Origin of the sequence: Nocardioides sp. SYSU D00038 (assembly GCF_016924665.1) — a bacterium.
Lineage (GTDB): Bacteria > Actinomycetota > Actinomycetes > Propionibacteriales > Nocardioidaceae > Nocardioides.
Map to the genome: position 1 here is coordinate 1 of NZ_JAFFJT010000030.1, position 99444 is coordinate 99444.

The following is a 99444-nucleotide window of genomic DNA, read 5'->3' on the forward strand; positions in this document are numbered from 1 at the left end:
CCGACCCCCGCCGCCGGGACCGTCGCCGGGGAGCCCTCGTCGCACGCCGACGGGGGCTCTTGGCGTCTCCGGGCCCCGCCGAGCCGTCGTTACTGCAGTGCAGTAACGACGGCTCGGCGCGGGTTCAGCTGCGCAGGGCGGCCCAGACCTCGGCGACGCGGGTGCGGAGCTGGTCGAGGGTGCCGGTGTTGTCGATGACGTGGGTGGCGATGGCCAGGCGCTGCTCGCGGGTGGCCTGGGAGGCGATCCGGGCGCGGGCGTCGTCCTCGGTCCAGCCGCGGTCGCGCACCATCCGCTCGACCTGCAGCTCCTCGGGCACGTCGACCACCACGACCGCGTCGAAGGTGTCGGCCCGGCCCGACTCGGCGAGCAACGGGATGTCGTGGACGACGACGTCGGCCTCGCTCGCCGCGGCCTCGAGCTCGGCGTAGCGCTCGAAGACCAGCGGGTGCACGATCCCCTCGAGGAGCCGGCGCTTCTCGGGGTCGTGGAAGACGATCCGGCCCATCGCCGGGCGGTCGAGGTCGCCGTCGGGGGTGAGCAGCTCCTCGCCGAAGGCCTCGACGACCGCGGCGAGCCCGGGCGTGCCCCGCTCGACCACCTCGCGGGCGAGCTGGTCGCCGTCGATGATCACCGCGCCCAGCTCGGCCAGCATCGCCGACACCGTGCTCTTGCCCGACGCGATCCCGCCGGTCAGCCCCACCCGCATGGGGCGCACCCTATCCGTCGGCCAGCGCCCCGAGGATCCGGTGCAGCTCGCGCCGGTCGTCGGCCGTCAGCCCGGCCAGGAACCGCTCCGACTCCCACCGGCGCGCGCGCTCGACGACCGTGAGCAGCTCCCGCCCGGCGTCGGTCGCCACGACGGTCGTCGCCCGCCGGTCGCTGGGGTCGGGACGGCGCTCCACCAGTCCGCGCGACGCCAGCGCGTCGACCACCTCGGTGGCCGATCGCGGTGCGATCCGCAGCCGCTCGGCGAGCACCGAGTTGCGCGGGCCGTCGAGTGCGACGACCAGCTTGAGCGCCCGCCCCTGGGCGGGGGTCACGTCCCACCCGGCCAGCACGGCGGAGTGCCGGCGGCGCAGGGCCCGGGCCGCGGCCATCAGCAGGTCGCCGGTGCTCTCAGGGTGCACGGGAACATCTCCTCGACTCCGCGTGTTGGCCTCATTGTGAGGATACCTCAGGACTAGAGAAGGGGTGGTCGGATGGACGACCAGCACGGACGCCGGGGCACCCGTTCCCCCGAGGCCAGCCGGGCCGACCGGCGCCAGCTCGAGCGCGCGCCGGTGTCGCTGCGCCGGATCGCGCGCCTGTTCGCGCCCCACCGCCGACGACTGACGGTCGTGGTGGCCCTGATCGTCGCCAGCTCCGTCGTCGGGCTGGCTCAGCCGTTCCTCGTCAAGCACGTCATCGACGTGGCGCTGCCCGGCCAGGACGTCGGGCTGCTGCTCGCCCTGGTCGCGGGCATGGTCGGCATCGCCGTCGCCACCGCCGCGCTCGGCGTCGTCCAGACCTGGCTCGCCACCTCGGTCGGCCAGGAGGTGATGCACCGGCTCCGCTCCGACCTCTTCGCCCACCTGCAGCGCCAGTCGCTCGGGTTCTTCACCCGCACCCGCGGCGGCGAGGTGCAGTCGCGGCTGGTCAACGACATCGGCTCGATGCAGTCGGTCGTGACGTCCACCGCCACCTCGGTGGCGGCCAACGTCACCGTCGTGCTCGGCACCGCCGTGGCCATGGTCGCGCTCTCCTGGCGGCTGGCCCTGATCTTGCTGGTGGTGCTGCCGCCGGCCGTCGTGCTGACCCGTCAGGTCGCCCGGATGCGGCACGCGGTCACCGCCGAGCGGCAGCGGGCGCTGGCCGACCTGCACGTCCAGGTCGAGGAGGGCCTCTCGGTCAGCGGGGTGCTGCTCACCAAGACCCTCGGCGCCGCCCCGGCCCTGGCCCGCCGCTTCGACGACGCCTCCGCGGCGCTGGTCGGGCTCGAGATCCGCTCCCAGCTGGCCGGGCGCTGGCGGATGGCCACGATGACCGTGGTCTTCGCCGCCGTGCCCGCCGCCCTCTACCTCGCCGCCGGGCTGCCGGTGACCGGCGGGGGCATGACCATCGGCACCCTGGTGGCCTTCGTGTCGCTGCAGGGCTCGCTGTTCCGCCCGCTGATGGGCCTGCTCAACGTCGGGGTCGACGTGACCGCCTCGCTGGCGCTGTTCAGCCGGATCTTCGAGTACCAGGACCTGCCCGTCGAGATCGACGACCCCGCCACGCCCGCCCGGCTCGGACGGGTGCGCGGCGAGGTGCGGCTCGACCGGGTCGGGTTCGCCTACGACGACGCCGCGCCGGTGCTCAGCGACGTCGACCTCGTGGTGCCGGCCGGCTCCTCGCTGGCGCTGGTCGGCGAGACCGGCAGCGGCAAGAGCACCCTCGCCGGGCTGGTCGCCCGGCTGCACGACCCCACCACCGGGTCGGTGCGGCTCGACGGCGTCGACCTGCGCGACCTGACCCTGGCCGACCTGGCCGGTGCCGTGGGCGTGGTCACCCAGGAGACCTACCTCCTGCACGCCTCGGTGCGCGACAACCTGCTGCACGCGCGGCCCGACGCCACCGACGCGGAGCTGGAGGCCGCGGCCCGCGCGGCGCGGATCCACGACGTGCTGGTGGGGCTCCCCGAGGGCTACGACACCGTCGTGGGCGCGCGCGGCCACCGGTTCTCCGGCGGGGAGAAGCAGCGGCTGGCGATCGCCCGCACGCTGCTGCGCGACCCCCGGGTGCTGGTGCTCGACGAGGCGACCAGCGCGCTCGACAACACCACCGAGCGCGAGGTGCAGGCGGCGCTCGACGACCTCGCCGACGGCCGCACGACCATCACCATCGCCCACCGGCTCTCCACCGTGCGCGACGCAGACCAGATCGCGGTGCTCGACGCCGGCCGGGTCGTGGAGCTCGGCACCCACGAGGAGCTGCTGCTCCGTGGTGGCCGCTACGCCGACCTGGTACGCGGCGGGCTGGCCGCCACCGCGGCCTGACCGCGGCGCCGGCGACCGGTCGGTGGAGACTGGACCGGTGACCAGCCTCGCCACCGGCGACCGGGTCGCGCTCCTGGCGCCCGGCACCCACGACTACCTCGTGCTCGTGCACGCCCTGCTGGCCCGCGGCATCTTCCCGGTGCCGCTGGACCCGCGGCTGACCGCGGGAGAGCGGGAGCGCATCCTGGCCTCGGTCGAGCCCCACCTCGTCGTCGAGGGCGAGGCGGGGGTCGCGGCGCTGCTCGCCGAGCAGCCGACCGCGCCCCCCGACGCGCTGCCGCTCGGGCGGCCGATCCACGTCACCAGCGGCACCACCGGCACGCCCAAGGGCGTCTACAGCGGCCTGCTGCCCGAGCCCCACGCGCGAGCGCTGGTCGCCGAGGAGCGCGACCTGTGGGGGTTCGCTCCCGACGACGTCAACCTCGTCCTCAGCCCGCTCTACCACTCCGCGCCGCTCCGCTTCGCCCTCGGCACCCGGCTCGCCGGCGGCCGGGTCGTCGTGCCGGGGCCCTTCGACGTCGTCGCCGTCACCCGCGCGATCGCGACCGAGCGGCCGACCACGATGTTCTGCGTGCCGACCCACCTCCAGCGGCTCTTCGCCCACTGGGACGAGGTGGGCGTGCCGGACCTGTCGTCGTTCCGCCTGGTGGCCCACGCCGGCGCGCCGTGCCCGGCACCGGTCAAGCGCCGGCTGGTCGAGCTGTTCCCGCCCGGGTCGACGTGGGAGTTCTACGGCTCGACCGAGGGCCAGTTCACCGCGTGCCGCAGCGAAGAGTGGCTCGAGCGGCCGGGCACCGTCGGCCGGGCCCGGCCCGGCCGCGAGCTGCGGATCGCCGACGACGGCACCATCTGGTGCCGGGTGCCGGAGCACGCGCGGTTCACCTACTGGGGCGACCCCGCCAAGACCGCCGCCGCGTGGCGCGGCGACAGCTTCACGGTCGGCGACCTGGGCCGCCTCGACGACGACGGCTACCTCCACCTCGAGGGCCGCCGCGAGGACCTGGTGATCAGCGGCGGCGTCAACGTCTACCCGCTCGAGGTCGAGCAGGTGCTCGGCGAGCACCCGGGCGTCACCGACGTCGCGGTCTACGGCGTCGACGACCCCGCGTGGGGCCAGCGGGTCTGCGCCGCGGTCGTCGGCAGCGCGACCGCGGAGGAGCTGGCGGCGTACGCCGGTCGGCACCTCGCACCGCCCAAGCGACCCAAGACCTGGCACCTGGTCGACGTGCTGCCGCGCACCCTCACCGGCAAGGTACGGCGCCAGGAGCTGCCGGGGGCCACGCCCTAGACTGCGCGGCGTGACGCTGGTCCGGGAGCTGCGCGGCGCGGCGGTCGACGCGGCCCTGGTGGTCGCCGACGGGGTGCGGCTCGCGGTGCGGCACTGGCCGGCGCTGGTCAGCATCTTCCTGCTCGGGCTGGCCGCCCGCAACGCGGCGATGTGGGGTGCGGTCGTCCTGGGTCGCGAGCACCCGGTGCTGGCCTCGCTGCTGGTGCCGCTGGCGCCGCTGGCCATGGTCGTCGCGCTGGTCGCGATGCTCGGCGCCGTGCGCCCGTCGACCCGCTGGGTCGGTCCCGGCCCGGCCGGCACCCGCGGAGAGCGCCTCGCCGTGCTGGCCGCCGCGCTGGTGCCGTTCCTCACGGTCTACGCCATCCAGGGCCACCTCGACGAGGACCGCAACCAGTTCATCAACGAGAGCTACGCCGACGAGGTGCGCGTCGGCGACCTGCTGAGCGGCGGCGGGCTCGACGACCGCACCCTGGTCACGGTGACCAGCTGGCAGCTCGCCCTGGTCGCCGTCGCGCTGCTGCTGCGCACCGTGATGGACCGCGTCGACCTCGCCGACCGCCACGTGGCCGGCGGGCTGGCGGTCGCGCTCGTGGAGGTGACCTGGCTGACCTGGCTGGCCTCGATCCTGACCTCGCGCTGGGGCGACGCCCGCGACTGGGTGGGCGAGCGGGTCGTGGCCAGGGAGCTCGCCGAAGGGTGGCACGGCGTGACCGCGGCACTGGGCCCCTTCACCGCCCCCGTGCGCGCCCTGGGCGACCTGGTCGGCGGCGTGGTCACCGGCGTCGGCGACATCGTGGTGACACCGGTCGCCTGGCTCACCGTCGGCGCGATCGTGCTCACCGGCATGCGCCGCGAGGGACGCCGGGCCCGCCTGGAGGACCACCACGTCGTGACCCGGGTGCGCGACCGGATCGACCGCGTCGCCTGGCTGGCCGAGCGCCGGCGCCGCGCCGGCGACGCGCTCGGACGTCGGTTCGAGGAGCTGGTCGCCGGGCTCCGCACCACCGCGCACGCGGGGGTGGTGCCGGTGCTGGCGTTCTGCCTCGTGCTGACCCTGGCCCGGTTCGCCGAGTGGGGGGCCGCCATGCTGCTGCGCGCCGCCATCGGACCCCGCGACCCCGGGCTGATGGTCGCCGCCTCGCCCTACCTCGAGGGCGCGACCCGCCTCGTCCACACCGTGGTGGTGGTCGTGCTCGTCGCCGCCGCGGTCGACCGGCTGCTCGCCCGCCGCGAGCTGCTGGGGCGCGAAGCGCTCGCCGAGGACGCCGAGGACGCCGACGCAGGGGTCAGCGCGACCCGAGGCTGAGCTCGGCGACGTCGGGCGCCTCCCACCACAGCCGCACCCGGTCGGGCACCATCGACGCCGCGGTCACGGCGTACGCGCTCACCTCGTAGGACGCCGGGCGCGGCGCGTCGCCGTCGGGCGGCGAGCCGTCGTAGCCCGGACCCGTGCGACCCTCGGGCTCGCAGGCCGTCGTCGGCACCTGCACCCCGCCGACGCTGCCGCCGACGGCGTCGGCCTCGTGGCCCTCGTCGTCGAGCACCGAGACGTGGCAGCCGCCGAGCGGGACGTCCTCGCCGACGTCGAGGCGGAGCCTCACCTCCCACACCGCGGTGCCCGTGGGCGGATCGAGCCGCTCGGGCCCCGAGAAGCCCTCGACCGTGGTGGCCGGTCGCACGTCGACTAGGGTCACGGTCAGCTCGCGGTGGTGCTCGTCGCCGGCCTCGTCGACCCACTGGTCACGCAGCCGCACCGGCTCGCCCTGGCGGCCGGTGGTGCGGTCGTGCAGCTCGTCGGGCCACCAGAACATCTGCAGGCGGCTGGCGGACGTGAGACCGGCCAGCACCAGCGCGACCGGCAGCACCAGCAGCCAGCGCCGGCTCACGACTCCTCCTCCGCGTCCGACGCGCCGAGCCCGGCGTCAGGAACGGCGAGCACGCCGGCGAGCGCGAACGCCTCGGCGTCGGCCTCGGTCAGCCCGAGGTCGACGACCGCGAGCGCGTCGAACCGGGTGTCGGAGGACTCCCGGGCCAGGCTCAGCCGGAGCGTCGGCACCGCGTCGACCGGCACCTCGAACACCGCGACGCAGTGACTGGGCAGGCCGGGCGGACCGGCGGTGCAGGAGTTGGAGTTGCGGGCCGCCAGCGACCAGGTGCGACCCTCGTCGTCCTCGAGCTCGGCGAAGCTCATCGCGGTGTTCTCGCGCTCGGCGACCACCGTGTAGCGGACCACCAGCCACAGGCCGGGGCTGACCTTCTCGGTGCCGAGGTCCTCGACCCGGGTCGAGCCGTCGACGCCCTCGACGGTGACCGTGGCGGTGCGCACGTCGACCGGCTCCCCCACCGCGGCGGTGCGCCGGTGCGGCGCGGCGCCGGGGTCGTCCTCGGGGTCGGGCAGCAGGCCCTGCACGAGCGAGCCGGCCGCCAGCAGCGCGGCCGCGGCGACGGCCACCCCCGCGCGGTGGCCCCACCCCCGGCCGGTCACAGCCCCTCCGGCTCGGGTCGGGTCGCCGGCAGGGGTGCCACGTCGAGCACCACCCGGGCGACCGGCGCGGGGTCGAACCAGCCGGGGGTGCGGTCGATCGCGCTGCGCCGCCGGGCGTGCTCGCTCACCACCAGGGCCAGCCGCGACGGCACGTCGGTCTCGTCGACGACGAAGACCAGCCGGACGTCGTAGGCCAGCCCGGGGCCGATCCCCAGCAGGGAGGTGTCGTCGGCCGCGACCCGCACCTCAGGGGCCGGGTCGGCGGTCTCGCCGCCGTAGACGTCGTAGGCGTGGTCGAGGTCGGCGGTGACCAGCCTGGACAGCGTGGTCGAGGTCGCCGTCTCGTCGTGGGCCACCTCGACGCGCGCGTCGACGACCAGGAAGGCGCGGCCCTCGTCGGCGTCGCGGTCGCCGACGCGGTACGCCGCCTCGGCCCGGTCGAGCCGCACCCGGAACGGCGCGGCCTCGATCTCGGTGCCCGCGCTGCGGGTGGTTGGCCCGGCCGGCGTCGCCGGGGCCCAGCCCCCCAGCACGGTGACGAGCGCGACGGCCAGCGTGGCGACCAGCGCCACCAGGGTCACCGAGAGGGTCGCGGAGCCGGTGCGCACGACGTGACGCGGCATCGGCTCCCGAGTCGGCACTCCGTGATTCTAGGGGCGTGCCCGGGGTCCCGGTGCGCCCGGTCGCGCCGGGCGCGGGTCTGGTGCCGGCGCGGCGGGCTGACCTACGTTGAACCGATGAGCCAGCCGGGAACCCCAGACCCCACGCCACCGGAGCCCTCGGCCGGCCCGCCGCCGTCCAGCCCGCCGTCCAACCCGCCCTCGAGCCCGCCCTCGGGCGCGTCGGGCCGACCCCGCTTCCTCCCGCCGCCGCCGAGCGGCCCGCCGCGGCCGCCGCGGACCTCCGGCCCGGCACCGGAGTGGCGACCGATCGTCCGGTACGTGGTCGCGGCGCTGCTGCTGGCCGCGACCCTGTGCGTGTGCCTCGGCTTCGCCCCCGAGGAGTCCTTCGACGACCGCCGGAGCGCCATCGCGCGCGAGGACGACCTCAACAACGGGTCGACCGAGGGCGCGCCGCAGCAGGAGGTCGTCAACGGCTGGACGACCATCGCTTACCTCGAGCTGCTCTCGGAGCAGCAGGAGCGCAGCGACAACCGTCGCGACGGCCTCCTGGTCGTCGGCCTGGTCGGCCTGGCGACGCTCCTGCTGACCGGTCAGGCCCGTCCGGCCTCGCGGCCGCCGGCCGCCTGACCGCTGCGGTTGCGGCCCGGTCGGGCCTCAGGCCGAGAACGCGCGTCGGTACTGCTGGGGGCTGACCCCGCGCACCCGCCCGAAGTGGTGGCGCAGGGTGGCGGCGTTGCCGAACCCGACCTCGCCGGCGATCCACTCCACCGACCGGTCCGACTCCTCGAGCAGCTGCTCGGCGCGCAGCACCCGCTGGCGGGTCACCCAGGCGTGGGGGGTGGCGCCGGTCTCGGCGCGGAACCGGCGGGCGAAGGTGCGCGGCGACATGAGCGACTTGCGGGCCAGGGTCTCGACGTCGAGGTCCTGGTCGAGGTGCTCGACGATCCAGGACAGCAGCGGGCCGAAGGTCTCGCTGTCGCACTCCGGCACCGGGTTGGTGATGAACTGCGCCTGGCCGCCGTCGCGGTGCGGGGGCACCACGATCCGGCGGGCCGCGGTCGCGGCGACGTGGGCGCCGAACTTGTCGCGCATCAGGTGGAGGGAGGCGTCGATGCCGGCCGCCGACCCGGCGCCGGTGAGCACGTTGCCGTCGTGGCAGTAGAGGACGTCGGGGCAGACCTTGGCCTCGGGGTAGGTGCGGGAGAGCCGGTCGGTGTAGCGCCAGTGGGTCGTGCAGTCGCGACCGTCGAGGAGACCGGCGGCGCCCAGCTCGAAGACCGCGGAGCAGTGGGCGTAGATGATCGCGTCACGGTCGTGGGCGGCGCGCACCGCGTCGAGCACGGCGTCGTCGTGCTCGGTGAAGGCCCACTTGGGCGCCAGGCAGACCAGGTCGGCGTCGGCGGCGGCCTCCAGACCGCGCTCGACGACCAGGTCGAAGTCGGAGCGCCCCTTCACCACGCCGGGACGCGGGGTGCAGACCCGGAAGTCGAAGACCGGGTTGTCGTCCTCGGGGTGGTAGGACTCCCCCCACACCTCGACGAGCGAGCCGAGGCCGAACGGCTCGGCACCCTCCTGGACGATGACGGCGACGGTCTGCATGTCGCCACCGTACCCCGGTTCTGGCAGGAAATCGACGGCAGATGACTTTCCTGCCACTCGTGGCAGGATCGCGCCGAGAGCAGGATTACTGCCATGACACTCCTCCTCATCCTCGGCATCGTCTCCGTGGTCGCCATGATCCAGACGGTGCGCTCCGTGCTCAACGACGGCCAGGGCCACACGCGGCGGCCCCCGGTCTCCCACTTCGAGGACCCGCAGTTCCGCTCCCCCGCGGCTCGGTGAGGTCCCCGACGTCCCGTCCCCAGCTCCGCCCGCTCCCAGCACAGGAAGCACGAGGGCCCGGCCACCACTCTCGTGGTGACCGGGCCCTCGTCGCGTTGCTGGTGCCTGGGTGCCGGCGCTCGGCCGGGACGCCGGCAGGGGTCAGCTGGCGCCGCCGGTGAGCTTCTCGCGGAGCGCCTGGAGCGCCTCGTCGGAGGCGAGCGAGCCGCCGTCCTCGGTCTCGTCGACCGCGTCGCCGCCGGAGGAGTACGACGTGGCCTCGCCGGCCTCGACCTCGGCCTTGGCGGCCTCGGCCTGCTGCTTGACGTGGGCCTCCCAGCGGGCGTGCGCCTTGGCGTACTGCTCCTCCCAGATCGCACGCTGCTCGTCGAAGCCCTCGAGCCACTCGCCCGTGTCGGGGTCGAAACCCTCGGGGTAGACGTAGTTGCCCTGCTCGTCGTAGGTCGCGGCCATGCCGTAGAGCGTCGGGTCGAAGTCCTCGACCTCGGCCGCCGCGGCGGTCTCGTTGGCCTGCTTGAGCGACAGCGAGATCCGGCGCCGCTCGAGGTCGATGTCGATGATCTTGACCATGACGTCGTCGTTGACCTGGACGACCTGCTCGGGGATCTCCACGTGGCGCTCGGCCAGCTCGGAGATGTGCACCAGGCCCTCGATACCCTCCTCGACCCGCACGAACGAGCCGAAGGGCACCAGCTTGGTGACCTTGCCCGGCACGATCTGGCCGATCTGGTGGGTGCGGGCGAAGTGCTGCCAGGGGTCCTCCTGCGTCGCCTTGAGCGACAGCGAGACCCGCTCGCGGTCCATGTCGACGTCGAGCACCTCGACGGTGACCTCGTCACCGACGGCCACGACCTCCGAGGGGTGGTCGATGTGCTTCCACGACAGCTCGGACACGTGGACCAGGCCGTCGACGCCGCCGAGGTCGACGAACGCACCGAAGTTGACGATCGAGGAGACGACGCCCTTGCGGATCTGGCCCTTCTGGAGCTGGGTCAGGAAGCCGTGGCGGACCTCGGACTGGGTCTGCTCGAGCCACGCCCGGCGCGACAGGACCACGTTGTTGCGGTTCTTGTCGAGCTCGATGATCTTGGCCTCGAGGGTCTGACCGACGTAGGGCTGCAGGTCGCGGACGCGACGCATCTCCACCAGGGAGGCCGGCAGGAAGCCGCGCAGGCCGATGTCGAGGATCAGGCCGCCCTTGACGACCTCGATGACGGTGCCCTCGACGACGCCGTCCTCCTCCTTGACCTGCTCGATGGTGCCCCAGGCGCGCTCGTACTGTGCGCGCTTCTTGGACAGGATCAGGCGGCCCTCCTTGTCCTCCTTCTGGAGGACCAGGGCCTCGACCTTGTCACCGACGGCGACGACCTCGTTGGGGTCGACGTCGTGCTTGATCGAGAGCTCGCGCGAGGGGATGACACCCTCGGTCTTGTAGCCGATGTCCAGCAGGACCTCGTCGCGGTCCACCTTCACGATGGTCCCGTCGACGATGTCGCCGTCGTTGAAGTACTTGATCGTCGCGTCGATGGCGGCGAGGAAGTCCTCTTCGGACCCGATGTCGTTGACAGCCACCTGGGGCGCGTCGTAGTCCGGAAGAATGATGGTGCTCGTCATGAGGAAGGTGTTTTCCTTGGCGGTCAGATGTAGTCGCGGGCGCGCCGGCGGTCCGGTTCACCATCGACTGGGTTCAGCGCCACCGCCGAGGGCGGGGCATCAACAGCGAGCACGAGTCCACTCCGTCCGGGACGCAGGCAGACCTCAGGCGCGCCCACCAGCGTACGCCGCCGCCGCGCGGTGAGTCCAACCAGCGTCCCCGACCTCCGCCACGGGGGTGCCGGGACCACTGGTGCAGACCGGACGGGGACGAGTTGCGCATACCCCGCCGCGACGAGGGTACGACGCCGTGGGCGACGTCACGACGCGACTCTGCCGACGCGCGTCGTGCCCGCGCTCGACGTACACGGAACGACCGGCGCCTGCCGCCCCGCCTCGTGCGGCGCGGCAGGCGCCGTCGTGTGCGCGGACCGCGCGGTGCGGCCACGCGCTCCGGCCGGGCTACGCTCGCCGCTGTGGAGCAACCCCCGCACCCGCCCGTGCGGGTCGAGCGACGGGCCGTCGACGAGCGCGAGTCGCGGCAGGCCAACGGACCCGACTGGGACCGCTACGCCGACGAGTACCAGGCGACCCACGGCGAGTTCCTCGGCGACACCGGCTTCCTGTGGGGCCCCGAGGGCGTCACCGAGGCCGAGCTCGGCATCCTCGGCCCGGTCGAGGGCCGCGACGTGCTCGAGGTCGGCTCCGGCGCCGGGCAGTGCTCGCGGTGGGTGCGCACCCGCGGCGGGCGCGGCTACGGGCTCGACCTCTCCTTCCGCCAGCTCCAGCACGGTCTGCGCATCGACGAGGAGTCCGGCGTCGCCGTGCCCTCGGTGCTCGGCACGGCCACCGCGCTGCCGTTCGCCGCGGCGTCGTTCGACGTGGTGTTCTGCTCGTTCGGGGCGCTGCAGTTCATCGCCGACCTCGACGTCGCGGTGGCCGAGGTGGCCCGGGTACTGCGCCCCGGCGGCCGGTTCGCCTTCTCGATCACCCACCCGACCCGGTGGATGTTTCCCGACGACCCCGGCCCCGAGGGGTTGGTCGCCAGCCAGAGCTACTGGGACCGCACTCCGTACGTCGAGGTCGACGAGGCCACCGGCCGGGTGTCCTACGTCGAGCACCACCGCACGCTCGGCGACTGGGTCGCCGTGCTCGCCCGGCACGACTTCCGGATCACCGACCTGGCCGAGCCGGAGTGGCCCGAGGGCCACGAGCGGGTGTGGGGCGGCTGGTCGCGCACCCGGGGCCGGTTCACCCCCGGCACCGCGATCTTCGGCGCCGACCTGGCCGGACCGTAGGGTCGCTGCGTGGACGAGCAGGAGATCCGCAAGTCGTTCGCCCTCGAGCAACGCCACTGGTGGTACGCCGGGCGGCGCGCCCTCGTGCGGCGGCTGCTGCGCGGCGTGCCCGCCGGGCGCGCGGTCGACGTCGGCTGCGGCGGCGGCGGCAACACCGGCGTGCTGCGCGACCTCGGCTGGACCGTCGCCGGGCTCGAGCACTCCCCCGTCGCGGCCGCGATCGCGGCCGGCCGCGGGCTCGACGTGGTGCGCGGCGACGCGCGGGCCCTGCCGTTCGCCGACGGCTCGCTCGACCTGGTGATGTCGACCGACATGTGGGAGCACGTCGACGACCACGAGGCGGTGGCCGCCGAGAGCGCCCGGGTGCTGCGCCGTGGCGGCCGGCTGCTGGTCGCGGTGCCCTGCTCCATGCGGCTGTGGAGTGGTCACGACGTGGCGCTCGGCCACGTGCGGCGCTACGAGCGCGACGAGCTGGTGGGCCTGGTGGAGCGGCACGGGCTGCGGGTCACCGACGTCCGGTCGTGGAACGTGCTGCTGCGCCCGGTGGCCCGGCTGCGGCGCCGCAACAACCGCAGCGAGAGCGAGATGGACGAGGTGCACCCGGTCGTCAACGCCGGGCTGCGCGCGGTCGTGGGCGCCGAGCGCTTCCTGCCCGTGCACCGGCTGCCCGGCATCAGCCTGGTGCTGCGGGCCGAGAAGCCGTGAGCGCCGGCTGGGTCGCCGACGGCTCGATCCGCTGGCGGATCCTGCTCACCGCCACCCTCGACCGGCCGCCGCGGCCGGACGACCTGCGCGACCGCCTCGCGTCGCTGGCGCGCGCCCAGGGCTGGGCCGGCGCCGAGCTGCGCACCGCCCCCGGCGACGACGCCGGCCTCGCCGGCCTGCGCGCCGAGCTGGCCGAGGTGCCCGACCTGCCGCTGGTCGTGGGCGTGGCGGGCCCGGCGCTCGTGGTCTCGGCCCACCACGCCCACGTCGACGGGCTCGGGCTGCTCACCGTGCTCGGCGCCCTCACCGACGCCGAGGTGGCCTCGTCGGCGCGCGGCGTCGAGGACCGGCCGCGCCGGGGCGGGTTCGCCCGCGCCGCGCTGGGCCGGCTGGGCGAGGTCGCGCTGGCCCCACCGGCCCGGGTCGCCACCAGCGGCGGCGTCGCAGCGCCGGGCGACGCGTTCGCTCGACGGGTGGTCGATGGCAGGGTGCGCACCGCCGACCTCGTGCACGCCGGCGTGGCGGGGGTGGCCGCCCACAACGCCGCCGCGGGACGCCGGACCCGGCACGTCGCCGTCGCGGGCGGCGCCCGGCGCCCGGCCCCGGCGGGCGCCCCGGGCGCCGGCCGACCGGAGCGAGCTGCTGCGGCTGCGCGACCTCGAGGGGTGCACCCGCGAGGAGGTCGCCGCGCTGGTGCGCTCGGCCCCCGTGCAGCCGGCCGCGGCCGGGGCCGGCGCCGCCGGCGGGCTGGTCGGGGTCGGCCTGCGGCTGCTCGCGCCGCGGCTCGGCTCGACGCTGTTGGTCTCGCACCTCGGCGAGGTCACGGCACCGGGCGTCGCCGACCTGGCCTTCCACCCCGTGACCGCGGGCGGCACCGGGCTGGCGCTGGGGGCGGTCGGCCTCGGCGGCCGAACGGTCCTGACCCTGCGCGGCCGCGCGCGCGACTGGGACCAGAACGGCCTCGAGCGGTTGCTCGAGGCCGTCCTGGGAGGACTCGTGGCGGGTGGCCGTCCCGGCCCTGCCGGGTGACCGGCCCCGGTCCTGCGGCGGGCCCCTCCCTGGCGGACCCCTCCCTGGCGGGCCGCTCCCTGGCGGGCCCGTCCACGGTGGGGCGGGTCAGTCGCGCTGGCGACGGCGCAGCAGGAACCCGCCGCCCAGGCACAGCAGGCCGACGACGCCCGCGACGAGCGGGAACGTCAGCCGCATCCCCGAGAGCATCGGCGCCTGGCTGGCGAGCTTGTCGCTGATGTCGTCGATCGACTCCTCGGTGTAGCGCACCGTGCCGACGAACGCCGGCACCTGGACGCCGCCGTGGCTGAGCACCTGGTTGCGCTCCTCGACCCGGTTGACCGGGCTCCCGGTGGCCGGCTCGATGTAGAGGGTGCGGGTCATGGCGTAGACCATGTCGGCCTGGACGGAGGCCTCGTCGGACCCGAACACCGAGCCCGGCACCTCGCGGGTCTCGATCACGGTCGGCTCGATGGTCTGCACGAACTTGTAGACCGTCATCCCGTTGATCTCCTCCTCGCCCTCGTACGTGGCCGTGGTGGCCTCGCCGATCGAGGAGTCCCACTGCTGGTAGTCCCTCTTCTGGGTGTCGAAGGGGAACTTGTAGATCTGTCCCTGGCGGACGATCGCCTGCTGCTCGCCCTCGGTGGCCTCGACGAAGCCCACGTCGTAGGACGACGCCGCACCGGTGACCGCGTCGAAGGGCGAGAGCTCCGAGGTCTGCTGGAACACCGAGCCGTCCTCGCGCTCGATCGTCACGGAGTTGGCCCACACCACGACACCCTCGGGTGCGGCCGGGAAGTCGCCCGACACGGTGTGCGAGGCGATCGAGAGGTCGTGGGTCTCCGGCGCCAGCACGTCGGGGTCGCTGTTGAAGACCTGGGCGCCCTCGGCCTCGAGGAAGGTGTCGGACTCGTAGTTGGCCGGCACCCGGGCCAGCTGCGGGTAGGCGTAGGCCGGGATCATGACCGCGGCCACCAGCAGGAAGGTGCCGAGCCCGAAGAGGGCGAGGACGGCGACCCGGCCGGCCCGCCCGCGCTTCGGGGCCGGCGTGGTGTGCTTCTTCTTGTCCAGCTGGACGGTGTCAGCCATGGTGGAGCTCCTCCTCGATGACGGTGCGCGCTTGGTCACGCATCCGGCGCCAGCTGAAGCCGGAGGCCCAGGTCTGGCAGGCCTTGACGGCCAGGGTCGTGTTCTCGGGCTCGGCCAGCTCGCGGAGCGCCGTCCGCAGCTGGTCGGTGAGCCGGGCCCCGACGACGTCGAGGTCCGGGTGGTCGGGCACCAGCCAGCCGGTGGCGCCGTCGCGGATCGACTCGCGCAGGCCGGGGACGTCGCGGGCCACCGTCGGCACGCCGTGCCCGGCGGCCTCGATGACGACCTGTCCCCAGCCCTCGATGTCGGACGCGCAGACGTGCAGCGCGGCCCTGCGCAGCAGGGCGTGCTTCTCCTCCTCCGGCACGAAGCCGTGGAAGGTGACCCGGTCGGCGATGCCGAGGGCGGCGGCCAGCGCCCGCAGCCGCTCGTCCTCGGGGCCCTTGCCGATCACGTCGAGGCGCAGCGCGGGGCGCTCCGCGCGCAGCGCGTGCACGGCGCGGAGCACGAGGTCGACCCGCTTGTGCGGCACCAGGCGGCCGAGCACCGCGACCCGGTCGGGGTCCTTGGCCGCGACGACGTCCTCCACCCGGTCGTCGACGTCGGGCAGCGCGGTGCCGTTGGGGAGGATGTCGATGTCGCCGGTCCAGCCGAGCTGCGCGCGCATCTCGGTGCGGGTCGACTCCGAGACCGCCACCGTGCGGCGGCCGCGGTAGACCCGGCGCATCGCGACCCGCTCGAGGAGCTGGCCGAGCAGCGCCAGCGGGCGGGGGAAGTACGTCGCGAACTGCTCCTGGTGGACGTGGTGGACCACCAGCAGCACCGCCGTGCCGCGGCGCACCCACAGCGGCGACCACGACGGGATGCCGCACTCGGGGTCGACGACCGCGTCGAGGTGGCGGCGGCGCCGCAGCAGGCTCCACGCCGCGTGGGCGTAGTAGGTGAACGGCCCGCCGCCGCGGACGATCGCGATGCCGTCGCGGACCTCGTGCCGGGCCTGGTGGCGGTCACGGGCGGTGATCAGCTCGACCCGGGCGCCGGCCTCGTGCAGCGCCAGCGCCAGCTCCCACGCGTAGCGTTCGGAGCCGCCGGCCAGCGCGTGGTCGAGGTCGCGCCAGTTGACGACGGCGACCCGGGCGCCGCGCAGCCGGGGCCAGGTCGGGTCCGGGGCCGAGGCGCCGGGGGGCCGCTCGGACGAGGAGGTCACGGTGCTCAGCCCTCCGCCGCGAGCGGCGGCACGATCACCGGGCGGAACGCCGGCTGCGGGGTGGCGGCCTCGGTGGCGATCCGCACCTGGCGCATCCGCCGACCGATGCGCGCCAGGTCGGCGAACGACCCGGCGCCGTGGCGCACGGGGGCGAACGTCGAGCCGGGCACGTCGGCCCAGGTGACGGGGAACTCAGCCACCGTCGCGCCGCTCGCCCGGGCCAGCGCCAGGAGCTCGACGTCGAAGGCGAAGCCAGTGGTCTCGAGCAGCCGGAAGACGTGGCGGCCCAGATCGCCGTCCATCAGCTTGAACCCGCACTGGGTGTCGCTGATGCCGGGCACGATCCGCGCGGCGCAGGAGCGGTAGGCGCGGGCGCCGCGCTCGCGCAGCCAGCTGTGCCGCACCGCGGTGTCGGCGCCCTCAGCGGCGCGGGAGCCGATGGCGACGTCGGCACCGGTCGCGAGTCGGCGCCACCCCTCCTCCAGCGCGTCGAGCCGGGTCGCGCCGTCGGCGTCCATGAACCCGACGACCTCGGCGTCGGTGACGGCCATGCCGGCCCGGACCGCCGCCCCCTTGCCGGGCGTCGGGCAGCCCACCACCTGCACCGGCAGCGCGGCCGAGTCGGCGGCGAGCGCCACCGCCGCGGTGGCATCGGTGCTGGCGTTGTCGACGACGATCACCTCGACCGGACCCGTGACGGCCCGGGCCCGGAGCACGTGGCGGCGGAGCTCACGCAGGGTGCGCGGAAGCCGGGCTTCCTCGTTGTACGCGGGTATGACGAGCTGCAGCATCGGACCCTCCCAAGCCGGACGCAGCGGTGACGGGCACTCCCCATGGAGGTGCCCCGGGGTGCGTGCGGACGCCGGACCCGGCGACGCGCTGCGTCGACCGTGGTGCGGAGGCGTCCGCCAGCGAGAGCTACTGGTCGGAGTAGGCGTAGAGCTTGGTCTCGCTGACCGGCTTCTGGTCCGCGCCCTGGAACGCCTGGACGCCTGCCACGAACGTGGCCGCAGCCACGAGCCCGCCGACGACGGCGGAGATGATGAAATTCATGCTGGGTCCCCTCCCAAAGACTCACAGCGGCGGTCGTCGATGTGACGACCTTCACTCCCGCGACGAAGTATGAGCGCGAGCGAGACCAAAAGCAAGGAGGCGGTCAGTCCGCCGCCCGCCAGCACGACCGCCCGGGCCGTGCCGCCGGCGCCATCGCGGGGGTCGGCGCCGGGGGCGCCCAGGTCGACCAGTCGCAGCGCGGGGCCGTCGACCACCACGTCGCCCGTCGGCACCGTTCCGCTCGGCATCCCCTTCTCCACCAGGACGAACCGCACCCCGAGCCGCCGCAGTGCGGCGGCGGTGCGGCCGGGGTCGCCTCCCTCCAGCGCGGCGGCGACGTCGCGCACGGCCGGGTCCTCCGAGGGCACCACCAGCCCGTCGACGACGAGTCGGTCGTCGACGACGACGTCGCCCGGGAGCAGGCGGGGCGCCGGGTCGAGCACGGCCCGGCCGTCGTTCCAGGCGAAGCCGCGGTAGGAGCCCGCCCAGGGCAGCACGACCGTGCGGGTGGTGGCGCGGGTGGTGGCGCGGGTGTCGAGGTCGGCCTCGAGCACGGCGGCCACCCGGTCCCAGTCCGCGGGGTACGTCGTCCGCTCGAACGTGCCGAGTCCGCCCCAGGCCAGGCTCGGCAGCAGCAGCACCGGCGCGACCGCGAGCAGCGCGACCACGGCCCACATCGCTTCGCGCCCCTCCCGCACCCGGGAGCCGGCCCACGTCGCCGCGCCCGCGACGCCGGGCAGCAGCAGGAGCGCGGCAGGGGCGAGGTACCGGTGCGAGTCACGCAGCACCGCCAGCGCTGGCACCCGCTCCCCGAGCGCCTCGAGCAGTCCGTCACCGCCGGGAAGCGTCGGCAGCGCGGCGACCAGCAGCGCGCACGCCGCCAGCAGGCCGAGGCGTCGCGTGCCTGCCGGGCGGGGCCGGGAACGGAGGCCGAGCAACGCCACGCAGGTGAGCAGGCCGGCCAGCGCCACGACGACCACGCTCCCCCGCTCCGCGGGCACCACCGAGGTCTTCCAGGTGCCGCCGAGCGACCACAGGCTGGCCAGCACCCCCAGCGACGACTCCGCCCGAGCGGCGAACGCCGCGAACACGCCGTCGACGCCGACCCGGCTGGTGCTCGCCACCAGCGTCGGGAGCAGCCACGGCAGGTTGGCGACGACGCCGGTGGCGAGCAGGGCTGCGGGCTGCCACCGGGGACGCCGCGCGGCACCGAGCACCAGAGCGGTCGCCACCGCGACCAGCCCGCTGGACGGGCTGCACACCGCCGAGGCCACGAGCACCACGACGAGTCCCGGCCAGCCGGCGCGCGGGTCGGTGCGCACCCGGGTCGCCGCCGTGGCCACCCAGGGCAGCAGCAGGTAGCCGGCCAGGATCGCCCACTGTCCCATCGCGAGGTGGGCGTGGGTCCACGGGTTCCAGACGAACAGCGTGATCGCCGCCAGTCGGGCGTACGCCGGGGCGCCGGCCACGAACCGCCCGGCGCCCACCCCACCCAGCACCAGCGCCCCGAGCAGCAGCGCCTTCTGCACCAGCCAGCCCGGCACCACCAGCGTCGCGACCGAGACCAGCGCGTCCATCGGCACCGCCCGCGGCAGCGACCCGTCGAGGCCGAGCCAGGCGTCCTTCCACGGCTGGCGCGGCACGAAGACCATGTCGCCGAAGAGCCAGTAGCCGCGGCCGAGCAGCAGCGGACCGAGCACGACCAGCGCGAGCAGCACGCTCCAGCCGGCGTCGGTGCCCCAGCCGCCGCGGCGTCCACCACGGCCGGCGCCGGCCTCAGGAAGCATGGCTGCCGAAGCGCCGGGAGGGTCGCGGCGCGAGGGCGAGGGTCAGCGCCAGCGCCAGGCCGGCCCCGGTGAGCAGGTCGGAGGTGGCGGTCGGCAGGCCGTCGTCCGGCGCGACCTGGAGCACGAACACGAGCAGCCCGGCCAGGAGCAGGGCCGTAGCCCCCAGCTCGCCGAGCCGCGGCACCCGCACCAGCGCCACCCCGGCCAGGGCGCCGGCGGCGACGACCGGCCCCCCGACCACGAAGCCCGCCGCGACCGCGCCGGCGCTCCCGACCAGCGCGACCCAGCGCGGGAGGGCGCGAGCGGCCGGCCGGACCCGGGGCCCAGGGCCGAGCGGCAGGTCGCGGCGGCGGCGTACCGCGAGCCGCAGGAGCAGCACCAGGGCGGCGAGGAGCACCAGCCCGAGGACGACGAGCCCGGCCACGAGGGTGCGCAGGTAGCCGGGCTGGGGGTCGAAGGTCAGCACCACCCGTCCCGAGACGTCGGCGGGCAGCCGCCAGCCCTGCGACCAGCCGTCGACCTGCAGCGGTTCGAGCACCCGGTCGCCGGCCCGGGCCACCCAGCCGGCGTTGAAGCTCTGCGGGGTGGACAGGATCGCGTCCTCACCCGGCCCCACCTCCAGCACGTGGCGGGTGTCGGACGTCGAGCGCTCCACCAGCAGGCGCGACCTCGCCACCGCGGGGCGGTCGGCGATGGCGCGCAGGGTGAGGGCGACGGGCTGGAACTGCGGCGTCGACAGCAGCCGCACCCGGTGCTCCCCCTCCTCCAGCTCGAGGCTTGGGCCGCAGAGCTTGACCGCCAGCTGGCCGTTGGCCGTCACCGCGCCGAGGGGGCCCCGCACCCGGGTGGGGTAGCGCCGCCCGTCGATCTCCAGCTGGGGGCCGAAGCCGCAGACCGCGCCGGTGGTGGCCGCCCCCTCGAGCGGCACGGCGACGCGGCCCGGCCGCAGCCGGACCTCGCCGACCCCGAGGGTGAACGGGTCGTCGCCGGGGCGCGCGAAGGTGATCTCGACCCGGCTGGCGCGCACCGGCTCGAACCGGCCGGTGCCGGTGAGGTCGACGGTGCGCACCGCGCCGTCCTCGGTGCGCAGCACCGCCCGGGTGGGACGGGCCGCGACCGGCGCCGGGCGGTCGACGACGATCCGGTCGAAGGTGCGCGGGGTGCCCAGGTCGAGGGTCAACGTGGGCGTCGGGTCGCGGGGGTCGGCGACCCACGAGGTGGTCGGGTCGTCGTCGTGGGCCATCCGCGGCGACACCGTCGGGTCGCGCTCTAGCCACGACGAGGCCGAGGCCTGCACCGCCAGCACCGGCTTGAGCAGCTCGAGGGTGTCCCCCGTGCTCCGTGCGACCGCGAGCCCCCGCGGGCGCCACGTGCCGGACGCGTCGAGGTGGAAGGTGCGGTCGATGCCGGTGGCCTCCTCCGAGGCGCGGTGCCGCCCGGGGTCGCAGTCGGGCCCGAGGAGCGTGGTGATGCAGGCCCGCGACTCCGGGACGGCGGCGAACAGCAGGTCGGTGGGCCCGGCCTGCTCCACGTCGGGCAGCCGCAGGGTCCGCTCGGGCTCGACGCCCTCGATCGCGAGCTCGGCCAGACCCACCGGCGAGGTGGGGTCGCCGACCCGGCGTACCTCCACCCGCACCCGGTCGGCGCGCACCCCGCCGAGGTCGGCGACCGCGCGGCCGGTGAGCCCGCGCGGCTCGACGTCGACGGTCTCGCCACCCGCGGTGACCCGCCACTCCTCCACCGGTTGCAGGCCGAGCGTCTGCACCGGCTCCTGCAGCACCACCTCACCGAGGGAGCGCGGTACCCCGAGGTCGACCTCGACCCACTGGCCGCGGGGCCGCTGGAACGCCCCGGGCACCCAGTAGCTGTCGTCGTCGCCGTCGAGCACCGACCACGGCGCGGTCTCGGGCCGCACCCCGCCGAGGATGTCGGCGTAGCCCGACGAGGAGGAGGCGGTCACCCCGTCGATCCCGCGGTAGTGCGCCACCACCGGGTCGGCGCCGTCTGGGCCGGGGTAGTTGGGGACCACCCGGCCCCCGCGGTAGGGGTCGTCGGCGGTCATCACGTTGCTCTCCGCGTCGTGCACCCGACCGAAGGCCCGCTCGCGGCGCCGGAAACCGTCGCCCTGCAACCGGGCCGGCTCCTCCCAGCCGGTCTCGCCCTGCACGACCATCGCCTGGTCGTCGCCCACCAGGCCGGCGCCGACGCCGGTGATCGCGTCCTCCACCGAGGTCGCGACGGTCACCGCCTCGTCGGCGTCGCGGACGTCGAAGCCGGGGGCGCCGTCCGGGCGGCCGCCGTAGGCGTTCTCGACCTCGAAGACCTCGATGGCGGGACCGAACTCGAGCCGGCCGAAGGTGGCGACCCGGGTGATGCCCGGCGAGCGGGCCAGCGCGATCGCGACCAGGATCGAGGGGGTCGCCTGCGAGACCTCGGGGTCGAGGTCGTGGCGCACCACCACCCGGTCGACGCCGATGCGCTCCAGCATGTTGCGCAGGTACGGCGAGCCGGCCCCGGTGCCGAGGTACTCCTCGAGCGCCGACAGCATCCGGATCGTGGGCGCGGGCGTGAGCGGCACCTGCGACCGGGTCACCCACGGGGAGCTGCCCAGCACCTGCATGGGCTCCTCCATGGTCCAGCCCCAGGTCTGGATGCCGAAGCCGGAGCCCGGCACGATCCAGGCCGCGCCGTCGGCCTCGCTGTCGTCGAGGTACGCCGCGGTGGCCAGCCAGTGGTCGGGAACCTCGTCCCAGCCCGGGGTGCGCAGGTTGGCCGAGAGCACCGGCCACGCCATCACGACCAGGCCGAGCACGGTGGCGCCGGTGAGCGCGCCGGCGCCGACCCGGCGCGCCGACGCCAGGTCGCGGCCCCAGCGCCGGCCCCCGTGGACGACCGCCCGGCCCAGCTCGCCGACCAGCAGGCCGAGGCCCACGCACAGCGGCAGGCGCAGCACCGGGTCGGCCTTCGGCACGTTGCGCAGCGGTGCGAGCGGGCCGTCGAGCAGGTCGCGCAGGACCTCGCTGAGCGGCCCGTCGAGGGTGCCGACGTGCGCGATCGACAGGCAGGTGATGCCCAGCGCGGCGGAGAGGGCCAGCGGCACCCGGAACTCGCCGCGGCAGCGCGCCAGCCCGACCACCCCGAGCGCCGCCACCACACCGCCGGCGAGCGCGATCCAGGGGTTGTAGGAGACGTCCCAGCCCGCCGGCCACCACTGCCGGCCGTTGACCACGATGTAGTCGACCCAGTTGCTGGCCGCGCGGAGCGCCGCGGTGAACCCGGAGGACCGGGTGGTGCTGCGCGCGTCCTCGACGTAGTCGAAGAACGGCGGGCTGTACTCCCCCAGCCGCGCCAGCGAGAGCGCCCACCAGGCGTTGACCACGACCATCGCCGCGCCCCAGCCGAGCACGAACCGCCAGCCGAGCCGCCGGGTCGCCCACGCCCAGACCACGAAGACCGCCAGCAGCGCCGCGGGCGCGGCGGTGGCGGTGCCGTTGACACCGCCGGAGCAGGCGAACGCCGCCGCCGACAGCACCGCCGCGGTCGGGGCGCCGAGCCGGCCGCGGACCGCGATCAGCACCGGGAGCAGCGCCCACGGGAGCACCGCGCCGGGCAGGATCTCGGCGCTGCGCACGCCCAGCTCGGCAACGTTGCGGGCGTTGAGGCCGTAGGCCAGCCCGGCGACGGCGGCCGCCCACGGGTTGACCGCCAGCACCAGGGCCACCCGCCGGAGTCCCTCGCACGCGACCACGAGCACCAGCACCGACCAGACCCGCTCCGCGACCCAGCCCGGCACGGCGAGCTGCTCCATGCCGCTGAAGAAGAGTCCCTGCGGGAAGAGGTAGCCGTAGGCCTGGTTCTGCAGCTCGCCGAGCGAGACGCGCGGGTTCCACAGCGAGAAGGTGTCGCGCAGGAACTGGGTCGGCGCCTCGGTCATGTCGAGGCGGGTGTCGGAGGTGGTCTGCCCGAACTTCTCGGTCACCACGAACATGGCCAGCACCAGGTACGCCGTCCAGGTCAGCACCGCGGCGCGACGCCGGTCGGCGCGGCGGGCCGCCCGGTCGGCCGCCTGGTCGTCCAGATCGGCGTGGGCGGCGTGGTCGGCGTGGTCGGCGTGGGCGGCGTGGTCGGCGTGGTCGGCGGGCTCGTCCGGACGGCCGGGGTCGCGCGGGCCGGCGCCGTGCCGCTCCCCCGGCCCGGCGCCCCGCGCTCCCCGCCGGGTGTCCATGGCGCGCAACTGTAGGCCGGACCCCGGCCGACGGGGCCACGGGTGCTGCCGGGCGGGGCCTTCCCTCGAGCCGGCCGGCCGATCGGTGGCGCGCGGGGCCAGCCCCCCGACCGCCCCTGGGTGCGGTGCCCGGCGCCGGACCTCTCGGCCAGAACCTCGACTACTCGGCCAGAACTCCGGCCGAGAAGTGGTGGTCTCCCCGGTTCACCGGGGAAACCACCCGCCCGCCGGCGCCCTCACCGGTGCCGGTCGGGCTGCCGCCCTCAACTACCCTCGTCGGCGTGACGACCACCACGCGGCCGGAGCGCGCCCCGGCGTCCGAGCGGCTGCGGGCGCTGATCGGCAGCGGCGCCGGCATCGCCGTGGCGATCGTGACGATGAACGTCGCCACCTACGGCTTCCAGATGATCGCCGCCCGGCTGCTCGGTCCGGAGCAGTACGGCGGCGTCGCCTCGCTCATGGCGCTGCTGCTCGTCGTCGCCGTGGTGCAGCTGGGGCTGCAGGCGACGGCCGCGCGCCGGATCGCCGCCACCCCCGACCACGTCGCCCAGATCGAGCGCTCGATCCTCCGGGTCACCTACCGCGCGGCACTGGCGATGGGCCTGCTCCTGCTGCTGCTCGCGCCGCTGGTGTGGCAGCTGCTCAAGCTCGACAGCATCGTCCCGGCACTGCTGGTCGCCGTGGCCGCCGTACCGCTCACGGTGATGGGGGGCCAGGCCGGCATCCTCCAGGGCGAGCGCCGCTGGCTGGCCCTCGGCCTGGTCTACCTCGCCGCCGGCCTGCCCCGCCTGGTGCTGGGCTGGGCGGCGATCTCGGTGCGGCCCACCGAGGGCGCCGCGATGGCCGCGGTCGCGCTCGGCATGTGGGCGCCGGTGGCCGTGGGCTGGTGGGCGCTGCGGCACGGCCGTCACCCGGGCGAGGACGTCGCGACCAACGCCGCCCGGCCCACCGCCCGCGAAGCGCTGCGGGCGTCGGTGGCGCTGCTGGCGTTCTTCGTGCTCTCCAACGCCGACATCGTCATCGCTCGCCAGGTGCTCGACGGCCACGACGCCGGCCTCTACGCCGGTGGCCTGATCCTCACCAAGGCCGTGCTGTTCCTCCCCCAGTTCGTCGTCGTGGTCGCCTTCCCGGCGATGTCGACCGTGGCCGAGCGGCGCCGGGCGCTGCTGCGGAGCCTGGCCGCGGTGCTGGCGCTCGGGGTGGTCGCCACCGCCGGCGCCGTCCTGCTCAGCGGGGTCGCCATGGTGTTCGTGGGCGGGGAGAAGTACGGCGAGGTGGAGTCGCGGCTCTGGCAGTTCGCGGTGCTCGGCACCTTCCTGGCCATCCTCCAGCTGCTCGTCTACTCGGTGCTGGCCCGCCAGGGGAGCCGCTCGGTCAACCTGGTGTGGGCCGCGGTGGTGGCCCTGGTCGCCGGTGGCGTGTTCGTCGACAGCCTCGACGGGCTGCTGCTCCTGGTGCTGCTGGTCGACGGTGCCCTGTTCGTGCTGCTCCTGTCGTTCAGCCTGTGGCGGCTCAAGGAGCCGGTGCCATCCGACCCCGCGGCCGCCCCGGACACCACCCCCGCGCCCGCCCCCTGACCTCCGCGGCTCCGCCGACCGGCGTTCGCGGGCGCGGGTCGGGTCAGTGCGCGGCCTCGTGCCAGCTGTGGCCGGTGCCGACCGAGACGTCGAGCGGCACTAGCAGGTCGGCGGCGGCGGCCATGCCGGCGCGCACCACCTCCTCGAGCTGCTCCCGCTCGCCCGGCGCCACCTCGAGCACGAGCTCGTCGTGGACCTGGAGCAGCATCCGCGAGCTCAGGCCGGCGTCGCGGACGGCCTCGTCGACCCGCAGCATGGCGACCTTGATGATGTCGGCCGCGGAACCCTGGATCGGCGCGTTGAGCGCCATCCGCTCGGCCATCTCGCGGCGCTGCCGGTTGTCGCTGACCAGGTCGGGCAGGTAGCGACGGCGGCCCATGATGGTCTCGGTCCAGCCGGTGCGGCGGGCCTCGTCGACGACGCCCGCGAGGTAGTCGCGGATCCCGCCGAAGGTCTCGAAGTAGTCGTCCATCAGCACCCGTGCGTCGCTGGGCTCGATGCCGAGCTGCTGGCCGAGGCCGAACGCCGAGAGGCCGTAGGCCAGCCCGTAGTTCATCGCCTTGATCTTGGCCCGCTCCTCGACCCCCACCTGGTCGGCCGGGATGTCGAAGACCTTGGCCGCGGTGATCGAGTGGAAGTCGCGGCCCGACCGGAACGCCTCGATCAGCTCCTCGTCCTGGGACAGGTGGGCCATGATCCGCATCTCGATCTGGCTGTAGTCGGCGGTCATCAGCGACTCGAACCCCTCGCCGACCACGAACCCCTCGCGGATCCGGCGGCCCTCCTCGGTGCGGATCGGGATGTTCTGGAGGTTGGGGTCGGTGGAGGAGAGCCGGCCGGTCGCGGCGATCAGCTGGTTGAACGTGGTGTGGATCCGGCCGTCGGGCTGGACGGTCTTGAGCAGCCCCTCGATGGTCTGCCGCAGCCGCGCCACGTCGCGGTGGCGGAGCAGGTGGAGCAGGAACGGGTGCTCGGTCTTGACGTAGAGGGCCTGCAGCGCGTCGGCGTCGGTCGTGTAGCCGGTCTTGGTGCGCTTGGTCTTGGGCATGCCGAGCTCGTCGAAGAGCACCACCTGCAGCTGCTTGGGCGAGCCGAGGTTGATCTCCTTGCCGATCACCGCGAACGCCTCGTCGGCCGCCCGCTTGACCTCGCCCGCGAAGTGGGCCTCCAGGGACTCGAGGTGGTCGACGTCGACCGCGATGCCGATCCGCTCCATGCCGGCCAGCAGGTCGACCAGCGGCAGCTCGACCTCGGCCAGCAGCCGGGTGCCGCCGCGCTCCTCGAGCTCGTCGTCGAGCGCGGCCGCCAGGTCGAGCACCGCGCGGGCGTGCAGCATCGCGGTGTCGGCCACCACCGAGCCGCCCTCGAGGTCGTCGAAGAGCAGCTCCTCCTGGCCGGCGTCGGCGCCGCTGGGGCCCTGCTTGAGCTCGCGCTTGAGGTAGCGCACGGTCAGGTCGGCCAGGTCGTAGGAGCGTTGGTCGGGCCGGGCGAGGTACGCCGACAGCGCGGTGTCGCGCTCCAGCCCGGCCAGCGGCAGCCCGCGCCCGGCGAGCGCCAGCATCGGCCCCTTGGCGTCGTGGAGCACCTTGGGTCGGGCCGGGTCGGCGAGCCAGTCGGCGAGGGCCCGCTCGGCGTCGGGGTCGAGGGTCTCGACCGCGACGTACGCCGCGCCGTCCTCGGTCGCCAGTGCCAGCGCGGTGACGTCGCCGGTGCCGGCCTGCCAGTGGCCCACGGGGTGGACGCCGACCCGGGTGCCGGTGGCGTGCTCGGCCAGCCAGGCCGCGACCTCGCCGGGCTCGAGCACCCGCATCGCCACGTCGAAGCCCGAGTCGTCGACGGCGTCCTCCTCGGTGGGGATCGCCTCGAGCAGCCGGGTGCGCAGCACCTGGAACTCCAGGCCGTCGAAGAGGGTGTGCACCGCCTGACGGTCCCACGAGGCCCACGCGACGTCGCGGGGCCCGACCTCGAGGTCGAGGTCGGTGACGAGCGCGTTGAGCCGCCGGTTGCGGATCACGTCGCCGAGGTGGGCGCGCAGCGCCTCCCCCTTCTTGCCGGTGATCTCGTCGGCGTGGGTGATGACGTTGTCGAGCCCGTCGTACTGGTTGAGCCACTTGGCGGCGTAGCCCTGGCCCACGCCCGGTACGCCCGGCAGGTTGTCGGAGGTCTCGCCCACCAGCGCGGCGAGCTCTGGGTAGCGCTGCGGCGGGACGCCGTAGCGCTCCTCGACCGCCGCGGGGGTCATCCGGGCCAGGTCGGAGACCCCGCGCATGGGGTAGAGCACGGTGGAGCGGTCGGAGACCAGCTGCAGAGAGTCGCGGTCGCCGGTGAGGATCAGCACCTCGAACTCGTCGTTGAGCGCCTGGGTCGCCAGCGTCGCGATGATGTCGTCTGCCTCGTAGCCGTCCTTCTTCAGGAACGGGATCCGCATCGCGGTCAGCACCTCCTCGATGAGGGGCAGCTGGCTCGAGAACTCGCTGGGGGTCTTGCTCCGGCCGGCCTTGTACTCGGCGTACTCCTCGAGCCGGAAGGTCTGCCGCGAGACGTCGAAGGCGACGGCGATGTGGGTGGGTCGCTCGTCGCGCAGCACGTTGATGAGCATCGAGGTGAACCCGAAGACCGCGTTGGTGTGCTGGCCGGTGGTGGTGGAGAAGTTCTCGACCGGCAGGGCGAAGAAGGCACGGTAGGCCAGCGAGTGGCCGTCGAGGAGCAGGAGACGGGGGCGTACGGCGGTCTCGGGCACGTTCGCGACCCTATCCCGTGCCGCCGACGGTGCCGGGGTGGGGAGAATGGCCCCATGGAGCAGTCGCGGGAGTCGCAGCCGTCGGTCGAGGAGTTCCTCAGCAGCATGCCCGCGGGCATGGGCACGTTGAGCGACAAGATGGGCATCGAGCTCGTCGAGATCGGCCCCGAGCGGCTGGTCGCCACCATGCCGGTCGAGGGCAACCAGCAGCCCTACGGCCTGCTCCACGGCGGCGCCTCCGTGGTGCTCGCCGAGACCCTCGGCTCGATCGGGTCGGCGCTGCACGCGCAGCCCGACAAGGTGGCCGTGGGCGTCGACATCAACGCCACCCACCACCGGGCCGCCACCACGGGCGTGGTCACCGCGGTCGCCACCGCGATCCACCTGGGTCGCTCCTCGACGAGCTACGGGGTGGTGATCTCCGACGAGCGCGACAAGCGGGTGTGCACGGCGCGGATCACCTGCGCGCTGGTGCCGGCCGGACGGTTCTGAGACCCAGGTACGACGGCCGCCGCGGTCAGCCGCGCGGCAGGGCCTGCGAGCGGCGCATCGAGCGGCGCGCGGCCAGCACCTGGCCGAGCTGGCGGCCGGCCGCGCCGCGCGGGCTGCCCGGGCGCAGGGCCTCGACCCGCGAGCGCATCACCGGGGTGGCGGCGATCCGGGCGACCGCGAGCGGGCCGAGCGCCATCCGGGCCATGAACCGGTTGGCGTCGCGGGAGCCGGCCGCCACGAAGGTCTCGACGTGCTGGGCGCCGGCCTCCTCGGCGAACGCGACGGCGGCCTCCATCAGCGCATGGCCGACGCCCTTGCGCCGGAAGCCGACCGCGACGTGGGGCGACACCACCTGCACGGCGGGGTCGAGGTTGAGCTGGCTGAGGGTGGTCAGCCGCAGCAGCACGGCGCCGGCGACGGTGCCGTCGTACTCGGCGACCAGCAGGCGCTGGTCCGGGGACTGCGCGGCCTCCTTGACGATCAGCTCGACGTCGGCGAGCTGGTCCTGGCGGTCGGCGCGGCGCAACGAGTCGGCCCAGAGCCCGACCAGGAACGCGGCGTCACCGACGACGGCCTGGCGCAGCGACACGGCGGTCCGGCTCACTGTCCCATCGCCTCTCGGCCTCCTGCGTCGACGAGCCCCGAAACCGCCCCCTACGGGCGTTGCTCGGGGCCGAGACTACGCTCAGTGGTCCCACTTGTCACAGGAGGTCTGGTGGTCACTGGCGCCGGCACCCTCGTCAACGTCGCCACCGTCCTCCTGGGTGCCGGGATCGGCGTCGCGCTGGGCAACCGACTGCCCCAGCGGACCCGCGACCTGGTCACCGACGCGCTCGGCCTCGTGACGCTCCTGATCGCCGCCACGTCGGCGATGGCGGTGCTCTCCCCCGACCTCTCCGGCCACGTCGGCGACAGCGCGCCGATGCTGGTCGTGCTGGGCTCGATGCTGGTCGGCGGCATCGTGGGCTCGCTGCTGCGCCTCGAGCAGCGGGTCGAGGGTCTGGGCGGCTGGCTGCAGCGGCGGCTCGAGGGCGACCGCGACGGCGCGGCCCGCCGCCGCTTCGTCGAGGGCTACGTCACCGCCTCGCTGGTCTTCTGCACCGGGCCGCTCACGATCCTGGGCTCGCTGAACGACGGGCTCGGCAACGGCGCCGACCAGCTGTTGCTCAAGTCGGTGCTCGACGGCTTCGCGGCGATCGCGTTCGCGGCGTCGTTCGGCTGGGGCGTGGCGGCGAGCGTCGTCACGGTCGTCGTCGTCCAGGGCGGGCTCACCGTCGTCGGCGTGCTGCTCGGCGACGTGCTGCCCGACGCCCACCTGGCCGCGATCACCGCCACCGGCGGGCTGCTGCTGGTCGGCGTGGCGCTCCGCCTGCTGCGCGTCCGGGAGGTGCCGGTGGCCGACCTGCTGCCCGCCCTGCTGGTCGCGCCCGGGCTGGTCTGGGTCGCCCACCTGGTGGCCTGATCGGGTGCACTGACGGGTCCCCGGTGACGACCATTGACGTAACGGTTCGCTAACGAGAGGGTGCCGGGAAGCGCTACCCGGCTCGTACGGACCTACGGTTTGGGTGCTGTGCCCACCTCCGGGGGCTGGGCCCGCTGTGAACTGCAACACATCCGACAGAAAGGTTCACGACGTGAATCGATCCAAGCCCGCATCCTGGGTGAAGCTGCTGGCCGGCACCGCCGCGCTCAGCCTCGCCCTGGTCGCCTGTGGTTCCGAGGACGACGAGCCGGAGGGTTCGGCCGAGGAGAGCCCGTCGGCGAGCGAGTCCGCCAGCGAGCCCGCCGCCGGGGAGGTCACCGACGACCCCTGCGCCGCCAGTGACACCAGCGCCAACGCCTTCAAGGTCGGCGGCATCCTGCCGGTGACCGGCAACCTCGCCTTCCTCGGTCCTCCGGAGATCGCCGGCGTCGGCCTCGCCGTCTCCGACATCAACGCGGCCGGCGGCGTCAACGGCGCCCAGGCCTGCCACCAGATCGAGGACTCCGGCGACACCTCCGACCTCGCCGTGTCGAGCAACTCCGCCGACAAGCTGATCCAGGGCCAGCCCTCGGTCGTCATCGGCGCCGCTTCGTCCAGCGTCACCGAGAACGTCGTGCAGACGTTCACCGACGCCAAGATCACCGAGGTCTCCCCCGCCAACACCGCGACGTCGCTGAGCGGCGTCTCGCCGTTCTACTTCCGCACCGTGGTGCCGGATAGCGTGCAGGGCAACGCCCTCGCCACGCTGATCGCGGGCGACGGCTACCAGAAGCTCGCGTTCCTGGTGTTCAACGACACCTACGGCACCGGTCTGCGCAACGAGATCGAGAAGAACTTCACCGCGAACGGCGGCACCTGCACCTACGGCTGCAAGGGTGACGGCAACGAGTTCCCGGCCAACCAGACCACGTTCTCGGCCGAGGTGAGCGCCGCGCTGGCGACCAACCCCGACGCGATCATGATCCTGGCCTTCGACGAGACCAAGGCGATCATCCCGGAGCTGAACAACCAGAACTGGGACATGTCGAAGGTCTACCTGTCCGACGGCAACACGTCGAACTACTCCGAGGACCTGCCCCCCGGCAGCATGGAGGGTGCCCAGGGCACCGTCCCGGGTGCCGACGCGGCTCCCGAGGTCAAGGAGAAGCTCAACGCCTGGAACACCCTGGTCAACGGCGAGGAGCTCAACGACTTCTCCTACGCCGCCGAGTCCTACGACGCCGTGATCCTGGCCGCCCTGGCCGCGGTCCGCGGTGGCGCCAACGACTCGGTCACGGTCAAGGACAACTACGCCGCTGTCTCCGGTGCCGCGGAGGGCGCCGAGGAGTGCACGTCGTTCGAGGACTGCGTCGCGCTGCTCGAGGAGGACAAGGAGATCAAGTACTCCGGTCCGTCGGGCATCGGCCCGCTGAACGAGCAGAACGACCCGGAGTCGGGCTACGTCGGGATCTTCGCCTACGACGAGACCAACGCCAACTCCCTCTCGACCACCATCGAGGGCGTCTCCTGATCGGCTGATCCACCCGTTCCACGCCGGAGCCCCCGGACCCGCCAGGGTCCGGGGGCTCCTGTGGTCCGCCGCGCCGAGTCGTCGGGGGGCGTGGCGCTTTAACGCGCCACGGCGGGCGGAAGGGGGGCGCTCGGCGTCGACGTCCTGGGCGAGGGTGCCGAGGTAGAGCTGGATGACCTTGGGGTCGTTGGCCAGCTCGCGGCCGGTGCCGGTGTAGGCGTCGCGGCCCTGGTCGAGGACGTAGCCGCGATCGCAGATCTGCAGGCAGCGCCGGGCGTTCTGCTCGACCATCACCACGCTGACACCGGTCTTGTTGATCATCCGGGTGCGCAGGAACGCCTCGTCCTGGCGCACCGGGGAGAGACCGGCCGACGGCTCGTCGAGCAGGAGCACCGAGGGCTCCATCATCAGCGCGCGGGCCATCGCGAGCGACTGCCGCTCGCCGCCCGAGAGGGCGCCGGCGCTCTGGTTGCGCCGGTCGTGGAGGACCGGGAACAGGTCCCACATCGCGGTGAGCCGCTCCTGGAGCTTGCGGGGCCGCAGGTAGAGGCCCATCCGCAGGTTCTGCTCGATGCTCAGCGACGGGAAGATGTTGTTGGTCTGCGGCACGAAGCCGACACCCATCTCGACCAGCTTGTTGGCGCGCAGGTTGGTGATGTCGCGGCCGTTGAGGGTGACGTTGCCGGAGTGGATCTTGACCAGCCCGAACATCGCCTTCAGCAGCGTCGACTTGCCGGCGCCGTTGGGGCCGATGATGCCGATCATCTCGCCGGGGTAGCAGGTCAGCCCGCAGCCGTTGAGGATGTTGACGCCGGGCAGGTAGCCGGCGACGACGTCCTTGGCCTCGAGGACCGGCTGCCCGGTGCGGGTGGCGGTCACTTCTGCTCCCCCTCGTGCGACGCGGAGCCACCGTGGTCGTGCGATCGCTCCTCGGCGAGCGCCTCGGCCTCGTACTCCTGGATCTTCTCCTCCAGCGTCTCCTCCTGGAGCAGGGCGTCGTCGCCCAGGTCGGTGTCGTGGTGGGCCCCGAGGTAGGCGTCGACCACCGCGGGGTTCGACATGACCTCGTCGGCCTTGCCCTCCGCGACGATCCGGCCCTCGGCCATCACCACGACCCAGTCGGAGATGTGGCGCACGACGTGCATGTCGTGCTCGACGAAGAGCACAGTCATGCCCTCGTCACGCAGCGACTGGATGTGCCCGAGCAGCGACTGCGTCAGAGCCGGGTTCACGCCCGCCATCGGCTCGTCGAGCATGATCATCTTCGGGTCGCTCATCAGGGCGCGCGCCATCTCGAGCAGCTTGCGCTGGCCGCCGGAGAGGCTGCCGGCGTAGTCGTCCTTCTTCTCCAGCAGCTTGAACCGGGCGAGCAGCTCCTCGGCCTTGGTCTCGATCTCCCGTTCCTGGGTCCGCCACAGCGGACGCAGCATCGAGACGCTGAGCGACTCGCCGCGCTGGCCGCTCGCGCCCAGCATCATGTTGTCCATCACCGTCATGCGGTTCAGGGCCTTGGTGAGCTGGAAGGTGCGGACCATGCCGGCCCGGGCGACGCTGGAGGCCGAGGTCTTGTCGAGGCGCTTGCCGTCGAAGGACCAGTTCGCGCCCGTGCGGGCCGACGTGGGCCGGTCGAAGCCGGTGATCAGGTTGAAGAACGTCGTCTTGCCGGCACCGTTGGGCCCGATGAGGGCGGTGATGACGCCGCGCTGCACCTCGAGGTGGTCGACGTCGACGGCGGTGATGCCGCCGAACTGGCGGACGATGTTGTCGACCGTGAGGATGGAGTCGGGCTTGGCCGAGCCGGGCTCGGCGCCGACGCCGGACATCAGCGCCCGGCGCGCCTCCGGGTCGCGCAGGTCGGACTGCACTGGTGCCTCAGACATTGATCCGCAACTCTCTCTTGTCTCCCAGGATGCCTTGTGGTCTGAAGATCACCAGGAGCATCAGGACGACGCCCACGACGATCAGCGAGAACGTCTCGGTCTGCTGGTCGCTCATGATGCTCGACGGCACGTAGGCGTTGGCGGTCTCGCGGAGCAGCACCCGGCCGCCGTAGAAGATCACCGTGCCGAGCACCGGCCCGAAGATCGTCGCCGCGCCGCCGATGAGCAGCGCGGTGTAGGCGAAGAACGTCAGTGCGCGACCCATGGAGTCCGCCTGCACCGTGGAGGGCAGCACGTAGACGATCCCACCCAGCGCACCGAACGAGCCGCCGATGATCAGCGCCTGCATCTTGATCGCGAAGACGTTCTTGCCGAGGCTGCGGATCGCGTCCTCGTCCTCGCGGATGCCGCGGAGCAGGCGGCCCCACGGGCTGCGGACGAGCAGCGCCGCCAGCAGCGTGCAGAGACCCACCAGGGTCCACGCGACGAGCCGGACCCACCAGCCCTGCGCGACGTTGTTCTGGTAGGTGATCGGGAAGACGAAGAAGATCGCCAGCAGGGCGAGCAGGCTGAGGCCCACGACCGCGCCGACCCGGCCCCAGCGGGCGCCGGAGGTGGCGGCCGGGGCGCCGCGGAAGCGGCGGACCAGCAGCACCGCCGCGACCACCAGGCCGATGAAGAGCAGGCCCGCCAGGCCGCGCACGACGCCGGAGCCGTCGAAGGTGTCGCGGTAGTTGAACGGGCTGAGCGTCCACGAGGTGTCGGGCAGGAACGACAGGTCCAGGAAGGGACCCTGGTAGCGCGAGCCACGCAGGCCCAGCGCGCCGCCGGTGAAGTCCTCGAGGGCCGACAACCGGCCCACGAACCTGACGATCTCGGCTGCGGAGATGGTCACGATCGCGAGGTAGTCACCCCGCAGCTTCAGCGTCGGTATGCCCAGCACCAGTGCGAACAGCAGGGCGCCACCGAGGCCGACGACGATCGCCACGACCAGCGGCAGCCCCTCGATGATGGAGATGGCGAACCCGTAGGCGCCGATCAGCATGAAGCCGGCCTGGCCCATGTTCAGCAGACCGGTGAAGCCGAAGTGGATGTTCAGGCCGATCACGGCGATGACCACGGCCGCGGTGCTCGGTGCGATCGCCTCGCGCAGCGACTGGTTGAGGATGCTCAGGATGGTGTCCACGTCGATGCTCCTCTCAACCGACTCGTCCGGCGCGGCCCAGCAGGCCCTGCGGTCGGAACATCAACAGGATGATCAAGATGCCGAGCGCCACGGCGTACTTCAGGTCGCCCGGCGCGCCCAGCGGGCCGGCCAGCTCGACGACCAGGCCGATGATGAGCGACCCGACCAGGGCGCCGAACGCCGTGCCGAGGCCGCCCAGCGTGACCGCGGCGAACAGCAGCAGCAGGATCTGCATGCCGGTGTCCCAGCGGATGCCGTTGCTGACCGTGAGCGCGTAGAGCACGCCGGAGAGACCGGCGAGGCCCGCCGAGGCGGTCCACACGATCCGCACGATCCGGTCGACGTCGATGCCCGACGCCGACGCCAGGGCGGGGTTGTCGGACACCGCGCGGGTGGCCTGGCCGAGGCGGGTGCGCAGCAGGACGAACCCGACGAGGCCGATCATCACGATCGCGATGCCCATCGCGATCAGCGACATGCTGTTGGTGTTGACCGGACCGAAGCTGTAGGACTCGAACGACTGCAGGGTCACCTTCACCTGCGAGCCGCCGACGACGTACTGGAAGGCGTACTGGAGCGCCAGCGAGAGACCGATCGTGACGATCATCAGCTGGGTCAGGCCCAACCCTCGGCGGCGCAGCGGCTTCCACATCACCACGTCCTGGAGCAGGCCGCTGCCGGCGCAGAGCAGGGTGGTCAGGATGATGCCGACCCAGAGGTTGAGGCCGTACTCGGCCTGGCTGACCAGGAAGTAGGCGACCACGCCGCCGAGCGTCACCTGCTCGGCGTGGGCGAAGTTCGAGAGCCCGGTGGTGCCGTAGATCAGGCTGAGCCCGAGCGAGGCGAGCGCGAGCAGCAGGCCGAGCTTGAGGCCGCTGAACGCGCCGCCGACCAGCTGGTCGGTCTTGGAGGTGCCCGAGGCGTCGTAGTCCTCGGAGCGGACCTCGAGGTCGGGCACCGCGGTGCGACCCAGCTGGACCTCGACCCGCAGGGTGCCGTCGGGGCCGGCCTGGGCGGCGGCCGGCGGGATCTGCTCGACCCCGTCGGGGAGCGTGTCCTCGTCGAGCTTGACGAGGTAGGTGCCGGGCTCGGTGAGCGTGAAGGCGAACTTGCCGTCGGCCTCCGTGGTCTGGACCTCGATCTCCACGCCGCCCTCGTCGAGGAGCTGGACGTCGGCGCCCTCGACGGGGTCGGACCGGGAGCCCACCGTGCCGCTCACGCACCCGGTCTTGTCGGCCTGGGCCAGGCAGCCGACCGCGGCCGTGGCCGGGGCGGCCGAGAGCCCGAGCACCCCCAGCGGGGCGAGCACGAGCGCGACCAGCAGGCCGAGGGCCCAGCGTCCCCTGCTCGGCCCTGGGGCTGGATGACGATCCAACACGAAGAGGTCCTCCCATCACGCACCCGCCCGGATGCTGCCCGGCAGTCTAAGCAGGTCCGGAGTGATCCGTGCCACCAGGACCTGCCGGGGGCTCGGCCGCACCCGCGTCGAGACCGGAGCGTTATGGAGCCGTGACCTGCGGTCGGCGAGAGCGGGTCAGCCGCCGGCGAGGCCGGGGCCGTGGGTGATGACCCCGTCGGCGACCTGGCGCATCGAGAGCCGCAGGTCCATCGCGGTCTTCTGGATCCACCGGAACGCCTCGGGCTCCGACAGCCCGAGCTGCGCCTGGAGCACACCCTTGGCGCGCTCGACGGCCTTGCGGGTCTCGAGCCGCTCGGTGAGGTCGGCGACCTCGGCCTCGAGCAGCGAGAGCTCGGCGAACCGGCTGACCGCCATCTCGATGGCCGGTACCAGGTCGGTCTTCGAGAACGGCTTGACCAGGTAGGCCATCGCGCCGGCGTCGCGGGCCCGCTCGACCAGCTCGCGCTGCGAGAAGGCGGTGAGGATCACGACGGGGGCGATCCGGTCGGCGGCGATCTGCTCGGCCGCCGCGATGCCGTCGAGCACCGGCATCTTCACGTCGAGGATCACCAGGTCGGGGCGGTGCTCGCGGGCCTGCTCGACGGCGGTCGCGCCGTCGCCGGCCTGGGCCACGACGTCGTAGCCCTCCTCGGTCAGCATCTCGGCGAGGTCCATCCGGATCAGCACCTCGTCCTCGCCGATGACCACGGTCCGCGTGGCGGTGCTGCTGGGGTCGCTCACGCGGGACAGGCTAGCGGCCCCCCACCGACGCCGACCGCCCAGGCCAGCCCGTGGGAACGGGCGTCGTGGCGGGCCGATGCGCCGCCGCCGACGCCACCGCCGCGAGCGCCGCCGCGACCTCGGCTCGCTCGACGGCGCGACGCGAGCACTCGGTGGCCGCCGCGCGGGCGTTGGCGACCGCGCGCTCGTTGCTGGTCCGTGCCCACGCCCAGGGCCTCCACATGGCGTCCTCCGTCGCTCCCGAGTCGTCGCCGACGTCTCAAATCCTAGTCAATCACTCGACTTTTGTCGACTCGGCGCCGGTCTGCCGATCCACTAGGCTCGGCGCTGCTCCGGCCCCGGTAGCCCAACGGCAGAGGCGATGGTCTCAAACACCATTCAGTGTCGGTTCGAATCCGACCCGGGGCACCAGCGGACGTCGGTGGTCACCGGCACCGTGGAGGCTGTGTACGACGATCCGACCCGCGACCGAGCACTGGCGATGCTGGCTGCCGGCCGCACCCTCTCGGAGACCTCGCGTGCGCTCGGGATCAGCCGTGCGGCGCTGCGCGAGTGGCGCGACCAGCCTCGGGCCGGGCGCACCAACACCTGCCCGCGTACCCCGGGCCACGAGCCGTCCCCGGACGCGTACGTCGAGCTGCTGGGCTACTACCTCGGCGACGGGTGCATCTCCGACTGCGGTCGCTACCACTCCCTGCGCATCTCCTGCGACGCCGCGCTGCCCGGCGTCGTCAAGCGGGTGGCCGAGGTGCTGCAGCAGGTCCGCCCGGACGGCATCGTGCACCGGGTGCCGGCACCGGGCGCAGTCGTCGTGCAGGGCAACTGGAAGCACTGGCCCTGCCTCTTCCCCCAGCACGGCCCCGGGCGCAAGCACGACCGGGCGATCGTGCTCGAGGACTGGCAGCGACACCTGGTCGAGGCCCACCCGGGGCCGTTCCTGCGCGGGCTGTTCCACTCCGACGGGTCGCGGGTGCGCAACTGGGCGACCCGGACGGTCGCGGGGCGCCCGAAGCGCTACGACTACCCGCGCTGGCAGTTCACCAACACCTCCCCCGACATCCGGGAGCTGTGCACGTGGGCGCTGGACCTCGTCGGCATCGCGTGGCGCCAGTCGCGCTGGAACTGCGTCAGCGTCTCGCGGCGCGAGGCGGTCGCGGCTCTGGACGCGCTCATCGGCCCCAAGTCGTGACGCCCAGGTCATGACCGAGCGCCGCCGCGGGAGTCACCTATGCTCGTCGCTCGTGACCAGCAGCCCGCACGACGAGCCCGCCCCGCGCCGGATCCCCCGCCACCAGGTGGTGCGCCGACTGCTCGCGACCTACGACGACCCGCGCTACCTCGAGGTGGGCGTCAGCGCGGGACGCACCTTCCACCAGCTCGCTGCCAGCACGATGGTGGCGGTCGACCCGGAGTTCCGCTTCGACCACGTCGCGGCCGCCCGCGAGCACCCGCACGCGACGTACCACCCGGTCACCAGCGACGAGTACTTCGGCACCGTCATCGGTCGCGACGACAAGTTCGAGGTGGTCTACCTCGACGGGCTGCACACCTTCGAGCAGACCCTGCGCGACCTGCTCAATGCCCTGGAGCACCTCACCCCCGACGGCGTGGTGGTGATCGACGACGTGCGGCCGCCGTCCTACCACGCCTCGCTGCCCGACCTCTCCCAGGTCGCCCGCCTGCGCGAGGCCGCCGGCGACCCCACGAAGGCGTGGATGGGCGACGTCTACCGGCTGGTGTGGTTCATCGACACCTTCTGCCAGCAGCTGACCTGGCGCACCGTCGCCAACAACCACGGTCAGGCCGTGGTCTGGCGGCAGCCGCGCCCGTCGGTCACCGAGCGGTCGGCGCGCGAGGTCGCCGAGCTGCCGTTCGAGCGGGTCGTGCTCGACCAGCAGGTGCTGCGGCTGGCCCGGTTCCGCGACATCGTCGCCGACTTCCGGGCCTGGCGCGGGCTGCCGCCCGAGAGCTGAGCCGCGCTCGGCCGGCCGAGCTAGGAGTTCTCGGGCAGGCAGAGGAAGAACGTGCGCGTCGGCAGGTAGAACGGGCGCGCCACCAGGACGTCGTAGCCCCGCTCCTCGAGCATCCGGAACAGCGCCTGCGGCCGCGGCCAGAACGAGTGCTCGTTGCCCCACGACGCCGTGGAGTGCTTGGCCTGGTCGGGCTCGCGGTAGTGGACGCCGGCGTAGCCCTGCACGGTCACGACCTCGGAGAGCTTGTGGTCCATCGGCGAGCGCGCGCCGTTGGCGACGTGGGTGTCGAGGATGAGCGGGGTGCCGCTCGCCCGGTCGAGCAGCGAGAGCTGGTCGTCGAGCGTCAGGTGGTAGAAGAGCCCGAGGCAGGCGATCAGGTCGTAGCCGCCGAGGTCGACGTCGCGGACGTCGCCTACCTCCCAGGTGATCCGGTCGTCGACGGGGAACCGGTCGCCGCGGGCGTCGTGGGCGGTGACCTTCCACCCGCGGTCGGCGGCGTCGATCGCGAACTTGCCGTGGCCCGCGCCGAGGTCGATCATCCGCCCCGGCTCGACGTGGCCCAGCATCCGGCGGAACCACTTGAAGCGAAGGGCGTGGGTGTGCTCGTCGACCCCACCGTTGGGCGTAGGCATGCCTCAGCCTCTCACGCGCGCTTGTAGGCCGGCGCGACCTCGTTGATCGCGTCGCCCATCCGGTGGATCCGCAGTGCGTTGGTCGAGCCGGGGATGCCGGGCGGCGACCCGGCGATGATCACCACGAGGTCGCCCTCGGTGACCCGGCCGATCTCCAGCAGCTGCTCGTCGACCTGGCGGACCATCTCGTCGGTGTGCTGCACCTGCGAGGTCTTGAACGTCTCGACGCCCCACGACAGCGCGAGCTGCGAGCGCACCCGCGCCTCGGGCGTGAAGGCCAGCACCGGCACCGGGCCGCGCAGCCGCGACATCCGGCGGGCGGAGTCGCCGCTCTGGGTGAACGCCACGACGTACTTGGCGTCGACCCGCTGGGCGACCTCCTCGGCGGCCTTGGCGATGATGCCGGAGCGGGTGTGCGGGTCCCAGTCGATCTGGCCGATGTCGCCGATGCCGTCGTCGTCGTGGGCGTGCAGCTCGGCGGAGGTGATGATCCGGGCCATCGTCTCGACGGTGTGCACGGGGTACTCCCCCACGCTGGTCTCGCCCGACAGCATCACCGCGTCGGCGCCGTCGAGGACGGCGTTCGCGACGTCGGAGGCCTCGGCCCGGGTGGGCGCGGGGTTGGTGATCATCGACTCCAGCATCTGGGTCGCCACGATCACCGGCTTGGCGTTGAGTCGGGCCTTGTTGATCACCTGCTTCTGCAGGAACGGCACGTCCTCGAGCGGGCACTCCACGCCGAGGTCGCCGCGGGCGACCATGAACATGTCGAAGGCGTCGATCACCTCGTCGAGGTTGGCGATCGCCTGCGGTTTCTCGATCTTGGCGATGATCGGGAGCACGACCCCCTCCTCGCGCATGACCTTGCGGACGTCCTCGGCGTCGGCGGCGTTGCGCACGAAGCTCAGCGCGATGAAGTCGACCCCGAGCCGGAGCGCGAACCGCAGGTCCTCGACGTCCTTCTCCGACAGCGCCGGCACCGAGACGGCGACGCCGGGCAGGTTGATGCCCTTGTGGTTGCTCACCGGGCCGCCGACCAGCACCTCGGTGCGCACGTCCTGGCCCTCGACCCCGGTGACCCGGAGCCGGACCTTGCCGTCGTCGATGAGGATCGGATCACCCACGTTGACGTCGCCGGGCAGCCCGGCGTACGTCGTGCCGGCGACCTGGTCGTCGCCCGGGACCTCGCGGGTGGTGATCGTCCAGGCCTGCCCGCGTCGGAGCTGGGCCTTGCCCTCGGCGAAGGTCGCGAGGCGGATCTTCGGGCCCTGGAGGTCGGCGAAGATGCCGACGCCGTGGCCGCTGGTGTCGCTGGCCTCGCGGACCAGGCGGTACGCCTCGGCGTGGTCGGCCTGGGTGCCGTGGCTCATGTTCAGCCGGGCGACGTCCATCCCCGCATAGACCAGTTCCTTGATCCGCCGGGCGGACGCGGTGGCCGGCCCCAGCGTGCACACGATCTTCGCTCTTCGCACGGGACCAACCTAGCGAACCTTGGAACGATCCAACACCTGACCGGCCGGTAGCCTCGCTTTCCCTGGCCGGCCGGCCCGCGGTCGCGCCGCGGACCGGGCCGGTGGGAGGCGCTCGGACCGGTCAGACCACGAGGGGGCGCTCGGTCGGCAGGATCGGCGCCGGCAGCGTGGTCGACCCGGTGAGGAACTCGTCGACGGCCGCGGCGGCGGCCCGGCCCTCGGCGATCGCCCAGACGATCAGGCTCTGGCCGCGCCCGGCGTCGCCGGCCACGAAGACCCCGGGCACCGACGACTGGTAGGAGGAGTCGCGGGCCACGTTGCCGCGCTCGTCGAGGTCGACGCCCAGCTGCTCGACCAGGCCGGGCTTCTCCGGTCCGAGGAAGCCCATCGCGAACAGCACCAGCTCGGCCGGGATCTCCCGCTCGGTGCCCTCGAGCTCGACCAGCCTACCGTCCTCGAACCGGACGTCGACCAGCCGCAGCGCCCGCACGTTGCCGTGCTCGTCACCGAGGAACTCCTTGGTCGAGACGCCGTAGACCCGGTCGCCGGCCTCCTCGTGCGCCGAGGAGACCCGGAACGTCATCGGGTACGTCGGCCACGGCTGCCCGGCCGGCCGCGTCTGCGGGGGCTCGGGCATGATCTCCAGCTGGGTGATCGACGCGGCGCCGTGGCGGGTCGAGGTGCCGAGGCAGTCGGCGCCGGTGTCGCCGCCGCCGATGATGACGACGTTCTTGCCGGTGGCCATGATCTGGCCCTCGACCTCCTCGCCCAGCGCGGCCCGGTTGGCCTGCGGCAGGAACTCCATCGCCTGGTGGATGCCACCCAGCTCGCGGCCGGGGATCGGCAGGTCGCGGGGCTCGGTGGCGCCCATCGCGAGCACCACGGCATCGTAGCGGTCGCGGAGGCTCTCGCCCGTCAGGTCGCTGCCGACGTCGACGCCGGCCCGGAAGACCGTGCCCTCGCGACGCATCTGCTCCAGCCGCCGGTCGAGGTGCTTCTTCTCCATCTTGAACTCGGGGATGCCGTAGCGCAGCAGTCCGCCGACCTTGTCGGCCCGCTCGTAGACGGCGACGGTGTGCCCCGCCCGGGTGAGCTGCTGGGCGGCGGCCAGGCCGGCGGGGCCGGAGCCGACGACGGCCACGGTGCGGCCCGAGAGCCACTCCGGGGGCTGGGGCCGCACGAAGCCGGACTCCCAGGCCTTGTCGATGATCGAGACCTCGACGTTCTTGATGGTGACCGGGTCCTGGTTGATGCCCAGCACGCAGGCGGTCTCGCAGGGCGCCGGGCAGAGGCGACCGGTGAACTCCGGGAAGTTGTTGGTCGCGTGGAGGCGCTCGATGGCGCCCTCCCAGTCGTCGCGCCAGACCAGGTCGTTCCACTCCGGGATGATGTTGCCCAGTGGGCATCCCTGGTGGCAGAACGGGATGCCGCAGTCCATGCAGCGACCGGCCTGGGTGGTGATGATCGGCAGCAGGGCCCGCCCGACGCTGCCGGGGTAGACCTCGTTCCAGTCCTGGACCCGCTCCTCGACGGGGCGGCGGGCGGCGACCTCGCGGCCGTCCTTGAGGAAGCCCTTGGGGTCAGCCATCAGGCACCTCCCTCCATGGTCGTGGTGTCAGGGGCGGTGCGGGCCGTCGTGGGCCGCACCGGGGGGTGACGGTCAGCCATGGAGGGCCGCCATCATCGCTTCCGCGGTCTGGTTCTCGTCCAGCCCGTCGGCCTCGGCCTTCGCCTTGGCCTCCAGCACCTTGCGGTAGTCGGTGGGCATGACCTCGGTGAACCGGGTCAGCGACGCCGGCCAGTCGGCCAGCAGCGCCTCGGCGACCTCCGAGCCGGTCTCCTCGAGGTGGGTGCGCACCAGCTGCTCCAGCTCCGCCGCCGCCTCGCCCTCGACCGGGCCGAGCTCGACCAGCTCGCGGTTGACCCGCGCCTCGTCGAGGTCGAGCACCCAGGCGACGCCGCCGGACATGCCGGCCGCGAAGTTGCGCCCGGTCGGGCCCAGCACGACCACCCGGCCGCCGGTCATGTACTCGCAGGCGTGGTCGCCCACGCCCTCGTTGACCAGCCACGCGCCGGAGTTGCGGACCGCGAACCGCTCCCCCACCCCGCCGCGCAGGAACACCTGCCCCGACGTGGCGCCGTAGGCGATGGTGTTGCCGGCGATGATCTGCTCGTCGGCGGCGAACGTCGCGGTCCGGTCGGGCCGGATCACGATCCGCCCGCCCGAGAGCCCCTTGCCGACGTAGTCGTTGGCGTCGCCCTCGAGCCGCAGGGTCACGCCCCTCGGCACGAACGCGCCGAACGACTGGCCCGCCGAGCCCACGAACGTGATGTCGATGGTGCCGTCGGGAAGCCCGGCGCCGCCGTACTTCTTGGTCACCTCGTGGCCGAGGATGGTGCCGACGGTGCGGTTGACGTTGCGGATCCGGACCTGGGCCCGCACCGGCTCGCCGCGCTCGATCGCGGGCTGGGCCAGCGGCACCAGCTCGGTCAGGTCGAGCGACCGCTCCAGGCCGTGGTCCTGCGCCTTGGTGCAGCGCGGGTCCTGGTCGGGGAACGCGCTGGTGTCGGGCGCGTGCAGGATCGGCGACAGGTCGAGGCCGGCGGCCTTCCAGTGGTCGACCGCGGGGGTGACGTCGAGCGCGCCCACCTGGCCGATCGCCTCGTCGAGGCTGCGGAAGCCGAGCTCGGCGAGGATCTCGCGCACCTCCTCGGCGATGTACTCGAAGAAGGTCACGACGTACTCGGCCTTGCCCGAGAACCGCTCGCGCAGCACCGGGTTCTGGGTGGCCACGCCCACCGGGCAGGTGTCGAGGTGGCAGACCCGCATCATGATGCAGCCCGAGACCACCAGCGGCGCGGTCGCGAAGCCGTACTCCTCGGCGCCCAGCAGGGCGGCGACGACGACGTCGCGGCCGGTCTTCAGCTGACCGTCGGTCTGCACGACGATCCGGTCGCGCAGGCCGTTGAGCAGCAGGGTCTGCTGGGTCTCGGCGAGGCCCAGCTCCCACGGGCCGCCCGCGTGCTTGAGCGAGGTCAGCGGCGAGGCGCCGGTGCCGCCGTCGTGCCCGGAGATCAGCACGACGTCGGCGTGCGCCTTCGAGACGCCGGCCGCGACCGTGCCGACGCCGACCTCGGCGACCAGCTTCACGTGCACCCGGGCCTGCGGGTTGGCGTTCTTGAGGTCGTGGATCAGCTGGGCGAGGTCCTCGATCGAGTAGATGTCGTGGTGCGGCGGCGGGCTGATCAGGCCGACGCCCGGCGTGGAGTGCCGCGTCCTCGCCACCCACGGGTAGACCTTGTGGCCGGGCAGCTGGCCGCCCTCACCGGGCTTGGCCCCCTGGGCCATCTTGATCTGGATGTCGTCGGAGTTGGTGAGGTACTCCGCCGTCACGCCGAACCGGCCGCTGGCGACCTGCTTGATCGAGCTGCGCCGCTCGGGGTCGTAGAGACGCTCGGGGTCCTCGCCGCCCTCGCCGGTGTTGGACTTGCCGCCGAGGCGGTTCATCGCGATGGCGAGCGTCTCGTGGGCCTCCTGCGAGATCGACCCGTAGGACATCGCGCCGGTCGAGAACCTCTTGACGATCTCGGACGCCGGCTCGACCTCCTCGATCGGCACCGGGGCGCGGCCGAGCTCGCCGGCGTCGCGGAAGCGGAACAGCCCGCGCAGCGTCATCAGGCGGCTGGCCTGCTCGTCGACGCGCCGGGTGTACTGCTTGAAGATGTCGTAGCGACCCGACCGGGTGGAGTGCTGGAGCCGGAACACCGTCTCGGGGTCGAACAGGTGCGGCTCGCCCTCGCGACGCCACTGGTACTCGCCGCCGGTCTGGAGCTCGCGGTGGGCCGGCAGGATGCCGCCGCGCGGGTACGCCGTGGCGTGCCGTCGAGCGACCTCCTCGGCGATCACGTCGAGCTCGATGCCGCCGAGCTTGGAGGTGGTGCCGGTGAAGTACTTGTCGACCACCGCCTGGGAGAGGCCGACCGCCTCGAAGATCTGCGCACCGGTGTAGGAGGCCACCGTGGAGACGCCCATCTTCGACATCACCTTGAGCACGCCCTTGCCGAGCGCCTTGACCAGGTTGCGGACCGCCTGCTCGGGCTCGACCTTGACGTAGTGGCCCTCGCGGGCGAGGTCCTCGACCGACTCCATGGCGAGGTAGGGGTTGACCGCCGCGGCGCCGTAGCCGACCAGCAGGGCGACGTGGTGCACCTCGCGGACGTCGCCGGCCTCGACCAGCAGCCCGACCTGGGTGCGGGTCTTCTCCCGGACCAGGTGGTGGTGGACCGCACCGGTGAGCAGCAGCGACGGGATCGGCGCCAGCTCGGCGGTGGAGTGCCGGTCGGAGAGCACGATGATCCGGGCGCCGCCGGCGATCGCCTGGCTGACCTCGGCGCAGATCTCGTCGATCCGCGCCGCCATCGCGGCCCCGCCGCCCTCGACCTCGTAGAGGCCGCGGGCCACGTGGCTGATGAACCCGGGTGCGTCGCCGTCGCGGTTGATGTGGCGGATCTTGGCCAAGTCGTCGTTGGAGATGACCGGGAACGGCAGCACCACCTGGCGGCACGACGCGGGCGCCGGCTCGAGCAGGTTGGCCTCGGGGCCGATGGTGCCGTTGAGGGAGGTGACCAGCTCCTCGCGGATCGCGTCGAGCGGCGGGTTGGTCACCTGGGCGAACAGCTGCGCGAAGTAGTCGAACAGCAGCCGCGGCTTCTGGCTGAGCGCCGCGATGGGGGTGTCGGTGCCCATCGAGCCGATCGGCTCCGCGGAGGTGTTGGCCATCGGGGTGAGGAGCACGCGCAGCTCCTCCTCGGTGTAGCCGAACACCTGCTGGCGCCGGGTCACCGAGGCGTGGGTGTGCACGATGTGCTCGCGGTCGGGGATGTCCTTGAGGTGGATCAGCCCGGCGTGCAGCCACTCGCCGTAGGGGTGCTCGGCGGCGAGCTCGCCCTTGATCTCCTCGTCCTCGATGATCCGGTGCTCGTCGGTGTCGACGAGGAACATCCGGCCCGGCTGCAGCCGGCCCTTGCGGACCACGGTGGCCGGGTCGAGGTCGAGGACGCCGACCTCGGAGGCGAGGACCACGAGGCCGTCGTCGGTGACCCAGTAGCGCGACGGGCGCAGGCCGTTGCGGTCGAGGACCGCGCCGATCTGGGTGCCGTCGGTGAACACCACGCACGCGGGGCCGTCCCAGGGCTCCATCATCGCGGAGTGGAAGGCGTAGAAGTCGCGCCGCGCCTGGTCCATCTCGGCGTGGTTCTCCCACGCCTCCGGGATCATCATCAGCACGGCGTGGGGCAGCGACCGGCCGCCCATGTGCAGCAGCTCGAGCACCTCGTCGAACGACGCCGAGTCGGACGCGCCCGGCGTGCAGATCGGGTACAGCCGGTCGAGGTCGCCGGGGATCAGGTCGCTGGCGAGCAGCGCCTCGCGGGCCCGCATCCAGTTGCGGTTGCCCATCACGGTGTTGATCTCGCCGTTGTGGGCGATGAACCGGAACGGGTGCGAGAGCGGCCAGCTCGGGAAGGTGTTGGTCGAGAACCGGGAGTGCACGACGGCCAGCGCCGAGGCAACCCGCTCGTCGGTGAGGTCGGGGAAGAAGCTGTCGAGCTGGTCGGTCGTCAGCATCCCCTTGTAGGCCAGGGTGCGCGAGGACAGCGACGGGAAGTAGACCTCGGTCTCGCGCTCGGCCCGCTTGCGCAGGCAGAACGCCATCCGCTCCAGGGCCATGCCGGTGAGCCGCTGCGCGGCGCCGGCGACGAAGAGCTGGCTGAACGTCGGCATCACGCCGAGCGCGGTCTGGCCGAGCACGTCGGGGTTGATCGGGACCTCGCGCCAGCCGAGGACGCTGAGGCCCTCCTCGGCGGCGATCTCCTCGATCCGGCGGCGGGTCTTGGCGACCGCCTCCTCGTCACCGGGCAGGAACGCCGTGCCCACGGCGTAGGAGTGGGCCGCCGGCAGCTCGAAGCCGGCCTCGGGGGTCACCGCGCGCAGGAACGCGTCGGGGACCTGCATCAGGATCCCGGCGCCGTCGCCGGAGTTGGGCTCGGCGCCCGCGGCACCCCGGTGGTCCAGGTTGCGTAGGGCGGTGAGCGCCTTGGCCACGATGTCGTGGCTGGCCTCTCCCGTCAGGGTCGCCACGAACGCGACGCCGCAGGCGTCGTGCTCCTGGCTGGGGTCGTAGAGCCCTTGGGGCGGCGGGAACGCGTGCGAGTAGGGCACCGGGTTCTCCCGTCGTCGTCTGTGCCCGGGTCCGCGGGTGTGGACACCCCGGACCGCGCGGCAGTCTGGTGTTGCATGGAAGGCGCAGGGGACGACATTGGCCCGCGCCGGTTCAGGTTACCACCGTGTGACAGCGGTGGTCGCCTCGTTTCAGGGTGCGGTGGGCCGGTCCGGGGGTGGTGCGGCAGCCTCGGTGGCCTCGGAGGCCTCGGTGGCCTCGGTGGCCTCGGTGGTCTCGTCACGTGCGGCGCCGGCGTCCCCCGCCGGCGGCTCGTCGGCGGCGCGGTCCTCCTCGGGCCCCGGCCCGCGGCCGGGCAGGTAGACGTCCGGCTCGCGCCCCGGTCGCCGTCGGCTGCTGACGACGACGTACGCCGCTGCCAGGACGAAGAGCACGATCGAGGTCCACACGTTGAACCGGAGGCCGCCCACGTCGTCGAGCTCCACGGCGTCGATGCGCAGCATCTCGTTCCAGCCGCGCCCGAGGGTGTAGAGCATCACGTAGACCGCGACCACCCGGCCGTGCCCCAGGCGGAACCGGCGCTCCAGCCAGATCAGCACCGCGAACGCCGCGAGGTTCCACAGGCACTCGTAGAGGAACGTCGGGTGGAACGTGGTGCCCTCGGCGAAGGTCTGGCCCGGCGGGTAGTGCGAGGGGTCGATCTCCAGGCCCCACGGCAGGTCGGTGGGCTTGCCGTAGAGCTCCTGGTTGAACCAGTTTCCCCAGCGGCCGATGGCCTGCGCCACCAGCACGGTCGGGGCCATCGTGTCGAGCATCGGCCAGATCCGGATGCCCTTGAGGCGGGCGCCGACCAGCACGCCCACCGCGCCCATCGCGATCGCGCCCCACACACCGAGGCCGCCGCGCCAGAGGTAGAGGGCCTCCCAGGCGTTGCCGCCGGCGCCGAAGTAGCGTTCGTGGTCGGTGAGCACGTGGTAGAGCCGGCCACCGACGAGGCCGAACGGCACCGCCCAGATCGCGAGGTCCTGCACGTCGCCCGGCCGGCCACCACGGGCCACCCAGCGGCGCTCGGAGATCCAGACCGCCACCACGATGCCGAGGATGATCGCGAACGCGTAGCCGCGCAGCGGCAGCGGACCGAGGTGCCACACGCTCTCGGCGGGGCTGGGGATGGACCAGGCGGACCAGGTGGGCATGACTCAGCTCTCCTGCAGCAGGGCGTGGATGTCGGCAGCGAGCTGGGCCGACGAGGTGGCCTGGCTCCAGTAGATCGGTGCCTCCCCGGCGGTGTCGACACCGGTGACCTGGGTGGTGTGGGTGGTGGAGTCGTAGCCACCGCTGGGCAGCTTCTCGCCCATCCCGACCGCGACCGACGTCGCGACCGCCTCGATGTCGTCGAGATCGCCGGTCAGCCCGACGAACGACGGGTCGAAGCGGTCGAGCCAGCGCCGCACGGTCTCGGCGTCGTCGCGCGGCGGATCGGTGGTCACGAACACGACCTCCACCTGCTCGCGGTCGGCGTCGTCGAGGCGCTGCAGGGCGGTGGCCATCGTGCCCATCACGGTCTGGCAGATGTCCGGGCAGCGCGTGTAGCCGAAGAAGACCAGCGTCAGCCGCGCGTCGGTGTCGTCGACCAGCGAGAACGGCTCGCCGTCGGTGTCGGTCAGCGCGGTGGGGTCGACCTCGAACGGCGGGTCGACGACCTGCCCGACCAGCCGGGTGGGGTCGTCCTCGCCTCCGCAGGCCGCCAGGCCGGTCACCAGCAGTCCGGTCAGCAGGGCGGCGCCGGCGCGGCGCGCCCAGGCACGGCGCCCGCGGCTAGGCACGCCGGACGCCCGCGGCCAGGTCCTCGGTGAGGCGGCGCAGCGCGGCCAGCCCGGCCGCCCGGTCACCGGCGTGGTCGTGCAGGGTGCGCACGAACGCCGAGCCGACGATCACGCCGTCGGCGTACGACGCCACCTCGGCGGCCTGGTCGCCGGTGCTCACGCCCAGCCCGACGCCGACCGGAAGGTCGGTGGCCCGGCGGGTGCGCTCGACGAGCGGCCCGGCGAGGTCGCTGGTGGCGTCGCGGGCGCCGGTCACGCCCATCACGGCGGTGGCGTAGACGAACCCGCGGCAGGCGGCGGTGGTCAGCGCGATCCGCTCGTCGGTCGACGACGGCGCGACCAGGAAGATCTTGTCGAGGTCGCGGGCGTCGGCCGCCGCGACCCACTCGGGCGCGAAGTCGGGGGTGAGGTCGGGCGTGATCAGCCCCGCGCCCCCGGCGTCGGCGAGGTCCTGGGCGAACCGGTCGACGCCGTAGCGCTCGACGGGGTTCCAGTAGGTCATCACCACGGTCGGCGTGCCGGTGGCGGCGACGGCCTCGACGGTGCGCAGGACGTCGGTGGTGCGCACGCCCTGCTCGAGGGCCTGCTGCGCGGCGGCCTGGATGGTGGGGCCGTCCATCACCGGGTCGCTGTAGGGCAGGCCGACCTCGATGACGTCGCAGCCGGCGTCGACCATCGCGCGCAGCGCCTCGATGCCGCCGTCGACGTCGGGGAACCCGGCCGGCAGGTAGCCGACCAGCGCCGCCCGGCCGTCGGCCCGGGCCTTCTCGAAGGCGATGGCGACGCTCACGAGCCGGCCTCCGGCCCGTCGGGGCGGCCGAGGCCGAACCACTCCAGCGCGGTGCCCATGTCCTTGTCCCCCCGGCCCGACAGGTTGACCAGCAGGGTCTCGCCCTGCCGCTCCCGGGCCACCCGCAGGGTGCCGGCCACCGCGTGCGCCGACTCGATGGCCGGGATGATCCCCTCGGTGCGGGCCAGCAGGGCCATCGCCTCCATCGCCTCGGCGTCGGTCACCGGCAGGTACGACGCCCGCCCGCTCGCGGCGAGGTGGGCGTGCTGGGGGCCGACGCCGGGGTAGTCGAGCCCGGCCGAGATCGAGTGCGACTCGACCGTCTGCCCGTCCTCGTCCTGCAGCACGAACGTGCGGGCGCCGTGCAGCACACCAGCGGCGCCGGCGCTGATGGTGGCCGCGTGGCGGCCGGTCTCGACGCCGTCGCCGCCTGCCTCGAAGCCGTAGATCGCGACCTCGGGGTCGCCGAGGAAGCCGGCGAACAGGCCGATCGCGTTGGAGCCGCCGCCCACGCAGGCCGCGATCGCGTCGGGCAGCCGGCCGGTCAGCTCGAGGCACTGGCGGCGCGCCTCGTCGCCGATGCCGCGCACGAACGAGAGCACCAGGCTCGGGAACGGGTGCGGCCCGGCCGCGGTGCCGAACAGGTAGGCGGTGTGGTCGACCGAGGCCACCCAGTCGCGCAGCGCCTCGTTGATGGCGTCCTTGAGCGTGCGCGAGCCGCTGGTCACCGGCACCACCTCGGCGCCCAGCAGCTGCATCCGGGCGACGTTGAGCGCCTGCCGCTCGGTGTCGACCTCGCCCATGTAGACGGTGCACTCGAGCCCGAGGTACGCCGCCGCGGTCGCGGAGGCGACGCCGTGCTGGCCGGCACCGGTCTCGGCGATCACCCGCTTCTTGCCCATCCGCTTGGTCAGCAGGGCCTGGCCCAGCACGTTGCGGATCTTGTGGGCACCGGTGTGGTTGAGGTCCTCGCGCTTGAGGAGGATCCGGGCTCCGGCGTGGTCGGAGAGGCGGTGGGCCTCGTAGAGCATGCTCGGGACGCCGGCGTAGTTCTGCAGCAGCTGGTCGAACTCGTGGCCGAAGGTCGGGTCGACCAGCGCCTTCTGCCAGGCGGTGTCGAGCTCGTCGAGGGCGGCGATCAGCGCCTCGGGCATGAACCGGCCGCCCCAGCCCGGGGTGGTGGCGCCGGCGGGTCCGCCGAACCAGCCCTGCGCGTCCGCGTCGTAGGTGGTCATGTCGTCACCCCTTCCTGGGTGGTGGTGAGCCCGCTGAGGGCGCGCACGGCGCCGGTCGGGTCGCCGTCCTTGACGAGGGCCTCGCCGACCAGCACGGCCCGGGCCCCCTCGTCGACGAAGCGCTGCACGTCGGCGGCGCCGGTGATGCCCGACTCGGCGACCTTGACCCGGTCGTCGGGCAGCAGCGGGGCGAGCCGGCCGAAGGTCGCGTCGTCGACGGCCAGCGTCCTGAGGTTGCGGGCGTTGACCCCGACGAGCTCGGCGCCGAGCGCGACGGCCCGCTCGGTCTCCGCCTCGTCGTGCACCTCGACCAGCACGGTCAGCCCGAGCTCGCCCGCGGTGTCGTGGAGGCGGCGCAGGCTGTCGTCGTCGAGGGCGGCCACGATCAGCAGCGCGAGGTCGGCGCCGGCGGCCCGGGCCTCGACGAGCTGGTAGTCGGTGACGATGAAGTCCTTGCGCAGCAGCGGCGTGTCGACCGCGGCGCGCACCGCGCGCAGGTCGGCCAGGCTGCCGCCGAAGCGGCGCTGCTCGGTGAGCACGCTGATCGCGGCCGCGCCGCCGTCGGCGTAGGCCCTGGCCAGGGCGGCGGGGTCGGGAATGTCGGCGAGATCGCCCTTGCTGGGGCTGCGCCGCTTGACCTCGGCGATCACGCTCGACCCGGGCGCCCGCAGCGCCGGCATCGGGTCGCGCGGCGGGTCGACGTCGGCCAGCGCGGCCCGGACGTCGGCGAGCGGAACCGCGGCCTCGCGCTCGGCGAGGTCGGCCCGCACGCCGGCGACGATGTCGTCGAGCACGGACATGACGGTTCCTCCGGTGGATCGTGGGGTGGTCCCAGTCTCTCACCCGCGGTCGGGGCGCCCGCGGGCGGTGGCGGGTGGTGGACGAGGTTCACCGCCCGGGCTGCTGGGTAGGGTCCGCAGCACCCGCCCGCCGACCGGCCGGCCCGACGAGAGGGACCCCGTGAGCTACAACGAACCGCCCCCGCCGCCCGACTACGGCCAGCAGCCCCCGGGCTACGGCTCCGAGCCGCCGACCTACGGCTCCCAGCCCCCGGGATACGGCCAGCAGCCGCCGGCGCCGCCCGGCGGCGGCGGCAACAACCAGAAGGCGGTCATCTCGCTGGTGCTGGGCATCATCTCGGTGCTCTGCTGCGGCTTCTTCACCGGCATCCCGGCGGTGATCCTCGCCCAGATGGCGAAGACCGAGATCGCCCAGAACCGTCAGGAGGGCAGCGGCCTGGCCACGGCCGGCTTCGTGCTCGGCATCATCGGCAGCATCCTCGGCGTGATCCAGGTGATCCTGGCCCTCAACGGCGTCACCTTCTACGGCGACATCTGAGGCCGACGAGCCCGCGGACGGCGACCCCCGCCGGGGTCAGGGCGCGAGCCAGGCCCCGGCGGCGAGGTTGCGCAGCACGGTGAAGGCCAGCACCACCGCGACCGCCCCGACCGCGAGCGGGACCCGGAGCGCGGGTGGCACCCGGCGCCGCCGTCCGTGCCAGCGGTCGAGGAACCACAGCCCCAGCCCGGCGACCGCGAACGGCAGCAGCACCACGAGCAGCAGGTTGCTCGATGCCGCGTCGAGCACCCGCCCGTGGGTCAGGTCGTTGACGGCGCGCAGGCCGCCGCAGCCCGGGCACGACAGCCCGAGCGCCGCCGAGGGGCACAGCCCCCACGAGCCCTGCTCGTGCGGGTCGCGCAGGTGGAGCGCGACCGTCGCCAGGGCCAGGCCGCCGATCGTGAGCGCCGGCCCGCGCACCCGGTCCCACCGCGCCCGCGGCCCCGGCGGGGCCGTGGCGGGGGCCGGGGCGGCGGGCGGCACGAGCGTCACGACGGTCGGCTAGTGGGAGCCGTGCAGGCCCATCCTGGCCATCACGGCGAAGACCAGGGCGGCGCCCGCCGTGATGGCGGCGCCGATCGCGAAGACGACCCAGCTGACCGGCTCGAGCATGAGTCCGACGCCGGCGACCGTGAAGCCGAGGAGCGCCACCACGACGGCCGCCCAGGCAGCCGGGGTGTTGCCGTGGTTGTCGTCGGCCATGCGGGACTCCTCCTGCGGGTGGGGCGTGCGGTCGGCCCCAGTCTAGGACCCGGACCTTGCGCCGCCGGCACCGGTCGGGACGCCGCTCGGCAGCCGCGGGGCAGCCGCTGGGCAGCCGCAGGGCAGCCGGTCAGGCGGTGGGGTCGTGCCCCTCGTCGATGGCCTTCCACAGGTCGAGGCTGGACCGGTCACCCGCCTCGGCGGCGTCGTCCGCCACCGGGGCGCCGGTGCCAGCGGACGAGGTGCCCGCGGACGAGGTGCCCGCGGCGCCCGCGGTCGGGGCGTCGTAGCGGGTGCCCATCTCGGGCCAGCCCGGGGCGTCGCGCAGCGCCAGCGCCGCAGCCGCGGCGGACACCAGGGCCCCCAGCCCGCACAGCCACGGCCAGGCGGTGCGCGCGACCTCCGGGTCGTCGACGCCGCCGGCCGCGAGCGCGTCGCGCACGTCGTCGGGCACGCTGCCCAGGCCGGCGACCGTGACCACGACGACGCCGACGGCCGCGACCACCGCCAGCAGCGCGACCGCTCGGCGGGCCCGGGCCCGGGTCACGAGCAGCACCCCCCAGCAGGCGAGCGCCACCAGTGCCAGCGCTCCGGCCGCCGGAGCCTCGGTGACGCCCGCCGAGCCGGCCAGTGCCGCCGAGGCGACCGCGTCGGTGCGGTCGTCGCCACCGGCGGCCTCCGCCCAGGCGCGGTGCCCGGCGACGGCGGCGAGGCCGGAGCCGGCCAGGCCGGCGCCCACCGCGGGCGCGAAGGTGCGACGTCGCCGGTCGGCGGGGTCAGCCATCGGCCAGCAGCACGTCGGCGTCGAAGCAGGTGCGGTCGCCGGTGTGGCAGGCGGCCCCCTCCTGGTCGACCAGCACCAGCAGGGTGTCGCCGTCGCAGTCGAGCCGGACCCCGCGCACGTGCTGCACGTGACCCGACGTGTCGCCCTTGACCCAGTACTCCTGCCGCGAGCGGCTCCAGTACGTCGCCCGGCCGGTCGTCAGCGTGCGGTGCAGGGCCTCGTCGTCCATCCAGCCCAGCATCAGCACCTCCCGGCTGTCGTGCTGCTGCACCACCGCGGCGACCAGCCCGTCCGGGGTGCGCTTGAGTCGGTCGGCGATCGCGGGGTCCAGGGGGCTCACCCGGTCCATCATCCTCCTGCCCCGATCACGACGACTGCGCGACCCACGAGGCGTGCAGGCCGGCGTAGACGCTGCCGGCCTCGCCGACCAGCACCGCGTGCGGGCCGCGCTGCACGACGCGGCCGTGGTCGACGACCACCACCTCGTCGGCCGACTCGGCGGTGGAGAGCCGGTGGGCGATGGTCACCGAGGTGCGCCCCGACATCAGCCGCTCCAGGGCCCGGCCGATCCGCATCTCCAGCGCGGGGTCGACCGCCGAGGTCGCCTCGTCGAGCACCAGCAGGTCGGGGTCGGCGAGGTGGGCGCGCAGCAGCGCGACCAGCTGCCGCTCCCCCGCCGACAGCGACTCGCCGCGCTGCCCGACCATGGTCTCGAGCCCGGCGGGAAGACCGGCCAGCCAGTCGCCGAGCCCGAGCTCGTCGGCGCTGGCGCGGATCTGGTCGTCGGTGGCGTCGAGCAGGCCGTAGCGCACGTTGGCGGCGATGGTGTCGTCGAAGAGGAAGCCCTCCTGCGGCACCAGCACCACGCTGCGGCGCAGCGACGCCTGCGCGATGTCGCGGACGTCGATGCCGTCGAGGAGCACCGCGCCCTCGGAGGGGTCCATCAGCCGGGTCAGCAGCTTGGCGATCGTCGACTTGCCCGAGCCGGTCTCGCCGACGACCGCCACCCGCCGGCCGGCCGCGATCTCGAGGTCGATGTCGCGCAGGACCGGCGGCCCGCCGGGGTATGCGAAGCCGACGCCGGCGAGCCGGATGTCGACCGGCCCGCGAGGCAGCACCCGGCCCTCCGGCCCGGGGTCGACCAAGTCGGCCGGGGTCTCCAGGATGCCGATCACGCGGCGCCAGCCGGCGATGGCGTTCTGGGCGTCGGTGAGGATCTGGGTGCCCATCTGCACCGGACCCACGAAGAGGGTGACGATGTAGGCGAAGGCCAGCACCGTGCCGGCGGAGATGTCGTCGCCGAAGCCGAGCCAGATGCCGACGATCAGCACGCCGGCGTTGGCCAGGCCCGCGGATACGCCGCCGAGGGAGAACGAGAACGCCGTGAAGCCCTGGGCCCGGGTGCTGGCGGACTGGTGGGCGGCGACCGCCTCGTCGATGCGGGCCTGGGTGCGCGACTCCACGGCGTACGACTTGACCACCGCGGCCCCGACGACCGGCTCGGAGACCGCCGAGAGCATCAGGCCGACCTGGCGGCGGACGGTGGCGTAGGCGGCGGAGAGCTTGCGCTGGAAGTAGCGCAGCGAGAGGAACAGCGGCGCGAAGCAGAGCCAGACCACCAGGGCCAGCTGCCAGCTGTAGACGACCATCACCACGGTCGCCACCAGCACCTGCCCGACACTGACCACGAAGAGCAGGCCGCCGAAGACGAGGAACTGGCTGACCTGGTCGACGTCGCTGGTCACCCGGGAGACCAGGGCGCCGCGGCGCTCGGTGTTCTGGGTGAGCAGCGGCAGGTCGTGGACGTGGCGGAACGCCTTGGTGCGCAACGTGGCCAAGCCGCGCTCCGACGCGGTGAAGAGCCGTGCGGTCATCAGGTAGGACGCCACGCTGGTGAGCACGATCGCCGCGGCGGCGACCAGCGCGGCCGCGAGCGTGAACGACGTGTCGGGGCCGCCGGGCGCGTTGAGCCCGCGGTCGAGGGTCTGCTGCACCGCGATCGGCACCACGACCTGGCCCAGCGAGGCCAGCACGGCAAGCACCAGGGTGAGGCCGATGCCCTCCTTGAGCTCGGGCGAGAACCGGACGCCGCGGCGGATCGTGTCGATCGCCTTGAAGTCCTCGCCGCTGTCGAGGACGGTCCCGGAGGTGGCGGGGGTGGCGGAGGTGGTCGTGCTCATGCCTGCACCTCCGCCGAGACCGGCGCGGTGCCGTCGTGCTGCTGCTCGTAGGCGTTGACCAGGTGGGCGTAGGCGGGATCGGTAACGAGCAGCTCGGCGTGGGTGCCGCGGCTCACGATCCGACCGCCTGAGAGGTGGAGCACCTCGTCGGCCAGCCCGATGGTGGCCTTGCGGTAGGCGACGACGACCAGCGTGGCGTCGTGGCCGCCCTCGCGCAGCCCGGCCAGGATCCGCGCCTCCACCTCGGGGTCGACCGCGGAGGTCGCGTCGTCGAGCACGAGCAGCCGGGGTCGTCGTACGAGCGCGCGGGCCAGCGAGATCCGCTGCCGCTGACCGCCGGAGAGCGACGTGCCGCGCTCGCCGAGGCGGGCGTCGAGCCCGGCCGGCAACGCGGCGACGAACCCGTCGGCCTGCGCGGTGCGCAGCGCCGCCCAGACCTCCTCGTCGGAGACGTCGAGGCCGAGGGTGACGTTGCCGCGCACGGTGTCGTCGAAGAGGAACGCCGTCTGCGGCACCACCGCGACCGCGCGCGGGAGCTCCCCGTGGGCGAGGTCGCGCAGGTCGGTGCCGTCGAGCAGGATCCGGCCGTCGTCGGGGTCGACGAGGCGGGTGAGCAGCGAGACCAGGGTGGTCTTGCCCGACGCGGTCGCGCCGACCAGGGCCACCGTGCGACCGGGCGGCACCTCGAAGGCGACGTCGCGCAGCAGCGGCTGGTCGGGGTCGTGGGCGTAGGCGACCCCCTCGACCCGCAGGGCGGCCCCACCGCGGCCGGAGGCGACCCGACCGGCGCCGTAGGGCATCTCGCCGCGGGCCTCGAGCACCGAGGTGACCCGGCGGAAGCCGACCACGCTGCGCGGGAGCTCGCCGAGCAGCCAGCCGATCGAGCGGATCGGGAACGACACGACGGTCAGCAGGTAGGAGACCGTCACGACGTCGCCGGCGTCGCTGGCGCCGCCCAGCACCCGGCTCACCCCGACGGCGAGGACCACGAGCACGCCGAGGTTGGGCAGCGCGGCCAGGGTGGGGTCGAAGGCGGCGCGGATCCGGCCGGCGCGGATGTTGACGTCGCGCAGCTCCTCGGCCTTGGCGGCGAAGCGACGGGTCTCCTCGCCCTCGCGGCCCAGCGTCTTGACGACCATGGCGCCGTCGAAGGACTCGTGCGCGATCTCGCTGAGCTCGGCGCGCAGCTGCTGGGCCCGGGTCATCAGCGGCGAGGAGTAGTGCTGGTAGGCCAGGTTGGCGAGGATCACGACCGGGAAGACGAGGAGGCCCACGAGCGCGAGCACCACGTCGGCCAGGAACATCTGCCCGACGGCGATCGCCATCATCGCCACGGTGCCGACCGCCATCGGCAACGGCGCGATCGGCCCCCAGGCGGCCTCGACGTCGGAGTTGGCGTTGGAGAGCAGCTGCCCGGTGGGGTGGCGCTGGTGCCACTCCATCGGCAGCGCGAGGTACTGCCGGGTGACGGCCCGCCGGGTGTGCGCCTGCATGCGGTACTGCATCACCCCCGCCCCGAGCCGCCGGGCGACGATCCCCACCGCGCGCAGGATGGCCACGCCGAGGAAGAGCGCGAGCACCGCGACGAGCATCCCCGACCCGATCTCACCGTCCTCGAACGCCGGCAGCACGACGTTGTCGGTGGACCAGCCGAGCACCCAGGCGTCGGCGACGGTGAGCGCGCCGAACAGCACGCTGCCGAGGGTGGAGAGGGTGAAGATCCACGGCTCGCGCCGGATCGACACCCCCAGGACCGCGAAGCCCTGCCGGGTCGTCGACCCGCTCAGCCCACGCTTCCGCCCCCAGGGCCCTGACCGCTGCGTCACCCGCTCTTGCACCTCATCCGTCGTCTCCCGCGCAACCGCGCGCGGACCCGAGGCTATTCCCGGGCGCCGACGGGCGGTGAGGCGGTGCGGGTCGGAATCCCAGGTCGACCGGCGGTTCCCGGCGTTGTCGGGCGTTGCAATGACCCACAACATCGAGAGCTGCCCGACAAGTGCGACCGGCCGCCTCAGCGCACCGGACCCTCAGCGCACCGGGTGGCCGGCGTCGACGAGCGCGTCCTTGACGTCGGCGATCCGCAGGGTGCCGAAGTGGAACACGGTGGCCGCGAGGACGGCGTCGGCGCCGGCCGCCACGGCGGGGGCGAAGTGCTCCACCGCCCCCGCACCGCCGGAGGCGATGACCGGCACGGTCACCTCGCGGCGCACCGCCTCGATCAGCTCGAGGTCGAAACCGTCCTGGGTCCCGTCGGCGTCCATCGCGTTGAGCAGGATCTCCCCCGCCCCGAGCTCGGCGGCCCGCACCGCCCACGCGACCGCGTCCAGGCCGGCCGAGCGGCGGCCGCCGTGGGTGGTGACCTCGAAGCCGGAGTCGGTGCTGCCGTCCTGCACCCGCCGGGCGTCGACCGACAGCACCAGCACCTGGTTGCCGAACCGGCCGGCGATCTCGGCCACCAAGTCCGGGCGGCGGATCGCCGCGGTGTTGACCGCGACCTTGTCGGCCCCGGCGCGCAGCAGCCGGTCGACGTCCTCGACCGACGAGACCCCTCCCCCGACGGTGAGCGGGATGAAGACCTCCTCGGCGGTGCGCGAGACGATCTCCATCGTGGTCGCGCGGCCCTCGTGGGAGGCGGAGATGTCGAGGAACGTGAGCTCGTCCGCGCCCTCGGCGTCGTAGATCCGGGCCAGCTCGACCGGGTCGCCGGCGTCGCGCAGCTGCTGGAAGTTGATCCCCTTGACCACCCGTCCCCCGTCGACGTCGAGGCACGGGATCACCCGGACCGCGAGGCTCACGAGCCGGTGCCCCGGGTGAGCGCCAGGGCGTCCTCGAGGCTGAACCGGCCCTCGTAGAGCGCGGTGCCGGCGATGGCACCCTCGACGCCGTCGGGGACGAGCCCCATCAGCGCCCGGATGTCGTCGAGCGTGGTCACGCCACCCGACGCCACGACCGGGCGGTCGGTGGCGGCACAGACGTCGCGCAGCAGGTCGAGGTTGGGGCCCTGGAGCATGCCGTCCTTGTTGACGTCGGTGACGACGTAGCGGGCGCAGCCCTCCGAGTCGAGCCGGGCCAGCACCTCGTAGAGGTCGCCGCCCTCGCGGGTCCAACCGCGCGCGGCGAGGGTCCGGCCGCGCACATCCAAGCCGACCGCCACCCGGTCGCCGTACGTCGCGATCGCGCGGGCGCACCACTCCGGCTGCTCGAGGGCGGCGGTGCCGATGTTGACCCGGCGGCAGCCGGTGGCCATCGCGGCCTCCAACGACTCGTCGTCGCGGATGCCGCCGCTCATCTCGACCTGGATGTCGAGCGCGCCGACGATCCGGGCCTGCAGCTCGCGGTTGTGCCCGCGGCCGAAGGCGGCGTCGAGGTCGACGAGGTGGATCCACTCCGCGCCGGCCTCCTGCCAGCGCAGCGCGGCCTCGACGGGGTCGCCGAACCGCTTCTCGGAGCCGGCGACGCCCTGCACCAGCTGGACGGCCTGGCCGTCGGCGATGTCGACGGCGGGGAGGAGCTCGAGGTGGTCGCTCATGGGTTTCCTGTCTAGGTACGGCGGAACAGCAGGGTGTGCAGCACGGGGGCGGCCAGCGGCGTGACCGCCAGGACGAGCAGGCGCAGGCCGAGCTCGTCGCTGGTGAACCAGACGAGCGCGTTGACCACGACCAGCACCACCAGGGTGGTGAGCAGCTGGCGGCGCCGGCGCCGAGCCAGCACGCCGGTCTGTCGCGAGTGGCGCGCGGGGAGCCAGCCGACCAGCCGCTGCTGCCAGCGCCGACGGCGGCGGCGCCGCTCCTCGCTCCGGGCGCGCGCGGCCGCGGCCTCGGCGGCGGCCCGCTCGCGCTCGGCCCGCCGCAGCGCCCGCTCCTTGCTCACGCCCCGCCCGTCGGCAGGGTGGCCACCCAGTTGGCGAACAGCCGGGCGCCGGCGTCGCCGGACTTCTCGGGGTGGAACTGGGTGGCCCACAGGGGGCCGTTCTCGACGGCGGCGACGAACCGGTCGCCGCCGTGCTCGGCCCAGGTCACCAGCGGCGCCCGGGTGCGGTCGTTGGTGACCAGCTGCCAGTCGCGCACGGCGTAGGAGTGGACGAAGTAGAACCGCTCGTCCTCGACGCCTGCGAACAGGGCGCTGCCCTCGGGGGCCGCCACGGTGTTCCAGCCCATGTGGGGCACGACGGGCGCCTGCAGCCGCTCGACGACGCCGGGCCACTCGTCGCAGCCCTCGCTCTCGACGCCGTGCTCGATGCCGCGGGCGAACAGCACCTGCATGCCGACGCAGATGCCGAGTACCGGTCGGCCCCCGGCGAGCCGGCGGCCGATGATCCGGTCGCCCTTGACCTCGCGCAGCCCGGCCATGCAGGCCGCGAACGCCCCGACGCCGGGCACCAGCAGCCCGTCGGCGGCGAGGCACTCGTCGAGGTCGGAGGTGAGCGAGACGCTGGCGCCGGTGCGCTCGACGGCGCGCACCGCCGAGCGCAGGTTGCCCGAGCCGTAGTCGAGGACGGCCACCCTCGGCGCCGCCGCGGACGCGTCAGCCACGGGTCGGTGCGGGGGTCACAGCGCGCCCTTGGTCGACGGGATGCCCGTCTCGCGGGGGTCGAGCGCCACCGCGTCGCGGAAGGCGCGCGCGAAGGCCTTGAACTGGGTCTCGACCAGGTGGTGCGGCTCGCGCCCGGCCAGCACCCGCACGTGCAGCGCGACGTGGGCGTGGAAGGCGATCGTCTCGAAGACGTGGCGGGTCAGCGAGCCGAGGTAGGACACCCCGGAGCCGCCCAGGGCGACGAACTGCTGGCCCTCGGGCTCGCCGGTGTGCACGCAGTACGGGCGCCCGGAGACGTCGACCACGGCCTGCACCAGCGCCTCGTCGAGGGGCACGGTGGCGTCGCCGAACCGGCGGATGCCGACCTTGTCACCGAGCGCTTGGCGGAGTGCCTGGCCGAGGGCGATCGCGGTGTCCTCGACGGTGTGGTGGGCGTCGATGTGGGTGTCGCCGTCGGTCTGCACGGTCAGGTCGACCAGCGCGTGCCGCGCGAACGCGGTCAGCATGTGGTCGTAGAACCCGACGCCGGTGGAGATGTCGTGGCGTCCGGTGCCGTCGAGGTCGACCTCGACGAGCACCTTCGACTCGCTGGTCCGTCGCTCGATGCGGGCGGTGCGGCTCATGACGTGCTCTCTTCCGTGACCTTCGTGCCCAGGACGTGCGTCAAGGCGTCCCTGAACGATGACATCTCCTCGGGGGTGCCGACCGAGACCCGCAGCCAGCCGTCGGGACCGACCTCGCGGATCAGCACGCCCCGGTCGAGCAGTCCCTGCCAGACAGCATGACGGTCGGGGAACGTCCCGAACAACACGAAGTTGGCGTCGGAGTCGGCCACCTGCAGGCCGCGACCCCGCAGCCAGCCGACGGTGGCGTCGCGCTCGGCACGGAGCTGGTCGACCTTGCCGAGCAGCTCGGGGGCGTGGCGCAGCGCCGCCAGCGCGACCGCCTGGGTCACCGCGGAGAGGTGGTACGGCAGCCGCACCACCCGGATCGCGTCGCAGATCGCGGGGTCCGCGGCCAGGTAGCCCAGCCGGCCGCCGGCGAGCGCGAACGCCTTGCTCATCGTCCGGGTGACGACCAGGTTGCGGTGGCGCGGCAGCAGCTCGAGGGCGCTGGGCGTGCCGTCGCGGCGGAACTCGCCGTAGGCCTCGTCGACGACGACCAGCCCGTCGTGGGCCGCGGTCGCCTCGCAGAGCAGCGTCACCGCCTCGGGCGGCAGCGCGGTGCCCGTGGGGTTGTTGGGCGAGGGCAGCAGCACGACGCTCGGCCGCCGCGCCTCGACCAGCGCGCGGGCGGCGTCGAGGTCGAGGCCGAAGTCGTCCTCGCGCCGGCCCTGCTCCCAGGTGGTGAGGGTGTCGCGGGCGTACTCGGGATACATCGAGTACGTGGGCGCGAAGCTCAGCGCGGTGCGCCCGGGACCGCCGAAGGCCTGCAGCAGCTGGAGCATCACCTCGTTGGACCCGTTGGCCGCCCAGACCTGGTCGGGGGTGATCGGGTGGGGGGTGTCGTGCGAGAGGTAGTCGGCGAGCGCGGCCCGCAGCGCGACGAACTCCCGGTCGGGGTAGCGGTTCAGGCCCGACGCCGCCTGGGCGACCGCCGTCGCGATGTCGGCGACGCAGGCCGGGGAGGGCCCGTAGGGGTTCTCGTTGACGTTGAGCTGCACGGGCACGTCGAGCTGGGGCGCGCCGTAGGGCTGGAGGCCCTGCAGCCCGTCGCGCAGGGGTGGGAAGGACATGGCGGCTACCGGTCCCCGAACCGCACCCGAACCGCCGCGCCGTGGCCCGGCAGGTCCTCGGCCTCGGCGAGGGTGACGACGTGGTCGGCCACCTCGGCCAGCGCGTCGCGGCTGTAGTCGACCACGTGCACCGACTTGGTGAACGCGCGGACCGAGAGCCCCGAGGAGTGGCAGGCGCAGCCGCCGGTGGGCAGCACGTGGTTGGAGCCGGCGCAGTAGTCGCCGAGCGAGACGGGCGCGTGCGGTCCCACGAAGATCGCGCCGGCGTTGCGCACCCGCGCGGCCCACCCGGCGGCGTCGGCGGTGTGGACCTCGAGGTGCTCGGCGGCGTAGGCGTCGACGACGGCGAGTCCCTGCTCGAGGTCGTCGACCAGCACGAACCCGGACTGCTGGCCGGCGAGGGCGGTGCGGATCCGATCGGCGTGCTTGGCGGCGAGCACCTGGCGCTCGAGCTCGGCCTCGACCGCCTCGACCAGGTCGGTGCTCGGCGTCACCAGCACCGCGCCGGCGAGCGGGTCGTGCTCGGCCTGGCTGACCAGGTCGGCGGCGACGTAGGCGGGGTCGGCGGTGTCGTCGGCCAGGATCGCGATCTCGGTGGGACCGGCCTCGGAGTCGATGCCGACCTGGCCCTTGAGCAGCCGCTTGGCGGTGACCACCCAGATGCTGCCCGGGCCGGTGACCAGGTCGACGCGGCGGCAGGGGCCGACGCCGTAGGCGAACATCGCGATCGCCTGGGCCCCACCCACGGCGTAGACCTCGTCGACGCCGAGCAGGGCGCAGGCGGCCAGGATCGTGGGGTGCGGCAGGCCGCCGAACTCCTTCTGCGGCGTCGAGGAGAGCGCGATCGAGCCGACGCCCGCCACCTGGGCGGGCACGACGTTCATCAGCACGCTGGAGACCAGCGGTGCCAGGCCGCCCGGCACGTACAGGCCGACCCGGCCCACGGGCACCTTGCGGTGGGTGACCCGGGCGCCCGGGCCGAGGTCGGTCACCGCGTCGCGCTCGAGCTCGTGGGTGCAGGTCGCGCGCAGCCGGCGGATCGACTCCTCGAGGCCGGCGCGCACCGCCGGGTCGAGCTCCTCGAGCGCCCGGGCCAGTGCTTCGGCCGGCACCCGGACGTCGGTCTGCTCGACGCCGTCGTACTCGCGCGACATCTCGAGGATCGCCTCGACCCCGCGGGTGCGCACCGCCTCGCAGATCGCGTGGACCGCCGGGATCGCAGCCTCGACGTCGAAGTCGGCCCTCGGCACGGCTCCGCGGTAGTCGACGGAGCCGGTCCGGTCGGTGGGCTCGGCTCCGCGCAGGTCGATCCGGCGCATCATGGCCCCGATTCTACGAGCGCGCCCGCACCGCCCCGACCCGCCCGACGCTGCGTGGACGCCGAGGTGGGCCGCCGGGCACCGGGCCGGGGCTAGGGTCGGGGCGTGAGCACCACGCTGCCGATGTTCCCGCTGAACACGGTGATTTTCCCGGGCGTGCGGGTGCCCCTGCACGTGTTCGAGGACCGCTACCGCGCGCTGGTGCACCACCTGCTCCGCGTCGAGGACCCCGCCGAGCGGGTCTTCGGCTCGGTCGGCATCCGCGAGGGCTACGAGATCGGCGACCACGGCTCGCAGTCGCTGTTCCGGGTGGGCGTGCGGGTGCAGCTCACCGAGGTCGAGGCGCACGCCGACGGCACGTTCGACATCGAGTGCGTCGGCCGCGACCGGATCGCCCTGGAGCGGCTCGACACCAGCGGCACCTTCCCGGTGGGGCACGTCGTCGACCGGCCGGAGTCGGGGGCGCCGGTGCCGGACGCGCTGCTGGAGCGGGCCCGGGCGACGTTCACCGCCTACCGCGCCGCCCTCTCCGACATCCGCACCGACCCGTTCGAGGGCGACCTGCCCCGCGACCCGACGTACCTGTCCTGGACGCTGGCCGCCTGCGCCCCCCTGCCCCTCCAGGACCGTCAGGCGCTGCTGGAGGCCGAGGACGCCGCCCACCGCCTCCGCCTCGTCACCGACCTGCTGCGCACCGAGCTGCGCGCCATGAACGTGATCCCGTCGCTGCCCGCCACCGAGGTCGCCCGCACCCGCTGGTCGCCGAACTGAGAGCGAGCAGCACCGGGCGAGGAACGAGCCCGGTGCGTCGCGAGCGAAGGTCGAGCAAGCCCTCCGGCTGAGCCTGCGAAGCCGGAACGGGCGCGTCGAGACCCGGTGACGTGCCCACCGACCGGAACCACCGGGCGAGGAACGAGCCCGGTGCGTCGAGACCCGGTGACGTGCCCACCGACCCGGGCCACAGGTCCGCAGGCGTGCTGCCGAGTCGTGGGTTCGTCCAAGCCGGTACCACCACACCGCGGCGGCCCCCCGCGGGCGGGCGGGCCCCCCCCCCCCCACCCCCCCCCCCCCCCCCCCGACGCGGCGTCGACCCAGCGCGCCGAGTCGCCGCTACTCGTGTCGAGCAACGACGACTCGGCGGGGAGCGGCCCTATCCTGCGGCGGGTGGCGAGGAAGAGGCAGGCCGGCGGAACGCCGGCGACGACGGCGCTGACCGCGGCGGGCATCGCGTTCACGCTGCACGAGTACGACCACGACCCGCGGGCCCAGCAGCAGGGGCTCTCCTACGGGCTCGAAGCGGCCACCGCGCTGGGGCTCGACCCGGCCCGGGTCTTCAAGACCCTGATGGCCGAGGTCGACGGACGGCTGGTGGTGGGGGTCGTGCCGGTCTCGGGCCAGCTGGACCTCAAGGCGCTCGCCCGTGCCGTGGGTGGCAGCCGCGCCGCGATGGCCGACGTGCGGGCCGCCGAGCGCGCCACGGGGTACGTCGCCGGGGGGATCTCGCCGATCGGGCAGCGGCGGGCGCACCCGACCGTGGTCGACGCGAGCGCGCTGGACCACGAGACGGTCTACGTCTCGGGCGGGCGGCGCGGCCTGGACCTCGGCCTGGCCCCGGCCGACCTGGTCGCCGTCACGGGTGCGACGACGGCGCCGATCGGCCGGGGCTGAGCCGCGGACCGGTGGCGGGGATCAGTCGGTGGCCAGCCTCAGCACGCTGTGGCCGACGTCGCCGTCGACCCAGGCCGAGATGCCGAGGCCCGAGAGCGGCTCGAGGTTCTCGATGACCTCGTCCTCTCCGCTGGCCAGCTCCGCGACCACGTCCTCGAGCTCGTTGACGTTGACGAACAGCAGGTAGCCCGCGCCGTCGACCTCGGCGACCACGTCGCGGAAGACGTCGGAGTCGCCCAGGTCGCCGTCCTCGAGGACCTCCTCGCGGTAGTCGGCGTTGGGGCCGACCACCACGGTGTCGTCGTCGCTGTCGGAGCCGAGCACCTGCTCGCCGCCCGGGCCGATGGCGGCCCGCAGCTTGTCGAGCACGTCCTCGACCTCGTCGGCGTCGCCCTCGACCTTGACTGCGATCGGCACGTCCGAGCCGTCCTCGGAGTTGATCAGCAGGTCGGGGTCGAGGTCCGGGCCGACCCCCAGCGCGGCCGAGTCGCCGAACAGGGTCTCGGCGTCCTCGGGCAGGTCGAGGCCCAGCTCGGCCGCCAGCTGGTCGACGGCCGCGTCGACGTCCTCGCTGCCGCCCATCGAGCTGGCGAGGTACTTCATCGCGTCGTCGAACCAGCCGTCTGCGAAGCCGATGCCCAGCACCGCGGCGGTGTCGGCCGGGAAGCTGGCGGCGGCGTCGCCGCCGGTGTCGGACATCGACAGGGCACCGCCGCCCGCGGTCTCGGCGTCGGTCGCGACCTCCAGCTCCAGCGCACCGTCGTCGAAGCGGATCACGCCGGCGGCGCCGGCGAAGTCGGCGAGCTGCTCGGTGACCTCGTCGGGCAGCTCCTCCGGCTCGATCGGCGCGAAGCTGCCGCTGCCGTCGACCGAGGACGGCACCCCGCCGGTGATGCCGAGGACGGCGCCGAGGTTGTCGGCCAGCACCGGCCCCAGGTCGGGTGCGGCGTAGAAGGCGGCGACACCGGAGTCACCCGCCTCGCCCGTCCAGTGCTGGAAGTCCTCGTCGTCGGCCAGTGAGCCGTCGGCGGCCCGGTCGGCGATGTCGTCGGCGATCTCGTCGGTCTGGGCGAGGATCGCCCAGTCGCCGCTGATGCTCCAGCCCAGCTCGGCGTCCTCGCCGCCGCAGGCCTTGAGGTCGGCCAGCCCGTCGTCGGCCGCGTCGGTGTCGTCGACCTGGATCGCGAACGCCGGCACCGGGGTCTCGTCGTCACCGTCGGTGCCCGGCAGCGCGGCCACCGCCGCGCGGTTGCCGAGCCACGGGTCGACCTGGTCCCACTCGAGGTCGTCGCAGCCGGCCGCGTCGCGGACCAGCTCGAAGACCTCCTGGGCCAGGTCGTCGTCCTCGTTGATGCCGACCTTGTCCTCGAAGAGCGGGAACTTGTTCAGCGTGCGCAGCGCCTCGATCTTCTGCCCGCCGCTGGGGTCGAGGTCGACGCTGGCGTAGAACAGCACGTCGTCGGGGAGCGCCTCCGCCGGCTGGGGACCGGTGGCGAAGAACGACAGCGCCGCCCAGGTCGCGCCGCCGGCGAGGGCCAGGACGGCGACGCCGCCACCGATCAGCAGCCCCTTGCGCCGCCCGCCGCGGGCGCGCGGCTGCTGGGGGGCGAGCGGGGCGCCGCTGCCCTGCTCGAGGATCTCGGCCGGCGGGTGCTGGGGCTTGTTCGGAGGCTCGGGAGGCTGGGCGGGCGGCTGGGTGGAGGACATGGGTTCCCCTGGGGTGCGGGACGCCGGAGCAGGCGTCGTCGACTGGTCGGCGTGAGCCTACCGAGCCGAGCGCCTCCGACGCCGCTCCGTCAACAGGTAGACCGCGGTCAGGCCGACCAGCGCACCCAGCGGGAACGCCGTGTAGGGCGGCAGGTCGGACCACGCGAGCCGGTCCGGGACGTCGGGGAGCGCCAGCCGGGCCGGCAGCCGGGTGCCGTCGGTGGCCGACTCGGCCAGCACCCGCGGGTCGGCCGGGCCGCCGAGGGTGCCCACCCGGGCCATCAGCCAGGCGGCCAGGGACGCCCCCACCAGCACCGCGCCCAGCGTGACCAGCTCGGCGCGGTCGCAGAGCCACGCCAGCAGCGCGCCGAGGAGCAGGCCGGCGCCGAGCCCGATCACGACGAAGAGCCCGACGCCGCTGAAGTCGCTGCGCAGGCCGGCCTCGTCGGTGAACCACCGTCCGTCGGACACCACCCCGGTCGGTGCGTCCCACAGCGACGACCAGAGCCGCCCGCAGGCCGCGCCGGCCACGGCGAGCACGGCGACCACGGCGAGGGCCTGGCCGATCACGGGCAGGTGGTCGCGCCGGGTCCGCCTCGGGGCCTCCGCCGGGGGGCCGGGCGGCCGGGTCAGCTGGTCAGGCACCCGGGCCCCAGCAGTGCCTTGAGGTCGGCGAACAGCGCCGGGCTCGGGGCGACCCGCAGCCCGTCGTCGAGCCGCATCACCGTGGTGGCCTCGCGGCTGAGCAGCCGCAACCGGACCTCGGTGAGCCCCGGGTGGGTCCCGAGCACGTCCTTGAGCTGCTCGACCACCGGCGGGGTGCACCGGGTCGAGGGCAGGTTGATCACCACCGGCCCGCTCGGCCCGTCGGAGAGGTCGGGGACGGTGATCTCCTGCCCCCGGAGCTCGGGCTGGTCCTTCTCCCGGGAGAGCTGGCCCTTGACCCGGACGATGGCGTCCTCGGTGAGGAACGGGCTGGCGAGCTGGTAGGACGACGGGAACAGCAGCACCTCGATCGCGCCCTCGAGGTCCTCGAGGGTGATGGTGGCCCAGGCGTCGCCGCGCTTGGTGATCTTGCGCTGCACCGAGGTGATCAGCCCGCTGACCGTGATCGTGCTGCCGCCCGGGATCGACTCGTCGACCATCAGCTGGCCGATCGTGCAGTCGGTGCCGTTGGCGAGCACGTGCTCGAGGCCGAGCAGCGGGTGGTCGGAGACGTAGAGACCCAGCATGTCGCGCTCGTGGCCGAGCAGGGTGGTCTTGTCCCACTCGTCGAGGTCGGGGATGGTCACCGAGATCCCGAAGCCGCCGCCGTCGTCGTCGAGCCCGCCGAACAGCGAGTCCTGTCCGATGGCCTCGTTCTTCTTGATGTCGACGTACTGGTCGACCGCGGTCTCGTGGATCGCGACCAGCGCGCGCCGCTTGTGCTTCATCTCGTCGAAGGCGCCGGCCTTGATCAGCGACTCGATCACCCGCTTGTTGCAGACCAGCGCGGGCACCTTCTCCATGAAGTCGTTGAAGTCGGTGTAGCGGCCCTTCTCCTCGCGGGCCGAGACGATGCCGTCGACGACGTTGTGGCCGACGTTGCGGATCGCGTTGAGGCCGAAGCGGATGTCGACCCCGACCGGCGTGAAGTTGGCCGCCGACTCGTTGACGTCGGGCGGGAGCACCTGGATCTTCATCCGGCGGCACTCGTTGAGGTAGATGGCCGACTTGTCCTTGTCGTCCTTGGTCGAGGTCAGCAGCGCGGCCATGTACTCCGCGGGGTAGTTGGCCTTGAGGTAGGCGGTCCAGTACGACACCAGGCCGTACGCCGCGGAGTGGGCCTTGTTGAAGGCGTAGTCGGAGAACGGGAGCAGGATGTCCCAGAGCGTCTGCACCGCGTGCTGGGAGTAGCCCCGCTCGCGCATGCCGGCGGAGAACCCCGCGAACTGCTTGTCCAGCTCCTCCTTCTTCTTCTTGCCCATCGCCCGGCGCAGGATGTCGGCCTGTCCGAGGCTGTAGCCCGCCAGCTTCTGGGCGATGGCCATGACCTGCTCCTGGTAGACGATCAGGCCGTAGGTCTCGCCCAGGATGTCCGCGAGTGGCTCGGCCAGCTCCGGGTGGATCGCCTCCACCGGCTCGCGGCCGGTCTTGCGCCGTGCGTACTTGTTGTGGGAGTCGGCGCCCATCGGGCCGGGGCGGTAGAGGGCGCCGACCGCCGAGATGTCCTCGAAGGTGTCGGGACGCATGCTGCGCAGCAGCGCCCGCATCGGCCCGCCGTCGAGCTGGAAGACGCCGAGGGTGTCGCCGCGCTGGAGCAGCTGGTAGGTCGCCGGGTCGGTGAGCGGGAGATCCTCGAGCACCACGGTCTCACCGCGGTTGGCCTCGATGTTCTTGATCGCGTCGTCGAGGACGGTGAGGTTGCGCAGCCCGAGGAAGTCCATCTTGATCAGGCCGAGGCCCTCACAGGTGGGGTAGTCGAACTGGGTGATCATCGCGCCGTCGGCGGGACGGCGCAGCAGCGGGATGACGTCGATCAGCGGCTCGCTGGACATGATCACGCCCGCGGCGTGCACGCCCCACTGGCGCTTGAGCCCCTCGATGCCGATCGCGGTGTCGACGACCCTCTTGACGTCATTGTCGCCCTCGTAGAGCTGGCGGAACTCGCCGCCCTCGCCGAACCGCTTGTGCTCGGGGTTGAAGATCTCCTGGAGCGGGACGTCCTTGCCCATCACCGAGGCCGGCATCGCCTTGGTGATCCGGTCGCCCATCGCGAACGGGTAGCCGAGGATCCGGCTGGAGTCCTTGACGGCCTGCTTGGCCTTGATGGTGCCGTAGGTGACGATCATCGAGACCCGGTCGTCGCCGTACTTCTCGGTGACGTAGCGGATCACCTCGCCGCGCCGGCGCTCGTCGAAGTCGATGTCGAAGTCGGGCATCGACACGCGGTCGGGGTTGAGGAAGCGCTCGAAGATCAGGCCGTGGACGAGCGGGTCGAGGTCGGTGATCCGCATCGCGTAGGCCACCATCGAGCCGGCGCCGGAGCCGCGGCCCGGGCCGACCCGGATGCCGTTGTTCTTGGCCCAGTTGATGAAGTCGGCGACGACGAGGAAGTAGCCGGAGAAGCCCATCGACGTGATGACGCCGACCTCGAACTCCGCCTGCTTGCGCACCTCGTCGGGGACGCCCGCGGGGTAGCGGACCCGGAGCCCGCGCTCGACCTCCTTGACCAGCCAGGAGTCCTCGCTCTCCCCCGGCGGGCACGGGAACTTCGGCATGTAGGTGCCGTTGCCCTCGGTGAAGGAGACGTCGCAGCGCTCGGCGATCAGCAGGGTGTTGTCGCAGGCCTCGCGCAGGTCGTACTTGTCGACCCACAGGGCCCGCATCTCCTCGGCGGACTTGATGTAGTAGCCGTCGCCGGAGAACGCGAAGCGCTGGCCGGGGCCATCGCCGGCGGGGATGTCCATGGTGGAGCCGGAGTTGATGCAGAGCAGGTGCTCCTGCGACGCGGCGTCCTCGCGCATGACGTAGTGGGAGTCGTTGGTGGCCAGCAGCGGGATCCGGAGGTCCTTGGCGAGCTGGAGCAGGCCGTCGCGGACCCGGCGTTCGATGTCGAGGCCGTGGTCCATCAGCTCGAGGAAGTAGTTGTCGCGGCCCAGGATGTCCTGGAACTCCCCCGCGACCCGGCGGGCCTCGTCGTACTTGCCGTAGCGGAGGTGGACCTGCACCTCGCCGCTCGGGCAGCCGGTGGTGCCGATGATGCCGCGGCCGTGCTGGGCCAGCAGCTCGCGGTCCATCCGGGGCTGCTTGAAGAACCCGTCGCGCCAGGCGCCGGTGGAGAGCCGGAACAGGTTGTGCATGCCCTCGGTGGTCTCGCTGAGCAGCGTCATGTGGGTGTAGGCGCCGCGGGCGGAGACGTCGTCGGGGCCGCCGTCGTAGAAGTTGACGCCCTTGCGCTCGAAGCGGCTGATGTTGGGCGTGAAGTAGGCCTCGATGCCGATGATCGGCTTGACGCCGGCGTCCTTGGCCTTGCGGTAGAACTCGTAGGCGCCGAAGACGTTGCCGTGGTCGGTCATGGCCACCGCGGGCATCCCGAGCTCGGCCACCCGCTGGGTCAGCGCCCCGAGCCGGGCCGCCCCGTCGAGCATGGAGTACTCGGTGTGGACGTGCAGGTGGGCGAAGGAGTCCTGGGAGCCGGAGGACATCGGTGGAGGCGCTCCTCGAGGTCGCGGTGCGGATGCGTGACAGGTGCGACGCGCAGCGCGACGACGATCCTGGGGGAAGGCCCTCAGCCTACGCGACGGGGTGCCCCGATGGTGGCAGCCGCCACCGACAGTCCCCGACCGTCCGGGCCGACCGCCCGGGCCGGACGGTCGTGGGTCGGGACGCGCTCAGCGCCCGCAGGCGTCGAGGCTCTCGGTGATGATCGTGTGCACGATCCGCTCGAGGCGGGCCGGGCCGAGGGCCGGTGCCCGCTCGGCCATCGCGCGGGCGATCTCGGCCTCGCGGACCGGGTCGCGGTCGGTGGACGGCTTGACGGCCTGGACGGCGGCCGTGAGCGCGGCCCGGCGGTTGAGCAGGTCGCCGAGCTGCTCGTCGACCTCGTCGACGAGGCCGCGCAGGAAGGTCACGGGGTCGGTGCCGGGCCACGCCATCCGGACGTCGGGGGCCCGCTCCTCGTTGGCCGAGCCGTCGGTGCGCTCGAGCTCGACGAGGCCGCGGGCGGCGTAGAACGCGCGGGCGGGGCGGTTGCTCTCGAAGACCCACAGGCAGAAGCCCCGCGGCCGCAGCGACGTGGCGAGGTCGAGCAGGGCCGAGCCCACCCCGCGGCGGGCGTGGTCGGGGTGGACGTAGAGGTCGTCGAGCCAGGCGGGCGTCAACCGCGCGTAGCCGACCACCTGGTCCGCGACCTCGGCCACCCACACCTCGTCGACGGCGATCCGCGAGGCCAGCCACGCGCGGACCTCGGCCTCGGGGTGGACGCCGGGCGGCATCGGCGCGACCGCCCGGGCGGCCAGGTACACGGAGGCCACCGCGTCGGCGTCGCCGGGCCCGGCCGGACGCAGGGTCAGCTGCGGGTCAGTGGGCATCACGGATCACGTCGAGGGCGTGGGCGAGGTCGGAGGGGTGCTCCGACTCGTACTCGACGTAGTCGCCCGACTCCGGGTGCTCGAAGCCCAGGCGCACGGCGTGCAGCCACTGCCGCTGCAGCCCCACCCGGCGGGCGAGCACGGGGTCGGCGCCGTAGGTCAGGTCGCCCACGCACGGGTGCTTGAGCGCGGCCATGTGGACCCGGATCTGGTGGGTGCGGCCGGTCTCGAGGTGGACCTCGAGCAGGCTGGCGAACCGGTGCGCCTCGAGCGTGGAGTAGTGGGTGACGCTCGGCCGTCCGTCGGCCATCACCGCGAACTTGTAGTCGGCCTTGGGGTGCCGCCCGATCGGCGCGTCGACGGTGCCCTCGAGCGGGTCCGGGTGGCCCTGCACCAGCGCGTGGTAGGTCTTGTCGACGGTGCGCTGTCGGAAGGCGTTCTTGAGCCGCGAGTAGGCGAGCTCGGACTTGCAGATCACCATCACCCCGGAGGTGCCGACGTCGAGGCGCTGCACGATCCCCTGGCGCTCCGAGGCTCCGCTGGTGGCGATCCGGAAGCCGGCGCCCGCGAGGTGGCCGACGACGGTGGGGCCGGACCAGCCGGGCGAGGGGTGGACGGCGACGCCGACGGGCTTGTCGATCACGACGATGGAGGGGTCGTCGTGGATGATCTTGATGCCCTCGACGATCTCGGGCACCACCGCGAGCGGGTCGGCCTCCACCGGGATCGTGACGTCGAGCACCGCCCCGGGCAGCACCCGGTCGCTCTTGCCCACGCCGGCACCGTCGAGCCGCACCAGCCCCTGGGCGATCAGGTCGGCGGCACGGGTGCGCGAGAGCCCGAACATCCGGGCCATGGCGGCGTCGACCCGCTCCCCCGCGAGCCCGTCGGGGACGGCGAGGGTGCGGTGGTCGGACTGCTGGGTCACGGGGTCTGCCCCGGGTCGGGCTCCTGGGCGTCCGGCTCGTCGTCGGAGGCGATGCGGGTGCCGTCGAGCCGGATGCCGCGGAAGGTCTGGACGATGATCAGCCCCGCGGCGACGTTGATGCAGATGTCGGCGACGTTGAAGATCGGCCAGTTCGGCAGCATCAGGAAGTCGATGACGTGGCCGTGCAGCACCGAGGGCTCGCGCACCAGCCGGTCGGTCAGGTTGCCGGCCACGCCGGCGAGCAGGAAGCCGAGCGCCAGCGACCAGCCGGTCGAGCCGAGCCGGCGGCTGAGGAACAGCACCACGACCACGGCGACCGCGGCGAGGCAGGCGAAGACGGGTGTGAACCCGGTGCCGGTGCTGAACGCCGCGCCGGGGTTGCGGGTGAGGTGCAGCCGGAGCACCTCGCCGACCACCTGGACGTCGGGCCGCCCGGTGAGGTGCTCCACCGCCAGCACCTTGGTCACCTGATCGGTGGCGTAGGCCACCGCGGCCACCAGGCCGAAGACGAGCAGGTGGCGCCGGTGGGGCCGGGCCGTGGGGGTCGGGGCCGAGCCTCCTGGGCTCAGCGACGTTCCTCGCGCTGCTTGCATGGCAGGCACAGTGTGGCACGCGGGAAAGCCATCAACCGCATCTTGCCGATGGGCTCCCCGCAGGACTCGCACACGCCGTAGGTGCCGTCGTCGATGCGGGCCAGGGCCCGCTCGATCTGGTGGAGCTTGTCGCGCTCGCTGTTCAGCACGGTGAGCTCGTGGTCGCGCTCGAAGCTGGTCGCGCCCATGTCGGCCTGGTCCTGGCCGGCGCCGTCGCCGGAGTCGCGCATCAGGCCGGTCAGCCCGGCCTCCTGCTCCTCGATGACGGCCAGGCTGTGGGTGCGCTGCTCGTCGAGCTCGGCCAGCACCTCGCGGAGCTCGGCCTTGGTCCACGCCGACTCGCCGGCCTTGACGACCAGCCCGCGGGTGGACGCCTTCCCGGCGGCCGCCTGCTGGGCGGGCGCCTTGACCGCGGTCTTCCTCGCCGGTGCCTGGGTCACGGAGGTCGCCTTCCTGGCCGGTGCCTTGGTCGCGGGCGCGGACTTCGTGGCCGGCGTGGCCTTCTTGGCCGGCGTGGCCTTCGCGGCCGGAGTCTTCTTCGCGGGCGCCGCCTTCTTGGCCGGGGTGGCCTTCGCGGCCGGAGTCTTCTTCGCCGGCGCGGCCTTCTTGGCCGGGGCCGCCTTCTTGACCGGGGCCGCCTTCTTGACCGGGGCCGTCTTCTTCGCGGGTGCCGCCTTCTTGACCGGGGCCGCCTTCTTGACCGGGGCCGCCTTCTTCGCGGGTGCCGCCTTCTTCGCGGGCGCCGCCTTCTTGACCGGAGCCGCCTCCTTGACCGGAGCCGCCTTCTTGACCGGAGCCGCCTTCTTGACCGGAGCCGCCTTCTTCGCCGGCGCCGCCTTCTTCGAGGCGCTCGTCTTCGCCGGGGCCGCGGCCTTCGAGGAGCCGGACGTCGAACGCCGGCCGATCACCTTGCGGGCCGCCGAGGCCAGCGACCGGGTCGTGCTGCGTGCCATGGGACGAGCGCCTTCCTGTGGCCGTCACACGGTGGCGGCAGCCACAGTGTGGGGCGGACCCTAGCCGCTCGACGGGGTCGGCTCAAACAGGCTCACCGAGGCCGGGGAAATGCCGACGCGGCCCACCCCCGAGGGGATGGGCCGCGCGAGTCGGTGCAGGTCAGGCGGGAGCCGACGGCTCAGAGGTCGTCCTCGCCCAGGATCGACCGGAGCCGCTTGGGTGCGGGCGGCTGCTCCTCGACCGGGGACTCCCCCGGGCCGGCGAGCGCCTCGAGCTGCTGGGTGAAGTAGCTCTTGAGCCGCGAGCGGTACTCGCGCTCGAACGAGCGCAGCGTCTCGACCTCGGAGTTGAGCTTGTTGCGCTCGCGCTCCAGCTCGCCGAAGAGGGTCTGGCGACGCTCGGCGGTCTCGGTGTCGAGCATCTGCGCCCGGGTGCGGGCCTCGGACTCCATCTTGTCGGCGTTGGCCTTCGACTCGGCCTCGAGCCGCTCCGCCTTGGTCCGTGCCTCGCCGATGATCCGGTCGGCCTCGTTCTTGGCCTCCTCGACGACCTCGTCGGCGTTGCGCGTGGCGATCTCGAGCAGCCGGGCGGCGGCGTTGGAGGCCTCGGGCACCGTCTCGACGCGGATCGTCTCGATCGCGCCGGTGTTGGCGGCGGCCACGGGGACGGGGACCGGGTCGGGCTCGCGGACGGGCACCGGGGCCGGCGCCTCGACGACGGGCACGGGGGCGGGCGCCTCGAAGCTGCTGGTGGAACCCGACGTCTGCGCCGCCTGGAGCTTGAGCCGGAGGTCCTCGTTCTCCCTCGTGAGGCGGGCCAGCTCGGCCTCGACCTCGTCGAGGAACTGGTCGACCTCGCCCATGTCGTAGCCCTCGCGAAGACGGACCGGAGTAAATCTCTTGTTACTCACGTCTTCAGGCGTCAGTGGCATGTTCCCACCCATCGTTTGTCTCACGCCCCGAGGTTCGGCGCGTCATGTGCGTACGTGGTGTTCCAGTGAACTGTAGCGCCTGCACTGGGACTGGTGTGACTCGGCGGGTGCCGCCGGACCGGGCCCGGGTCGGCGCTCCGGACCTGCGGTACCCACTCAGATGAAGCTGCTCACGATGTTGAGCAGGATGTAGGCCGCGACCATCACCAGGATGAAGGACAGGTCGATCGCGACCGCGCCCAGGCGCAGGGGCGGGATCACCCGGCGCAGCGCCTTGATCGGCGGGTCGGTGATCGAGTACACGACCTCGAGCAGCACCAGCAGGACGCCGGACGGCGACCAGGAGCGCGCGAAGACCTGCACCCAGTCGACGACGAAGCGCACCCACAGCAGCCCGATGAACACCCAGAGGCAGATCCAGACGACGGAGGCGACTGCAGACACGGGACGATCATGCCTGCCCCCACCACGAACCGCGGCACCGACCCGCCCGGCGGCTCGCCCGGGAAGGTGTGGGAGCGGGGCCGAGCGCGGTGGTCGGCGCCGGGCGGGGCCGGGTCAGCTCTGGTTGAAGAAGCCGTCGCCGGCGATCCGCGCCTTGTCCTCGGCGGTGACCGAGACGTTGGGCGGGGAGAGCAGGAACACCTTGCTGGTGACCCGCTCGATCGAGCCCCGGGTCGCGAAGATCAGGCCGGCGGCGAAGTCGACGAGCCGCTTGGCGTCGTTGTCGTCCATGTCGGTGAGGTTCATGATCACCGGGGTGCCGTCGCGGTAGTTCTCGCCGACGGTGCGCGCCTCGTTGTAGGTGCGCGGGTGGAGCGTGGTGATCCGGGAGAGCTCGGCCACCACCGAGGCCGGAGCGGCCGGCACCGGGCGGCGGCGCTCGGCGAGGTCGGCGACCTGGGCGTGGCCCTCGCGGGCCTCGCGCGGGGCCCGGGCCGACCGCGGCGCGGCGGCCACCGGGTGGGTCTCCTCGGTGTAGTCGTCGTAGTCGTCGTCGTAGCGACCGGTGTCCTCGAGCAGGCCGAGGTACTCGCCGATCTTGCGCATCGCGCCCGCCATGGTCGTCTGCCTTCCGGAGCTTCCTGACTACCTGTCTTCGGACCCTAACCGACCGGGGGCCTCGATCCGAGGACCGCCGAGCCGACGCGCACGTGTGTCGCGCCGGCGGCGATCGCCTGCTCGAGGTCGCCGCTCATCCCGGCCGAGAGCCGGGTCGCCTCCGGGTGCTCGGCGAGCAGGCCGGCGCGAACGTCGGCCAGCCGCTCGAAGGCCGCCGCGGGCTCCTCGCCCAGCGGCGCCACCGCCATCAGCCCGGCGAGCCGCAGCCCGTCGGTGGCGGCCACCAGCCCGGCCAGCTCGAGGACGCCGGCCGGCTCGACGCCGGAGCGGTGCCCCGCGCCGGGCGGGTCGAGGCTGACCTGCACCAGCACCTCCAGGGTGCGCCCGGCCTGCTCGGCGCCGGACGCGAGCGGCCGCACCAGCTTGGCCCGGTCGACGGACTCGACCACCTGCACCGTGCGGGCGACCGCGGCGGCCTTGTTGCTCTGCAGCCCGCCGATGAAGTGCCAGGTGAGCGACAGGTCAGCGCACTCCGCAACCTTGCGCTCGGTCTCCTGGAAGCGGTTCTCCCCCACGTCGGTCACGCCGAGGTCGGCGAGCAGCCGCACGTCGGAGGCCGGGAAGAACTTGGTCACGACGGTGAGCGAGACCTCCTCGGCACCGCGCCCGGCGGCGGCGCAGGCGGCGGCGATCCGGTCGCGGACCGCCGCGAGGTTGGTGCCCAGCTCGTCGGCGCGGCTCATGGCACCATCCTGACCAGCCCGGCGATCCGGCCGGCGCCCGCCCCGTCGCGCCGGTGGGAGTAGAGGTCGTCGCCCTCCACGGTGCACCTCGCGACGTCGACCACCTCGACCCCCTCGAGCTCGAGCTGGGCGCGCACCCCGGCGCCGAGGTCGAGAGCGGGCGTGCCCCACGAGGTGGTGGCGAACGTGGCCGGCACCCGGGCGGCGACCTCGGCGCGCATCTCCGCCGGCACCTCGTAGCAGCCGCCGCAGACGTGGGGGCCGACCCACGCGGTGACGTCGGTGGCGCCCAGCCGGCGCATCCGGTCGAGGGTCTCGTGGACGACGCCGAGCACGACGCCGCCGCGGCCGGCGTGCGCGGCCGCCACCACCCCGCGACCGGGGTCGGCGAGCAGCACGGGCACGCAGTCGGCCGCGCGTACCAGCAGCACCGGTCCGGACCGGTCGGTCACCAGGGCGTCGGCGTCGGGGCGCGGCGCCGGCGGACCGTCGTCGACGACGGCGACGGTGCGGCCGTGCACCTGGTGGGCGTCGCGCACCTCGGCCCCGGGCGCGAAGTCGGCCAGCACGCGCCGCAGGTTCTCGGCGGTCGCCGCGGGGTCGTCGCCGCCCTCGGCGGCCAGGTTCAGCGAGTCGTACGGCGCGCCGCTGACCCCGCCGTGCCGGTCGGTGAAGGCCAGCTCGACGGGGCCGAGGGAGGTGCGGAAGGCGTACACGCGCCTACTTCAGGAAGTCGGGCACGTCCAGGTCGTCGTCGTCGAAGCTCACCGGGCGGGTGGCGGTCCGCGGCGCGGTGCCGACCGCGACCCGCTCGCGCTCGGGGGTGGCGGGCTGCTCGCCCGGCTCCGCCGACTGCCCGGCGCCCTGCTCCGACGCGGGCGCCGCGGCGCGATCGTCCGCGCGGCCGCCCGGCTCGGCGTCGGCGCGCCGTGGGGCGGGACGGGCGGCCGGCGTCCCCTTGCGGAGCACCGAGCCCTCCTCGCGACGCTTGGGCATGCCGCCGTCGAAGCCGGCCGCGATCACGGTGACCCGCACCTCGTCGCCGAGGGCGTCGTCGATGGTCGCGCCGAAGATGATGTTGGCCTCGGGGTGCACGGCGTCGGCGACGAGCGCCGCGGCCTCGTTGATCTCGAACAGGCCGAGGTCGGAGCCGCCTGCGATGGAGAGCAGCACGCCGTGGGCGCCGTCGATCGAGGCCTCCAGCAGCGGGCTCGACACGGCCATCTCGGCGGCCGCGACCGAGCGGTCCTCACCGCGGGCCGAGCCGATGCCCATCAGCGCGGAGCCGGCGTTGGCCATCACCGACTTCACGTCGGCGAAGTCGAGGTTGATCAGGCCGGGGGTGGTGATCAGGTCGGTGATGCCGGAGACACCCTGGAGCAGCACCTGGTCGGCCTGCTTGAACGCGTCGAGCACCGAGACATTGCGGTCGCTGATCGAGAGCAGCCGGTCGTTGGGGATCACGATGAGGGTGTCGACCTCCTCCCGCAGCGCGGCGATGCCCTCCTCGGCGGAGTTGGCGCGCCGGCGGCCCTCGAAGGCGAACGGCCGGGTCACGACGCCGATGGTCAGCGCGCCCAGCGAGCGGGCGATCCGGGCGACGACCGGGGCACCGCCGGTGCCCGTGCCACCGCCCTCGCCGGCGGTGACGAACACCATGTCGGCGCCCTTCATCACCTCTTCGATCTCGTCGGCGTGGTCCTCGGCCGCGCGGCCGCCGACGTCGGGGTTGGCGCCGGCGCCGAGGCCCCGGGTGAGCTCGCGGCCGATGTCGAGCTTGACGTCGGCGTCGCTCATGAGCAGGGCCTGGGCGTCGGTGTTGATCGCGATGAACTCAACGCCCTTGAGTCCCACCTCGATCATTCGGTTGACGGCGTTGACCCCGCCGCCACCGATGCCCACGACCTTGATGATGGCCAGGTAGTTCTGTGCTGCCGCCACGGCGCTCTCCCTGATCGTGTGTGGTGGTTGTTGGTGTGCTTGTGCTGCTCTGCCGGTGTGCTGGTGCTGCTCTGCTGCTGTGGCGGGGCGCGGCCCCGGCCCGAAGCTGTGGTTCGACCCCGGCGGGTCGGAAAACCCTGACCCTCAGGTAGAGGGTTATAGTTATGTCAACCTCGCCGTGTCCAGAACAGTAGGCACCGCGACGCCCCCGATCGCGCAGACACGCCCAAGCGACCGGACGTCGCGACGACTCAGCGCGTGGTCGGCCGGGAGGGCACGCTGACGTCGTAGGTCCGGGCGTCGACCTGCTCGAGCAGTGTGGCCAGCACCTCGGCCTTCTGCTCGGAGTCCTCGGCGGTCCCCCACACCACGGTCCGGCCGTCGCGCAGCACCAGCGAGATCCGGGCAGCCGACTCGATCCGCACGTGGTCGACCCGCGCGGCCAGGTCGTCGGGCAGCGCGGCGACGACCAGCGCGGCCTCGCGCAGCGCGTCGGCGCTGGTGCCGACGTCGGTCTGCACCCGCGGCAAGCCCGCGGGGGCCTTGGCGTAGTCGCGGAAGACCACGCCGTCGACGTCCATCCCCCGCAGCCGGCCGCCGATCTCGACGACCGCGATCGCGACCCGCTCCTCGACGCTGATCCGCACCTCGTCGGGCCAGTGCCGGGTCACGTCGGCCGACCGGACGGCGGCCAGCGACTGCACGCGGCGCTCCACCGACGCGAGGTCGACGCGGGCCAGCGGCTCGCCCTCGTCGACCCCGGCCAGGCCGCGCACCCGGTCGGCGCCCACGCTGTCGGCACCGGTCACCCGCACCCGCTCCACGTCGAGCCACGAGGAGAACCAGACGGCGTAGACGCCGACGCCGGCCAGCACCGCGAGCAGCACCAAGAGCAGCAGCGGGCGGAAGGTCAGCCAGCGCCGCCGCCAGCGCCGCCGGGCGAACCGGCGCCGGCTGCGCAGGGTGCGCTGGTCGACGACCGGCAGGCCACCGGTCGTCTCGGGGGCGGGGTCGCGGCTACGCCGGGCCATCACGCCGCTCGAGGAGGGCGAGGACCTGCGGACCGACGGTGGTGATGCTGCCGGCGCCCAGGGTGAGCACGACGTCGCCCGGACCTGCCAGCCCCGCCAGCAGCCCGGGTACGGCGGCCAGGTCGGGCTCGAGGTGCACGGCGTCCTCCGGCAGCGGCACCGCGTCGGCCACCAGCGCACCGGTCACCTCGGGATCGGCGTCCTCGCGGGCGAGGTAGACCTCGCAGACGACCACCTCGTCGGCGGCGCCGAGCTCGCGGCCCATGGCCGGCCCGAAGATCCGGGTGCGCGAGACCAGGTGGGGCTGGAAGGCGACGACCACCCGCCCCTCCCCCGCCAGCTCGCGGGCGGACTGGAGGTCGCCCGCGATCTCGGTGGGGTGGTGGGCGTAGGAGTCGTAGACGCGCACGCCCGCGGCGTCGCCCTTGAGCTCCATCCGTCGCCGGGTGCCGGTGTAGGAGGACAGCCCCTCGCGCAGCGCCGCGTCGTCGTGCCCCAGCTCGCGACCCACGGCGAGCGCGGCGAGAGCGTCGGCGCGGTAGTGGTCGCCCGGCGCCCACAGCCGCACCCCCTCGAGCGCCTCGGGCCCGAGGTCGGCGACGCCCGCCCGCGTCGAGACCGTCACCACCCGGCGTCCGGCGACCCGTTGCCGCTCGGCGAGCCGCCGGGCGCCGGCGTCGTCGACGCAGCAGACCAGGAAGCCCGCGGGGTCGACCCGGTCGGCGAACCGGTCGAACGCCTCGGCGTAGGCCTCCTCGGTGTGCCAGTTGTCGAGGTGGTCGGCCTCGACGTTGGTGACGATCGCGGCGAACGGGTCGTAGACGAGGAAGGCGCCGTCGCTCTCGTCGGCCTCGGCCACGAACAGGTCGCCGGAGCCGTCGGCGGCGTTCACCCCGGTCGCGGCCAGGTCGCCCCCGATCGCGTACGACGGGTCGGCGCCGGCCGCCTGGAGGGCCACCGTCAGCAGCGAGGTGGTGGTGGTCTTGCCGTGCGTGCCGGCCACCGCGACCACCCGGCGCCCGGCCATCACCGAGACCAGTGCCGCCGAGCGCGGCAGGATCCGCAGCCCTCGGCGCCGGGCCTCGACGAGCTCGGGGTTGTCCTCGCGCACCGCGGTGGACACCACCACCGTGTCGGCGTCGCCGAGCTGGTCGGCGGCGTGGCCCACGTGCACGCGGGCACCGAGGTCGCGCAGCGCGTCGAGCGCGGGCGAGTCGACGCCGTCGCTGCCGCTGACGGTGGTGCCGCGGGCGAGCATGATCCGGGCGATGCCGGACAGCCCGGCGCCGCCGATGCCGACGAGGTGGACGTGGCCGAGCCGGTCGACGGGCAGCAGCTCCTCGGGGACCGGGACCCTCACCGGCGGCCTCGCCGGGTCGAGCCGCCGCCGGCCGCCTCGACCACGATCCGGGCGAGCGCGACGTCGGCGTCGCGCGGGATCAGCCCGGCCGCGGCGGCACCCATCGCGGCCAGGCGGGCGGGGTCGGTGGCGAGCTCCGGCAGCGTCGAGGAGACCCACTCGGGCGTGAACGCCTCGTCGGCCACCAGCAGCGCACCACCGGCGTCGACCACCGGGCGGGCGTTGTGCTCCTGCTCCCCGTTGCCGATGGGCAGCGGGACGAAGACCGCCGGCAGCCCGACGGCGGCGGCCTCGGTGACGCTCGAGGCGCCGGCCCGGCAGACCATCAGGTCGGCCGCGGCGAGCGCGAGGTCCATCCGGTCGACGTAGTGGACGACGACGTACGGCGCCGCGCTCGGCGCCGGGGCGGCCTCGCCCTTCGGCCCCACGACGTGGAGCACCTGCACCCCCGCCTCGCCGAGCGCGCCGGCGGCGGCCGAGACGCTCTGGTTGAGCCGGCGGGCGCCCTGAGAGCCGCCGGTGACCACCAGGGTGGGGCGGTCGGGGTCGAGCCCGAAGGAGGCGCGGGCCTCGGCGCGCAGCGCGGCACGGTCGAGCCCGCTGATCATGGTGCGGATCGGGAGGCCGACGTACTCCGCCCGCGGCAGCGGGGTGTCGGGGAAGCTGACCGCGACCCGGTCGGCCACCCGGGCGCCGGCCTTGTTGGCCAGGCCGGGCAGCGCGTTCTGCTCGTGGACGACGAGCGGCAGCCCGCGCCGGCGGGCGGCGAGGTAGACCGGCATCGACACGTAGCCGCCGTAGCCGACGACCACGTCGGGGCGCACCCGGTCGAGCACCTCGTGGGTGGCCGCGACCGCGGCCCGGAGCCGGCCCGGCACCCGCAGCAGGTCGCCGCCCGGGCGGCGCGGGAGCGGCACCGGCGGGATCAGCTCGAGCGGGTACCCGGCGGCCGGCACCACGGTGTTCTCCAGGCCCCGCGGCGTGCCGAGGCAGGTGATCTCGACGGCCGGGTCGAGCCGGCGCAGGGCGTCGGCCGTGGCGAGCAGGGGCGAGGTGTGCCCGGCGGTGCCACCGCCGGCGAGGAGGATGCGCATCGCCTCGAAGCCTAGGGCGTGCCCGGACCGCTGCGACCCGAGGCCGCGAGGCCGACCGAGCGGTTGCGCCGGCGCAGCGCCAGGGCCCGGGCTGCCTCCGGCTCGCGGCGGGCGAAGCCGACCAGCAGGCCGAGCGCGACCAGCGACGGCAGCAGCGAGGAGCCGCCGTAGGAGACCAGCGGCAGCGGGATGCCGATGACCGGCAGCAGCGCCAGCACCATGCCGACGTTGATGATCATCTGGCCGAGCAGCCAGACCACGATGCCGAACGACGCGTAGCGCACGAAGGGGTCGCGGGTGGCGGCACCCACCCGCAGTGCGGCGTAGGCGATGGTCAGGAAGAGGACGACGACGAGCAGCGTGCCGGCCATGCCGAGCTCCTCGCCGAGCACGGCGAAGATGAAGTCGGTGTGGGCCTCGGGGAGCTTGCCCCACTTCTGCTGGCTGGCACCGATCCCCTCGCCGAACCAGCCTCCGCTGGAGAGCGCGTAGAGGCCGTGGGCGGGCTGCCAGCCGGTGTCCATGTAGTCGCGGAACGGGTCGAGGAAGCCCGTGATCCGGCCCAGGCGCTCGGAGTTGGTGCCGACCATCACGGCCAGCCCCACGCTCACCATCAGCAGCACCAGGCCGAAGAACCGGCGGGGCGCCCCCACGACCCACAGCGAGCCGAGCATGAGGGCGAAGAAGACCAGCGCGGTGCCGAGGTCGCGACCGACGACGACCAGCGCGGTCGCGAGCAGCATGCCGGGCACCACCGGCACGATCATCTGGTGGAGGCTGTCGAGCCGGCGCTCCTTGTTGGCGTAGATGTGGGCGACCCACAGCACCATCGCGAGCTTGGCGACCTCTGACGGCTGGATCACCGCCGGGCCGACGCCGAGCCAGTTCTGGTTGCCGTTGCGCTCGACGCCGAACAGCGCGGTCAGTCCGAGCAGCACCAGCGAGACCGAGAACGCCGGGTAGGTCAGCCGGCGCACCCAGCGCAGCGGGACCCGGCTGGCCAGCCAGGCGCACGGCAGCCCGAGGATCACCCACATCAGCTGGCGCTGCACCACGGCGTAGGAGCTGCCGAGGCGCTCGTAGGAGTAGACGCTCGAGGCGCTCAGCACCATGATCACGCCGATGGTCAGCAGCAGCGCGGAGGCGCCGATCAGCAGGTAGTAGGCGGTGAGCGGCCGGTCGAGTGCGTCGCGCAGGGCCCGGAACCAGGTGGCACGCCGGGCGGCGAGCTCGGGGTTGGCCGTGGTCACCGCCCTGCCTCCCTCCGATCCGGGCTAGCCGGGACTGCCTGCGATCCGGTCACGCACGGCCGCGGCGAACACCTCGCCCCGGTCGGCGTAGGAGGTGAACAGGTCCATCGAAGCGCAACCCGGTGCGAGGAGCACGGTGTCCCCCGGCCGGGCCAGCTCGCCCGCGGCGGCCACCGCGCGTCGCATCGTGGCCGTCCCAACCGGAACAGGCTCACCATCCGTCACACCAGTCTCGCGCTCGTCGACCTCGATCACCGGCACATCCGGGGCGTGTCGCGCGAGCGCGCCGGCGATGACGTCGCGGTCGCGGCCGAGGAGCACCACCGCGCGCAGCCGGGTGTGCACGGTGCGGACCAGGTCGTCGAAGGTGGCCCCCTTGGCCAGCCCACCGGCCACCCACACCACCGGCTCGGCGGCCAACAGCGAGGCCTGGGCCGCGTGGGGGTTGGTGGCCTTGGAGTCGTCGACCCAGGTGATGCCGGCGTGCTCGGCCACCACCGAGATCCGGTGGCCGTCGGGCCGGAACGCGCGCAGGCCGTCGCGGACCGCCGCCTGGCTGACACCGTGGGCACGGGCCAGCGCCGCGGCGGCCAGGGCGTTGGCCACCACGTGGGGAGCGTCGGAGGCGAGGTCGGCGACCGTGCACAGCTCTGCGGCCGAGGTGTCGCGGGCCTCGATGAACGCCCGGTCGGCGAGGATGTCCTCGACCAGCCCGACCATCCCGACCGCGGGCATGCCGAGGGTGAACCCGATCGCCCGGGCACCCTCCTGCACGTCGGCATCACGGACCAGCTGCTCGGTGACGGGGTCGGCGACGTTGTAGACGCAGGCGCGCTCGACGTCGGAGTAGATGCGGCCCTTGTCGGCGGCGTACTCGGCCATCGAGCCGTACCAGTCGAGGTGGTCCTCGGCGACGTTGAGCACGACGGCGGCCTGGGCCCGCATCGAGTCGGTGTAGTGCAGCTGGAAGCTCGACAGCTCCACGGCCAGCACGTCGTAGGGCTCGGGGTCCATCACGGCCTCCACGATCGGGAGGCCGACGTTGCCGACCGCCACGCTGCGCAGGCCGGCCGCGCGCAGGATCGAGTCGAGCATCTGCACGGTGGTGGTCTTGCCGTTGGTGCCGGTGACCGCCAGCCAGGGGGTGTCGTGGTCGGGGTCGCGCAGCCGCCAGGCGAGCTCGACCTCGCCCCACACCGGGATGCCGCGGGCGCGGGCCTGGACGAGCAGCGGGGCGGTCGGGCGCCAGCCGGGCGAGGTGACGACCAGGTCGACGTCGTCGGGCAGCGTGGCGGTGGCGCCCTCGCCGAGGCGCACGGTGGCCCCGAGCACCTCCAGCAGCTCGGCCTTCTCGGCGCGCTGGTCGCCCTCGGCCGACTCGTCGAGCGCCGTGACGGCGGCCCCGAGGTGGTTGAGGTTGTCGGCGGCGGCGAAGCCGGAGACGCCGAAGCCGGCGACGACGGCTCGGACGCCGTCCCACCCGTCGTGGCGCCCGAGCGTGCCGGGGTCGCGGCTCACGTGCCGGCGACCCATTCGGCGTAGAACACCCCGAGCCCGGCGGCGACGCACAGACCGGTGATGATCCAGAACCGGATGACCACCGTCACCTGCTCCCAGCCGAGCATCTCGAAGTGGTGGTGGATCGGTGCCATCCGGAAGATGCGCCGGCCCCCGCTGATCCGGAAGAAGCCGACCTGGAGCACCACCGAGAGCGTCTCGACCACGAAGATGCCGCCCAGGATGATCAGCAGCAGCTCGGTGCGGGTGAGGATCGCCAGGCCGGCGAGGGCGCTGCCGAGGGCCAGCGAGCCGGTGTCGCCCATGAAGATCTGCGCCGGGGAGGCGTTCCACCACAGGAACCCGAAGCAGGCGCCGGTGATCGCCGCCGCCACGACGGCGAGGTCGAGCGGGTCGCGCACCTCGTAGCACTTCGGGCTGGGGGCGGCGCCGCAGAACTGGTTGAACTGCCAGATGTTCACCAGGGTGTAGGCGCCGAAGACCATCATGCTGGCGCCGGTGGCGAGGCCGTCGAGGCCGTCGGTGAGGTTCACGCCGTTGCTGGTGGCGGTGACGATCAGCCAGATCAGCAGGATCACGACGACCGTCGGCAGCGTCCAGCTCTCGAGGTCTCGCAGGAAGGAGATGTGGCGCGAGGCCGGCGTGTTCTCGCGCGAGTCCTCCAGCCGCGGCCACAGGGCGAGGGCGCCGAAGGTCAGCGCGATCACGGTCTGGCCGACCATCTTGGCCTTGCTGCGCAGGCCGAGGCTGCGCTGCTTGTAGATCTTGATGAAGTCGTCGAGGAAGCCGACCAGGCCCATGCCGACGAACAGGAAGAGCAGCAGGAGCGCGGAGGCGCTCGGCTCGCTCATCGTGATCAGCTTGGCCGCGAAGTAGCCGACCACCGTGGCGAGGATGATCACCACTCCGCCCATCGTGGGCGTGCCGCGCTTGGTGTGATGGGTGGTGGGCCCGTCGTCGCGGATCTCCTGGCCGTAGCCCCACCGGGTGAACTGCCGGATGGCGACGCGGGTGCCGAGCAGGGAGATGAGGAGCGCCAGGCCACCGCCCAGCAGGACCGCTCTCATCGCTCAGACCTCTCGACTCGCAGATCCGTGTCGGACCGGGCCCGTCGCGCCCGGTCCCGGCGGGCCCCCTCGGCCCCGCTGCATTCTTCCCCACGTCGACGCGCAGCCGACACCGCCCCGCCGGGCGGAGGGCGGCTTCCTGCGGTGCGGCGGTGCATGGGCCGCCGTTGGGGTGACACCGACGGCGGGCTGGTCACCGCTGCTTCGGGGTGGAGCGGGCGGCGGTGTGTCAGCCTCCGTTGTCGGGCCACCGACGGCGGCGTGCTCACCGCCGCTTCGCGTTCCCCCAGGCAGCGGTGCGCCAGCCCCCATTCCCACGCCACCAACCGCGGCCTGCTCACCGCCGCCCCGCGCCACCCCAGGCAGCGGTGCACCAGCCCCCATTCCCACGCCACCAACCGCGGCCTGCTCACCGCCGCCCCGCGCCACCCCCGGGCAGCGGTGAGCCACCCTCCGTCGTCACCCCACCGACGGGGGCTCACTCACCGCTCCCCCGGCGCCCTCCGCCCCCGAACGCTCGCGGAGCAGCGCCCGGGCCACCTCGCGGTCGTCGAAGGGGTGCACCACGCCGTCGACCTCCTGCCCGGTCTCGTGGCCCTTGCCCGCGACCAGCACGATGTCGCCTGGGCCGGCCCGGTCGAGGGCGGCCGCGATCGCCGCGCGCCGGTCGCCCACCTCGAGCACCTCACCCGGCCCCCGCACGCCGGCCCGCACCGACGCACGGATCGCCGCGGGCGACTCGGTGCGCGGGTTGTCGTCGGTGACGACGAGCAGGTCTGCGAGCCGGGCGGCGATCCCGCCCATGATCGGCCGCTTGCCGGGGTCGCGGTCGCCACCGGCGCCCAGCACCACGATCAGCCGGCCGCGGGCCAGCGGCCGCAGGGCGCGCAGCGCCGCCTCGACGGCGTCGGGCTTGTGGGCGTAGTCGACGACCACCTCGAAGTCCTGGCCCTCGTCGATCCGCTCGAGCCGGCCCGGCACGCCCGGGAGTCCCGCGATCCCGCGGGCGACCGCCGCCGGGTCGAGCCCGGCCTCCCCGCACGCCGCCACGGCGGCGAGCGCGTTGTCGACGTTGAACTCCCCCGCCAGCGGCACCCCCGCCGAGAGCCGCAGCCCGTCGGGTCCGGCCACGACGAACGCCGAGCCCTCGGGCTCGGCGACCCGCTCGACCGCGCACCAGTCGGCGGGCTCGCCCGCACCCGAGAACGTCACCACCGGCACGGCGCACTCCTCGGCCAGCCGGCGGCCGTGCTCGTCGTCGACGTTGACCAGGGCGCGCCGCGCGCGCTCGGGGGTGAACAGCGAGGCCTTGGCGCGGTAGTAGTCCTCGAGGTCGGTGTGGAAGTCGAGGTGGTCGCGGCCGAGGTTGAGGAAGACCGCGACGTCGAAGACCACGCCGTCGACCCGGCCCAGCACCAGCGCGTGGCTCGACACCTCCATCACGCACACCTCGACCCCGCGCTCGACCATCAGCGCGAACAGGCCGTGCAGGTCGGGCGCCTCCGGGGTGGTGAGCGCGGTCGGCACGTCGGTGCCGGCGATGCGGGTGCCGACCGTCCCGATCACGGCCGCGGTGGTGCCGGTGGCCTGCAGCCCGCCCTCGGCGAGCCGGCTGGTGGTCGTCTTGCCCTGGGTGCCGGTGATCCCGATCATCCGCAGCCGCTCGGCAGGGTTGCCGTAGACCCGGGCGCTGAGCCGGCCCAGCACCCGCCGCGGGTCGGGCACCACCAGCAGCGGAACGTCGTCGGGCACCCGGGTCGCTCCAGCCGGGTCGGTGAGCACGGCGACCGCGCCGGCCGCCAGCGCCGCCCCGGTGAAGTCGGCGCCGTGGGCGCGGGCGCCCGGCAGCGCGGCGTAGAGGTCGCCGGGCCGGACCCGCTCGGTGCTGAGCGAGATGCCGGTGACCTCGACGTCGCCACCCCGGCGCTCCGGAACGGCGCTGCTCCCGCCCAGCCCGTCGCCCGACCAGTCCGCGAGCCAGTCCGCGAGGTCGGCGAGCGCGGTGCGCGGGGGTCGCTCCGGCCGGGCCGCGGACGGTGTCGCGGGCGGGCCGGGCGGCACGGGCTGGTCTGGCGGGGTCACGGTCGGGACAGCATAGAGACCGCGGGGCCGCCCGGCGTCGGTCACCAGGTCGTCGGCAGCTGCGAGGGCCGGGTGCCGGTGGGCCGGACGCCGTAGCGCTCCAGGGTGTAGGCCATCAGCTTGCTGAAGACCGGACCCGCCACGCTGCCGCCGCCCCCACCGTTGCGTGGCGCCTGCACCGCGACGTAGATGGTGAACCGCGGGTCGTCGGCCGGGGCGAACCCGCCGAAGGAGACGGTGAAGGTGCCGTCGTAGCAGCCGCACGCCGAGCTGGCCCGCTGGGCGGTGCCGGTCTTGCCGGCCACCCGGTAGCCCGGCACGGCGGCGCCCGGCGCGACGCCGACCTCGGGGTCGATCACCCGCTCCATCATCCGCATGGTCTGGGTCGCGGCGTCCTCGCTGACCACCCGGCGGGTCCGGCTGGTGTCGGTGCCGACCACGGTGCCGTCGTCCATGGTGGCCGAACCCGAGACCAGGCTCGGCGAGACGTAGCGACCGCCGTTGGCGATCGTGTTGACCGCGGCGGTCATCTGCAGGGCGTTCACCGACAACGACTGCCCGAAGGCGATCCGGTCGGCGGTCTGGCTGGTCCACGCCGGCCCCGAGGGCAGCAGGCCGGGCGCCTCGGCGCCGATGCCGACGCCCGTGGGCGTGCCCAGACCGAACTTCGTCAGGTAGGAGCGCAGCTGGCCGGGGTCGAACCGGTCGGCGGCGAGCACGGTGCCGATGTTGGAGGACTTCGCCATCACGCCGGCGAGCGTCATCCGGAGCAGGCCGTGCTCGAAGTAGTCGTGGATGGTGCGGTCCTGCCGCTCGAGCTCGCCCGGCACTCGGAGGCGGGTGCGGGCGGTGACCTTGCCGGCGTCGACGAGGGCGCTCAGCGTCAGCACCTTCTCGACCGAGCCGGGCTCGTAGTGGTCGTTGAGCGAGCGGGCACCGCGGTCGCGGCGCGGGTAGTCCCCCGGCTTGTTGGCGTCGTACGTCGGGTAGTCGGCCAGCGCCAGCACCTCGCCGGTGCGCGTGTCCATGATCGCGGCCAGCCCGGACTCGCCCCCCGCCTCGAGCACCGCCTGGCGCACAACCCCCTGGGTGTACCACTGGAGCTCGCGGTCGATGGTGGTGCGCAGGTCCTTGCCATCGACCGCCTCGACGGTGGTGTTGTCGCCGAGCGGGATCCGGGTGCCGGCGTCGGCCTCGTAGCGGGCCGTGCCGTCCTTGCCCGAGAGGTAGGTGTCGAAGGTGCGCTCGAAGCCGCCCAGCGCCTCGTCGGTGCCGACGAAGCCGATCAGGTTGGCCGCGACGTCGTCGGCGGGGTAGGTCCGCACCGGGTCGCGCCGGGTGGAGAGGCCCTCGAGGCCGGCGGCCTCGGCCTCCGCCATCACGTCGGTGGCGAGGGTCGAGGGCACCCGGCGGGCGAGGTACTGGAACTTGCTGTCCTTCTTGCGCAGCCGCGACAGCGTCTCGAAGTAGTCGACGCCCAGCCGCTGGGCGAGGAACGTCGCGATCTCGGGCGCCTGGGCACCGGTCTCGGAGGGGTCGCCCACGACCATCAGACCCTCCACGGAGGCGGCCAGCGGTTCACCCCGGCGGTCGAGGATGTCGCCGCGCTCGGCCGGCAGCACGATCTCGACGGTGTTCTCGGCGGCTGCCATCGCGGCGTACTGGCCGGGGTCGACGCCTTGGAGCTGGAGCAGCCGGCCGCCGAAGACCGACAGCACGGCGGCGATGACGAGGAAGCCGACCCGCATCCGGAGCTGGGGCGACCCGCGCTCGCTGCCCCGCCGGGCACCGCGGCCGGGCGCGCCGCGTCCGCGGCTCCGCGTCGGCTGTGGTCGCACTGGGTCTCCGTCGTCGGGGGGCTGTGGCTGATGTGATTGATGTGCTTGCTGTGATCGGTGTGACTGTTGTTGTCAGTGAGGCATTTCTACCGTGTCCGGGCGCCGGATCCGGCCACGTCGCGGCCCGGGCGCGTCGTGCCGTGCCGACCCGGCGCGGCCTGGCCGCCCGCGACCACCACCCGGTCGGGCGGCGAGAGCGCAGGGGGCTTGCGCGGCGCGGGGCCCTCCAGCGGCGGCGTGCTGTCGGACGTCGCCGGCACGCAGCTGCCGCTGACCCGCCGCTCGGCGAGGTCGACGGTGCAGGACCCGCCGGGGATGACCAGGCCCTGCTCGACCGCCGCCAGCGCGATCCGCTGGGGGTTGCGCAGCTCCTGGAGGTCGTTGCGCAGCGTCTGCTCACGGGCGCCGAGGTTGTGGGCCTGCTCCTCGAGCTCCTTGGCCGCGAACGAGGCCTGCTGCATCTGGGTGTTGAACATCAGCAGGCCGACCACCCCGCCGAGGAGCACGGCGCTGACCAGGGTGACGAACGGCATCCGGGGGGCCCGGATCCGGCGCCGCGGCACCACGGTGAGGCGGGTGCGCTGGACGACCCGGGCGAACTCGGGTCCGAACGTCGGCACCCGGTCCCGCAGGACCCGTGCCGGACCACGGCTGGCGTTCATGCGACTCCTCCTGGACGGACCCGTTCGACGGCCCGCAGCCGCACCGACGCGGCTCGGGGGTTGTGCTCGACCTCGGTGGCGTCGGCCTTCTCGGCCCCGCGGGTGACCAGCCGCAGCGGCGGCTCGCTCCCGGCGGGCACGAACGGCAGGTCCGGCGGGACGGTGCTGGTGGTGACGGCGGCGAAGGCCCGCTTGACCAGGCGGTCCTCCAGCGAGTGGTAGGACTCCACCACCACCCGGCCCCCGACGGAGATCGCGTCGATGGCGGCCGGCAGCGCGCGGCGGAGCACGGCCAGCTCGTCGTTGACCTCCATCCGCAGCGCCTGGAAGGTCCGCTTGGCCGGGTGTCCCCCGGTGCGCCGGGCCGGCGCCGGGATCTCGGCGTAGAGCAGCTCCACCAGCGCGGCGGAGGTGGTGAACGGCCGGGTCTCGCGCTGCCGGACGACGGCGGCGGCGATCCTGCGCGCGAACTTCTCCTCGCCGTACTCCTGCAGCACCCGGGTGAGCGCCGCCACGTCGTAGGTGTTCAGCACGTCGGCGGCGCTGGGACCGCGGGTGGGGTCCATCCGCATGTCGAGCGGCGCGTCCTCGGCGTAGGCGAACCCGCGCTCGCGCACGTCGAGCTGCATGGAGGAGACGCCGAGGTCGAAGAGCACCCCGTCGACGGCGTCGAGGCCGAGGTCGGCGAGGACGTCGGGGATCTCGTCGTAGACCGCGTGCACGCCGGTGAACCGGTCGCCGTACGCCGCCAACCGCTCGCCGGCCCGGGCCAGGGCATCGGGGTCGCGGTCGATGCCGACCACCCGGGCCAGCCCGCAGCGCTCGAGGACGGCCTCGGTGTGCCCGCCGAGCCCGAGGGTCGCGTCGACGAGGACGGCGCCGTCGTGGTCGAGCGCGGGCGCCAGGAGGGCGACGACCCGGTCGAGCAGCACCGGGACGTGGCTGGGGGCGGGCATCGCGGCCTAGCCCTGCTGCCCGAGGCGGCTGATCAGCAGGAGGGCCAGGGCGAGGGCGCCCGACGACGCGAGCGAGAACGCCATCACGACGGCGGCGTCACGGGCCTGGTGGCGGACCCGGCGTCCGCTCTCGACACCCTCGGGTGCCACAGGTGTGCTGCTCATCGGTTCGACCCCGCTCGGGAAGTAGCGCTGGTGGTGCTGACCGGTGCCGCAGGGCGGGGTCTCAGGCCGCTCCCCGGGGGGAAGGTGCCACCTGGAACCGGGGAAGGTGTCCCAGCTGGCGAGGGGAGCGGGCCGAGACCTCGCCCTGCGGTACCGCTGTGCTGTTGTCGTGCTGCCGTGTCGTGCCGTGCTGTGGTGCTGTCGTGCCGTCCTGCTGGTCAGGTGGCCGGGGTGGGCGCCTCGTCGAGCGCGGCGAACTTCTCCGCAGCGCCCGCCTCGTACTCGGCCCACCGCTCGGGGTCCCAGATCTCGATCCGGTCGCTCACGCCGATGACGATCACGTCGCGCTCGAGCGAGGCGTACTCGCGGAGCATCGGCGAGATCGAGATCCGGCCCTGCTTGTCGGGGGCCCCCTGCTCGGCGGCCGCGAAGAGCATGCGGCTGTAGTCGCGTGCGTCCTTCGACGTCATCGGCACGGACTGGGCCCGGGTGGCGACCTCCATGAAGACGTCCTCGGGCCAGACGACCAGGCACTTCTCCTGCCCCTTGGTCACCACGAGCCCCTCCGCCAGTCGGTCCCTGAACTTCGCCGGGAGGAAGATCCGCCCCTTCTCGTCGAGCTTCGGGGTGTAGGTGCCCATGAAGAACATCGGGCGCCTCCACGGTCAGGGGAACTTCCTCCACTTCGCTCCACTTTACTCCATTCCGCTCCACCGTCAACCACATTCACCCCCTGCGCGCCCCCGTTCCTCCCCCAGACGGCGCTCGTCGGCGCCCGCTCGACGGTCGCCCGCTGCCCGGTGCCAGTGCGGTTGCCGACGCGGTGGGGCCGTGGTGGGGAGCGTGGTGGAGCGTCGAGGACGCGGTCCCCCGCCCCGGGGGCCGGCGGCGGCCGGGTCGCGGTGGAGCGGGGTGGAGCGCGGTGGGTCCGACTCGGTGGAGGAAGGTGGACGGGAGCGGCCCACCCGGAGCGACCCGACGCGGCGACTCGCAACCAAACCGTGACCCGTCGCGTCGCACCGGGCGCAGGAGGACGCGTAAGTTGCCTCCACCGCCTACGGTGGTGCTCATCCGGGCTCCGCCGAGGCGGCGTCGTCGACACCCCTGGCCGGGTGCCGTCGACGGGCAGGGCCGACCGTCCACCGGTGACCGACCGGCAGGGCGCACAGGGCACAGGAGGACGCGTGGACACGCCGACCGCAGCAACAGCCGACCTCGAGACGCTCGAACGAGTGGTGTCGCGGGTCAGGGACAACATCGAGAAGGTGATCGAGGGCAAGCGCGACGTCGTGTCCGCGACCCTCACGGTGCTGCTGGCCGAGGGGCACCTGCTCATCGAGGACGTCCCCGGCGTCGGCAAGACCATGCTCAGCAAGGCGCTGGCGCGCAGCATCGACTGCTCGGTGCGCCGCATCCAGTTCACCCCGGACCTGCTGCCGTCCGACGTGACGGGGGTGTCGGTCTTCGACCAGAACTCGCGCGAGTTCGAGTTCCGGCCCGGTGGCGTGTTCGCCAACATCGTCGTGGGCGACGAGATCAACCGCGCCTCCCCGAAGACCCAGTCGGCACTGCTGGAGTGCATGGAGGAGCGGCAGGTCACGGTCGACAACACGACCTACCAGCTCGACTCGCCGTTCATGGTCATCGCTACCCAGAACCCGATCGAGATGGAGGGCACCTACGCGCTCCCCGAGGCCCAGCGCGACCGGTTCATGGCCCGGGTCTCGGTGGGCTACCCCGTGCAGTCGGCCGAGATCGCCATGCTCGACTCCCACACCCGCACCAGCCCGCTCGACGACCTCGAGCCGGTCACCGACGCCGCCGAGATCGCCAAGCTCATCGGCATCGTCGGTCAGGTCTACGTCTCGCCCGCCGTGCAGCGCTACGCCGTCGCGCTCACCTCGGTGACCCGCGGCAGCGACGAGCTGACCCTGGGCGCCTCCCCGCGGGCCACCCTCCACCTGGTCCGGGCCGCCAAGGCACGGGCCGCGATCGCCGGGCGCGACTACGTGCTGCCCGACGACGTGCACGACCTGACCCGGCCGGTGCTCGCCCACCGGCTGCTGCCCAGCGTCGAGGCCTCGATGAGCGGCCGGTCGACCGCCGCCATCCTCGACGCGCTCGTCGCGACCGTCCCGGTGCCCAGCGGCACCGAGGGCTGACCCGGTCCGGGGACGGGGCCGCACCGTGCGCGAGGCGCTCTCCGGGCTCACCGTCCGCGGGCGGGCCTTTCTCGCCGCCGGGGCGACGGCGATCGTCTGCGCCATCCTGCTCGGCCAGCCGGCGCTGACCCGGGTCGGCGTGCTCGTCCTCGCCCTCCCCCTGCTCACCGCCGCCGTGCTCGGCCGGTCGCGCTACCGCCTCGCGCTGGTGCGCAGCGTCACCCCCCAGGTCGTCACCGCCGGCCAGGGCGCCCGGGTGACGCTCTCGCTGGTCAACGAGGGGCGCACCCCCAGCGGCGTGCTGCTGCTGGAGGACCAGGTGCCCTACGTGCTCGGCACCCGCCCCCGCTTCGTGCTCGAGGGGATCGGCTACGGCTGGCGCAAGGAGGTGTCGTACCAGGTGCGCTCCGACGTGCGGGGGCGCTTCGAGATCGGCCCGATGGCGGTGCGGGTCAACGACCCCTTCGGCCTGGTCGAGCTCGGCCGGGCCTTCCGCACCACCACTCCCCTGGTCGTCACCCCGCGCACGGTGCGGCTCTCCTCGATCCCGCTCGGCGGCGCCTGGACGGGCTCGGGCGACAACCGCCCGCGCGCGTTCGCGATCGGCTCGGCCGAGGACCTCACCGTCCGCGAGTACCGGCGCGGTGACGACCTGCGCCGGGTCCACTGGCGCAGCTCGGCGCGCACGGGTGAGCTGATGGTGCGGCGCGAGGAGCAGCCCTGGCAGTCGCGGGCCACGTTGTTCGTCGACAACCGGGCGCGGGTGCACCGCGGCCAGGGCATCGCGTCGTCGCTGGAGACCGCGGTCTCCGCGGCGGCGTCGATCGCGGTGCACCTGAGCCAGCGCGGCTTCTCGGTGCGGCTGGTCACCGCCGAGGGCGAGGACCCCAGCACCGCCTGGCACGCACGCGAGTCCGAGCTCAACACCGGTCCCCTGCTCGAGGCGCTCGCCGTCGTCGAGCCCCATCCCGGCCACGGGCTCGACACCGGTTGGCTCACCGAGCAGGGCCACGGCGGGCTCACCGTCGGGGTCTTCGGCAGCCTCGCCTCGCACGACCTGCCGGTCGTGCGCCGGATGCAGAGCCACACCGGGTCGGCGCTCGCCATCGCCCTCGACGTCGACGCCTGGGTGTCGTCGTCCGCGGAGGCCGGGGCCAACGCCCGGCTGCTCACCCGGCAGGCCTGGCGGGCGGTGCCGCTCGGGCCGCGCGACCGGCTGGAGGCGGTGTGGGAGGAGCTCGGCCGCGGGTCGGCCCAGGGCTCCCGGGCCCGCGGCGGGGCGAGCGCGATGGCCGCGACCGGCCCGACGGGAGGAGAGTCATGAGCCGGAGCAGGGTCTCGCTGCCCGGGCAGCTGTTGATGTCGGTGGTGGCGATGGCCACGGTCTGGGTGGCGCTGCTCAGCTGGCGCGGGTTCACCGTCGAGTCCGACCGCTACCTCGCGCCGGCGTTCCTGCTCGGCGTGCTCATCGCGGTCTCCGGCGCCCTGGGCCGGTGGGCCCGGCTGCCCGGGGTGGTGGTCTTCCTCGGCCAGGCGGTGCTGGGCGGGGCCGTCGTCTCGTGGCTGCTGACCGGCGCCCCGATCCCCTACGGCGCGCACTGGGCCCGGCTGCTCGACGTCTTCGGCGACGCCGTCGACAGCGCCAACCGCTACGGCTCCCCCATCCCCTCCACGGTGCCGTCGGTGCACCCGCTGCTGGTCGCCGGCGCCCTGGGCTGCCTGCTGCTGGTCGACCTGCTCGCCTGCACGCTGCGTCGGGTCCCGCTGGCCGGACTGCCGCTGCTCTCGATCTACACGGTGCCGGTCTCGCTGGGCGGCGACCTGCACTGGTGGGTCTTCGCGCTCACCGCCACCGGCTTCCTCGCCCTGCTGTTCCTCCACGAGAGCGAGCAGGTGGCCCGCTGGGGCCGGCCGCTCGGCGAGCAGGCCGGCGATCCCGAGGGACCGAACATCCGGGCCGGCTCGGTGCGGGTCAGCGCCGGCCGGATCGGCGGCGCCGCCACGGCACTGGCGATCACGCTGCCGATCTTCGTGCCCACGCTCTCGACCGACTCCTTCGGCTTCGGCAACGGCTCCGGTGGCGACGGCGACATCAGCATCCAGAACCCGATGGCCGACCTGCGACGCGACCTGCGCCGCGGCTTCGACATGCCGCTGCTGCGCGTCCAGACCGACGACCCCGACCCGACGTACCTGCGGATCGCGGTGCTCAACAGGTTCTCGGCCAACGAGTGGAGCAGCGGCGACCGCAAGGTCCCCGACGACAACGTCGCCGACGGCGACGTGCCCGGCCTCGACGGCATCACCACCGAGGTGGGCGCCACCTACGACTACGAGGTCGAGGCGCTCTCGGCGTTCCGCTCGACCTGGTTGCCGACCAAGCCCCACACCACCGAGGTGGTCGCGCCGGGCGACTGGCGCTACGACCCCGCGACCATGGACTTCATCGCCGCGCCCGACGACCTCGACACGGCGGGTCTCACCTGGTCGTTCCGCACCGCTGCCCTCGACCTCACCGGGCAGGACCTCGACAGCGCACCGAGCCCGGTCGGCGCGGTGGACCGGGAGTTCGTCCACGTGCCCGACGGCATCGACCCGATGGTCGGCGAGCTCGCCGAGCGGGTCACCGCCGAGTCGTCGTCGATGTTCGACAAGGCGGTGGCGCTGCAGGAGTGGTTCCGCGACACCGGCGGCTTCACCTACGACGACTCCGTCGACCTCGGCAACGGCGGCGACGCGCTGGTGGAGTTCCTCACCGAGGGCGAGGGCGGCCGCACCGGCTACTGCGAGCAGTTCGCCTCGGCGATGGCCGTGATGGCCCGTCAGCTGGGGATCCCGGCCCGGGTCGCCATCGGCTTCCTCGGCCCGCAACGGCTAGGCCGGCAGACCTACGAGTTCTCCGCGCACGACCTGCACGCCTGGCCCGAGCTGTACTTCCCCGGCTCGGGATGGGTCCGGTTCGAGCCCACGCCGCCCAACCGGGCCGGCCAGGTGCCGGGCTACACCAGCGGCGCCGCCGCGCCCGAGAACCCGCCTCCCACGTCGCGACCGTCGACCGGCGGTCCGCAGGCGGTGCCCTCGGCGGCGCCGACGGCGCGGCTGCCCGAGCGGGTCGAGACCGCGGGGGGTCCGGCCGACGGGAGCGACGGCTCGTCCGCGTGGCTGCCGGTGGTCGTCGTCGTCCTCGTCGGGCTGGTCCTGCTCGCCGGGCTGCTCGGCCCGCGGCTGGTCCGGCGCCGGCGCCGCGAGGTGCGGGTCGTGGCCGGGGTCGAGGCCGCCTGGCGCGAGCTGCGCGACACCGTGCTCGACCTCGGGGGCAGCTGGCCCGAGGCCCGGACCCCGCAGCAGACCCGCGAGGTGCTGGTCGACCAGCTCGGCATCCCCGACGACGAGTTCGCCCCCGAGCGGCCGCAGCGGGGTCGCGAGCTCGCGCCCGACGCGGTGCTCGCCCTCGACCGGATGGTGCACGCGCTGGAGCTGACGCGCTACGCGCCCGACCCCGCCGGGCTGCCACGGGGCTGGCGGGCCGAGGTAGAGACGATCGAGGCCGCGCTCGTCGGTGGCGCCCCGCGCCGGTCGCGCCGGCTGGCTCGGTGGTGGCCGCGGTCGGTGTTCGTCCGGCCGGCGCGCCGCGTCGAGGAGCCGGAGGAGACCCGCAGCACCGACGAGCTGGCGCCGGTCGGCTGACCGGCAGGCCGGGGGGTCGTCCAGCGGCGGTCGGCGGCGGTGAGCTGCGCCGTTCAGCGGCTCGGTTCGATGCCGCTCGGCGTCGTCGTCCAGCCGCGGCACGGTGCGACGTCGCGCAGGGGCGGGACGACGGTCCGTCAGCGCGACGGACCGGTGGAGCGGGCCGAGCGGAGTGCCGGGTGGAGGTGGCTCAGTAGCCGCCGCGCTCGTCGCGGCGACGGCGCCACCGCTCCTCCATCCGCTCCATGAAGGAGCCGGACGAGCGACGCGTGCGGCGGCTGCTACGACCGGAGCGGCCGCCGTCGATGACGCTGAAGCCGGTGGAGGGGTGGCGAGCCACCCGCGGGTCGCTGCCGGCCGCGGCGGCGGCCTGCTGGCCGCGCATGGCGGTGAGGCCGACGGTGGCCGAGCCGAGCATGACCACGAAGCCGATGATGCCGACCACGGGGACCCGGGTCACGGCGCCGGTCATCAGCAGCGCGATGCCGACGGCGAAGACGACGCCGGCCAGGATGGCGCGGCGTCGGGCGGAGCGTCGCAGCGAGGTGCCGCGCAGGGTGGAGGCGAACTTGGGATCCTCCTCGACGAGGGCGCGCTCCATCTGCTCGAGCAGTCGCAGCTCCTCTTCCGAGAGTGGCATCGGATCCTCCCGCTGAACGTCGCGACCGGCCTGGACACTGGCGGTCTGCGGTCAAGTGTAGGCAGCCGCCCCGCCGGAGACTAGGAGTGTCGCAGATTGGTCGTGGACAAAATCTCCGGCCACCGCACCGGTGCCCCGTCGGGCGTCGCGGCAATCGGTCCGGGCCGCTTGCGACGCCCGCGACGCCCGCGAGCCGGTCACGACAGCAGGCTGGCCGGCCGGACCGCCGCCGAACCGAACCGACGCGCGGCCCGGTCGACCGCGCGGTCGGCGTCGGCCCAGCCGTGCTCGCGCTCGCCGAGCACGCCCTGCCGCTGCACGCTGGCGCGGGGCAGCAGACCCTCGACCCGGACGCCGACCAGCCGGAGCCGGGCCCGCTGGAGGCCGAGGGCGTCGAAGAGCCCGACCGCGGCGCGGTAGACCTCCTGGGTGACGTCGGTCGCCTCGGGCAGGGTCCGGGACCGGGTGATGGTGGTGAAGTCGGCGAACCGCACCGTGATCGAGACGGTCCGGCCGGCCACCTCGGCCGAGCGCATCCGGTGGGTCACCTTGGCGGTGAGGGCCAGCAGCTCGCGCAGCACCGTCTCGCGGTCGTCGACGTCGCGGCCGAAGGTCTCCTGGGCACCCATCGACCGGTCGGGGTCGCCGCCGCCGAAGCCGAACGACGGCGCGGTCCGGGCCACCACCCGGCGACCGTCGTCGCCCCAGGCCAGCCCGTGCAGCTGGCGGCCGAGGCCGTCGCCGACCGCGCGCTGGAGGGTGCGCAGCGGGGTGTGGGCGACGTCGCCGACGGTGACCAGGCCGAGCCGGTGGAGCATCGCCCGGGTCTTCTCCCCCACGCCGTAGAGCTCGCCCACGTCGAGCGGGTGGAGGAAGGAGGTGATCTCGTCGGGGCCGACCACGACGACCCCGTCGGGCTTGGCCCGCCGGGAGGCGAGCTTGGCCACCGAGACCGAGCTCGCCACCCCGACCGAGCAGGTGATGCCCTGCTCGTCGTGGATGGCGGCGCGCAGCCCCTCGGCGATCTCGACCGGGCTGCCGAGCCGGCGCACCGAGCCGCGGACGTCGAGGAACGCCTCGTCGAGCGAGACCACCTCGACCAGCGGGGTGACCCGGCGGAAGGTCTCGGCGACCGCGGTCGAGACCGTCGAGAACAGGTCGTGGTCGGCCGGCACCGTCACCGCGTCGGGGCACATCCGCCGGGCCCGGGTGGACGGCATCCCGGAGCGGACCCCGAAGGCCCGCGCGGGGTAGTTGGCCGAGAGCACCACCCCGCGGTAGCCGCCGCCCACGATCACCGGCACGTCGCGCAGCTCGGGCCGGTCGCGGGTCGCCACCGAGGCGTAGAAGGCGTCCATGTCGACGTGGAGGACCGGCGTGACCACCGGAGCGCCAGCGGAGGTG

General features: G+C 73.8%; 88 protein-coding genes, 1 tRNA gene and 1 pseudogene. 21 read left to right on the forward strand and 69 right to left on the reverse strand.

Going from position 1 to position 99444, the window contains the following annotated elements; translation table 11 throughout:
• Positions 1 to 124: 124 nt before the first annotated feature.
• Both coaE and JT721_RS17555 read right to left on the reverse strand, forming a co-directional pair.
• Positions 125 to 709: a dephospho-CoA kinase gene (gene coaE, locus JT721_RS17550; protein WP_205474563.1), complete on the reverse strand. Its 585-nt coding sequence runs from the start codon at positions 707 to 709 to the stop codon at positions 125 to 127.
• A gap of 10 nt (positions 710 to 719) precedes the next feature.
• Positions 720 to 1130, reverse strand: coding sequence for a MarR family winged helix-turn-helix transcriptional regulator (locus tag JT721_RS17555; protein ID WP_307828116.1), 411 nt, complete (start codon positions 1128 to 1130; stop codon positions 720 to 722).
• 72 nt (positions 1131 to 1202) lie between these two features.
• Here JT721_RS17555 and JT721_RS17560 point away from each other — a divergent pair, with 72 nt between their 5' ends.
• Genes JT721_RS17560 through JT721_RS17570 form a run of 3 tightly spaced genes read left to right on the forward strand, consistent with a single transcriptional unit; the run spans position 1203 to position 5611 of the window.
• On the forward strand, positions 1203 to 3017 hold the full coding sequence (locus JT721_RS17560) for an ABC transporter ATP-binding protein (protein ID WP_205474564.1): 1815 nt from the start codon (positions 1203 to 1205) through the stop codon (positions 3015 to 3017).
• A 37-nt stretch (positions 3018 to 3054) separates the two neighbouring features.
• On the forward strand, positions 3055 to 4305 hold the full coding sequence (locus JT721_RS17565; protein WP_307828117.1) for an AMP-binding protein: 1251 nt from the start codon (positions 3055 to 3057) through the stop codon (positions 4303 to 4305).
• A 10-nt stretch (positions 4306 to 4315) separates the two neighbouring features.
• Positions 4316 to 5611 carry a hypothetical protein gene (locus JT721_RS17570; RefSeq protein WP_205474566.1) on the forward strand — a complete coding sequence of 432 codons (1296 nt, stop codon included), beginning with the start codon at positions 4316 to 4318 and terminating at the stop codon, positions 5609 to 5611.
• Here the strand turns inward: JT721_RS17570 and JT721_RS17575 are convergent.
• The 3 genes from JT721_RS17575 to JT721_RS17585 are packed head-to-tail and all read right to left on the reverse strand — an operon-like array spanning position 5592 to position 7431.
• Positions 5592 to 6191, reverse strand: coding sequence for a hypothetical protein (locus JT721_RS17575; RefSeq protein ID WP_205474567.1), 600 nt, complete (start codon positions 6189 to 6191; stop codon positions 5592 to 5594). The genes JT721_RS17570 and JT721_RS17575 overlap by 20 nt on opposite strands.
• Positions 6188 to 6790, reverse strand: coding sequence for a hypothetical protein (locus JT721_RS17580; protein ID WP_205474568.1), 603 nt, complete (start codon positions 6788 to 6790; stop codon positions 6188 to 6190). Before JT721_RS17580 ends, JT721_RS17575 begins: the two co-directional genes overlap by 4 nt.
• On the reverse strand, positions 6787 to 7431 hold the full coding sequence (locus JT721_RS17585) for a hypothetical protein (protein WP_205474569.1): 645 nt from the start codon (positions 7429 to 7431) through the stop codon (positions 6787 to 6789). The genes JT721_RS17580 and JT721_RS17585 overlap by 4 nt, the downstream gene beginning before the upstream one ends.
• Before the next feature lie 96 nt (positions 7432 to 7527).
• Between JT721_RS17585 and JT721_RS17590 the strand changes: the two genes are divergently transcribed.
• Complete coding sequence (locus JT721_RS17590) at positions 7528 to 8040, forward strand: hypothetical protein (RefSeq protein WP_205474570.1); 513 nt, start codon at positions 7528 to 7530, stop codon at positions 8038 to 8040.
• Positions 8041 to 8067: 27 nt separating this feature from the next.
• Here JT721_RS17590 and JT721_RS17595 read toward each other — a convergent pair whose 3' ends face one another.
• The gene (locus JT721_RS17595) at positions 8068 to 9012 is read right to left on the reverse strand and encodes a GlxA family transcriptional regulator (RefSeq protein WP_205474571.1); all 945 of its coding nucleotides are present in this window, start codon (positions 9010 to 9012) and stop codon (positions 8068 to 8070) included.
• 93 nt (positions 9013 to 9105) lie between these two features.
• On the opposite strand from JT721_RS17595, the gene JT721_RS17600 reads away from it, so the two are divergent.
• A complete protein-coding gene (locus tag JT721_RS17600; RefSeq protein ID WP_205474572.1) occupies positions 9106 to 9255 on the forward strand; it encodes a hypothetical protein in 150 nt (49 codons plus the stop codon).
• A 141-nt stretch (positions 9256 to 9396) separates the two neighbouring features.
• Here JT721_RS17600 and rpsA read toward each other — a convergent pair whose 3' ends face one another.
• Positions 9397 to 10869 (reverse strand): 30S ribosomal protein S1, encoded by a 1473-nt coding sequence (gene rpsA / locus JT721_RS17605; RefSeq protein ID WP_205474573.1) that lies wholly within the window; start codon positions 10867 to 10869, stop codon positions 9397 to 9399.
• Between the two features lie 455 nt (positions 10870 to 11324).
• Between rpsA and JT721_RS17610 the strand changes: the two genes are divergently transcribed.
• The 3 genes from JT721_RS17610 (at position 11325) to JT721_RS17620 (ending at position 13880) form a co-directional block, all read left to right on the forward strand.
• Positions 11325 to 12146, forward strand: coding sequence for a class I SAM-dependent methyltransferase (locus tag JT721_RS17610; protein ID WP_307828119.1), 822 nt, complete (start codon positions 11325 to 11327; stop codon positions 12144 to 12146).
• A 9-nt stretch (positions 12147 to 12155) separates the two neighbouring features.
• A complete protein-coding gene (locus JT721_RS17615; protein ID WP_205474574.1) occupies positions 12156 to 12851 on the forward strand; it encodes a class I SAM-dependent methyltransferase in 696 nt (231 codons plus the stop codon).
• A 480-nt stretch (positions 12852 to 13331) separates the two neighbouring features.
• A complete protein-coding gene (locus JT721_RS17620; RefSeq protein WP_205474575.1) occupies positions 13332 to 13880 on the forward strand; it encodes a hypothetical protein in 549 nt (182 codons plus the stop codon).
• A gap of 87 nt (positions 13881 to 13967) precedes the next feature.
• Here the strand turns inward: JT721_RS17620 and JT721_RS17625 are convergent, their stop codons facing one another.
• The 6 genes from JT721_RS17625 to JT721_RS17645 form a co-directional block, all read right to left on the reverse strand.
• Complete coding sequence (locus JT721_RS17625; RefSeq protein ID WP_205474576.1) at positions 13968 to 14951, reverse strand: DUF3068 domain-containing protein; 984 nt, start codon at positions 14949 to 14951, stop codon at positions 13968 to 13970.
• Entirely contained in the window at positions 14944 to 16158 is a 1215-nt protein-coding gene (locus JT721_RS17630) for a glycosyltransferase family 4 protein (protein WP_205474577.1), read from the reverse strand. The genes JT721_RS17625 and JT721_RS17630 overlap by 8 nt, the downstream gene beginning before the upstream one ends.
• A gap of 5 nt (positions 16159 to 16163) precedes the next feature.
• Positions 16164 to 16949: a glycosyltransferase gene (locus JT721_RS17635; protein ID WP_205474578.1), complete on the reverse strand. Its 786-nt coding sequence runs from the start codon at positions 16947 to 16949 to the stop codon at positions 16164 to 16166.
• Positions 16950 to 17076: 127 nt separating this feature from the next.
• On the reverse strand, positions 17077 to 17211 hold the full coding sequence (locus JT721_RS21500; protein ID WP_275898906.1) for a hypothetical protein: 135 nt from the start codon (positions 17209 to 17211) through the stop codon (positions 17077 to 17079).
• Complete coding sequence (locus JT721_RS17640) at positions 17208 to 18998, reverse strand: hypothetical protein (protein WP_205474579.1); 1791 nt, start codon at positions 18996 to 18998, stop codon at positions 17208 to 17210. The genes JT721_RS21500 and JT721_RS17640 overlap by 4 nt, the downstream gene beginning before the upstream one ends.
• Positions 18988 to 23223: an alpha-(1->3)-arabinofuranosyltransferase family protein gene (locus JT721_RS17645; RefSeq protein WP_205474580.1), complete on the reverse strand. Its 4236-nt coding sequence runs from the start codon at positions 23221 to 23223 to the stop codon at positions 18988 to 18990. Before JT721_RS17645 ends, JT721_RS17640 begins: the two co-directional genes overlap by 11 nt.
• A gap of 281 nt (positions 23224 to 23504) precedes the next feature.
• Between JT721_RS17645 and JT721_RS17650 the strand changes: the two genes are divergently transcribed.
• The gene (locus tag JT721_RS17650) at positions 23505 to 24800 is read left to right on the forward strand and encodes a polysaccharide biosynthesis protein (RefSeq protein WP_307828120.1); all 1296 of its coding nucleotides are present in this window, start codon (positions 23505 to 23507) and stop codon (positions 24798 to 24800) included.
• A 43-nt stretch (positions 24801 to 24843) separates the two neighbouring features.
• Here the strand turns inward: JT721_RS17650 and polA are convergent, their stop codons facing one another.
• Positions 24844 to 27540, reverse strand: a complete 2697-nt coding sequence (gene polA / locus JT721_RS17655; protein ID WP_205474581.1) for a DNA polymerase I — start codon at positions 27538 to 27540, stop codon at positions 24844 to 24846.
• A gap of 54 nt (positions 27541 to 27594) precedes the next feature.
• On the opposite strand from polA, the gene JT721_RS17660 reads away from it, so the two are divergent.
• Complete coding sequence (locus tag JT721_RS17660) at positions 27595 to 28032, forward strand: PaaI family thioesterase (RefSeq protein WP_205474582.1); 438 nt, start codon at positions 27595 to 27597, stop codon at positions 28030 to 28032.
• 25 nt (positions 28033 to 28057) lie between these two features.
• Here JT721_RS17660 and JT721_RS17665 read toward each other — a convergent pair whose 3' ends face one another.
• Entirely contained in the window at positions 28058 to 28636 is a 579-nt protein-coding gene (locus tag JT721_RS17665) for a GNAT family N-acetyltransferase (protein WP_307828121.1), read from the reverse strand.
• Positions 28637 to 28747: 111 nt separating this feature from the next.
• Between JT721_RS17665 and JT721_RS17670 the strand changes: the two genes are divergently transcribed.
• Both JT721_RS17670 and JT721_RS17675 read left to right on the forward strand, forming a co-directional pair.
• Complete coding sequence (locus tag JT721_RS17670) at positions 28748 to 29494, forward strand: DUF554 domain-containing protein (RefSeq protein ID WP_205474583.1); 747 nt, start codon at positions 28748 to 28750, stop codon at positions 29492 to 29494.
• Positions 29495 to 29666: 172 nt separating this feature from the next.
• Positions 29667 to 31025 (forward strand): ABC transporter substrate-binding protein, encoded by a 1359-nt coding sequence (locus JT721_RS17675; protein ID WP_205474584.1) that lies wholly within the window; start codon positions 29667 to 29669, stop codon positions 31023 to 31025.
• 429 nt (positions 31026 to 31454) lie between these two features.
• Here JT721_RS17675 and JT721_RS21085 read toward each other — a convergent pair.
• The 5 genes and pseudogenes from JT721_RS21085 to JT721_RS17700 form a co-directional block, all read right to left on the reverse strand.
• Positions 31455 to 31790: pseudogene (locus tag JT721_RS21085) on the reverse strand (ATP-binding cassette domain-containing protein); the annotation flags it as partial.
• A gap of 110 nt (positions 31791 to 31900) precedes the next feature.
• Positions 31901 to 32905, reverse strand: a complete 1005-nt coding sequence (locus JT721_RS17685; RefSeq protein ID WP_205474585.1) for an ABC transporter ATP-binding protein — start codon at positions 32903 to 32905, stop codon at positions 31901 to 31903.
• The gene (locus tag JT721_RS21855) at positions 32898 to 34091 is read right to left on the reverse strand and encodes a branched-chain amino acid ABC transporter permease (RefSeq protein ID WP_205474586.1); all 1194 of its coding nucleotides are present in this window, start codon (positions 34089 to 34091) and stop codon (positions 32898 to 32900) included. The genes JT721_RS17685 and JT721_RS21855 overlap by 8 nt, the downstream gene beginning before the upstream one ends.
• Positions 34092 to 34104: 13 nt before the next feature.
• Complete coding sequence (locus tag JT721_RS17695; RefSeq protein ID WP_205474587.1) at positions 34105 to 35469, reverse strand: branched-chain amino acid ABC transporter permease; 1365 nt, start codon at positions 35467 to 35469, stop codon at positions 34105 to 34107.
• 156 nt (positions 35470 to 35625) lie between these two features.
• Positions 35626 to 36231, reverse strand: coding sequence for a response regulator (locus JT721_RS17700; RefSeq protein ID WP_307828122.1), 606 nt, complete (start codon positions 36229 to 36231; stop codon positions 35626 to 35628).
• A gap of 335 nt (positions 36232 to 36566) precedes the next feature.
• Between JT721_RS17700 and JT721_RS17705 the strand changes: the two genes are divergently transcribed.
• From JT721_RS17705 to JT721_RS17715, 3 genes are all read left to right on the forward strand, one after another.
• Positions 36567 to 36642, forward strand: a tRNA-Leu gene (locus JT721_RS17705).
• Between the two features lie 34 nt (positions 36643 to 36676).
• Complete coding sequence (locus tag JT721_RS17710) at positions 36677 to 37420, forward strand: transcriptional regulator (RefSeq protein ID WP_307828123.1); 744 nt, start codon at positions 36677 to 36679, stop codon at positions 37418 to 37420.
• 52 nt (positions 37421 to 37472) lie between these two features.
• Positions 37473 to 38204 carry a class I SAM-dependent methyltransferase gene (locus JT721_RS17715; protein WP_205474588.1) on the forward strand — a complete coding sequence of 244 codons (732 nt, stop codon included), beginning with the start codon at positions 37473 to 37475 and terminating at the stop codon, positions 38202 to 38204.
• A 20-nt stretch (positions 38205 to 38224) separates the two neighbouring features.
• On the opposite strand, the gene JT721_RS17720 is transcribed toward JT721_RS17715, so the two are convergent.
• The 9 genes from JT721_RS17720 to trpC form a co-directional block, all read right to left on the reverse strand.
• The gene (locus tag JT721_RS17720; protein WP_205474589.1) at positions 38225 to 38836 is read right to left on the reverse strand and encodes a bifunctional 2-polyprenyl-6-hydroxyphenol methylase/3-demethylubiquinol 3-O-methyltransferase UbiG; all 612 of its coding nucleotides are present in this window, start codon (positions 38834 to 38836) and stop codon (positions 38225 to 38227) included.
• An 11-nt stretch (positions 38837 to 38847) separates the two neighbouring features.
• Positions 38848 to 40308, reverse strand: a complete 1461-nt coding sequence (pyk, locus tag JT721_RS17725) for a pyruvate kinase (RefSeq protein ID WP_205474590.1) — start codon at positions 40306 to 40308, stop codon at positions 38848 to 38850.
• Positions 40309 to 40429: 121 nt separating this feature from the next.
• Positions 40430 to 41896 (reverse strand): glutamate synthase subunit beta, encoded by a 1467-nt coding sequence (locus tag JT721_RS17730; protein ID WP_205474591.1) that lies wholly within the window; start codon positions 41894 to 41896, stop codon positions 40430 to 40432.
• Between the two features lie 72 nt (positions 41897 to 41968).
• Positions 41969 to 46528 (reverse strand): glutamate synthase large subunit, encoded by a 4560-nt coding sequence (gltB, locus tag JT721_RS17735; protein WP_205474592.1) that lies wholly within the window; start codon positions 46526 to 46528, stop codon positions 41969 to 41971.
• 150 nt (positions 46529 to 46678) lie between these two features.
• Entirely contained in the window at positions 46679 to 47683 is a 1005-nt protein-coding gene (gene lgt / locus JT721_RS17740; protein WP_205474593.1) for a prolipoprotein diacylglyceryl transferase, read from the reverse strand.
• Positions 47684 to 47686: 3 nt separating this feature from the next.
• A complete protein-coding gene (locus JT721_RS17745; RefSeq protein WP_205474594.1) occupies positions 47687 to 48313 on the reverse strand; it encodes an SCO family protein in 627 nt (208 codons plus the stop codon).
• Positions 48306 to 49103, reverse strand: a complete 798-nt coding sequence (gene trpA / locus JT721_RS17750; protein WP_205474595.1) for a tryptophan synthase subunit alpha — start codon at positions 49101 to 49103, stop codon at positions 48306 to 48308. The genes JT721_RS17745 and trpA overlap by 8 nt, the downstream gene beginning before the upstream one ends.
• Entirely contained in the window at positions 49100 to 50338 is a 1239-nt protein-coding gene (gene trpB / locus JT721_RS17755; RefSeq protein ID WP_205474596.1) for a tryptophan synthase subunit beta, read from the reverse strand. The genes trpA and trpB overlap by 4 nt, the downstream gene beginning before the upstream one ends.
• Positions 50335 to 51138 carry an indole-3-glycerol phosphate synthase TrpC gene (gene trpC, locus JT721_RS17760; protein ID WP_205474597.1) on the reverse strand — a complete coding sequence of 268 codons (804 nt, stop codon included), beginning with the start codon at positions 51136 to 51138 and terminating at the stop codon, positions 50335 to 50337. Before trpC ends, trpB begins: the two co-directional genes overlap by 4 nt.
• A gap of 160 nt (positions 51139 to 51298) precedes the next feature.
• On the opposite strand from trpC, the gene JT721_RS17765 reads away from it, so the two are divergent.
• Positions 51299 to 51676, forward strand: a complete 378-nt coding sequence (locus JT721_RS17765) for a DUF4190 domain-containing protein (protein ID WP_205474598.1) — start codon at positions 51299 to 51301, stop codon at positions 51674 to 51676.
• Between the two features lie 36 nt (positions 51677 to 51712).
• Here JT721_RS17765 and JT721_RS21860 read toward each other — a convergent pair whose 3' ends face one another.
• The 13 genes from JT721_RS21860 to hisD form a co-directional block, all read right to left on the reverse strand.
• Positions 51713 to 52168 (reverse strand): DUF2752 domain-containing protein, encoded by a 456-nt coding sequence (locus JT721_RS21860; protein WP_205474599.1) that lies wholly within the window; start codon positions 52166 to 52168, stop codon positions 51713 to 51715.
• A gap of 9 nt (positions 52169 to 52177) precedes the next feature.
• Entirely contained in the window at positions 52178 to 52378 is a 201-nt protein-coding gene (locus JT721_RS17775; RefSeq protein ID WP_205474600.1) for an HGxxPAAW family protein, read from the reverse strand.
• A gap of 130 nt (positions 52379 to 52508) precedes the next feature.
• Complete coding sequence (locus tag JT721_RS17780) at positions 52509 to 53162, reverse strand: Trp biosynthesis-associated membrane protein (protein WP_205474601.1); 654 nt, start codon at positions 53160 to 53162, stop codon at positions 52509 to 52511.
• A complete protein-coding gene (hisI, locus tag JT721_RS17785) occupies positions 53155 to 53511 on the reverse strand; it encodes a phosphoribosyl-AMP cyclohydrolase (protein ID WP_240340999.1) in 357 nt (118 codons plus the stop codon). Before hisI ends, JT721_RS17780 begins: the two co-directional genes overlap by 8 nt.
• Positions 53512 to 53527: 16 nt before the next feature.
• On the reverse strand, positions 53528 to 55342 hold the full coding sequence (locus JT721_RS17790; protein WP_205474603.1) for an ABC transporter ATP-binding protein: 1815 nt from the start codon (positions 55340 to 55342) through the stop codon (positions 53528 to 53530).
• A complete protein-coding gene (locus JT721_RS17795; RefSeq protein WP_307828124.1) occupies positions 55339 to 57087 on the reverse strand; it encodes an ABC transporter ATP-binding protein in 1749 nt (582 codons plus the stop codon). Before JT721_RS17795 ends, JT721_RS17790 begins: the two co-directional genes overlap by 4 nt.
• Positions 57088 to 57369: 282 nt before the next feature.
• The gene (hisF, locus tag JT721_RS17800) at positions 57370 to 58137 is read right to left on the reverse strand and encodes an imidazole glycerol phosphate synthase subunit HisF (RefSeq protein WP_205474604.1); all 768 of its coding nucleotides are present in this window, start codon (positions 58135 to 58137) and stop codon (positions 57370 to 57372) included.
• Positions 58134 to 58871 carry a bifunctional 1-(5-phosphoribosyl)-5-((5-phosphoribosylamino)methylideneamino)imidazole-4-carboxamide isomerase/phosphoribosylanthranilate isomerase PriA gene (priA, locus tag JT721_RS17805; RefSeq protein WP_205474605.1) on the reverse strand — a complete coding sequence of 246 codons (738 nt, stop codon included), beginning with the start codon at positions 58869 to 58871 and terminating at the stop codon, positions 58134 to 58136. Before priA ends, hisF begins: the two co-directional genes overlap by 4 nt.
• A gap of 11 nt (positions 58872 to 58882) precedes the next feature.
• Positions 58883 to 59212 (reverse strand): hypothetical protein, encoded by a 330-nt coding sequence (locus JT721_RS17810; RefSeq protein WP_205474606.1) that lies wholly within the window; start codon positions 59210 to 59212, stop codon positions 58883 to 58885.
• Positions 59209 to 59874, reverse strand: coding sequence for an imidazole glycerol phosphate synthase subunit HisH (gene hisH / locus JT721_RS17815; RefSeq protein ID WP_307828125.1), 666 nt, complete (start codon positions 59872 to 59874; stop codon positions 59209 to 59211). Before hisH ends, JT721_RS17810 begins: the two co-directional genes overlap by 4 nt.
• Before the next feature lie 15 nt (positions 59875 to 59889).
• Positions 59890 to 60498, reverse strand: a complete 609-nt coding sequence (hisB, locus tag JT721_RS17820; protein ID WP_205474607.1) for an imidazoleglycerol-phosphate dehydratase HisB — start codon at positions 60496 to 60498, stop codon at positions 59890 to 59892.
• A complete protein-coding gene (locus JT721_RS17825) occupies positions 60495 to 61610 on the reverse strand; it encodes a histidinol-phosphate transaminase (protein WP_205474608.1) in 1116 nt (371 codons plus the stop codon). Before JT721_RS17825 ends, hisB begins: the two co-directional genes overlap by 4 nt.
• A 5-nt stretch (positions 61611 to 61615) precedes the next feature.
• Positions 61616 to 62932, reverse strand: coding sequence for a histidinol dehydrogenase (gene hisD, locus JT721_RS17830; protein WP_205474609.1), 1317 nt, complete (start codon positions 62930 to 62932; stop codon positions 61616 to 61618).
• Between the two features lie 102 nt (positions 62933 to 63034).
• On the opposite strand from hisD, the gene JT721_RS17835 reads away from it, so the two are divergent.
• Together JT721_RS17835 and ybaK are read left to right on the forward strand one after the other, a co-directional pair.
• A complete protein-coding gene (locus JT721_RS17835) occupies positions 63035 to 63700 on the forward strand; it encodes an LON peptidase substrate-binding domain-containing protein (protein ID WP_205474610.1) in 666 nt (221 codons plus the stop codon).
• Between the two features lie 393 nt (positions 63701 to 64093).
• Positions 64094 to 64597: a Cys-tRNA(Pro) deacylase gene (ybaK, locus tag JT721_RS17840; RefSeq protein WP_205474611.1), complete on the forward strand. Its 504-nt coding sequence runs from the start codon at positions 64094 to 64096 to the stop codon at positions 64595 to 64597.
• Positions 64598 to 64618: 21 nt separating this feature from the next.
• On the opposite strand, the gene JT721_RS17845 is transcribed toward ybaK, so the two are convergent.
• The 25 genes from JT721_RS17845 to mraZ form a co-directional block, all read right to left on the reverse strand.
• Positions 64619 to 66304: a DUF3352 domain-containing protein gene (locus JT721_RS17845; protein ID WP_205474612.1), complete on the reverse strand. Its 1686-nt coding sequence runs from the start codon at positions 66302 to 66304 to the stop codon at positions 64619 to 64621.
• Positions 66305 to 66361: 57 nt separating this feature from the next.
• Positions 66362 to 66874 carry a hypothetical protein gene (locus tag JT721_RS17850; RefSeq protein WP_205474613.1) on the reverse strand — a complete coding sequence of 171 codons (513 nt, stop codon included), beginning with the start codon at positions 66872 to 66874 and terminating at the stop codon, positions 66362 to 66364.
• A 59-nt stretch (positions 66875 to 66933) separates the two neighbouring features.
• Complete coding sequence (gene dnaE, locus JT721_RS17855) at positions 66934 to 70491, reverse strand: DNA polymerase III subunit alpha (protein ID WP_205474614.1); 3558 nt, start codon at positions 70489 to 70491, stop codon at positions 66934 to 66936.
• Positions 70492 to 70677: 186 nt separating this feature from the next.
• A complete protein-coding gene (locus JT721_RS17860) occupies positions 70678 to 71376 on the reverse strand; it encodes a GNAT family N-acetyltransferase (protein ID WP_205474615.1) in 699 nt (232 codons plus the stop codon).
• Positions 71366 to 72304, reverse strand: a complete 939-nt coding sequence (locus JT721_RS17865; RefSeq protein WP_205474616.1) for an RluA family pseudouridine synthase — start codon at positions 72302 to 72304, stop codon at positions 71366 to 71368. Before JT721_RS17865 ends, JT721_RS17860 begins: the two co-directional genes overlap by 11 nt.
• Complete coding sequence (gene lspA, locus JT721_RS17870; RefSeq protein ID WP_205474617.1) at positions 72301 to 72897, reverse strand: signal peptidase II; 597 nt, start codon at positions 72895 to 72897, stop codon at positions 72301 to 72303. The genes JT721_RS17865 and lspA overlap by 4 nt, the downstream gene beginning before the upstream one ends.
• Positions 72870 to 73850 (reverse strand): TraR/DksA C4-type zinc finger protein, encoded by a 981-nt coding sequence (locus JT721_RS17875; protein ID WP_205474618.1) that lies wholly within the window; start codon positions 73848 to 73850, stop codon positions 72870 to 72872. Before JT721_RS17875 ends, lspA begins: the two co-directional genes overlap by 28 nt.
• Positions 73851 to 74029: 179 nt before the next feature.
• Positions 74030 to 74794, reverse strand: a complete 765-nt coding sequence (locus tag JT721_RS21505; protein ID WP_307828127.1) for a DivIVA domain-containing protein — start codon at positions 74792 to 74794, stop codon at positions 74030 to 74032.
• 144 nt (positions 74795 to 74938) lie between these two features.
• A complete protein-coding gene (locus tag JT721_RS17885) occupies positions 74939 to 75226 on the reverse strand; it encodes a YggT family protein (protein WP_205474620.1) in 288 nt (95 codons plus the stop codon).
• A 114-nt stretch (positions 75227 to 75340) separates the two neighbouring features.
• Positions 75341 to 75844, reverse strand: a complete 504-nt coding sequence (locus JT721_RS17890) for a cell division protein SepF (RefSeq protein WP_205474621.1) — start codon at positions 75842 to 75844, stop codon at positions 75341 to 75343.
• Between the two features lie 44 nt (positions 75845 to 75888).
• Entirely contained in the window at positions 75889 to 76587 is a 699-nt protein-coding gene (locus tag JT721_RS17895) for a YggS family pyridoxal phosphate-dependent enzyme (protein ID WP_205474622.1), read from the reverse strand.
• Positions 76584 to 77303 carry a peptidoglycan editing factor PgeF gene (gene pgeF / locus JT721_RS17900; RefSeq protein ID WP_205474623.1) on the reverse strand — a complete coding sequence of 240 codons (720 nt, stop codon included), beginning with the start codon at positions 77301 to 77303 and terminating at the stop codon, positions 76584 to 76586. Before pgeF ends, JT721_RS17895 begins: the two co-directional genes overlap by 4 nt.
• A gap of 4 nt (positions 77304 to 77307) precedes the next feature.
• A complete protein-coding gene (gene ftsZ, locus JT721_RS17905) occupies positions 77308 to 78528 on the reverse strand; it encodes a cell division protein FtsZ (RefSeq protein ID WP_205474624.1) in 1221 nt (406 codons plus the stop codon).
• Between the two features lie 251 nt (positions 78529 to 78779).
• Positions 78780 to 79559, reverse strand: a complete 780-nt coding sequence (locus JT721_RS17910; RefSeq protein WP_205474625.1) for a cell division protein FtsQ/DivIB — start codon at positions 79557 to 79559, stop codon at positions 78780 to 78782.
• Entirely contained in the window at positions 79546 to 80919 is a 1374-nt protein-coding gene (gene murC, locus JT721_RS17915) for a UDP-N-acetylmuramate--L-alanine ligase (RefSeq protein ID WP_205474626.1), read from the reverse strand. The genes JT721_RS17910 and murC overlap by 14 nt, the downstream gene beginning before the upstream one ends.
• Positions 80916 to 82013, reverse strand: coding sequence for an undecaprenyldiphospho-muramoylpentapeptide beta-N-acetylglucosaminyltransferase (gene murG / locus JT721_RS17920; protein ID WP_205474627.1), 1098 nt, complete (start codon positions 82011 to 82013; stop codon positions 80916 to 80918). Before murG ends, murC begins: the two co-directional genes overlap by 4 nt.
• A gap of 11 nt (positions 82014 to 82024) precedes the next feature.
• Positions 82025 to 83263 (reverse strand): putative lipid II flippase FtsW, encoded by a 1239-nt coding sequence (ftsW, locus tag JT721_RS17925; RefSeq protein ID WP_205474628.1) that lies wholly within the window; start codon positions 83261 to 83263, stop codon positions 82025 to 82027.
• 24 nt (positions 83264 to 83287) lie between these two features.
• On the reverse strand, positions 83288 to 84781 hold the full coding sequence (gene murD, locus JT721_RS17930) for a UDP-N-acetylmuramoyl-L-alanine--D-glutamate ligase (protein ID WP_307828126.1): 1494 nt from the start codon (positions 84779 to 84781) through the stop codon (positions 83288 to 83290).
• Positions 84778 to 85848, reverse strand: coding sequence for a phospho-N-acetylmuramoyl-pentapeptide-transferase (gene mraY / locus JT721_RS17935; RefSeq protein ID WP_205474630.1), 1071 nt, complete (start codon positions 85846 to 85848; stop codon positions 84778 to 84780). The genes murD and mraY overlap by 4 nt, the downstream gene beginning before the upstream one ends.
• A 459-nt stretch (positions 85849 to 86307) precedes the next feature.
• Positions 86308 to 87801: a UDP-N-acetylmuramoyl-L-alanyl-D-glutamate--2,6-diaminopimelate ligase gene (locus tag JT721_RS17940; protein WP_240341028.1), complete on the reverse strand. Its 1494-nt coding sequence runs from the start codon at positions 87799 to 87801 to the stop codon at positions 86308 to 86310.
• 170 nt (positions 87802 to 87971) lie between these two features.
• Positions 87972 to 89678, reverse strand: coding sequence for a penicillin-binding protein 2 (locus JT721_RS17945; RefSeq protein WP_205474632.1), 1707 nt, complete (start codon positions 89676 to 89678; stop codon positions 87972 to 87974).
• A 176-nt stretch (positions 89679 to 89854) separates the two neighbouring features.
• Positions 89855 to 90430, reverse strand: a complete 576-nt coding sequence (locus JT721_RS17950) for a hypothetical protein (protein ID WP_205474633.1) — start codon at positions 90428 to 90430, stop codon at positions 89855 to 89857.
• Positions 90427 to 91386: a 16S rRNA (cytosine(1402)-N(4))-methyltransferase RsmH gene (rsmH, locus tag JT721_RS17955; RefSeq protein WP_205474634.1), complete on the reverse strand. Its 960-nt coding sequence runs from the start codon at positions 91384 to 91386 to the stop codon at positions 90427 to 90429. The genes JT721_RS17950 and rsmH overlap by 4 nt, the downstream gene beginning before the upstream one ends.
• Positions 91387 to 91392: 6 nt before the next feature.
• Positions 91393 to 91551: a hypothetical protein gene (locus tag JT721_RS17960; protein ID WP_205474635.1), complete on the reverse strand. Its 159-nt coding sequence runs from the start codon at positions 91549 to 91551 to the stop codon at positions 91393 to 91395.
• Between the two features lie 218 nt (positions 91552 to 91769).
• Positions 91770 to 92201, reverse strand: coding sequence for a division/cell wall cluster transcriptional repressor MraZ (mraZ, locus tag JT721_RS17965; protein ID WP_205474636.1), 432 nt, complete (start codon positions 92199 to 92201; stop codon positions 91770 to 91772).
• A gap of 534 nt (positions 92202 to 92735) precedes the next feature.
• On the opposite strand from mraZ, the gene JT721_RS17970 reads away from it, so the two are divergent.
• From JT721_RS17970 to JT721_RS17980, 3 genes are read left to right on the forward strand one after another with little or no spacing between them, the layout of a single operon-like run.
• Positions 92736 to 93713: a MoxR family ATPase gene (locus tag JT721_RS17970; protein WP_205474637.1), complete on the forward strand. Its 978-nt coding sequence runs from the start codon at positions 92736 to 92738 to the stop codon at positions 93711 to 93713.
• A gap of 25 nt (positions 93714 to 93738) precedes the next feature.
• Positions 93739 to 95037 (forward strand): DUF58 domain-containing protein, encoded by a 1299-nt coding sequence (locus tag JT721_RS17975; protein ID WP_205474638.1) that lies wholly within the window; start codon positions 93739 to 93741, stop codon positions 95035 to 95037.
• A complete protein-coding gene (locus JT721_RS17980; RefSeq protein WP_205474639.1) occupies positions 95034 to 97400 on the forward strand; it encodes a transglutaminaseTgpA domain-containing protein in 2367 nt (788 codons plus the stop codon). The genes JT721_RS17975 and JT721_RS17980 overlap by 4 nt, the downstream gene beginning before the upstream one ends.
• 190 nt (positions 97401 to 97590) lie before the next feature.
• On the opposite strand, the gene JT721_RS17985 is transcribed toward JT721_RS17980, so the two are convergent.
• Positions 97591 to 98040, reverse strand: a complete 450-nt coding sequence (locus tag JT721_RS17985) for a DUF3040 domain-containing protein (RefSeq protein ID WP_205474640.1) — start codon at positions 98038 to 98040, stop codon at positions 97591 to 97593.
• 197 nt (positions 98041 to 98237) lie between these two features.
• Positions 98238 to 99444: DNA polymerase IV (gene dinB / locus JT721_RS17990; RefSeq protein ID WP_205474641.1), on the reverse strand; the 1207-nt coding region annotated here is incomplete at its 5' end.

Excerpts from the sequence above, each read along its gene's own strand:
- murG (WP_205474627.1), bottom strand. The coding sequence starts at position 82,013 with ATGCGCATCCTCCTCGCCGGCGGTGGCACCGCCGGGCACACCTCGCCC.
- coaE (WP_205474563.1), bottom strand. The coding sequence starts at position 709 with ATGCGGGTGGGGCTGACCGGCGGGATCGCGTCGGGCAAGAGCACGGTG.
- JT721_RS17860 (WP_205474615.1), bottom strand. The coding sequence starts at position 71,376 with ATGCCCACTGACCCGCAGCTGACCCTGCGTCCGGCCGGGCCCGGCGAC.
- hisD (WP_205474609.1), bottom strand. The coding sequence starts at position 62,932 with ATGATGCGCCGGATCGACCTGCGCGGAGCCGAGCCCACCGACCGGACC.
- priA (WP_205474605.1), bottom strand. The coding sequence starts at position 58,871 with ATGAGCGACCACCTCGAGCTCCTCCCCGCCGTCGACATCGCCGACGGC.
- hisI (WP_240340999.1), bottom strand. The coding sequence starts at position 53,511 with ATGGACCGGGTGAGCCCCCTGGACCCCGCGATCGCCGACCGACTCAAG.
- JT721_RS17910 (WP_205474625.1), bottom strand. The coding sequence starts at position 79,559 with ATGGCCCGGCGTAGCCGCGACCCCGCCCCCGAGACGACCGGTGGCCTG.
- trpC (WP_205474597.1), bottom strand. The coding sequence starts at position 51,138 with ATGTCCGTGCTCGACGACATCGTCGCCGGCGTGCGGGCCGACCTCGCC.
- JT721_RS21505 (WP_307828127.1), bottom strand. The coding sequence starts at position 74,794 with ATGGGTGGGAACATGCCACTGACGCCTGAAGACGTGAGTAACAAGAGA.
- JT721_RS17720 (WP_205474589.1), bottom strand. The coding sequence starts at position 38,836 with ATGCCTACGCCCAACGGTGGGGTCGACGAGCACACCCACGCCCTTCGC.
- JT721_RS17560 (WP_205474564.1), top strand. The coding sequence starts at position 1,203 with ATGGACGACCAGCACGGACGCCGGGGCACCCGTTCCCCCGAGGCCAGC.
- JT721_RS17730 (WP_205474591.1), bottom strand. The coding sequence starts at position 41,896 with ATGGCTGACCCCAAGGGCTTCCTCAAGGACGGCCGCGAGGTCGCCGCC.
- trpB (WP_205474596.1), bottom strand. The coding sequence starts at position 50,338 with ATGACCACCTACGACGCGGACGCGCAGGGCTGGTTCGGCGGACCCGCC.
- JT721_RS21500 (WP_275898906.1), bottom strand. The coding sequence starts at position 17,211 with ATGAATTTCATCATCTCCGCCGTCGTCGGCGGGCTCGTGGCTGCGGCC.
- JT721_RS17685 (WP_205474585.1), bottom strand. The coding sequence starts at position 32,905 with ATGTCTGAGGCACCAGTGCAGTCCGACCTGCGCGACCCGGAGGCGCGC.
- mraY (WP_205474630.1), bottom strand. The coding sequence starts at position 85,848 with ATGAGAGCGGTCCTGCTGGGCGGTGGCCTGGCGCTCCTCATCTCCCTG.
- JT721_RS17825 (WP_205474608.1), bottom strand. The coding sequence starts at position 61,610 with ATGTCCTTCCCACCCCTGCGCGACGGGCTGCAGGGCCTCCAGCCCTAC.
- JT721_RS17590 (WP_205474570.1), top strand. The coding sequence starts at position 7,528 with ATGAGCCAGCCGGGAACCCCAGACCCCACGCCACCGGAGCCCTCGGCC.
- JT721_RS17620 (WP_205474575.1), top strand. The coding sequence starts at position 13,332 with ATGGCAGGGTGCGCACCGCCGACCTCGTGCACGCCGGCGTGGCGGGGG.
- JT721_RS17950 (WP_205474633.1), bottom strand. The coding sequence starts at position 90,430 with ATGAACGCCAGCCGTGGTCCGGCACGGGTCCTGCGGGACCGGGTGCCG.
- JT721_RS17660 (WP_205474582.1), top strand. The coding sequence starts at position 27,595 with ATGGAGCAGTCGCGGGAGTCGCAGCCGTCGGTCGAGGAGTTCCTCAGC.
- JT721_RS17945 (WP_205474632.1), bottom strand. The coding sequence starts at position 89,678 with ATGCGGGTCGGCTTCCTCGTCATCGCCGCCGTGCTGTCGGTCTTCGGC.
- JT721_RS17600 (WP_205474572.1), top strand. The coding sequence starts at position 9,106 with ATGACACTCCTCCTCATCCTCGGCATCGTCTCCGTGGTCGCCATGATC.
- JT721_RS17890 (WP_205474621.1), bottom strand. The coding sequence starts at position 75,844 with ATGGCGGGCGCGATGCGCAAGATCGGCGAGTACCTCGGCCTGCTCGAG.
- lspA (WP_205474617.1), bottom strand. The coding sequence starts at position 72,897 with ATGCAAGCAGCGCGAGGAACGTCGCTGAGCCCAGGAGGCTCGGCCCCG.
- JT721_RS17635 (WP_205474578.1), bottom strand. The coding sequence starts at position 16,949 with ATGCTGCAGCTCGTCATACCCGCGTACAACGAGGAAGCCCGGCTTCCG.
- JT721_RS17640 (WP_205474579.1), bottom strand. The coding sequence starts at position 18,998 with ATGCTTCCTGAGGCCGGCGCCGGCCGTGGTGGACGCCGCGGCGGCTGG.
- hisB (WP_205474607.1), bottom strand. The coding sequence starts at position 60,498 with ATGAGCCGCACCGCCCGCATCGAGCGACGGACCAGCGAGTCGAAGGTG.
- JT721_RS17985 (WP_205474640.1), bottom strand. The coding sequence starts at position 98,040 with ATGCCACTCTCGGAAGAGGAGCTGCGACTGCTCGAGCAGATGGAGCGC.
- dnaE (WP_205474614.1), bottom strand. The coding sequence starts at position 70,491 with ATGTCCTCCGGCTCCCAGGACTCCTTCGCCCACCTGCACGTCCACACC.
- JT721_RS17875 (WP_205474618.1), bottom strand. The coding sequence starts at position 73,850 with ATGGCACGCAGCACGACCCGGTCGCTGGCCTCGGCGGCCCGCAAGGTG.
- rpsA (WP_205474573.1), bottom strand. The coding sequence starts at position 10,869 with ATGACGAGCACCATCATTCTTCCGGACTACGACGCGCCCCAGGTGGCT.
- JT721_RS17980 (WP_205474639.1), top strand. The coding sequence starts at position 95,034 with ATGAGCCGGAGCAGGGTCTCGCTGCCCGGGCAGCTGTTGATGTCGGTG.
- JT721_RS17790 (WP_205474603.1), bottom strand. The coding sequence starts at position 55,342 with ATGAGCACGACCACCTCCGCCACCCCCGCCACCTCCGGGACCGTCCTC.
- JT721_RS17775 (WP_205474600.1), bottom strand. The coding sequence starts at position 52,378 with ATGGCCGACGACAACCACGGCAACACCCCGGCTGCCTGGGCGGCCGTC.
- lgt (WP_205474593.1), bottom strand. The coding sequence starts at position 47,683 with ATGCCCACCTGGTCCGCCTGGTCCATCCCCAGCCCCGCCGAGAGCGTG.
- JT721_RS17960 (WP_205474635.1), bottom strand. The coding sequence starts at position 91,551 with ATGAGCAGCACACCTGTGGCACCCGAGGGTGTCGAGAGCGGACGCCGG.
- JT721_RS17780 (WP_205474601.1), bottom strand. The coding sequence starts at position 53,162 with ATGGCTGACCCCGCCGACCGGCGACGTCGCACCTTCGCGCCCGCGGTG.
- JT721_RS17595 (WP_205474571.1), bottom strand. The coding sequence starts at position 9,012 with ATGCAGACCGTCGCCGTCATCGTCCAGGAGGGTGCCGAGCCGTTCGGC.
- JT721_RS17645 (WP_205474580.1), bottom strand. The coding sequence starts at position 23,223 with ATGGACACCCGGCGGGGAGCGCGGGGCGCCGGGCCGGGGGAGCGGCAC.
- JT721_RS17845 (WP_205474612.1), bottom strand. The coding sequence starts at position 66,304 with ATGTCCTCCACCCAGCCGCCCGCCCAGCCTCCCGAGCCTCCGAACAAG.
- mraZ (WP_205474636.1), bottom strand. The coding sequence starts at position 92,201 with ATGTTCTTCATGGGCACCTACACCCCGAAGCTCGACGAGAAGGGGCGG.
- rsmH (WP_205474634.1), bottom strand. The coding sequence starts at position 91,386 with ATGCCCGCCCCCAGCCACGTCCCGGTGCTGCTCGACCGGGTCGTCGCC.
- JT721_RS17895 (WP_205474622.1), bottom strand. The coding sequence starts at position 76,587 with ATGAGCCGCGCCGACGAGCTGGGCACCAACCTCGCGGCGGTCCGCGAC.
- JT721_RS17625 (WP_205474576.1), bottom strand. The coding sequence starts at position 14,951 with ATGGCTGACACCGTCCAGCTGGACAAGAAGAAGCACACCACGCCGGCC.